Origin of the sequence: Microbacterium paludicola (genome assembly GCF_015235415.1) — a bacterium.
In the GTDB taxonomy this organism is placed as follows: Bacteria; Actinomycetota; Actinomycetes; order Actinomycetales; family Microbacteriaceae; genus Microbacterium; species Microbacterium paludicola.
The window spans coordinates 112,368-225,731 of record NZ_JADGLL010000002.1; the positions used below are offsets into that span (position 1 = coordinate 112,368).

The window sequence follows — 113,364 nt, forward strand, 5'->3', positions numbered from 1 at the left end:
GCTCCCCCGCACGCGCGCCGCATTCGACGCCCTGAAGCAGGAGGTGACCCGCGGATCCGTCGACGACGTGTTCGCGTGCGTCTCGCTCGTCGCGCGCATCCTCACCGCCGCGCGCGAGGTCGAGCGCGGGCTGAAGAAGTCGAACTCGATGGCGCTGCTCGGACCGCTCGGCGACATCCGCGGCCAGCTCGCGGGGCTCATCCATCCCGGGTTCGTCTCGGCCACCGGCCTCGCTCGGCTTCAGCACCTGCCGCGCTACCTGGAGGGCATCCGGCTGCGCCTCGAGGCGCTTCCCGACAATCCCGGCCGCGACCGCGCCTGGACGACCGAGCTCGAGCGCGCGACGGCCGCGTACGCGGAGGCGGGCGGCACGATCCCCCTCCCGCAGGATGCCCCCGAGCACCTCGTGCGCGCCCGCTGGCTGCTGGAGGAGCTGCGCGTGGGCCTGTTCGCCCAGCGCCTCGGCACGGCCGAGCAGGTCTCGGTCCAGCGCCTGCAGAAGGCCCTGCGCCCCTAAGCCCGGGTGCAGCCGGCCGGTTGCTGAGCGGGCGCAGCGAGCTGCTGAAGCCTCTCCGCCCGTTGCTGTCGGTCATCTCGACTCGCAAGCTCGCTCGATAACCGGTGGTGTCACCCGGTTGCTGAGCGAGCGAAGCGAGCCGAAGCGACCCTCCGAAGCCCCGCCGCCCGTTGCAGCCGGTCATCTCGACTCGCAAGCTCGCTCGATAACCGGTGGCGCCAAACCCCCGGTTGCTGAGCGAGCGAAGCGAGCCGAAGCGACCGGCCTGTGGATAGCTCCGGCGCCGACCGGCCGGACGCCGTAGCTTCACGCCATGGCGTATCTGTATGTGCTCGAGTGCCGAGACGGCACGCTGTACACCGGCAGCACGATCGACCTCGAACGACGACTCGCCGCTCACCAGATCGGCGAGGGCGCTGAGTACACCCGCCACCGCCTCCCCGTGAAGCTGCTCTGGTGCGCCCAGTTCGACCGGATCGAGGACGCATTCCGCTGGGAGAAGCGGATGCAGGGATGGAGCCATGCGAAGAAGCTGCGATTCATCGCCGGCGGCGTCGAGGCGATCCGCGGCTACAGCGCGGAGGACCGCCGAAGGCGCCTGTCATCCCCATCGGATACGGGCGCCTGAGGCCCGTCATCTCGACTCGCAAGCTCGCTCGATAACCGAACCGGTTGCTGAGCGAGCGAAGCGAGCCGAAGCGACTCGCCCGTTGCAGCCAGTCATCTCGACTCGCAAGCTCGCTCGATAACCGGTGGTGTCACACTCCCGGTTGCTGAGCGAGCGAAGCGAGCCGAAGCGACCCACCGAAGCCCCACCGCCGGTTGCAGCGGTCATCTCGACTCGCTGCGCTCGCTCGATAACCGAGATACGTCCGCTCGCTCGATAACCGAGGTGCGCGCACTCGCTCGATAACCGTGACCGGCGTCAGGCGGACTCGAGGATGGCCGTCGCGCCCAGTCCGCCGGCGGCGCAGACCGAGATCAGCGCGCGGGCGGGCTTTCCGGTCTCGGCCGCGCGGCGGGCGAGCAGCTTCGCGGTCGTCGCGAGGATGCGGCCGCCCGTCGCGGCGAACGGATGCCCCGCCGCCAGCGACGAGCCCGTGACGTTGAGCTTCGCGCGGTCGACAGTGCCGAGGGCGCCGTCCAGGCCCAGCTCGGTGCGGCAGTAGTCGTCGTCCTCCCACGCGGCGAGCGCCGTGAGCACCGTCGCTGCGAACGCCTCGTGGATCTCGACGAAGTCGAAGGCCTCAAGCGCGAGCCCGTTGCGCGCGAGCAGGCGGGGAACCGCGTGCACCGGCGCCATCAGCAGTCCCTCGCGCCCGCCGACGAAGTCGACAGCCGCCGTCTCGGCATCGACGATCCTGGCGAGCACCGGCAGATCCCGCGCTTCCGCCCAGTCGCGCGAGGCGAGCAGCACGGCCGAAGCGCCGTCGGTCAAGGGCGTCGAGTTGCCGGCCGTCATCGTCGGCGTCGCGCCGAGCTTCTTCCCGAAGACCGGGCTGAGCTTCGCGAGCTTCTCCATCGAGGTGTCGGCCCGCAGGTTGTCATCGCGCGTCAGCCCGCGGAACGGCGTCACGAGGTCATCGAAGAACCCCTCATCCCACGCCTTCGCGAGATTGCGGTGGCTGTTCAGGGCGATCTCATCCTGCGCCTCCCGCGAGATGCGCCAGTGCGCCGTGCTGATCGCCTGGTGCTCGCCCATCGACAACCCGGTGCGCGGCTCGTCGGTGCCGGGCGCGTGCGGCTTGAGGTCGGCCGGGCGCAGCTTCGCCAGCACCCGGAGTCGGTCGCGGAACGTCTTCGCGCGGGACAGCCTCAGCAGCACGCGGCGCAGCCCGTCGCTGACCGCAATCGGGGCGTCGGAGATCGAGTCGGTGCCGCCGGCGATGCCCGACTCGATCTGGCCGAGGCGGATCTTGTTCGACACGGCGATGGCGGCCTCGAGGCCCGTCGCGCAGGCCTGCTGCAGGTCGTAGGCCGGCGTCTGGGCCGACAGGGACGAGCCGAGCACGCTCTCGCGGACCAGGTTGAACTCCCGCGAGTGCTTCAGCACCGCGCCGCCCACGACCTCGCCGAGCCGCTCGCCCTCGAGGGCGAACCGGGCGACGAGCCCCTCGAGCGCGGCCGTGAACATCTCCTGGTTCGAGGCATCCGCGTACTTCTTCCCGGCACGGGAGAACGGGATGCGGTTGCCGCCGACGACGTAGGCGTCGCGCGGGCTGCGGGTCTCGGTCGTTGAGATGTCCGTCATGTCCCGATGGTCTCACGCGCTCCCGGGCCACGGCCCGGGGAATGTGGCGCGGCATCGCTCCGGTATCTTGAAGTCGAGAGAATCGGTGCCCGGCCCGCGGGCTGGAGGCGCCGATCGGCTGACGACCACAGGAGCTTCTTCCGCATGTCGAAGATCATCTACACGCACACCGACGAGGCGCCCCTGCTGGCGACGTACTCGTTCCTGCCGATCGTCGCGAGCTTCGCGGCGAAGGCGGGAATCGAGCTCGAGACGCGCGACATCTCGCTCGCCGGCCGCATCCTCGCTCAGTTCCCCGAGCGCCTCACCGAGGAGCAGCGCATCGGCGACGCGCTGAGCGAGCTCGGCGAGCTGGCGCACGACCCGGCGGCGAACATCATCAAGCTGCCGAACGTGTCGGCGTCGGTGCCGCAGCTCGAGGCGGCAATCGCCGAACTGCAGGCACTCGGCTTCGACGTGCCCGACTACCCCGGCAACCCCGAGACCGACGAGGAGCGCGACTTCGCGGCGCGCTACGACAAGGTCAAGGGCTCCGCCGTGAACCCGGTGCTGCGCCAGGGCAACTCCGACCGCCGCGCCCCCGCGTCGGTCAAGGCCTACGCGAAGGCGCACCCGCACTCGATGGGCGCCTGGAGCGCCGATTCGAAGACGAACGTCGCCACCATGGGCCACGACGACTTCTTCTCGAACGAGAAGTCGGTCGTCATCCCCGCCGACGACACGCTGCGGATCGAGCACGTCGGGCAGGACGGATCCGTCACCGTGCTCAAGAGCGATCTGAAGGTGCTCGCGGGCGAGGTCGTCGACTCGACGTTCATGAGCGCCAAGGCGCTCGACGCGTTCCTCGCCGAGCAGGTCGAGCGCGCGAAGGCCGAGGGCGTGCTGTTCTCCGTGCACCTCAAGGCGACGATGATGAAGGTCAGCGACCCCATCCTGTTCGGCCACGTGGTGAAGACCTTCTTCAAGCCCGTGTTCGAGAAGTACGGCGCCGACCTCGCCGCCGCCGAGCTGTCGCCCAACGACGGCCTCGGCGCGATCTACGCGGGCCTCGACGCGCTCCCCAACGGCGCCGAGATCAAGGCGGCGTTCGACGCGGCGCTGAACGAGGGCCCCGCCCTCGCGATGGTGAACTCCGACAAGGGGATCACCAACCTGCACGTTCCGAGCGACGTCATCGTGGACGCGTCGATGCCGGCGATGATCCGGATCGGCGGTCACATGTGGGGACCGGACGGCAAGGAGGCCGACACCCTCGCCGTCATCCCCGACTCGTCGTACGCCGGCATCTACCAGGCGGTGATCGACGACTGCAAGGCGAACGGCGCCCTCGACCCCGCGACGATGGGCACCGTCCCGAACGTCGGCCTGATGGCGCAGGCGGCCGAGGAGTACGGCTCGCACAACAAGACGTTCGAGATCTCGGCTCCGGGCACCGTCCGGATCGTGAACTCGGCGGGCGAGTCGCTGACCGAGCACGAGGTCGAGGCCGGCGACGTGTGGCGCGCCTGCCAGACCAAGGACGCCGCGATCCGCGACTGGGTGAAGCTCGCCGTGACGCGTGCCCGCCTGTCGAGCACGCCCGCCGTCTTCTGGCTCGACGCGGGCCGCGCGCACGACGCGAACCTGATCGCGAAGATCGAGAAGCACCTCGGCGAGCACGACACCGAGGGTCTCGAGCTCCACGTCATGGCCCCGGCCGAGGCGACGCTCTTCTCGCTCGCCCGCATCCGCCAGGGCCTCGACACCATCTCGGTGACGGGAAACGTCCTTCGCGACTACAACACCGACCTGTTCCCGATCCTCGAGGTCGGCACGTCCGCCAAGATGCTCTCGATCGTCCCGCTGATGGCGGGCGGCGGCCTGTTCGAGACCGGTGCCGGCGGCTCGGCCCCGAAGCACGTGCAGCAGCTCGTGCAGGAGAACTACCTGCGCTGGGACTCGCTCGGCGAGTTCTTCGCGCTGGCGGCCTCGTTCGAGCACCTCGCGCAGACCACCGACAACGCCAAGGCGCAGGTGCTCGCCGACACCCTCGACCGCGCGACGGGCACGTTCCTCGACGAGGACCGCTCGCCCGGCCGCAAGCTCGGCACGATCGACAACCGCGGCTCGCACTTCTACCTCGCCCTCTACTGGGCGCAGGAGCTCGCCAAGCAGACGGAGGACGCCGAGCTCGCGGCCGCGTTCGCCCCGCTCGCCGAGAAGCTGACCGCGGACGAGAAGACGATCGTGGAGGAGCTGATCGCGGTGCAGGGATCGCCCGCCGACATCGGCGGCTACTACCGTCCCGACGCGGAGAAGACCACCGCGGTGATGCGTCCCTCGGCGACGTTCAACCAGGCGATCGACACGCTGTAACCCGCGTCCCGCCGCCCCGACGGCCCCGATCCTGCACGCCAGGATCGGGGCCGTCGTCGTCGCGCGTCATCGATTGGAACGCCGAAGTCAGGTAATGCTAAGTTAGGCAAGCCTCACTCGATCCTGAGGCCTTCCCCACCACAGCTTCGAAGGGATCCCCCTTGCGCATCTCCCGCATCCTGGGCGCGACGGCCGTCGCCGCCGCCGTGACCGCCTCGCTGGCGGCCTGCTCCACCTCCTCCGCCCCCGCCGGCGAGTCCTCGGCTCCCGCGGGCGAGGCCGGCGTCTTCCCCGTCGAGGTCGAGCACGCGCTCGGCACCACGACGATCGAGGCGAAGCCCGAGCGCGTCGCCTCCATCGGCTGGGGCAACCAGGATGTGGCGCTCGCCCTCGGCGTGGCACCCGTCGGAGCGGATGACCAGACCTGGTCGATGGACGGCACGGACGGCCTCGGACTGTACGAGTGGACGACCGACGCCTACGCCGAGCTCGGCGCGGAGGAGCCGGTGATCTTCGACACCACGGCCGGCATCGACTTCGAGGCGATCGCGGACACGCAGCCCGACCTCATCATCGCCGCCTACTCCGGCCCGACGGAGGAGGAGTACGCGACGCTCACCGAGATCGCCGACACCGTCGCCTACCCGGGCGTCGCCTGGTACACGCCGTGGCGCGACAGCATCCTGACCAACTCGAAGGCGCTCGGCCTCGAGGCCGAGGGCAAGGCGCTCGTCAGCGACCTCGAGAAGCAGATCGAGGATGCGACCGCCGACGCCGACTTCGAGGGCAAGACCGCCGCGTTCCTCTTCCTGAACGCCGCCGACCTGTCGACGACCTCGGTCTACGCCACCGGCGACTCGCGCGCCGCGTTCCTCGCCGACCTCGGCTTCGAGGTGCCGCAGGCCGCGAAGGATGCTGCCGACGCGGGCACCTTCTACGCCGACATCTCGGCCGAGAACGTCGACAAGCTCGCGGACGTCGACGTGATCGTGTCCTACGGCGGCGACGAGCTGCTTCCCGCCCTCCAGGCCGACCCGCTGTGGAGCACGCTTCCCGCCGTCAAGAACGGCTCGGTCGTCACGGTCGGCGCCGGCGACGACCTGAGCGGCGCCGTCTCGCCGACGGCCCTGTCCATCCCGTGGATGCTCGACACCTACGTGGGCCTGCTGAGCGACGCCGCCGCCAAGGCAGAGTGACCCTCCAGACCGACGAGACGCGGCGCGCGGCCGGCCCCCAGCCGGCTGCGCGCCGCCGTCCGCTCGTCCTCCTCGGGATCGGCGCCGCCGTCGGCGTCGCCGTCATCCTGTCCCTGGCCCTCGGGTCGAGGCCCGTCTCGCTCGCGGAGGTCGCCGACGGCCTGTCCGCGTGGCTGGAAGGCCGCACGGCCGAGGGGATCGGCGCGATCGCCGTGCAGGAGCGCATCCCGCGCACCGTGCTCGCCCTCGTCGCCGGGGCCGCCCTGGGGCTCTCCGGTGCGCTGATGCAGGCGGTCACCCGCAATCCGATCGCCGACCCCGGCATCCTCGGCGTCAACACCGGCGCCGCCCTGTTCGTCGTGTGCGGTATCGCCTTCCTCGGCATCACCTCGCCCCTGCAGTACCTGGGGCTCGCCCTCGTGGGTGGCACCCTCGCGGCGGCCTTCGTGTACGTCGTCGGCTCGCTGGGACCCGGCGGATCGACCCCGATCAAGCTCGCCCTCGCCGGTGCCGCGACGACCGCCGCGCTGTCGTCGCTGGTGAGCGCCGTGCTGCTGCCGCGCATTGCGGCGATGGATGCCTTCCGCTTCTGGCAGGTGGGCGGGGTCGCCGGCGCCGACTGGGCGACGCTGGGCGTCATCGCCCCGCTGCTCGCCGTCGCCGCTCTCATCGCGCTGTTCTGCGCTCCCGCTCTGAACGCCCTCGCGCTCGGCGACGAGGTCGCGGTCGGGCTCGGCGTCAAGGTGGGCGCGGCCCGACTTATCGCGTCGGCCGCCGGCGTCGCCCTCTGCGCGGCCGTCACCGCGATCGCGGGACCGATCGCCTTCGTCGGTCTCATGGTCCCGCACGTCGCCCGCATGCTCTTCGGCCCCGATCAGCGCTGGATCCTCCTCGTCTCCGCGCTGGGAGGCGCCGCGCTGCTCGCCGTCTCCGACACGATCGGACGCCTCATCGGCTACCCGGGCGAGGTCGAGGCGGGCATCATCACCGCCTTCGTCGGCGCCCCGATCCTCGTCCTGATCGCCCGTCGCACTCGGATGAAGGCCCTCTGATGGCCGTCTCCGCTCCCCCGTACGAGGTCACGGCGGTCATCCGCCTCGGCCGCCGGCGACGCGCCCGCCGGCGAGTCGTCGCGCTGAGCGTGCTCGGCGCCGTGCTGATCGCGCTCATGGCCGCCATGCTCATGCTGGGCAACACGATCTACCCGGTGCAGGACGTCGTCGCCGTGATCCTCGGCGAGAAGGTGCCCGGTGCCTCGTTCACCGTCGGGTCGCTGCGCATCCCCCGCATGATCACGGGCATCCTCGCCGGCGTCGCGTTCGGCATCGCGGGGACGACATTCCAGACGATGCTGCGTAATCCCCTCGCGAGCCCGGATGTCATCGGCATCACCTCGGGCGCCAGCGCGGCGGCCGTGCTGTGCCTCGTCGTCCTCCACTGGGGCACCGCCGCGACGACCGTGACCGCGCTCCTGGTCGGCATCGGCACCGCGGCCCTCATCTACGTCGCCGCGCGCGGCGGGGAGTCGACCGGCGGACGGCTGATCCTCATCGGCATCGGCATCGGCGCGATGCTCGACGCCGTCGTCGCCTACCTCGTTCAGCGCGCCGCCGACTGGGACGTCGCCGCGGCAATGCGGTGGCTGACCGGCAGCCTCAACGGATCGAAGTGGGAACTCCTCGCGCCCCTCGCGATCGCCACGGCCGTGCTCGTGCCGCTCATCCTGCTGCTCTCGCGCGATCTGCGCGCCCTCGAACTCGGCGACAGCTCGGCCACCGCCCTGGGCGTGCGGGTCGACCGGGCACGACTGCTGCTCATCGTCGCCGCCGTCGCGCTCGCCTGCTTCGCCACCGCGACAACCGGCCCGATCGCGTTCGTCGCGTTCCTCGCGGGGCCGATCGCGTCCAGATTCGTCGGACCCGGTACGAGCCTGACCATCCCGGCCGCGCTCACCGGCGCCGTGCTCGTGCTCGCGGCCGACCTGATCGGCCAGTTCGCGTTCGACGTGTCGTTCCCGGTCGGCGTGATCACCGGCGTCCTCGGCGCTCCGTACCTGCTCTATCTGCTCATCCGCACAAACCGCTCGGGAGGTTCCTCGTGACCGTCCAGTCAACGCTTCAGGCGACGCAGCTCGTCTCGGGATACGGCGCCGCACCGATCGTGAAGGGCGTCGACCTCACGGTGCCGAGCGGACGGATCAGCGTGATCGTCGGCGCGAACGCGTGCGGCAAGTCGACGCTGCTGAAGACGCTCGCCCGGCTCCTCCAGCCCCAGGCGGGAAGCGTCGTGCTCGACGGGCAGAGCATCAGCACGATCCCGACCAAGCAGCTCGCCCGCACACTGGGGCTCCTCCCCCAGTCGCCGATCGCCCCGGAGGGCATCGCCGTCGCCGACCTTGTCGGCCGGGGCCGCCACCCCCACCAGAAGCTGTTCCGCTCGTGGTCGGCGGCGGATGACGCCGCGGTCGCGGAGGCGCTCGCGGCGACGGACATCTCGGACCTCGCCGACCGCGCCGTCGACGAGCTGTCGGGCGGGCAGCGCCAGCGCGTGTGGATCGCCATGGCCCTCGCGCAGGAGACCGGCGTGCTGCTGCTGGATGAGCCGACGACCTTCCTGGATGTCGCCCACCAGATCGAGGTGCTCGATCTTCTGACCGACCTCAACCGGTCGAAGGGCACGACGATCGTGATGGTGCTTCACGACATGAACATGGCCGCCCGCTACGCCGACCACATCTTCGCGATGTGCGCGGGCGAGCTGATCGCCAGCGGTGCTCCCGCGGAGGTCATGACGAGCGACCTCATCTCCCGGGTGTTCGGGCTCGACTCGCTGGTGATCCCCGACCCGGTCTCCGGCGCGCCGATGGTGCTCCCGCGCGGACGCCACCACGTCCTGGCCGACGCCGCCGCCTGACCCACCCGCGCCACCGCACTACCCTGGCGGTATGGCGAAGGCGATCCAGTACACCGAGCTCGGCGGGCCAGAGGTCCTCACCCTGAACGAGATCCCGGATCCGATCGCCGGTCCCGGGCAGGTGACGGTGCGGATCGAGGCGGCGGGCGTCAACCCGATCGACTGGAAGCTGCGCGAGGGCATCCGCCCGACACCGCCGTTCACGGGTCCGCGCGGCACCGGGACCGACGCCGCCGGCCACATCACGGGCGTCGGCGAGGGAGTCGACGGCTTCCGCATCGGCGATCCGGTCGTCTTCACCGGGGCACCCGGCGCCTATGCGACAGACATCGCCGTCCCGGCCGAGAAGGTGTTCGCGCGTCCCGCGCGCGTGACGGCCGGCGTGGGCGCCGCCCTCGGCATCCCGGTCGGCACGGCGTACCAGGCGATCCGCTCGCTCGGCATCCGCGGCGACGACACCCTGCTGATCCACGGGGCGTCCGGTTCTGTCGGCCAGGCGGCCGTGCAGCTCGCCGCTCTCGCCGGCGCGCGCGTGATCGGCACGACGAGCGATGCGCGCGCCGAGCGCGTCGCCGACCTCGGCGGAGAGCCGATCGCGTACGGCGACGGGCTCGTCGACCGGGTCCGGTCGGCCGCCGCGGGCGGCGTCACGGCGATCCTCGACTTCGCGGGCACCGACGAGGCGATCGACGCATCGCTCGAGCTGCTCGAGGACCGCGACCGGATCGCGACGATCGTGCGTGGTCCGGATGCCGCCGAGTTCGGCATCCGCGCGTTCGGCGGCGGATCTCCCGTCCCGCTCACGGCGCAGCAGGAGACCTGGCGCCTCGAGGCGATCCCGGTCGTTCTCGCGCTGCTCGCGGCGGGCCGGTTCTCGGTCGAACTCGGCGAGCGGTACGCGCTCGAGCAGGCGGGCGAGGCGCAGCGCGCGAGCCGCGAGGGCGCGCCCGGCAAGCTGCTGATCGTCCCCTGACGGATCGTGGGCATGTCGGCGCCAGCGCCTAGGCTCGACGTATGAGTGGACTGCGCTGGGGAATCCTCGCCACGGGCGGAATCGCGCATGCGTTCGCCTCCGATCTGCGGACCGCGGGCCTCGACCTCGTCGCCGTCGGCTCCCGCTCGCAGGCGTCCGCCGACGCTTTCGCGGCCGAGTTCGCCATCCCGCGCGCGCACGGCTCGTACGAGGACCTCGCCGCGGATCCGGATGTCGACATCATCTACGTCTCGACGCCCCATCCGATGCACGCCGAGAACGCGCGCCTGGCGCTCGAGGCCGGCAAGCACGCGCTCGTCGAGAAGTCGTTCACCGTGAACCGCGTCGAGGCCCAGGGCCTGCGCGACCTCGCCGCCGACAAGGGCCTGCTCGTCATGGAGGCGATGTGGACCCGCTACCTGCCCCACATGGTGCGCGTGCGCGAGATCATCGACGCCGGCACCCTGGGCGAGATCCGCACGGTCTTCGCCGACCACACGCAGAAGATCACCGACGACCCCTCGCACCGGCTCAACGCCCTGCCGCTCGGCGGCGGCGCGCTGCTGGATCTCGGCATCTACCCGATCTCGTTCGTCTGGGACATCCTGGGCGCCCCGACCACCGTGCAGGCGGCCGCGCGTCTCGGCGACACGGGCGCGGATGCCGAGGTCGCCACCCTCATGACCCACGCGTCGGGCGCCCTGTCGACGACCGTGTCGTCGTCGCGCGGCAGCGGGCCGAACACCGCGCACATCGTCGGCACCGAGGCGCGGATCGACATCGACCGTGTCTGGTACAGCCCGACGTCCTTCACCGTGACCGCGCCCGACGGCTCGATCCTCGAGCGCTACGCGTCGCACGTCGAGGGTCGCGGCATGCAGTACCAGGCGCTCGCCGCCGAGCGCTTCGTCGCCGAGGGCACCCTCGAGGGGCGTGAACTCCCGATCGACGAGTCCGTCGCCATCATGGGCACCCTCGACGACATCCGCCGGCAGATCGGCGTGAGCTATCCGAGCGAGAACTGACGCGCTCTCCGACGTCCATCCCTCCCCCGAACAGGACAGAGCACGACATGGCTGAAACCACCGACGCCCGCGTCGCCGTCTACCTCGACTTCGACAACATCGTGATGAGCTGGTACGACCGCGTGCACGGCCGCAACTCGTACAGCAAGGATCGGCAGAAGATCGCCGAGGACCCGACCGATCCGGAGGTCGCCGCCAAGCTCGCGCTCGCCACGATCGACGTCGGCGCGATCATCGACTACGCGGCGTCGTTCGGCACGCTCGTGCTGACGCGGGCGTACGCCGACTGGTCGTCTCCCGTCAACGCGATCTACCGCTCGCAGCTCGTCGGCCGCGCGGTCGACCTCGTGCAGCTGTTCCCCGCGGCCGCGTACGCGAAGAACGGCGCCGACATCCGCCTCGCCGTGGACACGGTCGAGGACATGTTCCGTCTTCCCGACCTCACGCACGTCGTGATCGTCGCGGGCGACTCCGACTACGTGCCGCTCGCCCAGCGCTGCAAGCGCCTCGGCCGCTACGTGATCGGCCTCGGCGTCGCCGGGTCGACCGCGAAGTCGCTCGCCGCTGCGTGCGACGAGTTCGAGGCGTACGACACGCTCCCGGGCGTGACGCTGCCGAAGAAGCCGAAGGCCGCCGCCGGCAAGGCCGAGACGAAGGAGGCTGCGGCCGCGGAGGCGACCGGATCCGACGCCTCGACCGCGGAGGCGGCGACGACGCAGCGAAGCCGCCGCGCGTCGCGGGCGAAGCAGACGCCGCCTCCCGAGGAGGACACGCTCGTCCCGTTCGACGAGATCCCGCCCGAGGACCTGCACGCCGCCGCCTCGCGCCTGCTCGAGCGGGCGCTGCGCCTCGGCCGCGACAAGGGCGACGACGCCGAATGGCTGCACACCTCCGCGGTCAAGCAGCACATGCGCCGGATGGACCCCTCCTTCAGCGAGAAGACCCTCGGCTTCCGCTCCTTCACCGACTTCGTGAAGTCGCGCGAGCAGCTTGCCGAGGTGCAGGAGAGCGGGCACGAGCGCCTCGTGCGCCTGAAGGACTGACCCGCCGCAGGCAGACGCGAGATCGACCGGCTCACCCCGGGAAAGCGGTTTCTCCGCTAGCGTGACGGTGTGCGCCGGTACTTCCTCGACCTGGGACCGCTGCGCACGTCGCCCGCCTACCTGCGGTTCTGGACGAGTGGCGTCGCCGGCGGCATCGGCGTGCAGCTCACGGCGGTCGCGATCGGCATCCAGGTCTACGAGCTGAGCGGATCCACGGCCGCGGTCGCGCTCGTGGGCGGCCTCGCGCTCGCCCCGATGGTCGTGATGGGCGTGATCGGCGGCGCGATCGTCGACGCGTTCGATCGGCGCCGCGTGCTGATCGTCGCGTCGGCCATCTCCTTCGTCGCGCCGGTCGGGATCGCCGCCCTCGCGTGGGCCGAGGTGACCCAGCTGTGGCCGTACTACGTGTTCACGACGCTGTCGTCGACGATGGGCGCCCTCGTCGGCGCCGCGCGCTTCGCGATCCACCCGCGCCTCGTCCCCCGCGAGCAGCTGCCCGCCGTCGCGGCGCTGAGCGGCCTGAGCGCGGGGCTGCAGGCAGCGGTGGGTCCTGCCCTGGCGGGCATCCTCGTCGCGACGGTCGGCTTCGCGTGGACCTACTCGATCGACGTGCTTCTGTTCCTCATCGGCTTCTGGGGCATCCTGTCGCTTCCCGTGATCGTTCCCGAGGGCCGGTCCGAGACCGGCCTCACGGCGATCGTCTCGGGCTTCCGGTTCCTGCGCCACGCGGGGAACCTGCGGACGGCCATCTGGCTGCAGCTTGTGACCTTCGTGTTCGGCCGCAGCTACGCGATCCTCCCCGCGGTTGGCGCCCTCGTGGTGGGCGGCGGCGCCACCGTCGTCGGGCTGCTGACCGCGGCCGGAGCGGTCGGCGTCATCCTCAGCGGGCTGTTCTCGGGGCGGGCGGGCGGCGTGCGACGGCACGGAGCCGCGGCCACCGCCGGCACCGTCGCGATGGGCGCGGCGGTCGCGCTGTTCGGCGCGCTGCTGTGGGGATTCGACGCCGCCGACCGCTCGATCTCGGAGGCGCGGCCCGACGTGCTCGCACTTGTCGTGCTGTGCGCGGCGCTCGTGCTCGTGGGCGCCGCCGACAACGTCGCCGGCATCTTCCGCACGACGATGATGCAGTCGGCCACCCCCGACGCGCTGCGCGGGCGCCTGCAGGGAATCAACACGCTCGTGCTCACCGCGGGGCCGCGCGCCGGCGACGTGTACGCCGGCCTGCTGGCGGCCGGCGGCATCCTGTGGTTTCCTCCTCTCCTCGGCGGCCTGCTGATCGCCGCCCTCGCCCTGCTGGCGGCGCGCCTGCGCCCCGGATTCCGTGACTACGACGCGATGGAGCCCGTGCCATGACCCCACACCCTCCCGGACCGACCGCCGACCGTCCGCTCAAGCTCGAGCGGATCGCCCGACTGTTGGATGAGCGCGGCGCCGACCGCATCCTGCTCACCCAGCCCGAGAACCTCGCGTGGCTCCTGGATGGGGCGCGCACGAGCGTGCCGCTCGGCGGGCCGCCGGTCTTCTCCGCGACCGTTCACCGCGACGGCGAGGTCGTGGTGACGGCGCCCGCGAACGAGGCGGACCGTCTTGCTGCCGAGGAGGTCTCCGGGGCGGCGATCCGGGTCGTCGACTGGTTCGCCGACCTCACGACGCCGGGCGTCCTGCGCGACACCGACGTGGTCGAGGAGCTGCGCGCGGCCCGGGCCTCGCTGCTGCCGATCGAGCGGGAGCGGTACGCCGCGCTCGGCCGCGACGCGGCAGGGGCGATGACCGCCGTGCTGCGCGAGGCTCGTCCCGAGACGACCGAGCGGCAGCTCGCCGCCGCCCTCGCCGCCGCCGTCATCGCGGCCGGTGCCGAGCCCGCGGTCCTGCTCGTCGCCGGTGCCGAGCGGGGCGGCGTGCAGCATCCGCTCCCGACCGACGCGCCCCTGGGCGGCCGGGCGATGGCCGTGCTGACCGCGCGCCGGCACGGTCTGAACGCCAGCCTCAGCCGCTGGGTGTCGTTCCGCGATCCCGAGCCGGATGCGCAGCGCGCGATCCGCGAGGTCGAGGCGGATGTGTTCGCCGCCACGCGTCCTGGACGCCCCCTGCAGGATGTGCTCGCCGACATCCGCGCGGCGTACGCGCGTCACGGGTTCGGCGAGGACGGCTGGCTGCGCCACCACCAGGGCGGGCCAGCCGGCTACCTGGGCCGCGACCCGAAGGTCGCCCCCGGCGCGGCGGGTGCCGTGCACGCGGGGCAGGCGTTCGCCTGGAACCCGTGGGCGCCCGGCGCGAAGGTCGAGGACACGGTTGTCGCCGACGACGGCGGCATCGAGGTGCTCACGGTCGATCCCGGCTGGCCGACGACCGACGTGCGCGGGCTCGCCCGTCCCGTCGACCTCGACCTCTCCTGACGGGAGATCCGCATGCGACTCGACGACATCCAGATCCGCGATCCTTTCGTCCTCTTCGACGGCGACACCGGTCGCTACCACCTGTTCGGCAGCACCGATGAGAACATCTGGTCGGGCCCCGCCACCGGCTTCGACACGTACTGGAGCGATGACCTCGACGAGTGGCACGGCCCGACGGCGGCGTTCCGGCCGACGCCGGACTTCTGGTCGCACACGCAGTACTGGGCGCCCGAGGTGCACCGCTATGGCGACGCGTTCTACATGTTCGCGACCTTCACGGCGGAGGGCCAGCGTCGCGGCACGCAGGTGCTGCGGGCGGATCGCCCCGAGGGACCGTACGCGCCATGGTCGGACGGCCCCCTGACGCCGCGCGAGTGGGAGTGCCTCGACGGCACGCTTCACGTGGAGGACGGCACGCCCTACCTGGTGTTCTGCCACGAGTGGAAGGACGTCGGCGACGGCGAGGTGCAGGCGATCCGGCTGACGGACGATCTGCGGGGCACGGTCGGCGATCCGGTGCTGCTGTTCCGCGCGTCGGAGGCGCCGTGGGCGCGGTCGATCGAGCGTCCGGAGTTCCCGCGGGTGTTCGTCACCGACGGCCCCTCGATGCACCGGGCCGCCGACGGGCGTCTGCTGATGCTGTGGTCGAGCTTCGGCGATCAGGGGTATGCGATGGGCGTGGCGACCTCGCGGTCAGGGTCGATCGCGGGGCCGTGGACGCAGGCGGAGCAGCCGATCTGGGCGGCCGACGGCGGCCACGGGATGATCTTCGCCGACGCCGCGGGCGGGCTCTACCTCACGCTTCACACACCGAACCGGACGCCGGATGAGCGCGCGCGGTTCTTCCCCCTGGAGGAGACGGACGAGGGCCTGCGGCTGAAGGACTGAGCGGCCGCGGCGAGAACACACCGCCCGTCGCGCGTCCACATGCGCCCCGCGAGAACACACCCCGCAGGACGGGACCTCGCGGCGAGGGTGTGTTCTCGCGGCCGCTCAGGCCCGCACGCGAGAGGCGGCCGGCACGTACCGCAGGGGCTCGAACGCCCCGGCGACCACGGCGCGCAGCGCCTCGAGGTCGCCCGAGACGAAGCCGGCCGTCCGCGCCTGCACCAGCAGGTTGCCGATCGCGGTCGCCTCGACGGGACCGGCGAGCACCGGCAGACCGGCGCGGTCGGCGAGACGCTGGCACAGCAGCGTGTTGAGCGCGCCGCCGCCGACCACGTGGATCGTCTCGACCGGCACGCCCGACAGCTCCGATGCCTTCCGCACAGCCTTCGCGAACGCCTCGGCGAGGCTCTCGACGATGAGGCGGGCGAACGCGGGGCGCGACGGCGGCACCGCGAGGCCCCGCTCGCTCAGCCACGCGGCGATCCGCGCCGGCATGTCGCCCGGGGCGAGGAACACCGCGTCGTTCGCGTCGAACACCGCGTCCGGCGCCGGCGCGTGCGCGGCCTGCTTCAGCAGATCCGGAAGGTCGATGTCGCGCCCCGACTCGTCCTCCCATGCCCGCACGCTCTCGCTCAGCAGCCACAGCCCCATGACGTTGTGGAGGAAGCGCACCCGCCCGTCGACGCCGCCCTCGTTGGTGAAGTTCGCCTCGCGCGCGGCGTCGGTGAGCACGGGGTGCTCGGTCTCGACGCCGACCAGGCCCCAGGTGCCGCACGAGATGTAGGCCGCGCGGTCGGCCCGCATCGGCACGGCGACGACGGCCGACGCCGTGTCGTGCGAGCCGACCGCGACGACCGGCGCCTGGCCGCCGAGTTCGGCGGCGACGTGCGGCAGCAGGACGCCGAGTTCCGTCCCCGGATCCACGAGGGACGGCAGGATGCCGGCGGGCACGCCGATGCGCTCCGCCAGCGCCAGATCCCATTCCCGGGTGCGCACATCGAGCAGGCCGGTGGTGGACGCGTTGGTGCGCTCCGCGACGCGGGCGCCCGTGAGCATCCAACCGATCAGGTCGGGCACCAGCAGCAGGCCGTCGGCGAGGCCCAGCAGCTCTCCCTCGGCGGCGAGCTGATACAGGGTGTTGAACGGCAGGAACTGCAGGCCGTTGCGCCGGTAGAGCTCCTCGAACGGCGCGACGGCGTGAACGGCCTCGACGCCCGACGCGGTGCGCTCGTCCCGGTAGTGGAACGGCACGCCCAGCATCCGGTCGCCGCGCATGAGCGCGTAGTCGACCGCCCACGAGTCGACGCCGATCGACGCGATGGCCGGCTCGCTGCGGAACGCCCGCGACAGGCCGTCCAGCGCACCCCGGTGGAGGCCGATCAGGTCCCAGTGAAGCCCGGAGGGCGTGCGCACGGGCGTGTTCGGGAACCGCCCGACGGTCTCCATCGAGATGGCGCCGCCCTGGAAGCGCCCCAGGATGACCCGCCCGCTCGTGGCCCCGAGGTCGACCGCCGCGACCGCCCCGCCGCTGGCGCTCACGAGAGGCCGCCGGGAGTCCGGGCCGTTTCGACTCGCTGCGCTCGCTCAACGAGCGAAGTTTCCTCCTGCTGGTTGAGCGAGGAGCGCAGCGACGAGTCGAAACCGTGCAACTTTCTCATCGCAGGAACGCCTGCGCGACGCCCGAGTCGACCGGGATGTGCAGGCCCGTGGTGCGGCTGAGCTCGGGCCCGGTGAGCACGTACACAGCGTCGGCGACGTTCTCGGGCACGACCTCGCGCTTGAGGATCGTGCGGTTCGCGTAGAACTGGCCGAGCTCCTCCTCGGGGATGCCGTACGTCTTCGCGCGGTTGGCGCCCCACCCGGAGGCGAAGATGCCGGATCCGCGCACGACGCCGTCGGGGTTGATGCCGTTCACGCGCACGCCGTGCTCGCCGAGCTCGACCGCGAGCAGGCGCACCTGGTGGGCCTGGTCGGCCTTGGTGGCCGAGTACGCGATGTTGTTCGGGCCCGCGAAGACGGAGTTCTTGGACGAGATGTAGACGATGTCGCCGCCCATCCCCTGCTCGATCAGGGGCTTCGCGGCCGCCTTCGAGACGAGGAAGGATCCCTTCGCCATCACGTCGTGCTGCAGGTCCCAGTCCTTCTCGGTGGTCTCGAGCAGCGGCTTCGAGAGCGACAGGCCCGCGTTGTTGACGACGAGGTCGATGCCGCCGAAGGCGAGCAGGGTCGCGTCGATCGCCGCCTTCACTCCCTCGGCGTCGGCGACGTTCGCGGCGACGCCGATCGCGACGTCCGTGCCACCGAGCTCGGCCGCCGCCGCCTGCGCCTTCTCGAGGTCGAGGTCGGCCACGACGACGCACGCGCCCTCGGCGGCGAGGCGCGTCGCGATCGCCTTGCCGATCCCGGATGCCGCGCCGGTCACGAACGCGATGCGGCCCTGGTGCGTCTTCGGCTTCGGCATCCGCTGGAGCTTCGCCTCCTCGAGCGCCCAGTACTCGATCCGGAACTTCTCGGCGTCCGAGATGGGCGCGTAGGTCGACAGCGCCTCGGCGCCGCGCATCACGTTGATGGCGTTGATGTAGAACTCGCCCGCCACGCGCGCGGTCTGCTTGTTCGCGCCGTAGCTGAACATGCCCACGCCCGGCACCAGCACGATGAGCGGGTCGGCGCCGCGCATGGCGGGGCTGTCCTCGGTCGCGTGCGCCTCGTAGTACGCGGTGTAGTCGGCGCGGTACTGCTCGTGCAGCTCCTTCAGGCGCGCGATCTGGTCGTCCACCGACGCGGTCGCCGGCAGGTCGAGGATCATCGGCTTGACCTTGGTGCGCAGGAAGTGGTCGGGGCAGCTGGTGCCGAGCGCCGCGAGCTCGGGCGCGCGCTCCGAGGCGAGGAAGTCGAGCACGACGTCGGCGTCGGTGAAGTGACCGACCATCGGCTTGTCGTGGCTCGCGATGCCGCGGATGGTCGCCGCGAGCGCGGCGGCCTTGGCGCGGCGCTCATCCTGCGGCAGGGCCTCGAAGCCCGCGCGCACGCCGCCGAACGGGTCGGCCTTGCCGTGCTCGGCGATGTACTTCTCGGCCGTCTCGATGATCCAGAGCGAGTTGCGCTCCGACTCCTCGCTCGTGTCGCCCCAGGCGGTGATGCCGTGGCCGCCGAGGATCGTGCCGATCGCCTGGGGGTTCGCCTTCTTGATCTCGGCGATGTCCAGGCCCAGCTGGAAGCCGGGGCGACGCCACGGCACCCACACGACCTTGTCGCCGAAGATCCGCGTCGTGAGCTCCTCGCCGTCGGCGGCCGTCGCGATGGCGATGCCGCTGTCGGGGTGAAGGTGGTCCACGTGGGCCGCGTCGACGAGGCCGTGCATCGCCGTGTCGATCGAGGGGGCGGCACCGCCCTTGCCGTGAAGGCAGTAGTCGAACGCGGCGACCATCTCGTCCTCGCGCTCGATGCCGGGGTACACGTTCACGAGCGCGCGCATCCGGTCGAGGCGCAGGGTCGCGAGGCCCTGCTCGGTCAGCGTGCCGAGGTCGCCGCCCGAGCCCTTGACCCACAGCAGCTCGACGGGCTCGCCAGTGACCGGGTCAACGGCCGTTCCCTTCGCCGAGGTGTTGCCGCCGGCGTAGTTGGTGTTCTTCGGGTCGGCCCCGAGCCGGTTGGACCGGGCGATCAGGTCGGCGACGGCCGGGGTCTGCTGCTGGTTCGTCATTGTGTCTCTCTCGAGGATCGGCGAGTTCTTCGGGTGGGTCGGTCGTCCGGACGGATCCGGATCTCAGGGGCGGAGGATGCGCGCGGCGAATGCGTCGATGGTCGACGCCGCCCCGGGCTTCTCGGGGTCGTTGAGGTGGCCGTGGGTGGTGCCCGGCTCGACGGCGTACTCGACGTCGACGCCCGCGGCACGCAGGTCGTCGACGAAGGCCTCGGCCGACACACGCAGTTCGTCGACGTCCGAGGTGACCACGATCGCCGGCGGGAAGCCGGTGAGTCGCTCGGGTCCGGCGAGGCCGGGGATCGCCGTGACCGGCGCACCCTCGGTCGTGCCGTCGAGGTAGTTCTCGTACATCCACGAGACCACCGCGGGCCCGAACTGCTCGGTCAGCCCCGCCGCGGCGAGGCGCTCGGTGAGCTCGGGAGGCGTCGGCGGCTGCGGCGCATGCAGGGTCGGGTACGCGAGCACCGCGAGCGCGGGCAGCGGGTCGCCCTCCTGCATCAGGTGAAGGATGGCGCCCGTCGCCAGGTTGCCGCCCGCGCTGGCGCCGCCGAGGGCGACGCGGTCGGGGGCGATTCCCCATCCGGTCGCCTGCTCGCGCGTCCAGGCGAAGGCGGCCGCCAGCTGCTCCAGCGCGACCGGGTGGTGGACGCCGTCGCGTGCCTCGGCGCCCGATGCGGCATCCGCTGGCGCCGGGGCGAGCGGGTAGTCGACCGACACGACCGAGACACCCCGCGCGGCCAGGCCGCGCGCGACGTGGTCGGCCTCGGGCATGTCGAGGTCGCCGTACGCGAACCCGCCGCCGTGCGCCCAGACCAGCGCCGCGTGGGCCGCGGCGGCCGGATAGACCCGGACCCGCAGGGGCCCGTGCGGGCCGTCGACGATGTGCTCGGTCGTGTCGGTCATGATCGCTCTCCCTCGCCGCTCAGCGGTTGGCCGGGACGTCGGCGGGAAGCGGCACGGTGCGACCGTAGCGCTCCTGCTCGATCTGCTCGAGCGTCTTCCCCTCGGTCTTCGGCGCCCAGACGGTGCCCACGACGAGGGCGGCGACGAGCAGGCCGAGGATGACGAGGCCCAGGTTGCCGAGGCCGATCGTCGACAGCAGCACGGGGAAGACGAGGCTCAGCAGGCCCACCATGACGCGGGCGAGCATAAACAGCAGTCCCTGCGCGCTCGCGCGGTAGCGGGTGGCGAACAGCTCGGCGGTCCACAGGCCGTAGAACGCCTGCGCGCCGATGCCGGCGGACACACCCCACGCGACCGCGAAGACAAGCAGCGAGACCATCCCGGGCGGGGCGTAGATCAGCACGACCCAGCCGACGATGCCGAGAGCGGCGCCTGCGAAGTACAGCCAGCGGCGGCTGGCGCGGTCGCCGTAGCGCATGAAGCCGAAGTACGTGGCGGCGGCGGTCAGGCCCCACACCAGCACCTGCAGCAGGTTCTGCTGCACCGGGTCCTCGAGGCCCGCGGCCTCGTACACGCGCGGCTGGAAGATGCCGGCCTGGCCGGCGACGGTGTTCCACAGGCCGTACACGCCGAGCAGGAACGCCAGCGCGCTCCAGTTGCGCGGCTCGCGCAGCAGGCCGATCATGCCGGAGAAGAACGACACGCGCGTGCCGGCCGAGGTGGCGGCGGCCCGCTCCTCCTTCCACCGGCGCGACTCGGGCAGCCCGCGACGCACCCACCACGTGATCAGGGCGATCACGAACAGGTGAAGGAAGATCAGGCGCGAGCCGAGCAGGCCGAGCGGGCCCACGACCACGGCGAGCAGGAACCCGACGGCCGGGCCGATCGACCAGGCGAGCTGGGCGGTGCCGACGTGGGCGGCGCGCTGCGCGTCGGGGGCCTCCTCGGCGATGTAGGTCCACGACGCGGGGACGCCGGCGCCCACGGCGATGCCCATCAGGATGACGCCCGCGAGCAGCATCGCGAGGCCGCTGGAGAACGTCACGAGCAGGGCGCCGATCATGAACACGATCAGGTCGTAGGTGTAGATGAACTTGCGGCCGAGTCGGTCGCACAGCGGGCCGCCGATCGCGGCGCCGATGGCGGCGCCGAACGCGTTGGCGGACAGGGCGGCCACGAGGCCGACGACGCCGTCGTCGAAGCCGAACGCCTCCTGCCACAGCGACAGGCTCGTGGCGAGCGCGATGATCGCGCCGGCCTCGATGTAGTTCGACATGGCGACGGCGATCGTCGCCTTCCAGGCGGTGAGGGTGCGCTTCTGGGTGGTCATCGTGCTCACGCCCCCCATCCGGCCTGCACGCCGCCGACGCGGTCGGCCTCGATCGTGCGCTGGTAGTCGGAGTCGAGCTGCGCCCGCATCGGGTCGGCCGGCAGGCCGCGGCTCTCGCGCCACTCGGCGAGCGCGGGGCGCACGTCGGTGTAGAAGGCGTCCATGAAGACGGCGTTCGCCGCGAGCACGTCGCCCGAGATCTGCGCGTCGCGCAGGGCGTCGGCGTCCACCAGCAGCGCGCGGGCGGTCATCTCCTGCACGTTCAGCACCGAGCGGATCTGGCCGAGGATCTTGTTCTCGACGTTGTGGCACTGGTCGAGCATGAACGCCACGTCCGGGTTGTTCAGGCCCCCTCCGCGGATGACCTCGAACAGGATGCGGAACAGCTGGAACGGGTCGGCCGCGCCGACGATCAGGTCGTCGTCGGCGTAGAAGCGCGAGTTGAAGTCGAACGAGCCGAGCTTGCCGAGGCGCAGCAGCTGCATCACGATGAACTCGATGTTGGTGCCGGGCGCGTGGTGTCCCGTGTCGAGGCACACCATGGCGCGCTCGCCGAGCGCCGCCACCTGCGCGTAGGACGTTCCCCAGTCGGGCACATCCGTGTGGTAGAACGCCGGCTCGAAGAACTTGTACTCGAGCACAAGCCGCTGCTCGCCCGAGAGGCGCTCGTAGATGGTCGCGAGCGACTCGTGAAGGCGGTCCTGGCGGCCGCGCATGTCGGCCTGGCCCGGGTAGTTGGATCCCTCGGCGAGCCAGATCTTCAGGTCGCGGGAGCCCGTGGCGTTCATCACGTCGATGCACTCGAAGTGGTGGTCGATCGCCTTCTGGCGCACCTTCGGGTCCTCGTGGGTGAGGGCGCCGAACTTGTAGTCGTCGTCCTGGAACGTGTTCGAGTTGATGGTGCCGAGGCTGACGCCGAGGCCCTCCGCGTGGGCGCGCAGGGCGCCGAAGTCGTCGACGAGATCCCACGGGATGTGGAGCGCGACCGAGGGAGCGAGGCCGGTCAGCTCGTTGACGCGCGCGGCGTCGGCGATCTTCTCGAACGGATCCCGCGGGGTGCCGGGCGTGGCGAACACCTTGAAGCGGGTGCCCGAGTTGCCGAACGCCCAGGAGGGGAGCTCGATCGCCTGCTTCTCGAGCGTGGCGAGGATGTCGGCGGAGAGGTTGCTCACGGTGAGGCCTTTCTCACGAGGGGCGGCTTCGCCCCTGCTTGTCGGATGCGGATGCGGACGGGGAATGGGACGGATCAGGATGCGCCGCGCGCGGCGGCGAGCTGGGTCTCGAGGTGGAACACCTCGGGGTGGGTCTCGGCGGCCTGGTCGGGCCGGCCGTCGAGACCGACGAAGAACGGGGCCATCGACTCCTCCCAGCGGGCGGCGACCTCCGACTGGGCGAGGTACGCCTGCGCGGCCTCGTCGTCGTCCGTCACGTAGGTGCCCACGAGCAGGCCGTCGCCCAGGTGGAAGATCGAGTAGTCCCGGCGACCGGAGGCGGCGATCTCCTCGAGCATCTCCGGCCAGACGGGGCTGTGACGGGCGATGTACTCGTCGAGCCGCTCGGGCGTGACGCGCAGGGCGAAGCAGATGCGTTGGCTCATCGTCGAGGCGTCCCTCCATTGGGGCGGTCAGTACTGCGGCGGTCGAATACTGGACCGTTGAATCGTTTCAGACAGACTGTACGACATCCTTCGGCCCGGCGCCAGTCCCGCCCGTCCCGGCCTCGATCAGTGGACGAGTCCGCCGCCCCGCGCGGTCCCGCGCCGCGTCCTCACCGGATGACCGCGATGTCACCCAGGCCGTCGCCGGTCAGCCGAGGCGTTCGGCGACCCACGCGAGCTGCGCCCGGCGCTGGAACGCCCCGCCGCCCTCGTGGTCGTTGAACGGGTAGACCTCGATGGCACGGTCCTCCGTTCCCCAGGCGTTGAACGCCGCGAAGACCGTCGAGGGCGGGCAGATGACGTCCATGAGGGCCACCGAGAACAGCGTGGGGGCGCCCGCGCGCTTGGCGAGGTTCACGCCGTCGAAGTAGCTCAGCGTGCGATACACCTGCTCCACGCGACCTCGATGGGCCGCGAGGTAGTCGGCGATCTCGCGGTACGGCCGGGCGTCGGTGATCGTCGTCGCGCGCGCGAAGTGGCACAGGAAGGGCACGTCCGGCAGCGCGCCGGCGACGCCGTCGGCAAGCGCCGCCGCGGCGATCGTGATGCCGCCGCCCTGGCTGCCGCCCGTCACGAACAGGGGGATGTCGCCGGCGAGCGCCCGCGCCGTGTCGACCGCGCGCACGGCGTCCGCGTACACCCGGCGGTAGTAGTAGGTCGCGGGGTCCTCGATGCCCTGGGTCATCTTGCCGGGGGTCGCCGATCCCGAGCCGTGCGGGTCAGGGGTGTCACCGGGGCGCCAGTGGCCCCAGCCCTGGCCTCGCGTGTCCACGAGCAGGTGCGCGCAGCCGGCGAGCGGCCAGGACCCGACCTCGTGGGCGAGGCCGCGTCCCCCGCTGTAGCCGATGAACTCGACGATCACGGCGCGCGGGGCGACGCCCGCCGGCACCGTCCACCACGCGCGGATCTCGTCGCCGCCGAAGCCGGAGAACGCCACGTCGCTCGTCTCCACGAGCGTCAGCCCCGTCTCTACCCGTTCGATCCGCGGATCCCAGGCGGCGGCGCGCGTCTCGGCGATCGTCGCCTCCCAGAAGGCGTCGAAGTCGTCGGGCTCGGCGACATCCGGGCGGTACTCGCGCAGCGCGTCGAGGGGCAGGTCGAACAGGGCCATTGATCGGTTCCTTCCGCGCGGCTCCGATGCCGCTCGCAGAAGAACCTAGCGCGGAATGACACGATTCAGCCGCTACGCTCGGCCCATGACGGAGGGGACCCGCCCGGGGTCAACGTCGAACGGATGAGGCGATCGTCCCCTGCAGGCGATCGAGTGAGCGAGTCGGAATCAACATGGGCGTGAGCATCCGCGAGGTGGCCGCGAGGGCCGGTGTGTCGGTCGGCACCGTGTCGAACGTGCTCAACCGCCCCGAGTCGGTTCCGCAGGCGACGCTCGAGCGCGTGCGCGCCGCGATCGCCGACCTCGGGTACGTGCGCAACGACGCCGCCCGACAGCTGCGCGCCGGGCGCTCGACGACCGTCGGGCTCGTGGTGCTGGATGCGCGCAACCCGTTCTTCACCGACGTCGCCCGCGGGGCCGACGACGCCGCCGCGCGGCACGGAATGTCGGTGCTGATCGGCAACAGCGACGAGCAGCCCGAGCGCGAGCTGCGGCTCGTGTCGCACTTCGAGGAGCAGCGCGCCCACGGCCTGCTCATCTCCCCCATCGGCGACGACGTCGCCCGGCTGCGGGAGATCCGCGAGCGCGGCACCCCGGTGGTGCTCGTCGACCGGACGGTCGAGGGAAGCGGGTTCTCGTCGGTCGCGGTGGACGACATCCACGGCGGAGAGCTCGCCGCCCGCCACCTGCTCGAGACGGGACGACGCCGCCTCGCCTACATCGGCGGTCCGGTGAGCCTGCGGCAGGTCGAGGATCGCGCCGAAGGAGCCCGCCGCGCGGTGGCGGCCGTCGCGGGCGCGACCCTGGAGACGGTGCCGGTCGCGTCACTCACCGTGGCCGAGGGGCGTGCCGCGGGTGAACGGATCGCCGCGCTGCCGGCGGCCGAGCGCCCCGACGCGGTCTTCGCGGCGAACGACCTGATCGCGCTGGGAGTGCTGCAGGCCCTGGTGCAGGCCGGCGTCTCGGTGCCGGAGGACGTCGCGCTGATCGGCTACGACGACATCGACTTCGCGTCAGCGGCGGCCGTCCCGCTGTCCTCCATCCGCCAGCCGAGCCGCCGGATGGGCGAGACCGCGCTGTCGATCCTCGTCGAGGAGGCGGCCGACCCGTCGCTCGAGCCGCGCGTCGTGGTCTTCGAACCGGAGCTCGTCGTGCGGGCCTCGACCGCGCCGAACGCCCGCTGAGCGACCGAAGCCTCCTGCTCGTTGAGCGAGCGAAGCGAGTCGAAACGCCCCAACCCGCGGGCGACGTCAACCCGGTTTCGACTCCCTCGCTGCGCTCGGTCGCTCACCCACCAGTAGGGGTCAGCGGCGGTCGAGCCAGAGCTCCTCGGGCGGCACCAGGGCCTCGAGCTCGGCGAACAGCTCGTCGGGAAGGTCCGCGGTCGCCGCGGCGACATTCGGCGCGACGCGGGCCGCCGAGGACATCCCGATGACCGTCGTGGCGAACCGGGGGTCCCTCGTCGAGAACCGCACGGCGGTGACGTCGAGCGTGGTGCCGTAGCGGCGACACACCTCCCGCATCCGCTCGATCGCGTCGAGCGTCTCGGCGGGCGCCGGGCCGTACCCGTACTTTCCGGGGACGCGCACGGGATCCGTCAGCGCTCCCCCGCCGAGCACGGCGGCGTTGATCAGTCCCGCGCCGTCGGCCTGCGCCCGCGCGAGCAGGTCGCCCGCCGAGCGGTCTGCGACCGTCCACCGGTTGTGGACGAGCAGCAGCTCGAACACGCCGAGGTCCCAGTAGCGCGAGGTGACGCGTGTGTCTCCGCCCGCGAGGCCGATGTGCCCGATCTCGCCGCGGTCGCGCGCGGCGACGAGCTGATCGACGGCCCCGCCCGGCGCGGTCATCATGTCGAAGTCGTGGAACTCCGGATCGTGAAGGTGCACAACGGGCAGCGGCGCGATGCCGAGCCGCTCGGACGACTCGGCGAGGGAGCGCCGCACGCGCTCGCCGGAGTAGTCGCCGTCGAGCGCGTCGACCTTCGTGATCACCAGCGTGTGCTCGGGAAGCGCTCCGTACGCGGCGAGCGCCGTGCCGAGCCGGCGCTCGCTCTCGCCGCCGCTGTAGCCGTTCGACGTGTCGATCGTGAGGATGCCCGCATCGAGCGCGGCAGCCACCGTCTCGATCGCATCGTGCTCGGGCACCTCCCTGCCGAACAGCTGCGGCATCGATCCGAGCGGTCCGCCGCCGAGGGTGACCGAGGAGACGAGCAGACCGGTGGAGCCGAGGGGATTCAGCGGAAGCGAGGAGGTCATGCGCCCACTCTCTCAGAACACCGGCGCGACGAACCCGACGCCGGAGCGGCTCACCACCGCCGAGCCGGACAGCGAGATCCGCTCGTTCGGCGCCACCTCCAGCGTCACCGTGCCGCCCGGCAGCTCGAGCTCACCGGCGACGGCCCGCGCGCCGAGTCCGACCACGGCGCTCACGGTGCCGTCGCGCTCCGCGACCACGCGCCAGCCGCGCGGGAACCCGCACACCTGCTCGCCGTCGCGCCACACGAGCACACGCTCGTCGTCGGCGACGAGCTCCCACTGTGCCCCGTCGATCCGACGCCCGTACGCGATCGCCTCGGCGGCGGCGCCGTGGTCGAGGCGCGTGGGCGCCATCCCGCTGAGCCACACCTCGCCGTCCGGACGCGGAAGGATCCCCGCGTACCGCTCGACCGCGTCGAGGAACCACAGGATGGACGGCGAGTACACGTCGGTGTAGCCCGCGTCGCCCGACCACGGGTCGAGGCACTGCGGGAACCGGTCGGCGACGGCGAGCGCGGCGAGCACCGGCTGCGACACGAGGGCGAGCTCGGCGACGTGCCCGTGCAGCTCGAAGGCGTGCGGCGCACGCAGCTGCGCAAGGAAGTTCACGGGCCCGCCCCACGAGTTGCGCGAGGCGTCGTGGTCGAACCGCGGATCGCCCATGGCGACGGTGGTGAAGCCGTAGTGCGCGAGGAACTTCCGCGTGTTCATCAGGTATCGACGCAGCGACGCGGCGAAGAACTCCTCGTCGCCGACCTCGTTCGCGAGCACACGCGCGAGCACGTCGCCCTGCAGACGCACCAGCTCGCCGTTGCGGTCGCGGTCGTAGAAGAAGCCGTCCGCCTCGTCGAAGCACTGCGCGTACAGCGCATCCAGCGACCGCTGCGCCGCGTCCTCCCACGGTTGCGGATCCTCGCCGAGTTCGCGGGCGATCCGGCCGAGATACGCCCGCTGGCAGGCGACGTTCGAGGTGAGATCCGGCGCCACGTACGGAAGGATCGGCGAGTCGGGATCGACGAGGCGCGCATCCGAGCGGAACGCGCGGTCGGGCGCGAACCAGAACCGCGGCGACAGGTCGTGCCCGGTGTCGAACGTGCAGAACGCCTCGACGCCGCCCGTGCCGCGGGTATCGCGATACCGCTCGAGCCACGCGTCGTAGCGCTCCATCGCGGTGCGCATGGTCTCGAGCAGCTCGCGGTCGGCGGCGCCGGAGCGGCCGGTGAGCAGGTAGTGGTTCCAGACCACGCGCGCCAGCGGGGTGACGATCTGGATCTGGCTGAAGGCCGGGCCGTCGGCCGTCACCTTGTACGGGATCATCCCGTCGTCGCGCTGGTGGCGCGCGAACAGCAGGAGCGTGTCGCGCGCCACCTGCGGCGCGAAGCGGGAGAGCACCTCGGTGTTGATGGTGCCGGTGCTCTCGATCCAGGAGCCGTGGTAGACGCCTCCCTCGTTCAGCACCGGCGCTGCGCCGCCCAGCGGACGGATGCACTGCGCGAGCTCGGCGAGCGCGGTGTGCCAGCGCGCCTCGAGCGGTCCGCCCACGGCGGCGAACCGCACGCCCTCGCGGGCGAGCTCGTCGCCCAGGGGTGAGGACGCGATCCCCGCCCGTGCGACGGCGTCGCCCTCTCGCAGGCGCCGCAGCGCCTCATCCGTCGCGGTCATCGGATCATCCTGTCGTCGCAGCATCTGGTCGGTCGTCTCCGCTCGCGGACGCTCGCTCCGCCCGACGACCGGAGGTCACCGAGCGGAGCGAGCGTGAGCGAGGTCCGCGGGCGGTTACTGCAGCGCGGAGCTCAGCTCGGAGACCCACTGCTCCGCCGCCTGCTCCGGCGTCTTGGTGCCGAAGAGCACCTCCGACTCCATGCGCTGCGACAGCTCGTTCATGATGGCGCCGCCGGCGGGCTGCGGCGGAGCGACGACACCGCTCTCGAGCACAACGCCGACGTACTCGGCGGCGATCTTGTTCGGGCCCTCGAGGGTCGGGGTCACGATCTCGAGCGCCTCCGGGTTGAACGGCACGCCGCGGGTGTCCTTGATGAGCTCGATGGCGGCAGGCTCGTGAAGGAACCAGTCGATCAGCATCGCGGCCTCGGCGGGGTGCTCGGTCGCGGCGTTGATCGACCAGAACGCGGACGGCAGCAGCGCGACCCCCGTCATGTCCGTGTCGGTCGGCGGCAGCATCATCTCGACGTTGCCGGCGCCCGCGTACGCGGCCATCAGGTTCGAGTAGCCGAACGTGATCGCGGCCTGGCCGAGCGTGAACGGCTGCTGGTCCGGCGGCAGCGCCCAGTTGGCGGTCACGACCGACGGGTCGGGAAGACCGCCCCCGTCGAGCAGCTGCTTCTCGATCTCGTACCAGCCGGCGATGTGCTCGGCCTCGACCCCGAGCTGGCCCTCCCAGTTGTACATTCCGGTCTCGGTGAGCTGGCCGGTGTAGGTGCCGAGGATGTCCTGGATGCGCAGGTCGATGCCGTAGATCGGCTGGCCCTGCTCGTTCTCGAGACCCTTGCTGCCGATCTCGTTGGCGGCCGCGATCAGGTCGTCCCAGGTCCAGTCCTCGGTGGGGACCTCGACGCCGGCCTGCTCGAAGATGTCGGTGTTCACGAAGGCGGCGGTGGCGTTTCCGCCCGTGGGGAGGCCGTAGAGCTTGTCGTCGACGAGGGCGCTGGTGAGCGAGAAGTCGGGGTAGTCCGAGGTGTCGAGCTGGTCGGAGACCTCCGCCAGATCGAGCAGGGCGCCGAGCTCGCCGTACTCCTGCGGCTTCGCGCCGCCGAGAGCGAAGACGTCGGGGGCGGTGTCGCCGCCGGCGCCGAAGTCGGTCGCCAGGCGGTTGAACAGGTCGTCGGGGGCGCCGACGGGCGTCTCCTCGACCGTGATGTTCGGGTGCTCAGCCTCGAACAGGTCGATCACCTCGCCGAAGAGCGCGGCGCGGGCGTCGTCGCCCCACCACGACATCTCGAGGGTGACCTCCTCGTCGGACGGGGCGGGTTCGGCCCCGCCCCCACCACCGCCGCCGGAGCAGCCGGTGAGGATCAGCGTCGTCGCCACGGCGAGCGAGCCGAATGCCATGGGGATGGTCGCGCGCGACCGGGTGATACGCGTCATTGCGCCTCGTTTCGGAGAGGGACGGCCGCCATGGCCGCCGTTGTACCGGGTGCGGGACGGCCAGTGGCTGTTCGGGACGCCGTCCGCGCGGTTCCTGCGAGGGTCCGAGAAACCGCTTTCACGGAAACTAGCACCGCGCTGCCAGAGTGTCAACGCGTCTTCGGCCGTGTCGCCGCCGGAACGAGCGACGTTCGCCCGCGAGACGGGCGAGCTGACATGGAGCCGCGCTCAGGCGCGCGGCGCCGCAGCCGAGGCGCGCACCTCGAGGCGCGGCCGGAAGACCACGTCGTGCCCCGGCTCCTCGCCGCGGATGAGCGCATGCATCCGGTTCCAGGCGACCACGCCCAGCTCGCCGTGCGATACCGACGCGGTCGTCAGCGCGGGGTCGACGTACTGGGCGAGGGGGATGTCGTCGAAGCCCGTGACCGAGATGTCGTCCGGCACGCGCAGGCCGAGTTCACGGAACCCTCCGATGAGCCCGATGGCTACGAGATCGTTGAACGCCAGCGCTCCGGTCGCCCCACTGGACTTCACTCGGGGGGCCGCCGCCCGCCCGTCGTCGGAGCCGGCTCCCGCGGGGATCCGATCGATCCGAACGTCCGAATGCTCGCGCGTGAAGTCCTCGAGCCCGCGCTCGCGCTCGGCGTTGGAGGCGCTGCGCTCGGGGCCGTGCACGTACGCGAGGTGACGATGGCCGAGGCCATAGAGATGCGAGGCAAGGGCGTGGATGCCCGTGCGGTAGTCGATCGCCAACGAGGGCGCCGATCCGATGTCCTCGGGAAGGCGGCGGTTGATGAGCACGAGCGGCTGCAGCCGGTCCACGATCGCGATCAGCTCGTCCTCGGGCATGCGCGGCGCGCACAGCACGATGGCGTCGGTGCGGCGGCGGATCTCGGCCGCAAGCAGAGGCTCCTCGCTCGGCGACTCGCCCGAGTCGGCGATCAGGACGCGGTAGCCGTCGCGCGCGGCCGTCTTGCTGAGCCCCGCGAGCACCGACTGGAAGGCGGGGTTCGCGAGGTCCGGCACGACGAAGGCGATTGCATGCGTGCGCCCGAGCGCGAGGCTGCGCGCAAGCGGGCTCGGGGCATACGACAGCTCGCGGGCCGCGTCCCGCACGCGCTCCGCGATCTGCTCCTCGCCCGCGAAGCGGCCGTTCATGACGCGCGACACCGTGGCCGGCGAGACGCCTGCATACCGCGCGACGTCGGCGATGGTCACGCTCTCACGGCCTGCCATCCGGTTCCTCCCTCACCCGGCACCTGCGCCGGATCCGTCAACGATAGCGCCCGGCATTTGACGGAACCGCCGAGACGTGCTGATAATCATCACATTCGTGAAACCGCTTTCACGGGAGCGCCGAGCAATCTCCCTGCGCTCCGGCGGGTGTCACTGTGACGAGGAGGTCAAGTGAGCAGTCTCGGCGAGCTCCGCACGATTGCGCTCCGGCGCAAGGACGGCGGGCCGCGCGTCAAGGAGAAGTACCCCGACAACAAGGTCGCGCTGGTCTTCCTCCTTCCCTGGCTGATCGGCCTCATCGGTCTCACCGTCGGCCCGATCGTCGCGTCGCTCTATCTGTCGTTCACGGAGTACAACCTCCTGCGTCCGCCCGAATGGACGGGCATCGACAACTTCACGGCGATGTTCTCGGACGCGCGGTTCTGGAACTCCTTCCGCGTCACGGTTGTCTACGTGATCGTCAGCGTCCCGCTGCAGCTGGCGCTGGCGCTGGGGCTGGCCATCCTGCTCGACAAGGGAATGCGCGGCCTGTCGTTCTACCGGTCGATCTTCTACCTGCCGTCGCTGCTCGGCGGCTCGGTGGCGATCGCGATCCTGTGGCGTCAGGTGTTCGGCAAGGAGGGCCTCGTCAACGGCTTCCTGTCGTGGTTCGGAATCGAGGGCCCCGGATGGATCGGGCACCCCGATTTCGCGCTCGGGACGCTGATCATCCTGCACGTGTGGACGTTCGGATCGCCCATGGTGATCTTCCTCGCGGGCCTGCGGCAGATCCCGGACATGTACTACGAGGCCGCCGCGATGGACGGCGCCGGCCGGGTGCGCCAGTTCTTCTCGATCACGTTCCCGCTGCTCACGCCGGTGATCTTCTTCAACCTCGTGCTGCAGATCATCTTCGCGTTCCAGTCGTTCACCCAGGCCTACGTCGTCTCCGGCGGCACGGGCGGTCCGGGCGACGCGACCATGTTCTACACGCTGCTGCTCTACAAGGAGGCCTTCACCGAGCTCGACATGGGATACGCCTCGGCGATGGCGTGGTTCCTCGTGCTGGTGATCGCGGCCTTCACGGCGTTCAACTTCTGGCTTTCGAAGTACTGGGTGTTCTATGACGACTGAGACCGAGACCCTGATCCGCCCCGGCGCGCAGCCGCTGCGCCGCCGCCGCGCGGGAGCCGGCCCCGGCGCCCTGCGCTCCGTGGGCAAGCACATCCTGCTCGCCGGGGTGTCGATCCTGATGATCTACCCGCTGCTGTGGCTCGTGGTGTCCAGCTTCAAGCCGAACGGCGAGATCTTCCGGGACCTCAGCCTGTTCGCCACGAACCTGACGACCGAGAACTACGTCAACGGGTGGAACGACCTGCAGCATCCGTTCGGACAGTTCCTGCTGAACTCGGCGATCATCGCCCTCGGCGCGATCGTCGGCAACCTCGTCTCGTGCTCCATGGCGGCGTACGCGTTCGCTCGGCTGCGGTTCCGCTACAAGAACCTCGCGTTCGCGATCATGCTCGGCTCGATCATGCTTCCCTTCCAGGTGCTGCTCGTGCCGCAGTTCATCATCTTCAAGGAGCTGGGCTGGCTGAACACGTTCCTGCCGCTCATCGCGCCGAAGTTCCTCGCCACCGAGGCGTTCTTCATCTTCCTCATGGTGCAGTTCATCCGCGGCCTGCCGAAGGAGCTGTTCGAGGCGGCCCGCATCGACGGCGCCGGGCATGTCCGCAGCTACTTCCAGATCACGCTGCCGCTCATCGTCCCGTCGCTCGCGACCACCTCGATCTTCACGTTCATCTGGACGTGGGGCGACTTCTTCGGCCCGCTGATCTACGTGCGCCTTCCCGAGCTGTTCCCCGCCTCGCTCGCGCTGAAGGGCTTCCTCGACGCGCAGTCGAGCTCCGACTACGGCTCGATGTTCGCGATGAGCGTCGTCTCCCTGATCCCCCTGTTCCTCGTATTCCTGTTCGGCCAGCGGTTCCTCATCAAGGGCTCCGCGACGTCCGGCATCAAGTGAAAGGACCGCGCCTTGTCCCGCCTCCGCTATGCCCTCGTGGGCTCCGGATCCCGCGCGCAGATGTACCTGCACGCCATCGAGACGACGCACGCCGAGAGCGCTGAGCTCGTCGCCTGGACGGACACGAACCCCGGGCGGCAGGAGTGGTCGCTGTCGCGGCACCCGGGCCTCGGCTCGCCCGCGCGCTTCGAGCCGGACGGCCTCGCCGGCGCCATCCGGGATCACGCGGTGGACCGGGTGATCATCACCTCCCCCGACTTCACGCACGCCGACTACATCGTCGCCTCGCTCGATGCCGGCGCCGACGTCGTCGTGGAGAAGCCGCTGACGACGAGCGAGGACGGAGTGCGGCGGATCGCGGATGCGGCAGCGCGCACGGGCCGCGATGTGACCATCACGTTCAACTACCGCTACTCGCCCCGCAACAGCGAGCTGAAGCGGGTGATCGCGTCGGGCGAGATCGGCGAGGTCACGAGCGTGCACTTCGAGTGGGTGCTCGACACGGCCCACGGCGCCGACTACTTCCGCCGCTGGCACCGCGACAAGTCGCGCTCGGGGGGCCTGCTGATCCACAAGTCGAGCCACCACTTCGACCTCGTCAACTGGTGGATCTCGGATGTGCCGACCCGCGTGTACGCGTCGGGCGGGCTGCGCTTCTACGGCGCGGAGAACGCCCGGCGGCGCGGTCTCGGACCCCGTCCCGAGCGCGGCACCACCGACTCGCCGCTGCGCGACCGCTTCAGCCTCGACCTGCGCACCGACCCGACCTGGAAGGGTCTCTACCTCGACCAGGAGGAATACGACGGCTACCTGCGCGACCGCGACGTGTTCGATCCGGGAATCACGATCGAGGACAACCTCGCGCTCGTCGTCGACTACTCCCGCGGCAGCACGATGTCGTACTCGCTCAACGCCCACTCCCCCTGGGAGGGCTACACGGTCGCGGTGAACGGCACGCTCGGCCGCGCCGAGCTCACGGTGATCGAGCGCGGCTCGGTGCTCGTCGATGAGGACGGCCGGACGGTCGTCGACCCCAGCGCCCGCCCCGACCTCGTCGCGGGCGACACGCAGCGCCCCGTGGGCGAGCGCCTCGTTGTGCAGAAGCACTTCGAGCCGGCGCGCGAGGTGCCGATCCCCGAGGGAGTCGGCGGGCACGGCGGCGGCGACGCCGTGCTGCTGCGCGATGTCTTCGTGGGACCGCAGGACGACCCGCTCGGCCGCACCGCCGACTGGTCGGACGGCGTGCGGTCGATGGTCGTCGGCCTCGCCGGCAACCGCTCGCTCGAGAGCGGCCAGGCGGTCGCCATCGCCGACCTCGACCTCGGCGCGGCGGGCGCGGCGCTGGCGGAGGCCGGCGCATGAGCCGGATCCTCGTCACCGGCGGTGCCGGGCGACTCGGGCGCAGCGTCGTCTCCGCGCTCGCCGAGGCCGGGAACGAGGTCGTGTCCATCGACCGCGTCCGGATCGACGGACTGCCGGCGCGTCAGATCGAGACAGACCTGCTCGACACCTCCGCGACGAGGACCGCGTTCGCCGAGATCGCCCCCGATGCCGTCGTGCACCTCGCCGCGATCGCGGTGCCCGGCTCGCTCCCCGACGCCGACATCTTCGACGTCAACACGCGCCTGCTGTGGAGCGTGCTCGAGGCCTCGCTCGCCGCGGGCGCCGGGGCGCTGCTCGTCGCCTCCAGCCCGACCGTCATCGGGTACGGGGCCCCGTCCGGCTGGCAGCCGGCGTACCTCCCGCTCGACGAGGCCCATCCTGTCGCGCCGTGGAACGGGTACTCGGCCTCGAAGGTCGCGATCGAGGAGATCATCCGGATGGCGGTGCGCCGCGACGGCCACCGCGCCCGATTCGGCGTGTTCCGCCCCTGCTACGTGATCGCCCCCGAGGAGTGGGAAGGCGCGCCGACCCAGCAGGGGCACACGGTCGCCGAGCGCCTCGCGCGCCCGGCGCTGTCGGCCGTGGCGCTGTTCAACTACCTCGATGCCCGCGACGCCGGCGACTTCGTGGTCGCCTGGCTCGCGCGCGCGACCGAGGTGCCGAACGGCGAGGTGTTCTTCGTCGCCGCCCCGGACGCGCTTGTCGACGCCCCGACGCCCGACGCGCTCCGCGAGCTCGTGCCGGAGACCGCCGCGGCGGCATCCGCCCTCTCCGGATCGGATCCGGTGTTCTCGAGCGCCCGCGCCGAACGGCTGCTCAGCTGGCGCGCGCGCCGGACGTGGCGCACCGAGTTGCGCCGCGATTCCGTGCCGTCCGCCGCTTCGCACACCGACCCGATCCGCCCCCATGCCCAGGAGGCCCCGCATGCCTGATACCCGTGTCCCCGCGCTCGTGATCCCCGACCGGGTGCTGTTCTTCCCCGTCACGGCGTTCGACGAGGCGGGGCGGGTGGATGCCGAGCTCGTCGAGCAGCACGTCGCCGACCGCGTCGCCTTCGAGCCGGGGGCGGTGTTCGCGGCGTGCGGCACGGGCGAGTTCCACGCACTGTCGGTCGACGAGTACGGCACGGTCGTCGACGCCTCCGTGCGCGCCACGGCCGGACGCGTGCCCGTGCTGACCGGCGTCGGCGGGCCGCTCGGCCACGCCCTCGCCTGCGCGCGAGAGGCCGAGCGACTCGGTGCCGACGGCCTGCTCGTTATGCCCCCCTACCTTGTGCAGGGCCCGCAGGCGGGGCTCGTCGCGTACGTCGAGGCGATCGCCGCGGCGACCGAGCTGCCGCTGATCGTCTACCACCGCGGCAACGCGCAGTTCACCCCCGCGTCGATCGCCCGGGTGCTCGAGCTGCCGCAGGTCGTGGGCATCAAGGACGGCGTCGGCGACCTCGCCGTCGCGCAGCGCTTCGTGCGGGCCGCCGCCGCGCACCGTGAGCGCACCGGGCGGGACATCCTGTTCTTCAACGGCCTGCTGACGGCCGAGATGACCCAGGCCGCGTACACCGCGATCGGCGTGCCGATGTACTCCTCGGCCGTGTTCGCGATGGCCCCCGAGATCGCGGTCGCCTTCTTCACCGCCCATCGCGCGGGCGACCTGGACGCGCAGGCGCGCCTGCTCGACGGGTTCTACGCGCCCCTGGTCGACCTCCGGGACGAGACGCCGGGGTTCGCTGTCTCGCTGATCAAGGCGGGCGTGCGCCTCGACGGTCTTCCCGTGGGGTCCGTGCGCGCCCCGCTCGTCGACCCCACGCCCGAGCAGGTCGGGCGGCTGGAGGCGATCCTCGCCGCGGGGCGGGAGCTGCTGGCGTGACCGACGCACCCACACCCACGCCCGCCCCGGCGATCCGGGACGTCGCGACGCGGCTGATCCGGATCCCGCTCACGAGACCGTGGGGACCGGAGGTCACGGACATCCGGGTGGTCGCGGTGCGGGTGCGGGACGCCGACGGCGGGGAGGGCCACGGGTTCTCCTGGACGCCGTCGATCGGCGGCGCGGCCGTCGCGGCGCTGTTGGAGGAGGACCTGATCCCCGCGGCCGTGGGGCGCCCCGCGGAGCCCGGCATCTGGCACGACCTCTGGCGCCACGTGCACGAGGCGGGCGGCGGAGGCGTCACCACCATCGCGCTCGCGGGGCTGGACCTCGCACTGTGGGACCTGCGCGCGCGGCGCGCCGGCACCTCGGTGACCGACCTCATCGGCCGCCGCCACGACCGCCTTCCCGCCTACGGCAGCGGCGTGAACCTGCACTACCCGCTCGAGGAGCTCGTCGCGCAGGCGGAGCGCTGGGTCGCCGCGGGCTTCCAGGCGATCAAGGTCAAGGTCGGCAAGCCCGACCTCGCCGAGGACCTCGACCGCATCGCCGCGGTGCGCGACGTGCTGGGGCCGGATCGGCGCCTGCTCGTCGACGCCAACCAGCGGTGGGATCTCGACACCGCGACCCGGGCGATCCCGGCCCTCGCCGAGCACCGCATCGGCTGGATCGAGGAGCCCCTGCGGGCGGATGACCTCGCCGGATACCGGGAGCTCGCGCGGCGGATCGACGTGCCCATCGCCGCGGGCGAGAACATCCACACCGTTCACCGCTTCCGCGACTTCCTCGACGCGGGGGCGCTGCAGGTCGCGCAGCCGAACATCGTGCGCGTGGGCGGCATCACCCCGTTCCTCGCGATCGCGGACCTCGCCCGCGAGCGCGGCATCGAGCTCGCGCCGCATCTGCTTCCGGAGCTGAGCTCCCAGCTTGCGTATACGCTTCCCGAGACGACCTGGATCGAGGATGTCGAGGACGCCGCCTTCGGCGCGCTGGGCGCCTTGGTCGAGCCGACGGGCGTGACCGTCGCGGACGGCTGGGTCACGGGCGGGCCGCCGCTCGGCCTCGGCATCCGCTTCCGCTGAGCGACGAGACCGGCCCGCACAATCGCCGCAGTGAGCGACCGAAGGGAGACGAAGTGACTGACACGACGATCGATGAGGTCGACCGGATCGCGCGCGCCGCGAAGGACGCCTTCGCGGTCACCGTGCGCACGGACGACCCGACCCGCGCCGAGTGGCTGCGCCGCGCCGCCGACGCGGTCGATGCCGACGCCGAGGGGCTCATCGAGGTCGCCGCACGGGAGACGGCGCTGCCGGCGAACCCTCGTCTGGCGGGCGAGCTCGCGCGCACGACCGCGCAGCTGCGCCTGTTCGCGAAGGTGGTCGAGGAGGGCTCGTACCTCGAGGCGATCATCGACCATCCGGATCCGTCCGCCACTCCCCCGATCCCCGACCTGCGGCGCGTGCTGCGCCCGCTCGGGCCCGTCGCGGTGTTCGCGGCGTCGAACTTCCCGTTCGCGTTCTCGGTCGTCGGCGGCGACACCGCGTCGGCTCTCGCCGTCGGCTGCCCCGTTGTGGTCAAGGCCCATCCCGGCCACCCGGAGACCTCGCGGCGCATGGCGGAGGGCGTCGCTCGGGCGCTTGCCGAGGCCGGGGCGCCCGAGGGAGTGTTCGCGCTGATCGAGGGCTTCGAGGCAGGGCTCGCGCTCGTCGACCACCCGGTGATCCGGGCCGTCGGCTTCACCGGATCCGTCCGCGGTGGTCGCGCGCTGCTCGACCGCGCCGCGGCGCGCCCCGAGCCGATCCCGTTCTACGGCGAGCTCGGCTCGCTGAACCCCGTCGTCGTGACGCCCGGCGCGGATGCCGCACGCGGAGCCTCGCTCGCCGAGGGACTCGCCGGTTCGTTCCAGCTCGGTGCCGGACAGTTCTGCACGAAGCCCGGTGTGGTCTTCCTTCCCGCGGGATCCGCCCTCGAGGCGGCGCTTCCCGGGCACCTGATCACCCCGCCGCGCCTGCTCACGCCCGCCATCACGGATGGCTTCGCCGCGGGCATCGAGCGGGTGTCGGGCGTGCCGGGCGTGGAGGTCGTCGCGACGGGCGAGGCCGGCGACGGACCCGCACCCCTCGTCGCCGCGACGGACGTCGCCACCCTGCTTGAGCACTCGCATCAGCTGCTGGAGGAGGTGTTCGGGCCGTTCACGCTGCTCGTCCGGTACTCGTCTGCGGAGGAGCTCGAGTCGGCGCTCGACGCGCTCCCCGGCGGCCTGACCGCGACCGTGCACCACGAGGCCGGCGAGGACGTCACCGCCCTCGTCACGCGCCTCGAGGAGGTCGCCGGCCGCGTGCTGTTCTCCGGCTGGCCGACCGGCGTCGCCGTCAGCTGGGGCCAGCACCACGGCGGCCCCTGGCCCGCCACGAACACGCAGTTCACCTCGGTGGGCGCCACGGCCGTGCGCCGCTTCCAGCGCCCGGTCGCCTACCAGGACGCGCCGGCCGACCTGCTCCCCCCTGCCCTGCAGGAGGGGAACCCCCTGGGCATCCCCCGCCGCGTCGACGGCGTGCTCGGCATCCTCTGACGCCCGGGCGCCGGGATCCGGTGCGAAGCGGCCCCTTCCCTCGCGGATGAGGGCCGCTCGGCACCGATCGGCCGCCGCGTCAGGCCGGAGCCGGACGCGGCCGGGTGCGGAGCGGCCCCTACGCCGCCGGATGAGGGCCGCTCGACACCGATCCGCCGTCAGCGAGCGGCGCGCGCCGGTGAGCGCGGGTCAGGCGAGCGGGTCGGCCAGCAGAGGCTCGAACGCGGCCTCGGCGGCGCCGATGAGCAGGCGATCGGCGCCGAGAGCGGCCGCACGGATCTCGAGGCGCTCGGTCGGCGCCGAGAGGGCCTGATCGCGGACCAGGTCGAGCAGCCCCTCCGGATCGTGCTCGTGCAGGATCGCCAGGAAGCCGCCGAGCACGATCACCGACGGGTTCAGGGCGTTGACCGCGTTGGCGAGCGCGGCGGACAGGATACGGCGCTGCCGCTGGATCTCGCCGGTCACCTCGCCGTCGGTCGCCTCGGCGAGCGCGCGGGCGAGGGCCGCGTCATCGGCCGAGGGAAGCCCGACCGCGTCGAGCAGCCTGCCGCGATTGACCTCGTCCTCGAGCACTCCCTGGGTGGTGCGCCGGTCGGCCTCGAGCAGGATGCCGGGCCGGCTCTGGCCCCACTCGCCCGCGTAGCCCTCCGCCCCGCCGATGGCCATGCCGTGGAGCACAAGCCCGCCGCCGATGCCCGATGCGCCGCCGTTGAGGTAGATCACGTCGGCGTGATCGCGCGCGGCGCCGAACAGGCGCTCGGCGCGCGCGCCGAGCGACGCGTCGTTGCCGATCAGGAACCTCAGGCCCGTCGCCTCGGCGAGGCGGCTCGCGATGTCCTCGTCGCGCCAGCCGAGGTGCGGAGCGAGGCGCACGACGCCGTCCGAGGCGCGCACGAGCCCCGGCACCGCGGCACCGCCGCCCACCATGCGGCAGCCGCGCAGCGCGCCGGATCTCCAGCCGTCGACGATCCGGGCGACCGCGGCGACGACGTCCTCCACGGCCATGCCGACGCTCTCGCGCGTGCGGGCGCGCACCCGTCCGCCGAGGGTCACCGCCCCGACCTCGAGCGCGTCGACCTCGGGGTTGATCGCGATCGCCACCACGTCCTCGCTGGGCGCGACGATCGGCGACGGCCGTCCCACGCGGCGCGTCGGATCCGGATCCCGCTCCTCTACGAGGCCGGCGCCGACCAGCGTCGCGACGAGGTCGGACACGGTCGAGCGGTTCAGGCCCGTCTCGGCGGTGATCACCGCGCGCGACCGCGCTCCCTCGTGGTGGACGAGCCGCAGCACCGCGCCGAGGTTCGTCCTGCGCACGCCCTCGACGCTCGTGGCCCGTTCGTGCATGTCAGTCCTCGGTCTTCCGGTTCGGCTCTACGCTACCGAGCCGGGCGCGCACATCCCCGCAGCCACGCACGCTGCGGCCGCAGCCGGATCACGACGGGCGCGCACGTCGACGGATCCGGATCCCCCCGGCGAGTTCGGGTTCTCGACCGGGGGATCCGGATCCGCCTGGTCTGTCAGTCGATGCGGACGCCGACGATGCGGGCGTCCTCGGGCGTCACGACGTGGACGTCACCCGTGAGCGTGACGACCTCGCGCGCGGTGGCCTCGCCGGGGATGACGCGCACGCCGCGCGCCTTCTCGTTGGAGATCACGCCGCCGGTCGTCTCCTCGGGGCCGGTCAGCTTCGCCGACGCCTCGGCGTGCGATGCCGCCCACACCTCGACCTCGCCGGGCTCGACGACGCGCGTCAGGGTCCGGTCGGTGAGCGACAGGCGCTGGGTGGGGACGTCGAACGTGACGCGGCGCGACTGACCCGGCTCGAGCGCGACGCGCACGTAGCCGAGCAGCTGGGCGACGGGGCGCGTGACCGAGCCGACGACGTCGCGGGCGTAGAGCTGCACGACATCCGTCGCCGCCACCTCGCCGGTGTTCGTCACCGTGACCGCGGCCTCGAAGGCGCCGTCGGTCGCCGCCGTCGCCGTGACCTGCAGGTCGTCGTACGCGAAGGTCGCGTACGACAGGCCGAAGCCGAAGGGACGCAGCGGCGTCGAGTCGGTCGACGTGACGTCCGACGGACCGCCGAGGATCGGATGCAGGTAGCTGTACGGAGAGGATCCGGACGAGCGCGGCAGGCTGATCGGCAGGCGACCGGACGGCGCCGTCTTCCCGGTGAGGACGTTGGCGATCGCGGGACCGCCCTCCTCGCCGGGGAAGAACGCCTGCAGCACCGCGGCGGGCTTGGGCTGCTCGCCGTCGACCGCCCATGCGATCGCGTAGGGGCGGCCGGTCAGCACGACAAGCACGACGGGGGTGCCGGTCGCGACGACTGCGTCGACGAGCTCGCGCTGGACGCCCGGCAGGTCGAGCGACTCGACGTCGTTTCCCTCGCCGACGGTGCCGCGGCCGAACAGGCCCGCCTGGTCACCCACGACGACCACAGCGACCTCCGAGTCCGCGGCCGCGGAGACGGCGGCGTCGAAGCCGGAGCGGTCGTCGCCCTCCACCTGGCAGCCCTCGGCGAACACGACCTCCGCCTCGGGCAGGGCCGCCGCGAGCGCCTCGCGCACCGTCGGGATCTCGAAGCCGATCTCGTACCCGGGGTGGTGCGCGAGCACGTGGTTCGCGAACGAGTAGCACCCCTGCAGCGCGGCGGCGCGGTCGGCGTTGGGGCCGATCACCGCGACCTGGCGGGCGTCGGCCGCGAGCGGCAGCGCGCCCTCGTTCGACAGCAGCACGAGCGACTCCTCGGCCAGGCGCAGCGCCACCGCGCGGTGACGCGGGCTGTCGAGGTCGATCTCGGTGGGCGCCTCGTCCTCGAAGACGTCGGGCTCGAGCAGGCCGAGCTCCTCCTTCTGGGTGAGGGCGCGGATCACTGCGCGGTCGAGATATGCCTCGTCGAGCTCGCCGGCGCGCACGCGCTCGACGAGCGGCGCGAGGTACGCGTCGCCCGACGGCAGCTCGATGTCGATGCCGGCCGTGAGCGCCTGGGCGGCGGCCTCGCCGCGGTCGGCGGCGACGGCGTGCATGACCTCGAGGAACGCGATCGCGAAGTAGTCCGCGACCACGACGCCGTCGAAGCCGAGCTGGTCGCGCAGCAGCGTCGTGAGCAGGTCGGGGTTGGAGGCGACCGGCACGCCGTCGATCTCGGCGTAGCTGTTCATGACGCTCTTGACGCCGCCGTCGCGGATCGCCATCTCGAACGGCGGGAGGAACACATCCGCCACCTCGCGCGGCCCGGCGTGCACCGGCGCGTGGTTGCGGCCGGCGCGCGAGTTCGAATACCCGAGGAAGTGCTTCAGCGTGGCGTGCACGCCCGTGGACTGCAGGCCCTGCACGTAGGCGGTGCCGACCGTGCCGACGAGGTACGGGTCCTCGGCGATGCACTCGTCGACGCGGCCCCAGCGGGGGTCGCGGATGACGTCGAGCACCGGGGCGAGCCCCTGGTGGATGCCGAGGTCGCGCATGGACTCGCCGATCAGCGCGCCCATCTCGGCCACGAGCTCGGGGTCGAACGACGCGCCCCACGCCAGCGGCGTCGGGAAGGTCGCGGCCTTCCAGGCGGCGAGGCCGGTCAGGCACTCCTCGTGCACCAGCGCGGGGATCCCCAGGCGGGTCTCGCGCTTGAGGCGACGCTGCTCGTTCCACAGCCACGCCGCGCGCTCGGCCGGTTCGACCGGACGCGTGCCGTACACGCGCGTGTACTGGCCGAGGCCGTCCTTCGTGATGTCGGCGAGCGTGCGGCCGTCCTTCGCCGTGCTCATCTCGTCGGCCATGGGGGCGACGACCTCGCCGCCCTGGTCGAGCCAGTAGCCGACGATCTGGGCGGCCTTCTCCTCCAGCGTCATCTCGGCCAGCAGCGCGCGGACGCGCTCGGAGGCCTCGGGGAACGCGGGCACGTCGGTGCCCACGGGGATGGTGTCAAGCGACATGGGTGTCTCCAAAGATCTGTCGTTGCGGCGGAGCGACGGGGCTCAGCCCTTGACGGCGCCCTGCAGGCCGTTGACGATGCGCTTCTGCATGGCGAGGAAGAACACCAGCGCCGGGATCATCGCGAGGGTGGTGAAGGCGAAGACGCCCGCCGTGTCGGCCGAGTGCTCCGATGAGAAGTCGGCGACGCCCAGCGGCAGGGTCTTCATGTCGCTCTGCAGCAGGAGCAGCGGAAGCAGGTAGGAGTTCCACGAGCCCACGAACGCGAGCACGCCGACCGTCACCATGCCCGGCGCCGACAGCGGCAGCAGGATGCGCCAGAAGAAGCCGATGCGGCTGGTGCCGTCGAGCATCGCGGCCTCCTCGAGCTCCTGCGGCAGCGCCATCAGGAACGGGCGCAGGATGACCACCGTCGTCGGCAGCGCGAACGCCGCCTGCGGGAGGGCGACGCCCCACCATGTGTTGCCGAGGCCGAAGTTCTGCGTGAGCAGGATGAACAGGGGCACGATCGCGACGGTGGCCGGGAACAGCAGGCCGATGACGAAGACCATGAACAGCGCCTCGCGGCCCTTGAACCGGTACCGGGCCAGAGGGTACGCCGCCATGACGCCGAAGATGACGACGATGGCGGTCGTCACCACGGCGATGATCGTCGAGTTCAGGGCGTAGCGCCAGAACGGCGAGTCCGGGGCGAGCACGCCGGCGTAGTTGTCGAACACCCACGGGTCGGGGAACCCGGCCGGTTCGCCGGCCAGCTGCGCGTTGGTGCGGAAGCCGCCCAGCACTCCGTAGAGCACGGGGCCGAGCGTCACGGCGACCACGACGAGCGCGATGGCGTAGACGAGCGGGTTTCCGCCCGAGTACTTCCCCGCGCTGCTGCGGCGGCGCGGGCCGGCGTTCGTCTTCTTCGGAACGATCAGAGCATGCGTCTCGCTCATGCCTTCGCCCCCTTCTTGGTCTTCTTCTCGCCGCGGCCGTCGTCCGGTCGCGTGTCGCGGCTCAGGATGAACTGCTGGTAGGCGACGGCGAGCACGAGCGCGATCACGAACAGCACGACCGACGCGGCGCCGGCGATGCCGAAGTTCTGACGGCGGGTGCCCTGGTCGATCAGGAACGTGGCCATCGTGGTGGTGGCGTTGGCCGGGCCGCCCTGGGTGAGGATCCACACCATGTCGAACAGCTGCAGCGAGCCGATCATCGACAGGAACGCCCACGTGCGCATGGTCGGGCCGAGGAGCGGGATGGTGATCTTCCGCTGCACCTGCCACCAGGAGGCGCCGTCGAGCTGGGCCGCCTCGTAGAGGTCCTCGGGCACGCCCTGCAGACCTGCGAGGAACAGGATGACCGCAAGGCCCAGGTACTTCCAGGTCAGGACGACCAGGACGGTCCAGAGCGCGAGGTCGGGGGTGCCGAGGAAGCCCTGCGGCGGCCCCGAGAGGCCGATGGCCTTGAGGATCGTGTCGATCACGCCGTACTGCGGCTGCAGCAACTGGAACCACACGACACCGGCGATGACCTCGGCGAGCACATACGGCACGAAGATGATGGTCCGCAGGAGCCCCTGGCCCCACATCTTGCGGTTCAGCAGGAGGGCGATCGCGAGGCCCAGCGGCAGCTGGAGCAGGATCGATCCCACGATGATGATCAGGTTGTGCACCAGCGCGTCGGTGAAGACGTCGTTGGTCAGCACGGAGATGTAGTTGCCGAGGCCGACGAAGTCGACCATCGGACCGAAGCCGCGCCACTTGTACAGGGACATCTGCACGGCCGTGATGATGGGCCACACCACGAAGAGCGCGAACAGGATGAGCGCGGGCCCCACGAAGAAGGCGATCTCTGCGCGCTTGCGCCACTGGGCGGCGCTCGCCTGCGTGCGGCGTCCGCCCGTGGCGGCGCCCGCCCCACGCACCGAAGTGCGTGCGGCGGGCGCGCCCGTGTGGGAGGACGTCGCAGGCGAGGCGGCCGCGGGCGCGGTCACGTCGTCTGCCACGTCGGTCACTCCGCTTCTGCTGCGGACTGGATCGCGTCGACGACGTCCTGCGGGCCGGCCTGGCCGGCGAACACGAGGGCGATCGCGTCGTTCATCGCTCCACCGACCGACTGGCCGAGGCGCGTGTCCAGGTAGAGCTGCGTGTTGCCACCCGCGTCGCGGACGGGGATGAGCTGCGCGAGCGTCTCGTTCGCGATCGAACCGGTCGCGGCAGGGTTGGTCGGCAGACCCATGTCGAGCTCGGCGAAGCCGGTCTGCACCTCGTCCGAGAGCAGGTACTCGGCGAACTCGACCGCGGCGTCAGGGGCGCCGGTCGAGACGGACCAGGCGTCGCCGCCGCCCATCTGGTCGGCGGGGTCGCCCGCCTGGCCGTCGAACGTCGGGTAGGCGAACCAGCCCAGGAACGGCGGGACCTTGCCGTCCTCGGTCAGACCGCCGGCGACGCCGGGCTCCCAGTGACCGGCGAGCTGCATGCCGACCTTGCCGGTGGCGAGCAGGCCGGAGGCCGAGGTCGGGCCCGACTGGGCGGGGGTGCTCAGGAAGCCCGCGTTGAAGGGCTCGAGCGCGATGGTGTCCTCGAGACGCTCACCGGCCTTGATGAAGCACTCGTCCGAGTAGTCCTTGTCCTCGATCGCCGCCTGGACGGTGTCGAACGAGCACTCGCGGACCACGTTGTAGTACCAGTAGTGCGCGGCAGGCCACTTGTCGCCGGCGCCGACCGAGATCGGGGCGGTGCCCGCGGCCTTCAGCTTCTCGACGTAGCCCTCGAACTCGTCCATCGTCGGGGCCGGGTTGACCTCGTCGATGCCGGCGGCCTTGAAGAGGTCCTTGTTGTACCAGAAGCCGACGATGCCCATCGAGTAGGGCAGCGCGTAGACCTTGTCCTCGACCGTGTACTGGTCGGTGAACGCCGAGATCTTGTCGATCGTCTCCGAGGCGTCCTCGGTCAGGTCGCGGACGAGGCCGCCCTCGACCTCGGCCTTGAGCTCGCCGCCGCCGCGGCTCATGTAGACGTCGGGGATCTGCGAGTCGTCGCCGCCCTGGAAGGCCGCCTGCAGCTTGGTCAGCATGTCCTCGTGCTGCATGGCCTCGACCTTGACGGTGACGCCCTCGTGGGCCTTCTCGAAGTCGGCGGCGACCTTGTCGTAGTACTCCTTGCCCTCGCCGGTGTTCGAATTGTGCCACCAGACGATGGTGTCGCTGTCGCCCGAGCCGCCGTCGCCAGAGTTGCCGCCGCCGGTGTTGCCGCTGCCGGCGCAGCCCGTGAGCGCGAGGCCCACCGTCGCCGTCAGGGCCGCCGCGGCCATCCATGTCCTGCGAACGTTCATGGGGGTGTTTCCTCCTCGTTGAGTGACGCACCTCCTGGCTCGGATCGCCAGGGCCTCCGATGCGTTCTGCATGACTCTGACACCGGCGCGCCGGGGTTGTCAAACGTTATCGATAACGTTTTCGACGCGGTAGGCTGAGTACACCCTGCGACGTGGCTCGGTTACGGTGCGAGAAAGCCGCACCCCGCCTCGCGTGGGTATCAGCCGTGAAGTGGGGACAGCGTGAGTGTGACCGTCGGAGACCAGGCGCCGCATCGGCGCGTCACGATCCGGGACGTCGCCGTCGCCGCCGGAGTGTCCGTCGCGACCGTCTCGAAGGTCGTGAACGGAAGGGACGGCATCGCCGCCTCGACCAGCGCGCGCGTCATGGGAGTGGTCGACGAGCTCGGCTATGAGACCTCGCTCATCGCGTCGTCCATGCGCAAGAGCCGCACCCAGGTCATCGGCGTCTTCGTGGCCGAGTTCGAGCCCTTCGCCCAGCAACTGCTGCAGGGCGTCTCGTATGCGCTCCGCGACACGCAGTACGACATCCTCGCGTATGCCGGAAGCGTCTCGGCGGGCGACCACGCCGGATGGGAGCGGCGCTCGCTCTCCCGCCTGGGCGGCACGCTCGTCGACGGCGCGATCATCGTCACGCCGACCGTGAACCTCGACGAGACGTCCGTGCCGATCGTCGCGATCGACCCCCACACCGGCCCCACCGGTCCCGCCGTCATCGACACCGACAACTTCGGCGGCGCCCGGATGGCGACAGAGCACCTGATCTCTCTCGGGCACCGCAGGGTCGCGCACCTGCGCGGCCGCACCGACCTGGTCTCGGCGCAGCGGCGCGAGGACGGCTTCCGCGCGGCGCACGCCGACGCCGGCCTGGCAGTGGACGACACCCTGATCTTCGACGGCGGCTACCGGGCGTCGCTCGCCACCCGCGCCATCGGCGAGATGCTCGACCGCGACGACCGCCCCACCGCCGTCTTCGCCGCCAACGACATGACCGCGCTCGAGGTCATCCGCATCGCCACGGAAAGGGGCCTTCGCGTGCCAGAGGATCTCTCGGTCATCGGATTCGACGACCTCCCGGCCGCCGCGGGCAACCGCCCGGGGCTCACGACGATCCGCCAGCCCCTGCATGAGATGGGCGTCTCGGCCGTGCGCCTGCTCCTGTCCATGCTCGACGGCGGAGCCACCGAGCACATCCGGATGCCCGCGGAGCTGGTCCTGCGCGACACCACCCGCGCCCCCGGAGCCTCCGCATGAGCGCCCGCACCGGATCCGCCGAGGTCGCACTGGTCGACGCGGACGGAGCGCCGCTCGCCCACCGCGACGTGGCCGTCGAGCAGACGCGCCATGCCTTCGCGTTCGGGAACATCGGCTTCGAGCTCGTGCCGCACGCGAACGGCGAGGCCGATCTGTCGCAGCTCGCCGCCGACTGGCTCGCGCTGTTCGACACCGCGACGCTGCCGTTCTACTGGGGCGGCTTCGAGCCCGAGCGGGGCCGCCCCGACACCGCCCGGCTGCGCACGGCGGCCCGCTGGTTCGCCGAGCGGGGCGTGCGCGTGAAGGGACATCCCCTCGTCTGGCACACCGTCAAGGCCGCCTGGCTCGATCGCGAGCCGGCGGAGGACGTCGAGCGGATCATCCGGGCTCGCGTCACGCGCGAGGTCACCGACTTCGCAGGGCTGGTCGACACGTGGGACGCGATCAACGAGGTCGCGATCATGCCCGACTTCGTGAACGAGCCCGACGGCATCCCGAACGCCGTCTCCCGCCTCGCGCGCGAGCTCGGCCGCACCGGGATCGTCCGGCTCGCATTCGAGACCGCCCGTGCGGCGAACCCCGATGCCACGCTGCTGATCAACGACTTCGACCTGTCCGCACGCTACGAGCGGGTGATCGAGGACGCGCTCGAGGCCGGCGTCCGGATCGACGCGATCGGCCTGCAGACCCACATGCACCAGGGCTTCCGCGGCGAGGAGCAGCTGCTCGAGGTCGCCGACCGCTTCGCGCGCTTCGGCCTGCCGCTGCACTTCACCGAGTCGAGCGTCGTGTCCGGCGACATCATGCCCGCGCACATCGAGGATCTGAACGACTACGTCGTCGACTCCTGGCCGTCGACGCCCGAGGGCGAGGCCCGCCAGGCGGACGAGATCGAGCGCCTCTACCGCACGCTCGCAGGTCATCCGGCCGTCGAGGCGATCACCTACTGGGGCATCACCGACGAGGGCGCGTGGCTCGGCGCGCCCATCGGCCTGCTGCGCGCGGACGGCACCCGCAAGCCGGCGTACGACCGCCTGCATGCGCTCATCCGCGGCGAGTGGTGGCTGCCGCCGACCACGATGCGCACGGACGCCGAGGGGCGCGTGCGCATCGAGGGGTGGAAGGGCGACTACCGGATCACGCTGCCGGACGGCTCAGCTGTCGACGCCGCGATCGCCTGACCCGGCCCGCGGGCGGATAGCCTGGCCGGATGCCCGAACTGTCCGCCCTCGCGTGGGCCGCGCTCGCGCTCGGGGCCGTGGCGGTCGGGGTCTCGAAGACCGCTCTCCCCGGCGTCAACACCCTCGCGATCGCGCTGTTCGCGGCGGTGCTGCCGGCGCGGGCGTCGACGGGGGCCCTCCTCCTGCTGCTCATCGTCGGCGACTGGTTCGCGATCTGGATGCACCGCAAGCACGCGCGGCTGCGCGCCCTGCTGCCGCTGATCCCGGCGCTGGCGGCGGGGATGGTGCTGGGGTGGATCTTCCTCGGCTTCGCGGACGACACCTGGACGCGCCGGGTGATCGGCGCCATCCTGCTGCTCGTCATCGCCGTGACCCTGTGGCGCAGATGGCGGGCCGGTGAGGACGAGCCCCGCAGCGGCCGCGTCGCTGCGGTCGCCTACGGCACGCTCGGCGGGTTCACGACGATGGTGGCCAACGCGGGCGGCCCCGTCATGACGATGTACTTCCTCGCCGCGCGCTTCCCCGTGCGCGCGTTCCTGGGCACGGCGGCGTGGTTCTTCGCGGGCATCAACCTCGCCAAGCTGCCCTTCTCGATCGGGCTCGGGATCATCCAGATTCCGACCGTGCTCATGGATCTCCTGCTCATCCCCGGCGTGATCGCCGGCGCGTTCCTCGGCCGGATGCTGCTCGGGAGGCTGGATCAGCGCACGTTCGAGCTCGTCGTGATCGTGCTCACGATCGTCGGGGCGCTGTACCTGCTGCTCGCCTGACCCCGGTCACGCGGCCGGCAGCGTGAACCGCCAGCCCTCGGCGAGGCGCTCGGTCACGACGCTCCGCACCGCCTCGAGCGTGCCGCGCCTGTCGCCGCCGCCGTCGTGGGCGAGCACGAGCTCGCCGGGGCGCATCGCCGCGCGGAGGTTCTCGACGAGCGTGGGCACATCCTGCGTCTCCCAGTCGAGGATCGTGTTCGCGACCGCGAGCGGGCGCATCCCGAGCGAGGCCGCCACCTCGGCCGTCCCTCCCCAGCTGCCGTTCGGCGCGCGCCAGTACGGCACGTCCGCGTCCGGGACGACGCTCCGGATGATCCGCAGGTTCTCCTCGAGATCCGCGCGCACCCGATCCGCCGGCCAGTCGCCCATGTCGGCGAACGACGTGGAGTGGTTGCAGAGCACGTGCCCCTCGGCGACGGTCCGGCGCAGGATGTCCGCCCCGCCCGGTCGCAGGATGCACTCGCCGATCACGGCGAACACGGCGCGGATGCCGTGCTCGCGCAGGAAGTCGAGCAGAGCAGGGGTCGCGCGCGGATCGGGGCCGTCGTCGAACGTCAGGGCGGCCACCAGGCCGCTCCCCCGCGCGTGGAGGACGTGGTCGGCTGACGTCGGCGGCATGGCTCGACGATAGCCGCCGGGCCGTGGAAGACTCGCGGGCGGAGCCGGATCGGCTCGGGCGGCGGTCCGTTGCGAGACGGCCATCCGGTTGATATGTTTGGTTCCACAACAATTCACCGACGACGCTGAAAGCGGGTCTGTAACACCATGTCGCTCACGCCCACCAAGGACGACAAGTTCTCCTTCGGCCTCTGGACCATCGGCTACAACGGAGCCGACCCGTTCGGCGGCCCGACCCGTCCGGCGCTCGACGTCGTGCATGTGGTCGATAAGCTCGCCGAGATCGGCGCCTACGGCCTCACCTTCCACGACGACGACCTGTTCGCCTTCGGCTCCACGGACGCCGAGCGCCAGACGCAGATCGATCGCCTGAAGGGCGCTCTGGACGACACGGGCCTGATCGTGCCCATGGCCACGACCAACCTGTTCAGCGCCCCGGTCTTCAAGGACGGCGGCCTGACCTCCAACGACCGCGACGTGCGTCGTTACGCGCTCCGCAAGCTGCTGCGCAACCTCGACCTCGCCGCCGAGCTCGGCGCGAAGACCTACGTCGCCTGGGGCGGCCGCGAGGGCGCCGAGTACGACTCGGCCAAGGACATCCGCGTGGCGCTCGAGCGCTACAAGGAGGCCTTCAACTTCCTCGGCCAGTACGTGCTCGACAAGGGCTACGACATCCGCTTCGCCATCGAGCCGAAGCCGAACGAGCCCCGCGGCGACATCCTGCTGCCGACCGTCGGCCACGCCCTCGCCTTCATCAACGAGCTCGACCACCCCGAGCTCGTCGGCCTGAACCCCGAGGTCGGCCACGAGCAGATGGCGGGCCTGAACTTCCAGGCCGGCATCGCGCAGGCGCTGTGGCACGGCAAGCTCTACCACATCGACCTCAACGGCCAGCGCGGCATCAAGTACGACCAGGACCTCGTGTTCGGTCACGGCGACCTGCACAACGCGTTCGCGCTCGTCGACCTGCTCGAGAACGGCGGCCCGAACGGCGGCCCCGCCTACGACGGCCCCCGCCACTTCGACTACAAGCCCTCGCGCACCGAGGACGAGACGGGCGTCTGGGACTCGGCCAAGGCCAACATCCAGACGTACCTGCTGCTCAAGGAGCGCGCCAAGGCCTTCCGCAACGACCCGGAGGTCCAGGAGGCGCTCGAGGCCGCGAAGGTCAACGAGCTGGCGGTGCCGACGCTGAACGAGGGCGAGACGGTCGCCGACCTCGTCGCCGACCGCTCGGCGTTCGAGGACTTCGACACCGACGCGTACTACGGCGGCAAGGGCTTCGGCTTCGTCCGCCTGCAGCAGCTCGCCACCGAGCACCTGCTCGGCGCGCGCTGATCCACCCCCTCTGACCCGATCGGCCCGAATTCCCACCGGAGTTCGGGCCGATCGGGTCAACCACGTGCAAGGAAGGACGGCGATGACGCTCGTCGCAGGAGTCGACAGCTCGACGCAGAGCTGCAAGGTCGTTATCAGGGATCTCGAGACGGGTGAGGTCGTCCGCTCCGGGCGGGCGACCCATCCCGACGGCACGGAGGTCGATCCGGCGTTCTGGTGGGACGCGCTGCAGAGCGCGCTGGCCGACGCCGGCGGCCTCGAGGACGTGGCGGCGATCTCGGTCGGCGGGCAGCAGCACGGCATGGTCGCGCTGGACGTGGACGGCCGGGTCATCCGCCCCGCGCTGCTGTGGAACGACACCCGGTCGGCCGACGCCGCATCGGCGCTGACCGCCGAGGTCGGGGCCGAGGAGTTCGCCCGTCGCACGGGCGTCGTGCCGGTGGCGTCGTTCACGGCCACGAAGCTGCGCTGGCTGGCCGACGCCGAGCCCGGCAACGCCGAGCGCGTGGCCGCCGTCGCGCTGCCGCACGACTGGCTGACCTGGCGGCTGCGCGGCTTCGGTCCCGAGGGCGAGTCGCCCCTCGGGCCCGTGCTGCACGAGCTCGTGACCGACCGCTCCGACGCGAGCGGCACGGCCTACTTCGACGGCGAGTCGGGCGAATACGACCGCGAGCTGCTCTCGCTGGCGCTGCGTCGCGACGCGAGCGGCGTCGTCCTGCCCCGCGTGCTCGGTCCCGCCGAGTCGGTGACGGGCGGATCCGGGTCGCTCAGCGACGGCCTGGTGATCGCGCCCGGCTGCGGCGACAACGCCGGTGCCGCGCTGGGCCTCGGCGCCGCCGCGGGCGATGTCGTCGTCTCGATCGGCACATCCGGCACCGTCTTCGCAGTGACGGATGCGCCGGTGCGCGACGCGAGCGGAGCCGTCGCCGGCTTCGCCGACGCCTCGGGGCTGTACCTGCCGCTGGTCGCGACGCTCAACGCGGCGCGCGTGCTCGACGCCGTCGCGCGTCTGCTGGGCGTCGACCACGACGAGCTCGGCCGCCTCGCGCTGGCGGCCGAGGCCGGCTCGAACGGCCTCGTGCTGCAGCCCTACTTCGAGGGAGAGCGCACGCCGAACCTGCCGGATGCGACCGCCACGCTGTTCGGGCTGACGCTGGCCTCGACGACGCGCGAGAACCTCGCGCGCGCCGCGGTCGAGGGCATGCTCTCGGGCCTGGCCGACGGCCTCGACGCCGTGCGCAAACACGGTGTCACGGCCGAGCGCGTGCTGCTGGTCGGCGGCGCGGCCCAGAACCCCGCGGTCTCGGCGATCGCGGCGCAGGTGTTCGACGCGCCGGTCGTCGTGCCGCTGCCCGGCGAGTACGTCGCCGCGGGTGCCGCCGTTCAGGCGGCCTGGGCCCTGACGGGCGAGCGCCCGGCCTGGCCCGTGTCGCTCTCGGCCGAGCCCGCGCCCGACACGCGCGCGGTCATCCGCGAGCAGTACGCCGCGCGGCGCTGAGCCTCACGTCGAAGCCGCCCCGGGAGTCCGGGGCGGCTTCGTCGTTCTGCCACGGCACCGGGGGCGTGTCCCAGTTGGTGCCGCTCTCAGCCGTCTATTCGGGCCTCAAGTGGGACACGCCCCCGGGGCGGAGGACCGGATCAGCGGATCGCGGCGGTGACCGTCTCGACGAACCGCGCGTAGTCATCCGGATCGTCGCCCGCCGTGACGGCGCGCAGCACGACCTCGTCGACGGCGTCGAGGTAGGCCGGGATGCGCTCGCGCGCCTCGCCGGGCCGGATGACGGTGTCGAGCGGACCGAATCCGAGCCGCTCGAAGTTGGCCGCGTACGACGGGAAGCCGCCGTAGCGAGCGGCCTCCTCCTCGAGCCGCGGTACGGCGGCGTCCTCGGCGGCGGTGCGCACGTAGAGGACGACCCTGCCGGCCGGGTCCACGTCGTGGTGCTCCGCGGTCTGCGCAGCCGCCGCGGCGGGCGTGAGCCAGTTCAGCACGACGCCGTCGGCGCGCTCGGCCGCGAGCCGGCGCATCTTCGGGCCGAGGGCGCCCAGCGCGATGTCGGGCACGCCGCCCGCCCGCAGCTCGGCGATCGCGTCGCGCATGAGGTCGAGCGCGCCGGCCCGCCGGCCGCCCGACCCGATGCCGAGCGTCAGTCGTTGAAGCGGCAGCCGCAGACGCGCGAGCTCGGCGAGCAGCTCGGCAGCGGGGCGGCGGTCGACCGGGATGACGCCGGTCGCCACGCGGATCGTCTCGGTCGCCTCGAGCGCGGCCGCGGCGACCTCGAGCGCGTCGGCCCCCGGCGTCTCGTTGACCCACAGTCCGCCGAGGCCGGCTCCCTCGATCAGCGGGGCGATGCGCCGGGCCACGTCGGGACCTGTGGCCGCGGCGATGCCGATGGACACGCGATGAAGCTCCATACCCCGATCCTGTCACCGCTGTCGGAGGCCGGGGCTAGCGTGAGGCCATGGATCTCCCCGCGATCGACGCGCGCCGCATCCGGTACGACGCCCAGCTGCTGGCGGGTTCCGATCTCTCGCCCGCCGAGGTCGTCACCCGGGCGGTGGCCCTCCAGGGGCAGGATCTGCCGGGCGTGCTTCGGGCGATCGCCATCCGCTCGCGTCCGGGCACGACGGTCGACGACGTCCGCGCGGCGTTCGACGCGGGCGACATCGTGCGCTCGTGGCCGATGCGCGGCACCCTGTTCGCCACCACGCCCGCGCACCTCGCCGCGATCCTGCATCACACCGGCGAGCGCGTGCAGCGCTCGGCGGCGCTGCGGCGTTCGCAGCTCGGTCTCGACGACGCCACGATCGCCCGCGCCAGGGGCATCCTGCGCGACGCGCTGCAGGACGGCGGACTCACCCGCGCAGACGCGCTCGCGCTGTGGCAGGCCGCCGGCATCGCGACGGACAGCGGACGCGGCTACCACCTGATCTTCCACCTGGCCGTGGACGGGCTGATGCACTGGGGCCCGTTCGCCGGTGCCGAGCAGCAGCTCGTGCTCACCCCGCCCGTCCAGGCCGACCCCGACGACCTCGTCGGCGTGCTGCGCGGCTACGTCCTGGCGCGTGGCCCGGTCACGGCCGACGACGCGGCGTGGTGGCTGAAGCTGCCGAAGACCGCGGTGCGACAGGCCGCCGCCCGCATCGACGATCTGACCGTCGTGACCGTCGAGGGCGCTCCGGGCTGGGTCATCGGCGAACCGGATGCGCCCGGCCCGTCGGGAGTCACGCTGGTGCCGGCGTTCGACGAGTGGGTGCTCGGCTACGCCATCCGGTCGCTGGTGGCGAGCCCCCGGATGCTCGACGCCCAGGTGCCGGGGCGCAACGGAGTGTTCCGGCCGGCGATCCTGGTCGACGGCGTCGTGGTCGGCACCTGGCGGCTTCCCGCACGGTCATCCAAGGACCGCACCCCGATCGTCGAGCTCGTGGAGCGCACCACCGCCGCCACGCGCGCCTCGATCGATCGGGCGCTGGCGGCCTGGCCTCACGGCTGAGGCAGCACCGACTCCCCGATCGGGCCCGGGTTGAACGCGATCTCCCAGCGGTAGCCGTCGGGGTCGGCGAAGTACCCCGAGTACCCGCCCCATTCGCGCTTCTGCGGCTCGGCCACGATCTCCGCTCCCGCCGCACGTGCCTCGGCGACCACCCGGTCGACGCCGGCCTCGTCCGCCAGGTTGTGCGCGAGGGTCACGGGAGGGGTGCCGCCTGCGGCGACGGGACCGATCTCGTGCTCGGCGGCCATCCGGTCCCACAGCGAGAGGATGAGCCGCTCCCCCATCCGCAGCATCAGCACCTCCCCGGCGACATGCAGCTCGGGCTCCCACCGGAGGCCGTCGACGTAGAACCGCCTGCTCGTCTCGACATCCTCGACGACGAGCGTGATGAAGCTGATCCGCTGATCCATGTGGCGTTGGTCGCACGGACCGCGGACACGCAGAAGCCCCGGGACGCATGCCCCGGGGCTTCCCGCGATCAGGCCGCGGCGGCCAGCGTCACGGCGTCGACCACCAGCTCGTCGCCTCGCGCGTCGACCGAGACGCCGCCGCCGTCAGCGAGCGCTCCGGTCACGAACAGGTCGGCGATCCGGTCGTCCACCTCGCGCTGCATGAGCCGGCGCAGCGGACGCGCGCCGTACTCGGGCTCGTAGCCGCGCTCGGCCAGCCAGTCGATCGCCGCGGGCGTCACCTCGAGCGACACCTCGCGGGCTCCCACCCGCGTGCGCGTCGCGCCGAGCATCAGCGACACGATCTCGCGCAGCTGCGGCTTCTCGAGCTTGCGGAACAGCACGATCTCGTCGATGCGGTTCAGGAACTCCGGGCGCATCGACTCGCGGAGGCGCCCCATCACGCGGGCGCGCAGCTCGTCGTCGGCGTACGACCCGTCGCCGGTCGAGAAGCCGATCGACCCGGCACGCGACGCGAGGAACTCGGACCCGAGGTTCGACGTCATCACGATCACCGTGTTGCGGAAGTCGACGGTGCGGCCCTGCCCGTCGGTCAGGCGGCCGTCGTCGAGCACCTGCAGCAGCAGGTTGAACACGTCCGGGTGCGCCTTCTCGATCTCGTCGAACAGCACGATCGAGTAAGGGTTGCGGCGCACGCGCTCGGTCAGCTGTCCCGCCTCGTCGTAGCCGACGTATCCGGGAGGGGCACCGACCAGGCGCGCCACGGTGTGCCGCTCGCCGAACTCGCTCATGTCGAAGCGGACGATCGCGCCCTCGTCATCGAACAGGCTCGACGCCAGGGCCTTGGCGAGCTCCGTCTTTCCCACGCCGGTAGGCCCGAGGAACAGGAACGAGCCGACGGGACGGCGCGCGTCGCCCATGCCGGTGCGGCTGCGGCGGACGGCCTTCGCGACCGCGGCCACGGCGTCGTCCTGACCGACCACCCGACCGTGGAGCTCGTCCTCGAGCGTCGCCAGGCGCTCGCGCTCGCTCTCGGTCAGGCGCGCGACCGGGATGCCGGTGGCGCGGCTCACGACGGCCGCGATCTCCGGCTCGTCCACGACGGCGGGCCCGGTGGATCCGGTCGTCGCCGCCTCGTCGATCCGGCGCTGGACGTCGGCGATCTCGTCGCGCAGGCGCGACGCCTCCTCGTAGCGCTCGGCCGCGACCGCGGCGTTCTTCTCGGCCTCGAGCGTGCCGAGCCGCTCCATGAGGGCGCTGACGTCGACCGGTGCCCCGAGGCGCAGCCGCAGGCGCGCACCTGCCTGGTCGATGAGGTCGATCGCCTTGTCCGGCAGCACGCGCTCGGTGAGGTACCGGTCGCTCAGCTCCACGGCGGCCTTCAGCGCCTCGTCCGTGTAGCTCACGCGGTGGTGCTCCTCGTACGCCGAGCGCAGCCCGCGCAGGATCTCGATCGCGTCGGTCACGGACGGCTCGCCCACGCGCACCGGCTGGAAGCGGCGCTCGAGCGCCGCGTCCTTCTCGATGGTGCGGTACTCCTTGAGCGTCGTGGCACCGACGAGGTGGAGCTCGCCGCGGGCAAGGCGGGGCTTCAGGATGTTGCCCGCGTCCATCGCGCCCTCGCCGCCTCCGCCCGCACCGACGACGGTGTGGATCTCGTCGACGAACAGGATGACCTCGTCCTTGCGCTCGGCGACCTCCTCGACCGTCTTGGTGAGGCGCTCCTCGAAGTCGCCGCGGTAGCGCGTGCCCGCGAGCATCGCGGCGAGATCCAGCGAGATGACGCTCTTGTCGCGCAGCTGCTCGGGCACCTGGCCCGCGACGATCGCGCGTGCGAGGCCCTCGACGACGGCGGTCTTGCCGACGCCGGCCTCGCCGATCAGCACCGGGTTGTTCTTCGTGCGGCGCGACAGGATCTCGATTGTCTGCTCGATCTCGGAGGCGCGACCGATCACCGGGTCGAGCAGCCCGTCGCGCGCCCGCTGGGTGAGGTCGGTGCCGTAGGTGTCGAGCATGCCGCCCGGGCGGGGCGCGTCCTCCTGCGACGGGGCCTCCACGGCATCCGGGGTGACCGTCTCGCGGATCCCCTGCGTGAGCGCCTCGGCCGTGATCCCGGCGGACGACAGGATCTGCCCGGCGGGGGTGTCCTGCGCCAGCACGAGCGCGAAGAACACGTGCTCGGGATCGATGTACGTCGAACCCGACGCACGGGCTACCTGGAACGCGTGGAAGAGCGCCCGCTGCACGGCGGGCGTCACGACCGCGGCGTCGACATCGGCGGCGGCGCCGGCCTTCGGCAGGCGCTGCTCGGCGGCCGTGGCGACGGCGGTGCCATCGGCGCCGACGCGCGAGATCGCCTGGGCGACCGTCTTGTCCTCCGTCAGCACGCGCAGCACGTGAAGGGCGTCGAGCTCGTGCTGTCCGCGACCCAGCGCGTAGCGTCCGGCGCGCTGCAGCAGCTCCTGCGTGCGCGCGCTGAGGTAGCGGCTCAGATCGACCGACCGCGCCGCGCGAGCACGCTCGCCCTGCAGGTAGCGGGCGAGGAACTCGTCGAACGCGTTGGCGCCGCCCTGGCCGAAGAAGTCGTCGGTGGAAGGGAAGTCGGGCATTCGGATCTCCTCTGCAAGGGATCGCAGAACTTGCGTCCCGTCGTGTCAAGTTTCGAACTTGAGCGAACTTGTGTCAACTTCAACGCGGGACCCGGCGACCTATTCCCGAGGCGTCAGCGGGATCCCGAGGAGCCCCCACGGTCGGCGATCCCGGGCCCGCCTATCCTTGACGCGTGCGTGAGTTCTGGCAGGGAGTGCGGACGCTGTTCCGGGGCTTCGGGTGGTGGCGCCACCATCCGGGCGTGATGGCCGCGGGCCTCATCCCGGCCGCGATCGTCGGGCTCGTGCTCGTCGGCGCGCTCGTGGGGCTCGGCTTCGGCCTCCCCGGCCTGCTCGAGTGGCTGACGCCGTTCGCCGACGGCTGGCAGCCCGTGTGGGCCGATCTGCTGCGTTGGGTGCTGGGGCTCGCGGTCATGGGCGGCGCGATCATCCTGGCGATCGTGACCTTCACCGCGCTGACGCTGCTCGTCGGCGAGCCCTTCTACGACCGCATCTGGCGCTCGGTCGAGCGCGAGCTCGGCGGCACCGTGCCCGACGTGCCGTACAGCATCGGCCGCTCGATCGGCGATGCGCTCGGACTCTTCGGCAAGGGCCTGCTCTCGGCGTTGTGCGCGGGCCTCATCGCGCTCATCCCCGTCGCCGGCGCCGCAGCGGGCGCGGTCGTCGGCGCGCTGCTCAACGGCAGGGTCATCGCCGACGAGCTCTCCTCCCGTGGGCTCACCGCCCGCGGCCTCGGGGGCGCGCAGCGCGCGGCGCTCCTGCGGGCGAACCGGGCGCGCGTGCTCGGCTTCGGCGTCGCCGTGCACGTGTGCTTCCTCGTGCCGTTCGCCGCGATCGCCGTCATGCCCGCCGCGGTGGCCGGGGCCGCCATGCTCGGCCGGCGCGTCGCGGGCGAGCCCGACACGCTGCCGGCCCCGGCCCCACGGGCGTGACTCAGCCCTCGGGCGTCGGCGTTCCCTCCGCCGCGTGCGCCTCGCGCGCCGCGAGGAACAGCAGGGCGAGACCTCCGAGCGCGGGAACGGCGAGTGCGAGCGCAATGCCGAGGTGCGGGTAGTCCCCGGTGATCGCGCCGAGCGCGACGGCGAGGAGCAGCAGCTGCGTCACGATGCCGCCCGAGCGGCCCCAGGACCTGCCCGCCCACACCGCTGCGGCGAACGCGCCGACGGCCGCCGCACCGACGACGGTCAGTACGATGAGCGCGACGGCGCTGACGGGATCCGTCGTGTCGGCCCCGGCAAGGGCGACGACCTGCCAGGCCGCGAGCGCCAGGATGCCGAGGGCTTCCAGGGCGAGCAGCGCGGCCGCGATGCGCGCGATCCTGCGGGGCATCCGGACTCTCCTCGGACGACGGGCATACAGCCGATTCCGAGGCGTGACGGGATATTGACCCTTGATTTCGGGCCCCGGCTGTACGACCATTGTTAACGGCATGTTTCCCACAACGTGGTGGGTGGTGGGCGTTCAGTCCCACACCATGACCAGCGTATCCGACCCGAATGGATGCGTTTCTCCACCCTCGAATCCGGGCGCGGATGCGCTCGCTCGAATCCCACCACATTGCGAGGAGCATCAGCATGGATTGGCGCGACAAGGCGGCCTGCCTGACAGTCGACCCGGAACTCTTCTTCCCGGTCGGCAACACCGGCCCGGCGGTCGACCAGATCGAGAAGGCCAAGTCCGTGTGCGCGCGCTGCACCGTCACCGAGGTCTGCCTGCAGTACGCCCTCGAGACCGGTCAGGACTCGGGCGTGTGGGGTGGCCTCAGCGAGGACGAGCGCCGCGCCCTGAAGCGTCGCGCCGCCCGCGCTCGCCGCGCCGGCTGAACTTCCGCATCACACCCGCAGTACACACAGCACTGGAAAGGGCGCCTTCCCCGCGGGGAAGGCGCCCTTTCCGGCGTCTGCGGTCAGCTCAGATCCACTTGAGCGGGATCTCGATGACGACCTCGGTGCCCTTCTCGATCTCGCCGCCCGCGTGCGGCTCCTCGCCGCCGAGCGTGCGCCATTCGATGGATCCGCTGAGCTCGCCCTGGATGAGCGTCCGGACGATCTGCGTGCCGAGGCCGCGTCCGACGGTCCCCTCGGGCAGGCCGCTGCCGGAGTCGCGCACCCGGACGAGCAGCTTCTCCTCGTCGCGCTCGGCGATGATCTCGACCTTGCCCTCGAGCCCCTTGAGGCCGTGCTCGACCGCGTTCGTGACGAGCTCGGTCAGCGCCAGCGCGAGAGGCGTGGCGTATTCGCTCGGCAGCACGCCGAACTTTCCGATCGAGTGGGTGTGCGCGAGCGTGTTCGGCGCCGCGGCGACCTCGGCCACCAGCCGCAGCACGCGGTCGAACACCTGATCGAAGTCGACGTTCTGCGACAGGCCCTCGGACAGGGTGTCGTGCACGACGGCGATCGCCGCGACGCGCTGCATCGCCTGCGTCAGCGACTCGCGGGCCTCCTCCGACTTCGTGCGTCGCGCCTGGATGCGCAGCAGCGAGGCGACGGTCTGCAGATTGTTCTTCACCCGGTGATGGATCTCGCGGATCGTCGCATCCTTCGTCAGCAGCTCCTGCTCCTGGTGACGAAGCTCCGTGACGTCGCGGCACAGCACGATCGCTCCGGTGCGGTTTCCGTGGTCGCGCAGCGGGATCGCGCGCAGCGACACGGTCACGCCGCGCGCCTCGATGTCGGTGCGCCATGGCGCACGACCGGTCACGACCACGGGCAGCGACTCGTCGGTGTCGCGCGAGGCGGGAAGGATGCGGCTCGTCACCTCGGCGAGCGACTCGCCCTCGAGCTCGTCGGCGAAGCCGACGCGGTTGAACGCCGACAGCGCGTTGGGGCTCGCGAAGGTCACGATGCCGTCGACGTCGAGCCGGATGAGGCCGTCGGCCGCGCGCGGCGCGCCGCGGCGCGGGCCGGTGGGCGCGGACAGTTCGGGGAAGTCGCCCGTGGCGACCATGCGGAAGATGTCGTCGGCGCAGTCGTTGAACGTGATCTGCTGACGCGAGGGAGCCCGGACGTCGCCGAGGTTCGTGTGGCGCGTCAGGACGCCCATGACGTTCGGCCCGCCGTCACCGCGACGCACGATCGGCACGGCGCGCACGCGCGTCGGGGTCTCCTCGAACCACTCGGGGCTGGAGGAGTCGATGATGCTCGCCGACGAGAAGGCGTCGCGTACCTGCGCCTGCCACTGCGGGCGGATCCGCTCCCCCACGATGTCGCGGTAGAACAGGGTGGCGGCGCTTCCCGGCCGGGTGTGGGCGACGGCGACGAAGGAGTCATCCGACGTGGGGATCCACATCACGATGTCCGCGAACGCCAGATCGGCGAGGAGCTGCCCGTCTCCGGCGACGCGGTGCAGCCACTCGACATCCGCCTCGCTCGCGATTCCCTGGGCGAAGGCGAGATCACTGAGTGTCGACACGGATCAAGCTTATGGGTCGACGATCTCCGCTCCCGGCCGTGTGACGCCGGTGACGCCGATCCGGCGGCGGATGCCGCCCCTCGCGCGCGTGGCGACCTCCTGCCCCGAACGCCGGGTGTGGCGGGGCTGGAGCTCGGCCGCGAGGCGCCGCACCGCCTGGGCGAGCGCCGAGCGCGGCGACACCTCCCCGACGGGGCGCGCGGCGAGCAGCGCCGCATCGGCGGCCCTGCGGTCGTCGGGCACGAACGACACGTCGGTCACGCCGGAGAACCGCTCGAGCGCCCTCCTCACCTGTCCGCGCGGATCGAGCCCCAGCGGTCCGGAGCGCAACCGGTTCACGACGACGCGCACGGGTGTGGCGCCGACGATCCGACGCAGTTCCGCGTAGCCGCGCACAAGCCGCGCGAGGCCCACCGGGTCGGCGGCCGCCACGGCGACGATCTGGTCCGCGGCCGCCAGCGCGGCGAGCGTCGCCGCGTTGCGCCGCGGTCCGTCGAGGTCGCTGACGATCTCCTCGTCCGCCTCCAGCGACGCGCTCACATCCACGATCACAACGTCCGCCCACTCGCGGATCACCGCGAGCGCGGCCGTCATGCGCGGGCCGGACAGCTCGGGCCAGCGCGAGACCCGGTTGATCCCCGTCAGGACGTCGACGCGGCCGTCCGCGTCGGCGAGGGGAACGCTGACCCGCAGCAGCTCGCCGGCATCGAGCAGCCCGAACTCCGCCTGCCGGCAGGCGGCCGCGAGCCCCGGGCTCTCGTCGGCGAGGCCGACCGCGATCGCGATGGAGGGCGCGTGGCTGTCGGCATCCAGCAGCGCGACGTGGGCTCCGAGACGCGCGTGCTCGAGGGCGAGCTCGATTGCGAGCGTCGTGCGGCCCGGGGCGCCCTCCGGGCCCCACACGACGAGGACACGGCCCTGCGCGGGAACCTCCGGCGCCACCTCGATGCCGGCTCCGCGCGCCGCCGCCACGATGCGCCACGCGGGGGCGTCGGGCGGCAGCGGCTCGGCGAGCCCGAAGGCACGCGCGGCCCGCACGTCGGCCTCGCGATCCACGAGCAGCAGGATGCGCACCCCCAGCCGGTCGCATTCGGCGACGAGTGCGGCGGTCAGGATGCCCGCGCCGGCGAGGATCAGGGTGTCGGCCTCGCGCAGGCTCGTCGCCCCGCCCGGATCCCCCTCGGACAGGATCGCCGGATCGACCGTCTCGAGCACCGTGACCCCCTCGTCGCGGAGATCCTCCGCGATGCGCTCGGCGTCCGCCGCGGCGGCCGCGACGATCGCGATCACTCGCCGTCCTCCTCGGCCGGCGGCGCCGACGGGGCGACGGCGTCATCCATAGGCTGGCCCGTGGCCACGGGAGCCGGCAGCGCCGCCGAGCCCCCACCCGCGGTCGGCACCGCCGACAGCACGGAGCCTGCCGCGATCGCGGCGAGCACGTCGGAGACGCGGGTCCTGTCGATCACAAGCTCCAGGGCCGCTCCCCCGGCGGCCATCACCCCGTCGTCTCGTGTGACGCGCGCCACGACGGCGTCGGCGACCAGGATCCGCGGGGCGCCGAAGGTGCCGGGCTGCTCGGCGGGCGGCGTCTCCCACAGCTCGACAAGCGCCCCGCGATCCACGCCCGCCGGCACGTCGACCGAGCTGCGCACGACGACCGAGGTGCGGTCGCTGACCTCGGCCGCACCGGTCGCGGCGGTCGGCAGCAGTTCGCCGGCGCCGATCGTGCGCAGCGCGACGAGGCCCTCGCCGAGCGCATCCGGGGCGAGGTACGACCCACCCGACTGCCCGAGGGCCACCTCGACGACGGCGACATCGGCCGCGGTGATCGTCTGGCCGGGGACGAGCGTGCCCGAGGCCGCGAGGACCGGCACCGTCTGGCGTGCGGCTCCCACGACGAACCAGACCCCTGCGATCGACACGGCGACGAGGACGAGCCCGATCACGAAGCGGGCGTCCGCCCAGAACCGGCGCCGCGCGGGGCGCTGCTGCGGCGGCGTCGCGCGCCCGGTGCCGCCCTGGGCGGCCGTCATGGTGCTCATGCAGGAATAGTGGCAAATCGCGGCGGTCGGCCTCGGCGGTTCTCCACAGGCGGGAGATCCGCCGCCCGTCCCGGTACCCGGGCACACATAATGGGGGCATGGTCGAGCATCAGGCACGCCGTCTCGTGCCGCCGGCGCAGGTCGCCGAACTGCTGGGCATCGGCGTCGACGAGGTCGTCGAGCTCGTGCAGGAGGGCCACCTTCGCGGCATGCGCGTCGGCTCGCCGGCGCGGTGGCGCATCGAGCACGCGAGCGTCGCCGAGTATCTCGACGCCCAGGCGGAGGAGGCACGCCGCATGGCCCTGTGGCGGCAGTCGAACGCCGCGAGCTTCCCCGAGCTGTGGGGGCGGCGCAGCTGACGCCACGGTCCTCCGCCGCCCCCGTTCAGACGACGGGGACCCCGGCCGCCGCGTCGATCCTGACCCACGCGATCGCCGCGAGTGGCAGCATCCGGTACGACTGCACCTCGCCCGCGCGGCGCGGCGAACCGGCGTCGTGCAGCGCGAGGTCGAGGTGATCGGCCCCGACGCGATCGACGGTGCCGGTGAGAACCCGGCCGGACGACTCGGGACCCGTCCCGCTCAGCCCCAGCGCGACGCCCACGCGGCGGCGGGCGAGGTCGCGCATCGCGAGGGCGAAGGTGACGCGCTCCGCCAGCCTGTCGATGTGCGCGGCCGGCCTGGCGCTGCGCAGCAGGTCGCCATGCGCCGCGTGGATCCCGCGGATCGCCGCGATGGGCGCCAGCAGGAGGCGCCGGGCGCCGTCGCTCTCGGGAGCGGCGACCCAGTCGGCGCCGACCGCCGCGATCCGCACGACGGCGGACAGGCCGTCGGCGAGCTCGAGCGTGACGGGCGCCTCGGCCTCTCGGGCGAACCCGGTCAGCCGGGTGCGCAGGTCGACGCGGGCGAGGCGCAGCCGCTCGGCCTCCGACTCGAGGGCCGCACGCTCGGCCTCCCACTCGGCGGCGAGCTGATCCTCCAGATCGTCGAAGAAGCGGTCCCATCGCACGGGCCGAGCGTAGGGGAACCGCTCCCGCCTCCGCCGCGCCTGTCCACAGGCCGAGCCGGCGCGAGATGTCTCCACGGACATAGGTGCCGCCTCCGAGGGCCGCCGCGGCCGGTGCTGGACTGGCGACTCGTCCCGCCGACCGAGAAACCGGGGGTCTCGATGTCCCAGCCACTTCCGTCCGCCGCGCCGCCGCCCCACGCGCCCGGAGCCGCCCCGCGGCCGCTGCGCAAGCTCGCCGACGTCGAGGAGCACTTCGCCCCGCAGCGCACCTCGAGCGGGAACCTGCCCGACCCCGAGCCGCTGCTGACCGCCCTCACGCGCGGCGTGCTCGAGGTCCTCGCCGGAGTGCGCGAGCCCGAGCAGCTCGCGCGCTGGCTCACCGACGAGCCATACCGCTCCCTCGTCACGCGCGCCGGGATGGCCGTGCGCGCCCGCAGCGCGAAGCGGCAGGCGGTCATGCGCCCCGTCTACGCGATCCGCTCCATCCGGCACTCGGCTCCCGCCGACGGCGTCATCGAGGCCGTCATCATCGTCGAGACGACACAGCGAACGCGTGCCGTCGCCATGCGGCTCGAAGGCATGGACAGCCGCTGGCGCGCGACGAGCCTGTCGATTCTTTAATCAGTAGTGCATGGTCGCGTTCTCGATCGCTCGCCCGACGCTTCGCGCCGGGACTCGCGATCGAGCGCTGTCGCTTCGCTCCATCGACGGACGGATGTCACGTCTTCGAGGTGGTCGGCAGTCGCTCCGCTCCACGGTCGCTTCGCTCCCACCGGGGCACTTGTTCGCGGCGTTTTCCTTGACCGCGCGCGGATCGATCGCTGGTGGGCCGCATCCGCGGCACGCTCGCTTCGCTCGCACATGGGGCGCACGACACTCGCGCCTGACGGTTGGTCGCTTCACTCCCACCTGGGGCGCTCAGGCGAGTCGGTTACTGCCCGCGGTGAGGCACGACGTCACGCTTCCATGCACTACTGCTTATAAGAGCTCAGGAAGTTGCCGAGGCGCTCGATGGCCTCGCTCAGCACCCGGGCCTCCGGCAGCGTGACGATGCGCAGATGGTCGGGCGTCGCCCAGTTGAAGCCCGTGCCCTGCACCAGCAGGATGCGCTCGGCCACCAGCAGGTCGTAGACGAGCTTCGCGTCATCCCGGATCTCGTGCACCTCCGGGTCCAGGCGCGGGAACGCGTACAGCGCTCCCTGCGGCTTGACGCACGAGACCCCGGGGATCTCCTCGAGCTTCTGCCAGGCGACGTCCCGCTGCTCGAGCAGGCGCCCGGCCGGCGCGACCAGCGCGTCGATCGTCTGGACCCCCGTGAGTGCGGCCAGCACCGCATGCTGGGCGGGAAGGTTCGGGCACAGGCGCGTCGACGCGAGCAGCGTGATCCCCTCGAGGAAGCCCTTCGCGTGATCCTGCGGCCCCGTGATCACGAGCCATCCCGAGCGATAGCCGGCGACGCGATAGGTCTTCGACAGCCCGTTGAAGGTCAGGCACAGCAGGTCGGGCGCGACCGAGGCGGTCGGGATGTGCTGTGCGTCGTCGAACAGGATGCGGTCGTAGATCTCGTCGCTCAGCAGCAGGAGCGAGTGCTCGCGGGCGATCTCGGCGATGCCCTCGAGCACCTGACGCGAGTACACCGCGCCGGTGGGGTTGTTCGGGTTGATGATGACGATCGCCTTGGTGCGCTCGGTCACCTTCGACCGGATGTCCTCGAGATCCGGCTGCCAGTCGTTCTGCTCGTCGCACAGGTAGTGAACGGGGGTGCCGCCCGCGAGACTCGTCATGGCCGTCCAGAGCGGGTAGTCGGGCGCCGGGATCAGCACCTCGTCCCCCTCGTCGAGCAGGGCCTGCATCGTCATCGTGATGAGCTCGGAGACGCCGTTGCCGAGGTAGACGTTCTCGGGGTCGACGTGCGGGAAGCCCGGGGTCTCCTCGTAGCGGCTCACGATCGCGCGACGCGCGGACAGGATGCCGCGGCTCTCGCTGTAGCCGTGCGCGGTCGGGATCGACGCGATCATGTCGCGCACGATCTGATACGGGGCCTCGAAGCCGAACACCGCCGGGTTGCCGGTGTTGAGCTTGAGCACCGTGTGCCCCGCGGCCTCGAGCCGGGCGGCCTCCTCCAGGGCGGCGCCCCGGATCTCGTAGAGGACGTTGTTCAGCTTCGAGGAGTGACGCAGCGTGCGGAGCCGGCTTCCACCGGGCTGAGCGCTGATCGGGACGGGGGTGCTCATCGCCCCAGGATATGCCGGGGCCCACCGGTCCACGCGCGTTCGCGTGGACCGGTGGGCCCGTGACGACTGCTCAGCGCTTCTTCGCGGCGCGGCGCTGCTCGCGGTTCTGCGGGGCCTCCTGGGCGGCGGCGTCCGCGGCCTGGCCGAAGGCGCTCGCGCCGGGGCCTGCCTGCGGGGAGGTGGCCTGCGTCTGCGTGCGGCGCACGCGATCCGTGGCGGCCTTGTTGACCTGGCCGCGGTCGTTGCGCACCTCGACCTCGCCGGCATCGTTGGGCGCCGAGTACTCGAGCTGCTGGTCGGCCGGGTGCTCCGAGAGCCCCTTCGCCTCGACCTCGGGCTGCGCTCCCTCGCCCTCTCCCACGCGGCGCACCTGCACCTCGAGGTTGAAGAGGTAGCCGACGGCCTCCTCCTTGATCTGGCCCATCATCGTCTGGAACATCGAGTAGCCCTCGCGCTGGTACTCGATGAGCGGGTCGCGCTGCGCCATCGCGCGCAGGCCGATGCCGTCCTTCAGGTAGTCCATCTCGTAGAGGTGGTCGCGCCAGCGGCGGTCGAGCACCTGAAGCACAACGCGGCGCTCGAGCTCGCGCACGGCGGCCGTGCCGAGGGCCTCTTCGCGCTTCTGGTAGGCGATCTTGGCGTCGCTGAGCAGCTCGCGCTTCAGCGCCTCGGCCGTGATGCCGCCCTTGCGTCCGCCGGCCTCGGCGACGACCTCGTCGATCGTCACGCCGACCGGGTAGAGGGTCTTCAGCTCGCTCCACAGCGCGTCGAAGTCCCAGCTCTCGTTGTGGCCGCCCGCGGTGTGCTCGTCGATGACGGCCGTGATGGCGTCCTCGATGAAGTGCTGCACGCGATCCGCGATGTCGTCGCCCTCGAGGATGTGGCGGCGGTCGGAGTAGATCGCCTCGCGCTGGCGGTTGAGGACGTCGTCGTACTTCAGGACGTTCTTGCGCGCCTCGGCGTTGCGGCCCTCGATCGCGGCCTGGGCGTTCTTGATCAGGTTCGACACCAGGCGCGACTCGATCGCGACGTCGTCGGGCAGGTCCGTGCGCGACAGCAGCGCATCGGCCGCGCCCGACTGGAAGCGGCGCATCAGGTCGTCCTCGAGCGACAGGTAGAAGCGGCTCTCGCCGGGGTCTCCCTGACGGCCGGCGCGACCGCGCAGCTGGTTGTCGATGCGGCGCGATTCGTGGCGCTCGGTGCCGAGCACGTACAGACCGCCGACCTCGACGACCTTCGCCGCCTCCTCGGCGACCTCCGCCTTGACGCGGTCGAACACGACGTTCCACTCGGCGTCGTACTCCTCCGGCTCCGTCGCCGCCGGGTCGAGGCCCTTGGCCTTCATCTCCTGCACGGCGAGGAACTCGGCGTTTCCACCGAGCATGATGTCGGTGCCTCGACCGGCCATGTTCGTGGCGACGGTGACGGCCCCGAGCTTGCCCGCGCGCGCGACGATCTCGGCCTCGCGCGCGTGGTTCTTCGCGTTGAGGACCTCGTGCTTGATGCCCTTCTTCGCGAGCAGGCGCGACAGGTACTCGCTCTTCTCGACGCTGACGGTGCCGACGAGGACGGGCTGGCCCTTCTCGTGGCGCTCGGCGATGTCCTCGACGACCTGGGCGAACTTGCCCTTCTCGTTGCGGTAGACGAGATCCCGCTGATCCGTGCGGACCATCGGCTTGTTGGTCGGGATCGAGATGACGCCCAGCTGGTACGTCGACATGAACTCGCCGGCCTCGGTCTCGGCCGTGCCCGTCATGCCCGAGATCTTGTCGTACAGGCGGAAGTAGTTCTGCAGCGTGACCGTGGCGAGCGTCTGGTTCTCGGCCTTGACCGGGACGCCCTCCTTCGCCTCGATCGCCTGGTGGATGCCCTCGTTGTAGCGACGACCGACGAGGATGCGGCCGGTGTGCTCGTCGACGATCATCACCTCGTCGTTCATGACGACGTAGTCGGTGTCGCGCTTGAACAGGGCGATCGCCTTGAGCGAGTTGTTCAGGAACGAGATCAGGGGCGTGTTCGCCGACTCGTACAGGTTGTCGATGCCGAGGTAGTCCTCGACCTTCTCGATGCCGGCCTCCAGCACGCCGACCGTGCGCTTCTTGATGTCGACCTCGTAGTCGACGCCCTCCTCGAGGGTCCGCGCGACCTTCGCGAACTCGACGAACCAGCGGTTCGCCTCACCCGACGACGGGCCCGAGATGATGAGCGGGGTGCGCGCCTCGTCGATCAGGATCGAGTCGACCTCGTCGACGATCACGAAGAAGTGACCGCGCTGGACGAGGTCCTCCTTGCGCCAGGCCATGTTGTCGCGCAGGTAGTCGAAGCCGAACTCGTTGTTCGTGCCGTACGTGATGTCCGCCGCGTACTGCTCCCGCCGCACGGCCGGGGTCTGACCCGACACGATGGTGCCGGTGGTCATTCCCAGCGCGCGGTGGATGCGGCCGATCAGCTCGGCCTGGTACGACGCAAGGAAGTCGTTCGTCGTGACGACGTGCACGCCCTTGCCGGCGATGGCGTTGAGGTACGCGGGCATGGCCGCGACAAGGGTCTTTCCCTCACCGGTCTTCATCTCGGCGATGTTGCCGAGGTGGAGCGCCGCGCCACCCATCACCTGCACGTCGTAGGGGCGCATGCCCAGGGTGCGCTTCGCCGCCTCGCGGACGGCCGCGAACGCCTCGGGCATCAGGTGGTCGAGCGTCTCGCCCGCCTCGTAGCGCTGCCGCAGCTCGGCGGTCTCGCCCCGCAGCTCCTCGTCGGTGAGCTGCGTGTAGTCCTCCTCGAGCGCGCCGACGGCGGCGACGACCTGCTGGAGCCTCCGGCGGGTGCGACCCTCGCCGGCGCGAAGCAGCTTCTCGAAGGGATTGGCCACGTGATGTCTCCTCGTTCTCGGCCCCCGCTCTGATCGAGCGACGGTGCCGTGCTCCCCGTCGCCGTCCGGCGAAGGGCATACGGACTCATGTTATCCGCCCGTGACCTATGCCGCGGCTGAGCGGGTCAGCTCAACACGCAACCGATGATCGGCTCGCCCCAGACGGGCCCCGTCACCGTGCCGTCATCGGGCGCGATCAGGATCGACACCACCTGACCGACGCGCTGCGGATCCCAGGCTGCGTCCGTGACCACAGTGAACATCATGTGCCCCTGGGCACCCGCCACCGAGTACCCGGCGTACCCCAGGGGCTCCCCGCCATCGGGATCGGCCGCCAGGATCTCCTCGGCAGCGGGGTATGCCGCGCGCAGGTCATCGATCGTCGAACCGAGTCCGATGCCCTCGGCCGTCTGGAGCGTCGGCGCGAGGACCTCGATGAGCTCGATCTCACCCCCTGCCTCGCCATCCGACGTGCGTATGCCGAACGCCGGCGGCACATCCACTGCGCTCGCGTAAGGCCACCCCTCGTTCGCAGGATGCTCCCCACTGGGGGCCCAGAAAGACTCTGCGCAACTCCGATCGATCACGAGCCCTGCGCGAGCCGCCTCGGTGAGCGGCGCGCCCACGGCGAACTCCGCGATGCCGTCCGGCGTCAGCGTCACACCGGAACCCGCGTCACCGCCGCTGCCTTCGCCTTCGCCGCCCTCACCCGCGCCGCGCATGCAGCCCTCGAGTTCGATGATCGGCTGCCCGAAGGCGTTGATCTGGATGGTCTCGAGGTCGCCCACGGCGAACACCTGGTCGGGGGCGCCGGCCCGGTAGCCGAAGTGGATCATCGACCCCGCTCCGTCCGCATCGAGCGTCGCGTAGGCGCTGGAGCCCTGGGTCACCTCGGAATCCACGACCTGCGGGTGGGCCGCGCGGACGTCGTCGATCGTGTCGTAGGGACTGACGCCGCCCGCGGTGCGCGGGCCGAGATCCGCGTCCGCGGGATCCAGCCGGCCCGCGTCGTCGACGTAGGGGCTGACCGTGATGGCGAACACCGTGCCCTCCGAGCCGTAGACGTTCAGGGCCGGACCCTCGCCCGCGGGCGAGCCGAACCACGGGACGCAGTTCTCGCCCTGTGCGGCCGACATGTCCCAGCCGACCTCGGTGCCCGCCGCGACCGCGTCGCTCCACGGCATCCCGACCGTGAACGGCCCCGTGCCGTCCTCGGTGATGATCCATGCCGCGCGGTCGGACGGATCGGGAAGGACGGGCGGTGCGGTTGTGGGGTCGGCGGTCGGCGTCGGCGTCGGGCCGGCGACGCGGTCGTCGGGGGCGAGCTCGCGCAGCAGCGTGACGCCGCCGATCGCGGCCGCGGCGACGCCGACCGTGACGGCCGCGGCGAGCGCGATCGCGCCGATGCGGCGTCCACGGGAGGTCTGGCGCTCGAGAGGAGTGACCGGGGCGAGCGCGTCGCCCCGGCGTGAGTCGCGGGCCGTGTGGCGACCGGAGCGGGATCCGATCGCGACCGGCGCGGCGGAGCTCTCGCGTTCGATCTCCACCATCAGGCGGGCGCGCGCGGCGGCGAGCTCGGCTGCCGTGGGGCGGCGCGCATCGTCGCCGAGGTCACGCACGAATGTGAGCGAGTCCATCGTCCCCCTCCTCTGAAGTGTCGGTCGGAAGCTCGAGGCGGAGCTTGCGACGCATCCGGTTGATGCGCGACCACACGGTTCCGACGGGAACGCCGAGCGCATCGGCGATCTGCTCGGTGCTCAGGTCGCCCCAGGCGTACAGCAGCAGCGTGTCGCGGTCGGCATCGTTCATCCGGCGGATGTGCGGAACCAGCCGCGTCAGCCGCGCGGCGGCATCCGCCCTGTCCGATGCGGCCTCGATGTCGCTGATCGCGGTCTCCACCGCGACCCGCGCGGAGGCCTGCAGCGCCCGCCATCGCTTCGCCTCGGCGGCGCGCGCGCGGTGCGCGAGCCGGGTGGCGATGCCGAGCAGCCACGGCAGCGCCGATTCCCGGTCGAAGTCGTAGTCGGCGCGGCGGCGGAACGCCACGAGGAACGTCTCGCTCATCACGTCGTCGCCTGCGTCCGCGCCGACCAGCCGGCGGGCGTAATGCCCGACGGAGGCCGCGTGCCGGTCGAAGAGCGCGGCGAACTCGCGCGGTCGCGCGAGCGACAGCCGGACGATCTCGGCGTCTGTGGTCACGTGTTGTATTGCCCCGCCGCGTCGATTCCCTTCACGCTGGCGATGATCCCGCACGCCCGGCGTGTCGCGCGGACATCGGGACGCGCCGCGACCGGATCGTTGCCCGACGCGTTTTCCGGGTATGCATATACCGGGAAAACATGAGCGACCGAGCGCGGTCGAGAGCGAATGGAGCCAGCCGAGATATGAGCGTCCGCCAGAGCCTGCTTGCGATCCTCGATCAGGCGCCGTGCTACGGGTATCAGCTGCGCACCGAGTTCGAGCGTCGCACGGGCGGAGCGTGGGCCCTCAACGTCGGCCAGATCTACAACACCCTCGAGCGGCTCGAGCGCGACGGGCTCGTGACCCGCGGCGCGGCGGATGAGCACGGCCACGTCTACTGGGAGATCTCCGACGCGGGGCGCCAGGAGGTGCGCGCATGGCTGGCGACGGGCGTCGACCGGAGCCAGGCGGCGCGCGACGAGCTGGCGATGAAGCTGTCGCTCGCCGCGACCCTTCCCGGCGTGGATGCGGCGGCGGTGATCCGCACCCAGCGGGGCGCCACCGTCGCCCGGCTCGAGGAGCTGCGTCGGGCGCGCGGCACGGGATCCGACTCCGCAGCACCGGAGGCGATCGCTCGGTCGCTGGTGCTCGACGCGATGATCTTCGCCGCGGAGGCGGAGGCGCGCTGGCTCGACCACGCGGAGGCCGAGCTCGCCGCCCATCCGGATCACGCCCTCGCCCTGGATCTGTCGACGGATCGCCCTCGACGCGGGCGGCCGGCGCGCGCCGCCGCGTGACCCGCGGCCCCCGGAGTGTCAGGATGACCTCGACCGGCTCGCGCTCGCGACCGGCTCAGGGGGAAGCAATCTGGGGGATGACATGACCGATCCGCGGACCGACCACCTCGACGACCCGGCAGGGCGCCCCGCGCCGCGCGCGACGGAGGCGATGCCGATCGCCCCCGCGCCGCCCGCGCCGGCGGAGGACGCACCGGCCGACTCGCCCGCGAAGAAGCGGTTCGACCTCTCGACGGTCAACTGGAAGCGCGTGGGCATCCTGACGGCCATCGGCATCGTGACCGCTGTCATCCTGTTCGTGCTGATCTGGAACTTCGCGCCCGTGTGGTGGGCGCGGATCATCGGGGACTTCGTGCAAGAGGACTTCGGACGCGCGGTGCTCGTCGGCCTCATCGTGGGCTTCGGCTTCACGCTCGTGCCACTCATGGTGCTTCTTCTCCTGCTCTACCGCTCCCCCGTCTGGGTCAAGACCGCGCTTGTTGTGCTCGCGGTCGTGCTGGCGACGCCGAACCTGCTGACGCTCTGGATCGAGGTCGGCGCATCCAGCGCCACCCATGCCGCCGACCGCATCATCGACACCGAGGCCTTCGCCTTCGGCGGTGCGAGCGTGTGGGGCGCGGTCATCGGCGCCCTCGCCTTCCTGTTCTGGGCGTGGCTGTTCGTCTCGCGCCGGCGCACGAAGAAGCAGCTGGCGACGCTGAAGGCGAACACCGCGGGATAGGCGAGCCCCGCCGACCGTAGGATCGAGCCATGGCCGGATTCTGGGGCAAGCGCAGGCGCGAGGAAGAGGCGGCTCGGCAGGCGCAGGACGACGATCTCGCGCGGCGCGCCCGCGCGGCGCTCGTCGCCGCCGACGAGCGCATCCGCACGACGTCGGACGAGCTGGAGTTCGCCGTCGCCGAGCTCGGCGAGAGCACAACGGTGCCCCTGCGCGAGGGGCTCGCGGCGGTGCGAACCCACCTCGCCGAGGCGTTCCACCTGCACCAGCTGAACCACGACGAGATCCCCGACACGGCCGAGGAGCTCCGCACGCGCAACGCCCGGATCGTGCAGCTGTGCGAGTGGGCCGAGGACGTGCTGGATGAGCGCACCGAGGCGCTGCGCGGCAGGATCGCGCTCGCCCGCCAGGCCCCGCAGATCATCGAGGGGATCCGCGCCGACGTCGAGCGGCTGCGCTCGCGCCTGCCGCTCGCCCGCGAGACCGTCGCGCGCCTGTCCGGCCGGTACAGCGAGGCCGCCCTGCACCGGGTCGCCGCGAACCCCGACGAGGCGGAGCAGCTGCTCGACTTCGCGCTTCACAGCGCCGACGTCTCGGTCCGCCGGCGCGAGGCCCGCCGCCCCGAGGAGGCGAACCTCGCCCTCGAGACCGCCACCGAGGCGGTCCGTCGCGCGAGCACGATCATGGATGGCGTCGAGGACTTCGAGATCGAGGCGCTTCGCGCGCAGTCGACGCTCGCAGATGTCGTCGCCGACTCGCGCCAGGACATCGTCGCCGCCCGCCCGTTCACGCAGGCGGGCGCACCCCACGCCGCCGAGGTGACCGCGGCGGTCGCGACCCTCGAGGCCGCGCTCGCGGCCCTGCCCGGGCCGGGGACGCCGAGCGATCCGTTCACCGACCTCGCCTCGCTGCGCGAGGCGAACGCGGGGCTCGACGCCGCGGTCGAGAAGGCCCGCCTGCGGGCCGCGCGGCCGCTGCCGTCGATCGAGCAGGTGCGCCATTCCGTCGACGCGGCCGACCACGCGATCGCGGTGGCGAACAGCGTGATCGCCGGCCACCGGGGCTACATCGGCGCCGACGCGCGCACGCGCCTCGCCGAGGCCCAGCGGCTGCGCGCCGAGGTGAACGAGCTCGTCGTCCCCGAGGACACGCGCGAGCAGGCGCTCACGCTCGCGCGCCGCGTGCAGCAGCTCGCCGGCGAGGCCCTCCAGGCCGCGCAGCGCGACATCGACTCCGGCCGGCCGGGCGGAGACGATTGGGGCGGAGACGGCTGGGGCGGCGGCCGTCGCGGCCGCGGCTACGGCGGAGGCGGCGACATCCTCGGACCCGTAGTGGGCGGCCTGCTGCTCGGCGGACTCATGGGCGACATCTTCGACTGAGCTCGCCGCAGGCACGACGAAGGGGCCCGGTCGCCGACCGAGCCCCTTCGCCTTCTTCGCTGCGCGCGCTGCGTCGTCTACGACGCGAGTTTCTCGGCCTCCTCGGGCGGTGCCGTGGCGGTCAGCGAGATCACGCCGTAGTCCCAGCCGCGGCGACGGTAGACGACGCTCGGGTGGTCGGTGCGGGCGTCGATGAAGAGGAAGAAATCGTGCCCGACAAGCTCCATGCGGTCGACGGCCTCCTCGACCGTCATCCACTCGGGCTCGAACGTCTTGGTGCGGATGACGACGGGGGTGTACGTCTCCTCCTCCTCGCCATCCGCGACGATCGGGACCTCCCCGGTGGCGACGGCACGGATGACGTCGGCCGCCGCGGGCTCCACGTCGATCCCCTCGAGCGCGCCGGAGCCCTTCTCGTAGTGAGCCCCTCGCGGGTGGAGCCGGCCGGTGACGCGCTTGTCCTTCGCGCGGCGCAGCTGCTCGGCGATCTTGTCGAGGGCCATGTCGAGGGCGGCGAACTTGTCGCCCGCGCAGGCCTCGGCACGGACGACGGGGCCCTTTCCGATCACGGTCAGCTCGACGACGTCGTCCTCCATCCGACCGTTGCGATGGGACTGATGCGTGACCTTGACCTCAAGGCGGAGTGCGCGCGGAGCGAGTCCGGCGATGCGGGCGCTCTTCTCTTCGACCACGGAGCGGAATCGATCGGTGATCCCGACGCCGACACCCGAGATGTTCGTTTCCATCGTGCCTCCCGTTATTTCCGGTGAGACCTTTCGGTCCGCACGGTCCCCGGCACCACGTCCGGATGAGCGGACCTCGGTCGCGTTCCCCCGGGCTCGGCCCGGGGCTTGTGTTGCCCTACCGTAGACCGGCCCGGCCCCGGTGTCACGCCCTGTTCGCCCTTTTGTCCGATCCCGTTCGACGAGGTGGTGTAAAGGGCCTCGCTCACCGCGGCCCGACGCTCCCGGGACGCGGGCATTCATGCCGTCGAGGACCGCAGCGGCGTGTCGGCGACGACCGCCGCGGCCACCACCGTGGCACCCCCGGCCTCGAGCGCACGCCGGGCCTCGGCGAGGGTCGCGCCCGTCGTCAGGACGTCGTCGATCAGCACGACGGCGAGGCCCGCGGCACCCCGCCGAGCGCGCATGCTGCCGGCGACGTTGCGTGCCCGCTCGTCGCGGCCGAGCGCACGCTGATCGCCCGTCGCGCGGGCGACGGCGAGCAGCCGCGCCGTGCGCACGCCTGCCCGGCGTGCGACGAGCTCGGGCACGCGGTAGCCGCGCCGGCGCAGGGCGGCCGCCGAGGTCGGGACGGCCACGGCGACGACCGCGCGGGGAGCTCCGGCGACCGCGGCGCGCAGCGCCTCGCGGAGCACGGGGCCGAGCGCGCGGGCGAGATCGGTGCGGCCGCGCTCCTTCAGGGCGCGCAGGGCCCTCGCGCAGGGCCCGTCGAACGCGAGCCCGCTCCACACCGTGAGGCCGTCGACCACCCGTCGCCGCGGCGCGGGGTGCAGCCGCAGCCGGCAGGAGCCGCACAGCGCCACGCCCTGCAGGCCGCATCCGGGGCAGGCGACCGGCAGCAGCAGCGCGAGCGCCGCCGACGCCGCGTCCCGCGCCGCCGTCGTCCACCGTTCGCGGAGCTCGACATCCATCCGGCCAGGATGTCTCTCCGGTGGCGCGCGGCGACCTCGTCCGGCGCTTCCGGGAGCACTCGCCCCGTTTCTGCCGCGTGTGGACGAGTCGCCTCAGCGCCGAGGGTCACTCCTGCGCGCCCTGAGGGGTCCCCATCTGCGTCGCGAGCACCGAGACCTCCGCGCCGGTCTGCTGCCACGACGTCCCGCGGCGGGTGTACATCAGGCCGTCTTTGCCGAGCAGGCGCACTGACGAGTCCTGCGTGCCGAACTCGATGGCGGTGATCCCCGCGGGGGCCTCCGAGGACTCGCCCGGTCCGCCGACCTGCTGCTCGAACACGCGCGTGATGTTCCCCGCGGTCGTGACGATGCCGACGCGGGCGTCCTCGATCCACGCGATCGAGACGCCGGGCTCGGGCAGCACGCTCAACCTCATCGCCTCCCCCAGGCCGGTCGGCGTGCCGTTGCGGTCGCGCCGCACGCTCGCGACCACCGCGAGGTGCTGTCCCCCCGTCGTGAGCAGGGCCGCGACCCGCGAGCCGTCGCGCGACATCGCCATCCCCCGCACGCGCGTCGCGTCGGGCCAGCCGCCGCCGATCTGGGTGGGCTCCAGCTCGGGGCTCCAGGTCAGGATCGCGTCCGGATCGTCCTCGGGGACGGTCCAGATGAAGCCGAACGGGTCGATGAGCGGATCGATGAGGCCGTCGCGCTCGTCGAGGACGACGTCCGGCTGGTCGGCGGTGACCCGGTAGATGGCATCGGGAGACTGCTTGAGCACCGCCACCTGCTGATCCGGCGACACGGCGATGGATTCGATGGGCCCCGGCATGTCCGCGATCGCCGCGCTCAGACCCTCGATCGGCGTCAGCTCCGAGCCGGAGATGAAGCCGAACTCCCCCGCCCGCAGGACGAGCGCCCGGGGATCGGGACGCGTCTGGCCCGGGACCAGGGGATCCACGGTGCGCGGGGAGTCCTCGCCCTCGATCATCAGGCGCACGTCCTGCACCCCGGCGTTGGTGAGGCTCGCATCCAGCTGGGTCATCATCCGGGTGAGCGTCGTCGCATCCGCGGCCGCCGCGACCGCGTTGAGCGTCACGTGGGCGATCTGGTCGGCGTCCACGGGCACCGCGTTGGGCACGAGATCGACGTCCTGCGCGAAGGCGCTCGCGACCGATCCCGCGAGCCACGGGCTCGGGGCGCCGTTGACGAGCTCGCGCACGATGTACGTGGCGGTGTTGCCGGTGGCGGGGAACCAGCGGACGTCCGGCACCAGGTACGTCCAGGTCGGGTCGAAGTACGCCAGGCGGTGGTCGCGGTAGACGTCGGGGAAGCTCAGCCGGTCGAGCACCACACCGTCGGGCGCCTCGACGATGCGCCACTCGCCGTCCTCGCGCTTCGCGAGACGGAACGAGAGCTCCACCGGTCCCGAGGCGGACGAGGTGTAGGTGCCGTGCTCGTCGACCGTCGCCGTCGGGTCGATCCGGAGCGTCACGATGCCGTTCTCCTCGTCGACCTGCGGCCGCCGCTCGTCGGCGATGTCGACGGTGACCCCGGCTTCCGGCCGCCAGGTCTCCGCGAGGTCGCCGTCGAGGAACAGCCGCGCGGTCTTCCAGCTGTCGATCGGCGAGATCGCCGCCTCGATGAACCCCGCGACGATCTGCTCGGGCGTGGACCCTCGCACGGGGGCGCCGGCGTAGTACTGCGGCCGCGGCTCCTCGGCGGCTGCTCCGGGCTCCAGTCCCGCCTTCACCTCGCCCGAGGTGGGAAGCCCCGTGCAGCCGGCGAGCGCCAGGATCAGGGTGAGCACGAGCGCCGTGATCCCGGTGCGGCGGCTGCGCGGATCGACGGTGCTCATCGGGGCTCCCCCTTCTCTCCGTGGCGGGCGTCGCCGCGATGGCCGTCTCCGCGATGCCCGTCTCCGCGGCGATCCTCCGTGTGGCGGCCCGACAGCCCGTCCACGTCACGGAGATCGCGCACCTCGCCGACGTCCGACAGCTCGTGGGTCTCGGCGACATCGAGGGTCAGGATCGGCTGCGTCAGGCCGAGCGCCGCGTGCAGCGACTCGTCCGATGGCTCCAGCGGCAGGGGCGACTCGAGCTCGGCGAGGGGCGACGCGGGATCGTGCGGCTTCCGCGGCAGCGTGAGGACGAAGTTGGTGCCGCCGCCGAGCTGCGACCAGACGGCCAGCGTTCCGCCGTGGAGCCGCGCATCGCCGAGGGCGATCGAGAGCCCGAGGCCCGTGCCACCGAGGGTCCGCTTGCGCGACGGATCGGCGCGCCAGAACCGGTCGAAGACGCGTTCGGCGGCCTCCGGCGACATCCCCATTCCGTAGTCGCGCACCCCCACCGCGACGGCGCTGGGGTTGCTGTCGACCGTCACCACAATCGGCCGGCCCTCGCCGTGCTCGATCGCGTTTCCCAGCAGGTTGCGCAGGATCCGGCGCACGCGGCGCGGATCCATGTCCACCGGCGAGTACCCGCCCGGGGCGACGAAGCGCAGCTCGGTGCCGTGCTGCTCGGCGACCTGACGCATCGACTCGAGCACGTCCTCGGCAAGGTGCGCGAGGCTCGTCGCCTCCAGTTCGAGCTGCACGGATCCGGCGTCGTACCGGCTGATCTCGAGCAGGTCGGTGAGCAGTTCCTCGAACCGGGCGACCTGCGTGTGGAGCAGCTCGGCGGCGCGCGCCGTCGACGAGTCGAACTCGTCCCGGCGGTCGTGGAGGATGTCGGCCGCGAGCCGGATGGTCGTCAGCGGCGTGCGCAGCTCGTGCGAGACGTCCGAGACGAACCGCTGCTGCACGAGCGAGAGCTCGGCAAGCTCCTGGATCTGCGACTCGATGCTGTCGGCCATGGCGTTGAACGACCGACCCAGGGTGGCGAGCTCATCCTCACCGCGGACGGGGATGCGCACCTTGAGGTCGCCCGAGGCGAGCCTGGCACTGGTGCCGGACGCCTCGACGATCGGCGCCACCAGCGCGCGCATCACGAGCCACAGGATGGCAACCACGATCAGCACCATCGCGATGCCCGACCCCCACAGCGTCCCCTGCACGAAGCCGAGCGTCTCGGCCTCCTCCTGCAGGTCGTACGCGAGGTAGATCTCGTACGCGCCGACGCTCGGCACGCGCAGCTGCTGCCCCACGATGATGCCGGGGACCTCGCGCCCCTGCGCGTCGGTGAGGGCGATCGACTGCCACCACTGGAAGCCTGCCTGGCTCTGCACGCGCTCGCGCAGTCCCGGCGAGACCGCCTCGGCCGTCAGCCCGCCGAAGCCGAAGTCGGCGGGGGCGAGCGGCACCGGGTCCTTCTCGATGCGGAAGCCGGCGATCTGATCCGTGGAGGCGAGCCGGCGGGTGTCGTTGAGCACGAGGTTCCACAGCTGCTGCATCTGGGCGCGGCTGCCGGCGACCTCGGAGGCGTCGAGGTTGCGCTGCGCCTCGTCCACCGCGCGCCGCGCGTCGGCCTGCACCTCGTCGACGCGGCTCTGGAACAGGTTGTTCTGGATCGCCAGCGCCATCCACAGACACGCGATGGCGATCGTGATGGCGGTGAGGACGGTCGTGATCAGGATCGTCCGGAACTGCAGCGAGCGCCCCCACAGCAGGAGCAGCATGCGCGGCCAGCTGCGCGGGGACGTCCACCCGAACAGCGCGGGGGTCGCTGCCGTGGACATGCCGCTCAGGACGCAGCGGCGTCCGCGACCGCTCCGGCACGGTAGCCGACGCCGCGCACCGTGGTGACGATCTTGGGGTTGTCCGGATCGAGCTCGATCTTCGCGCGCAGCCGCTGCACGTGCACGTTCACGAGCCGGGTGTCGGCCTTGTAGTGGTAGCCCCAGACCTGCTCGAGCAGCTCCTCGCGCGTGAACACCTGCTGCGGCTTGGAGGCGAGGGCGACGAGCAGCTCGAACTCGAGCGGCGTGAGGGCGATGGCGCTCTGACCGCGGCGCACCTCGTGCGCGGCGACATCCACGGTGAGATCGCCGATGCGCAGCACGTCGTTCGTCGCCTCCGGCGTCGGGCGCAGGCGGGTGCGGATGCGGGCGACGAGCTCCTTGGGATTGAACGGCTTGACGATGTAGTCGTCGGCGCCGGCCTCGAGACCGCCCACGACGTCGTTGGTGTCGGCGCGCGCGGTCAGCATGATGATCGGCACCCCCGACTCGGCGCGGATCTCGGTGCAGATCTCGATGCCGTCCTTGCCGGGAAGCATCAGATCCAGCAGCACGAGATCGGGGCGCTCCTGCCGCCAGGTGTCGACGGCGAGCTCCCCGTCGGCGCAGAAGAGCGTCTCGAAGCCCTCCGTGCGCAGCACGATGCCGATCATCTCGGCGAGGGCTGTGTCATCGTCGACGACCAGGATGCGGGCGGTCATGGAGGGCGGAAGATCCTTTGCTTCGAATCCGCGGAGGAACGTGAGATCCCGATCAGCCTAGTAGAGGCGCACCCTTCTGTAACGTGGGACCAGGCACATGCCTGTGGCTCTCGAGGGGGATCGATGTCTCACGCAACGACGTGGCGACCTGCACCGAGGCCCGGTCTCGTGCCTCTGTATCCGTTCGGCTTCGGCACGGCGCTCGGCCGCTCCTTCAGCGTGCTGCGCGGAAATCCGAAGGTCCTGCTGGGCTTCGCGGTCGGCGTGCAGGCGGCCGCGAGCTTCGTCGGACTGCTCATCCTGGGCGGCGTCTCCTTCCTGATGTTCAGCCGCCTCGCGACGGTGGAGGAGTTCTCCGACGAGTTCGACGCGCTGATGGCGGGTTCCATCGCGGTGACCGCGGTCGTCGGCGTCGTCGTCACCCTCGCCCTGAGCGCACTGAACGTCGTCGTGCAGGGAGTCGTGGTCGCGGAGGTCTCCCGGGCGACCGTCGGCGAGCGGGCGACGCTGCGCGAACTCTGGGCGATCGTGCGCCCCTCGTTCTGGCGCCTCGTCGGCTACTTCGCGCTGCAGCTGCTCGCGATCCTGGTGGTCGCCCTGGTCGTGGCGGTGCCGGTGATCATCGGCGCGGGCACCGAGCAGTACTTCCTGGCGGCCCTCATCTTCCCGCTCCTCTTGGCGATGATCCCCCTGTGGGCATGGATCGGCACCAAGCTCTATCTCGTGCCCAGCGCGATCGTGCTCGAGGGGATCGGCCCGATCGCCGGCATCCGCCGGTCGTGGCAGCTCACGCGCGGGCGCTTCTGGCCGACGTTCGGCGTGATGATCCTCATCTCGGTGATCGTGAGCGTCGCATCGAGCATCGTGACCGCGCCGCTGCAGCTCTTCGGCTCGTTCCTGCCCGTCATCGTCATGCCCTTCGGCGAGGGCACCCCGGAGCCGGGCGACTTCGGCGCGGCGCTCGCGACGATGCTCGTCGTCACGATCGTGACGATGGCGCTCCAGCTGCTCGTCTCCGCGATCGGCACGATCGTGACCGGCGCCGGCGGCGCGCTGATGTACATCGACGCCCGGATGCGCCGCGAGGGCCTGGATCTGCGTCTGCAGTCGTACGTCGAGCAGCGCGAGCTGGGGGCATCCGAGCTTCCCGACCCGTGGCCCTACGACCCCGCCTACGCCGCGTACGCCGCGCAGCCCCGCTATGGCGCGCCCGGGCCGGCACAGCCCGGGTACGCGCAGCAGCCGGGGTATCCGCAGCAGCCGGAGCAGGGATACCCGCAGCACCCCGGTTACCCGCAGCAACCTGGTTACCCGCAGCAGCCGCCGCAGGGCTACCCGCAGCAGCCGCCGCAGCGCTACCCGCCGCAGCAGCAGGCTTATCCGCAGCAGCCGGGTTACCCGCAGCAGCAGTACCCGGGGCAGCCCCCGTACCCCGCGCCGCCGAGCGCGCCCGCGGCCGAGCAACCCGCGCAGTGGCAGCCGCCGCAGTGGCAGCCCCCGGCCCCGCCGAGCGGCGGCGCGTGATCGCCGTCACGCTGGCGGCGGTGCTGCTGCCCGGTTCGCCCGTGCGGTCGGCGCTCCTGCCGCTTGAGGATCTCGACCCCGAGCGTGACGAGGCGCGCGAGTGGGCCGAGCGTGAGCTCGCCGACCCCGTCTACGACGCCGCGGAGCCGACCTGGTTCGATCGCGTCGCGCAGGCCGTCGGAGAGTTCATCGCGAACCTGCTCACACCACGCGGCGACCTGCAGTGGAGCCCGGTGCTCGCGGTCGGGGCGGTCGTCCTCGTGGTCGGCCTCGTCGTCGCGGCCGTGCTGATCTGGGGCCGGCCCCGACTCGCGCACCGCTCGGGCGGCGGCTCGGCCCTGTTGTTCGGCGAGACCGAGACGCGCACCGCCGCCGAGCTGCGCGCCGCCGCCGCGGCCCACGCGACGGCGGGCCAGTGGGACGACGCGATCGTGCTGCGCTTCCGCGCGGTCGCGAGAGCGCTCGAGGAGCGCGGTGTGGTGGAGGCGCCACCCGGCACGACCGCCCAGGGCCTGGCCCGCCGCGCGCAGCATCCCTTCCCCGCGCACGGCGCCGGGCTCGACGCGGCAGCCCGCGCGTTCGACGACGTGCGGTACCTGCGCCGCCGCGGCACCGCGGCACTGTATGCCGTCGTCGCCGGACTCGACGATGACCTGGTGCGCACCACGCCGGTGCGCGCGCCCTCCCCCGTGCGCGACGGAGCGCTGACGTGACCGCGCCGGCACCCGTCCGGGGCGCGGATGCGGCGACGGTGGACGCCGATCCGTTCCACCGTGACGTCGTCGAGCGGAAGAGCCGGCGACGCTCGGCGCTCGGGTGGATCGCCCTCGGCACCGCCGTGCTCGTGCTCGGCGGCGTGCTGTCGCTGTTCGCCGCGCCCGACTGGGTGCAGGGCCCGCCGCTCGACCCGGAGAGCCCGGGACCCGAGGGCGGCCGCGCGCTCGTGCACATCCTGCGCGAACAGGGCGTCGAGGTCGTCGCGACCTCGCGCCGCGCCGAGACGGTCGAGCGGCTCGACGACGACACCACGCTCGTGCTGACGGATCCGTGGACGCTGTCGGAGGAGACGATCCTCGAGCTCGTCGATGCCGCCGGCGACACCGTCGTGCTCGACGCCGACGGCGCCGTCGCCGACCTTCTCGCCCCCGGCAGCGGCTACAGCGGGTACGGCAGCGGCCCGACGGCGCCCGACTGCGACCTCTCCGTCGCGCAGCGCGCGGGCGAGATCGTGCCCGGCCGCGCGTTCTCGGCGCCGTCGGGGACCGAGGGCTGCTACCCGGTGGGCGACGGCTTCGCGCTGCTGCAGGTGCCGGGCGGCGCGGGTACCATCACGCTGATCGACGGCACCGTGCTGTTCGACAACGGGCACCTCGCCGAGCAGGGGAACGCCGCGCTCGGGCTCGGGCTCATCGGCACCCACGACCGCGTCGTCTGGTACACGCCGTCGCTCGAGGATGCCGAGGACGGCGGCGCCCCGCCGACGCTCGGCGACATGGTGCCGCCCTGGCTCACACCCGCGATCGTCCTGCTGCTCCTCGCCGGCGCCGCAGCAGCCCTGTGGGCAGGGCGCCGCTTCGGGCCGCTGGTCGCCGAACGGCTTCCCGTGACGGTGCGCGGCAGCGAGACCCTCGAGGGCCGGGCCCGCCTCTATGCCCGCGCGTCCGAGCCCGCGCACGCCGCCGAGCTGCTCCGCGCAGGAGCCACCGGTCGCATGGCGCGCCGGCTCGGGCTGCCGCCGAACGCCGCCCCGCTCGAGGTCGCGGACGCCGCCGCCGCACGACTCGGCGCGGCGACGTCCGTGACCCGCGCCATTCTGACCCACGTCCCCGCCACCGACGCCGACCTCGCCACCTTCGGCCGCAGTCTCCGCGACCTCGAGGCCGCGGTCGACGCCGCGCGCACCGACGGCCTGGCCTGACCGGCCGACGACCCGCTTCCACCGCCCCCGAGAGGATCACCACATGGAGAACCCCGCCGCCGTCCAGACGCCGGTCCCGCAGGCCGGGCAGGAACCTGACGCGCTCAGACAGTCGATGCACCGCGTGCGCGCCGAGGTCTCGAAGGCCGTCGTGGGGCAGGACGGAGCCGTCAGCGGCCTGCTGATCGCCCTGCTCTCACGCGGCCACGTGCTGCTGGAGGGAGTCCCCGGTGTGGCCAAGACCCTGCTCGTGCGGGCCTTCAGCCGCGCGCTGGGCCTCGACACCAAGCGCATCCAGTTCACGCCCGACCTGATGCCCGGCGACGTGTCGGGCTCGCTCATCTACGACGCGAAGTCGGGCGAGTTCGAGTTCCGCGAGGGACCGGTGTTCACGAACATCGTGCTCGCCGACGAGATCAACCGCACTCCTCCGAAGACCCAGGCGGCGCTGCTCGAGGCGATGGAGGAGCGCCAGGTCTCGGCGGACGGTGTCACGCGCCCCCTGCCGGATCCGTTCCTGGTCTGCGCGACCCAGAACCCCGTCGAGCACGAGGGCACCTACACGCTGCCCGAGGCGCAGCTCGACCGCTTCCTGCTGAAGCTGCTGATCGACGTGCCTCCGCGCGATGCCGAGGTCGCCGTCCTGCGGCGTCACGCCGACGGCTTCACCCCGCGCGAGCTCGGCGGCATCGCCCCGGTTGTGGCCCCGGATGAGATCCTGGCCGCGCAGCGCTCCGCGGCCGCCGTGACCGTGACCGACGACGTGCTCGCGTACGTCGTCGACCTCGCCCGCGCGACCCGCCAGAGCCCCTCGGTGCAGCTCGGTGCGAGCCCCCGCGCCTCCACCGCGCTGCTCGCCGCCGCCAAGGCGTGGGCCTGGCTCGGCGGCTACCCCGCGATCACCCCCGACCACGTGCAGGCGATGCTCGTGCCGGTGTGGCGTCACCGCATCCGGCTGCGCCCCGACGCCGAGATCGAGGGGGTCTCGGTGGACGCGGTGCTGAACTCCGTCGTGCAGCAGACTCCCGTGCCGCTCTGAACCCGGTCGTCCCATGTACGTAACCGCCCTCCTTCCCTGGATCGTCGCCGCCGGGGTGATCCCCCTCGTGCCGCTGACCGCCATGGGGGCGAACCCCTGGCTCGTGCTGCTCGCGTGGCTCGCGCTGTGCGGTGCGCTCGTGACGGTCGACGTGCTCGCGGCCCCGGATCCGCGCGCGCTCGCCCTGGAGCGCACGTTCGGGAACGGAGCGGCGGACACCCGGATCCCCCGTGTCCGCCTCGGCGAGCGCATCGACGCCCGCGTGCGGCTTGTCAACCGGGGCACGCGGCGCATCCGCGCGACCGTGCGCGACGCGTGGCAGCCGACGGCCGGGGCGCCGTCCGCGCGGCTGCGGTTCGACGTGCCGCCGCACGAGGCGCGCAGCGTGACCGTCCCGCTGCTCCCTCGCCGCCGCGGCGAGCTGCGCAGCGAGTTCGCCGTGATCCGCTCGGCAGGCCCGCTGGGGATCGCGGGCGTGCAGCGGCGGATGGACGTGCCCGGCGCCATCCGCGTCCTTCCTCCCTTCCACTCGCGACGGCACCTTCCCTCGCGCCTCGCGCGGCTGCGCGAGCTCGACGGCAACACAAGCCTGCAGGTGCGCGGCCAGGGCACCGAGTTCGACTCCCTGCGCCTGTACGTGCGCGGCGACGACGTCCGCTCGATCGACTGGCGGGCGACCGCACGCGCGAGCAGCACGATGCTGCGTACCTGGCGCCCCGAGCGCGACCGGCACGTCGTGATCGTGATCGACACCGGACGCACCGCCGCCACCCGCGTCGGCGACGGCACGCGCCTCGAGGCGTCGTTCGAGGCGGCCCTGTTGCTGGCGGCGCTCGCCGAGCGCGCCGGCGACCACGTGCACCTCGTCGCCTTCGACCGCGTCGTCCGCGCGCGGGTCACCGGCGTCGACGGCACCGCCCTTCTCCCGGCCCTCGTCGACGCACTCGCGCCGGTGGAGGCCCAGCTCATAGACACCGACTGGGAGGGCGCCTTCGGGCAGGCGCGCGCGCTGGCGGCCCACCCGTCGCTGCTCATCGTGCTCACCGCGCAGGAGGCCCCCGAGGCCGCGCGCGGGTTCCTCGGGACCCTGCCTCAGACCGTCCGCGCCGGCACCGTGGTGCTCGTCGGCACCGCGACGGACGCCGACCTCGAGCGCACCGCCCGCGGGCAGGACACCGGGGGCGGGCCAGGCGACGGGTCGATCGACGAGCTCTACCGCGCCGCCGCCGCGGAGGCCGCGCTGCGCACCGCGGCAAGCGTGAACCGCGCGATCACGCGCGCCGGGGCCGAGGCGCTCGCGGCCTCGCCCGACGACCTGCCCCCGCGCATCGCCGACCGCTACCTCGCCCTGAAGGCCGCGGGACGGCTGTAGCTCCGCGACCGGCAGCGACACGGCGGGTTAAATCCCCGTCACATTCCTTGCCGGGTACGCATCCCTCTGGCACCATGCGGACGGGGGGACACGACCGAGAGGAACTCATGACCGATCCGAATCCCGAGCAGCCCGTCGAACCGACGGAGCTCGCTCACACGCCGCCGCCTGCTCCGTCTGCGAGCGCGAAGCTCGTGGCCGAGGCGTTCGGCACGCTGCTGCTGGTTCTCGGTGGCGTCGGAACCGCCGTGTTCGCGTCGAACCACTTCGCCGACACCCCCGCCGCGGTGTACACCGCGGTGGCGCTGGCGTTCGGTCTCACCGTCGTCGTCGGCGCGTACGCGTTCGGCCCGATCTCGGGCGGCCACTTCAACCCGGCCGTCACCCTCGGGCTCGCCGCCGCGGGCCGGTTCCCGTGGCGCGAGACCGGCGGCTACATCGTCGCGCAGGTCATCGGCGGCGCCATCGCCACGACGCTGCTCGTGCTGATCGGGCTGTTCGGCCCGGCGAACTGGCTGACCACCGCGCAGGATGCGGGATTCGCCAGCAACGGCTGGGACGCCCTCTCACCCGCCGGCTTCGGGCTCGTCGCCGCGATCATCGCCGAGGTGATCCTGACGGGACTGTTTCTGCTGATCATCCTGGGAGTGACGCACCCCACCCGCGGCACGCCGCTCGCCGGCCTCGCGATCGGCCTGTCGCTCGCGCTGATCCACTTCATCAGCATCCCGGTCGACAACACGTCGGTGAACCCGGCCCGCTCGATCGCGACGGCGATCTACGGCGGCGGCGACGCGCTCGCCCAGCTGTGGGTGTTCATCGTGTTCCCGATCGTGGGCGCGCTGCTCGCCGGCTTCGCCTACAAGGCGCTGTTCGACGGCGTGAACCCCGCGCGACCGATCGGCCGCTGAGCGTCCTCCCGGTCGTGGGGCGCGCCGCTCAACGACCGGGAAGGGACCGCAGCGCCTCCACCGCGAGCGCGTGGTCGTCCGCCTCCGGCAGGCCCGACACGGTCACGACGCCGACGATGCCGACGCCGCGCACGCGGATCGGGAACGCCCCGCCGTGGGCGACGTACTCGGTGAACGGAAGACCGGTCGCCGCGTTGAAGTCGCCGCCGTGGCGACGCCCGACGAGGTAGGACGAGGCCCCGAACCGGTACACGGTGCGGATCTTCCGCTCGATCCAGGTGTCCATGTCGACCGTGCTTCCCTCTCGCGCGGCGTGGAAGACCTGCTGGGCGCCCTTGCGGATGTCGACAGCCACGGCGAGGTCGCGCTCGCTCGCGAGCCGCATCAGCTCGCTGCCGAGCGCCCAGGCGTCGTCGTAGTCGAACGTCGGCAGGACGAGCTCGCGCTCCTCGTCCTCGAGTCTGCGGATGAGGTCCGTCTCGTTCTGGTTCACGGCTCCAGCATCCCCCATCGCGCGGGCGATGCCGTCCGCCGTCATCCGGAGACGAGCGTTGGGGTCCCCGCCTCGTACTCGGTGAGGTCGCCCGTCTCACCGGCGCGCGCCGCGCGACGGCCGAGGACGAGCATCCAGAACAGCAGCACACCGAGCGCCACCGCGCCGATGCCGATCTTCAGCCACCACGGCCACGGCTGACCGGTGACGAAGCCCTCCACGGCCCCGGCGAGCGCCAGCGCGAACACGAGCCCGATCGCGACGGTCGCGAGCGCCCGCCCCTCAGCGGCCAGCGCGCTCGAGCGCGTCCGCCGCCCGGGCGCGACCCAAGCCCAGAACATGTGGAGCCCGGCCGCCGCGGCGACGAAGATGCACGTCATCTCGAGCAGCCCGTGGGGAAGGATGTACAGGATCATCACGTCGAGCCGGTCGTACGCCGTCATGACGGCGGCCGCGACGCCGAGGCTGGTCGCGTTCTGCACGAGGATGTAGATCGGGAAGATGCCCGTCACGCCGAACATCACCGCCTGGGCGGCGATCCACGCGTTGTTCGTCCACACCATGCCTGCGAAGACGGCCGCGGGGTTCTCTGTGTAGTACTCGGTGAACTCGTGCTCGGCGTACTGCTCGAGCTGCGCCTCGGGCCCCAGGGTCGCGACGAGCGCGGGATCGCCCGAGATCCAGGCCCCCGACACCGCCACGACGCCGATGAAGGCGACCGCGATCGCGAGGGTCGTCCAGCGCACACGGTAGAGCGCGGCCGGCAGCTGGTGAAGGAAGAAGCGCGGAAGCTGCCGCAGCACGTTGTCGGATGCGCCGGTGAGCGCAAGCCGCGCGCGCGACAGGATGGTCGACACATGGTCGCCCTGCGGCGTGCGACCGGCCGACGTCTTGATGTCGGCGAGATCCGCGGATGCCGCCTGGTAGCGGGCGATCAGCTCGTCGACCTCCTCGCCGCTCAGCCGCCGGCGCTTCGAGAGGTCGTCGAGGCGCACCCATTCGTCCCGGCGCGCGGTCGTGAGGGCATCGAGGTCCACAGTGATTTACTGTACGCATGTCGACAGGCGCCGTCCCGGGGATGCTTCCCGCCGCGCCGGGCGATCCGGCCATCCGACCGCCGCTCGCCGGCCGCCCGTCCGCCGTCCGGTCCCGCGTGGTCACGATCGAGCAGGACGAGGTGCTCACCGGAGAGGCGGTGGCCCTCGACGTCCAGCCCGTCGGGCTGATCCTGCGCGTCGCGGGAGCGGCGATCGACATCGTGGCGACGGTGATCGTCTACCTGCTGATGCTTCTCGGCCTGTTCAACCTGATGGCGGCCGGGCTGCTGCCCGAGAACGTGCTCTCGATCCTGTCGATCGTCCTGCTCGTCGTGCTGCTCGTGATCGTGCCCGCGACGGTCGAGACCGCCACCCGCGGGCGCAGCCTCGGCAAGCTCGCGGTGGGAGCGCGCGTCGTGCGGCTGGATGGCGGGGCGATCTCGTTCCGTCACGCGTTCATCCGGGCGCTGCTTGGCGTGCTCGAGGTGTACATCACGGGCGGCGGCCTGGCGATCCTGGTGGGGATCTTCACGTCGCGCTCGCAGCGCCTCGGAGACCTCGTCGCCGGCACCTATGCCGAGCGGACCCGCACGCCGCGGCTGGTGCCGCAGGAGGTCCCGCTGCCGCAGGGACTGGAGGCGTGGGCGGGAATCGCCGATGTGGGGCGCCTGCCCGATCGCCTGGCGCGCCGCGTGGCGCAGTTCACCTCGCGGGGATCCGACATGCACCCGGCGGCGCGCCACCGTCTCGCCCAGGACCTGGCGGCGGAGGTCGCCCCGCACGTGTCGCCGCTGCCGCCGGTCGACCCGGAGACGCTGCTGCGGGCGGTGGTCGCGGTGCGCCGCGGCCGCGAGCTCCACGCGCTCACGACCCGCGCGGATCGCGTCGCCCGCCTCGCGCGCTGACGCGCCCGCCCGGGGGCACAAACGTGCGGCAAACGCACCGAACGAGGTGCGCAAAGGTGCACACGCCGCACGTTTACCCCCCACCGGTTGCTGAGCGAGCGCCAGCGAGCCGAAGCGACCGCCCTCAAGCCGCCCATCCGTGCGAGCCGTCATCTCGACTCGCTCCGCTCGCTCGATAACCGGGGCGTGGTAACGGACCTGTGCCACCCATGTGCGAACGAAGTGAGCGTGGAGCGAAGCGACCAACGCAGCGCGAAGCGCTGCCGCAGCGGAGCGCCAGCGACGTTGCCTCGCTCGCAAGGGCGCCGCTTGCGGCCCCGAAGCGTGCGAGCCGCTTCTGAAAAGAACTGCGAAGCGACCAACGCAGCGCGAAGCGCTGCCGCAACGGAGCGCCAGCGACGGTGCCTCGCTCGCGAGTGTCCGGCGCGGAGCGTCGGCGCGAGCGTGCGAGCCGCTTCTAAAAAGAAGCCGTGCGAGCCGCTTCTAAATAGACAGCGTCGCGTGCCGCACGACCGTCCAGCCCTGGGGCACGGAGAGGCGGTCGGTATGGATGGCGCAGAGGTCGTGGGCGTGCGGGTCGTTGGCGGCGCCCAGGGGGCCGACGGCCGCCATCTGGTCGCCGTAGTCATAGGTCAGGGTGGTCACTGCCTCGCGGGCGCAACCCACCTTCGAGCACACTCTCTCACGCATCGGTTCAAGGCTACGTCGGGCCGGCCTCGGGGCGGCGACGCCTCGCCGAGGGTGCCCGGAAGCGGGTCAGAAGAAGCGGTAGCGGTCGGGTCCGAGGTCCCACGGGTCGCGGTCGAGGTAGTCGGCCGCGGCGCGGAAGACCTCGCCCTCGATCATCATGCGGCGCTGGTTCTCGTCGACCCGGTGGAGCCGGTTCAGCCGCTCGATCGGGATGCGGTAGAGCACGATCCGCTTGCGTTCGCGGTCGGCGGTCCAGCGCGGGATGCCGTCGGCGTCGGCCTCGCGCGGCAGGCGTCCGATCTCGAAGCTGACGTCGCGAAGCTCCGGCCAGGCGCCGCGGAGGTATTCGGCGGCGGCTCCGACCGAGACGTCGAAGCGCTCGATGCGCGTGTCGATGGGCGGCAGCGGCGGGCGGACGACGGGGCTGCGTCCGACGCGCCCGTGGCGGCCGTGCCGCGCGGCGCGTGCGCCAGAGGCGGGGCGCCGCGACCGTCCCCAGAGAGCCATGTCACCAGCCTACGCAGGATCGCGCGGCCCACTCGACGGGGCGCGGATGCGGCGGAGTCGCTACGGGTAGACGACGACGGGACGCGGGTGGGCGGCGTCCGGCCAGACGGCGATGGATGCGACCGCGGAGTCGTTCGCGAATCCGATCGCGGCGTGGACGGGGGCGCCCTGCGGGTCGATCGTGTAGAGCTTGTCGGCCGTCACGTCGATGACCGCCGACGTCCCCGCGGCGATGGCGATGTCCTGCGGTTCGTCGCCGAGCCCGGCGACGGACACGGTGATGTCCTCCGCGGCGGGGTTCGCGATGCTGATCGTCGCGTCGTCCCCCGGGGGAACGGCGATCAGCGTCGCGTCGGCGAATGCGGGCGCCGCCGTGTTCCACGCGAAGTCGGCTCCGGCGCCGAAGCCGGTCGTCTGCCACGCCGCCGCGACAACCGGCTCGGCGGCACGGATGCTGACGGTGTACGCGCCCTCGTCGAGCACGCCGAGATCCTGCTCTATCGGGGCCCCGGCGGTGAGTTCGACGGGGATCGGGTCGCCGACGGGCGTTCCCTCCTCGGCGTCGGTCACCGTGACGGTGGCGGTCGTGTCGGCCTCGGAGAGCAGCCGCACGATGGCGGACGCCCCCTCGGTGCCGGCCGCGTCGCCGACGACGCGGAGGCCCGGGATGACCTGGTCGAGCGCCGGGCGGACGGCCGACTGGGTGTCGATCCCGCCGGGTTCGAGCGTGCGGATGATGCTCGACTGCAGGCTCGTGCGCACGGGCGCGCCGGTGGCGGTGATGCGCAGCACGGGGCTCTGCTCGCCGCCCGCGAGGCCGGCGAGCGGGAGCGCGACCTGCGTGCGCGCCGGGATCGGCACCGCCTCGGCTCCCGGGGGTGTGACGGGGCCGGTGGCGCCGTAGACGGTGACCTGGACCGTGGCGTTGACGTCTCCGGGGTTGGCCAGCAGCAGGATGCCCGTGGTGCCGGTCTCGGTGTCGCCGCCGGCGATCCACGACTTCATCTGCGGCGGGCGGCAGGCCGACGCGGTGAAGCCCGCCATGTCGGTGTCGGCGAGGCTCGCGGAGGACGCGGCCGCGGCCGACACCGCCTCGCGCCCGTCGGGCCGCTGCACGTAGCGCGTCGCGGCGGCCTCCCCCTCGATGGTCGGCTGCGCGAGCACATCCGATCCCGGCTCGTCTCCGCGGTCGTTGCCGACGGTCACGGCGCCCGGTCGTGCGACTGACAGGGCGGATGCCTCCTCCGCGGAGCGGCCGAGGGCGAGCACGGGTCCGTCGCACGCGAGCACGGCCTCGGCGGGCGCGGGCGTGATCTCGAGCATGCGAGGCGGCGTGGAGACCGCGGGCCACGGCAGCGCGGCGGCGGCCGTCACGCCTGCCACCGCGGCGACGGCGGTGACGGCGCCGAGGATCACCCGCACTCCGAGCGCGCGCTGCGCCCCGGTGATCCTGATGTCACGGATCCTCACGCGTCCACCTCCTCGTAGCCACGGCCGACGACGCGCGGCGTCCGGCGCGACTCGCGCCGGGACGCGAACGTCGGCACGGCAAGCAGCAGCGCGACGAGCAGGGCGATCGCCTGACCGGTCGCGATCGTGCCCGCGGTCGCGCGGTCGCGCTCATCCAGGGCGGGCCTCGGGGCGGGGTCGGCGTCGAGGCGCCACAGCACTCCCTTGGCGGTCTCGCCCACGCGCACGAACCCGGGGCGCTGGTCGATCGCCGTGATCGCGTCGAGACGGCGCGTGCGGGCGGCATCCGTCTCGGTGGGCGACGTGTCCCCCGCGCTCAGCAGCACGAAGCGCACGCCCACGTCGCTGAGGCGCTCCTGCACCTCGCCCGAGCTCGCGGCGACGAGGTCGCCGGCGATCTCCGCGATTGTGCGGTCGCCGTCGTCGATTGCCTGGTCCGTGGCCTGCAGCGTCGACTGCCCGCCCAGGGTCTCGCTCGCGCCCCAGACCAGCTGCGCGGCGACGCCGCCATCCGGCTGCGCGGTGAGCACGAGCGTGCCGAGGTCGTGCTCGTCCGCGGCGCGTGCGGTCACATACGCGGGCAGGGTCGACGCGGGGCCGTTGGTGAGCTGCGCCTCCTCGCGCGCGACCGAGGTCAGCGGCGGGACGGCGACGACGGCGACGCCCAGCACGGCGACGACCGAGGCCAGGCGTGCGAGGCTGCGTCGGCGCAGGCCGGCGTCGAGTGTGACGGCGGCGGCCGCCACGGCGCCGAGCCAGCCGAGGCTCAGGCCCGTCCCCGGCCAGACCGGCACGGGGGCCGACTGGCTGACCGCGACCTGCACGCCCGTCACGAGGTGGGCGCCGATCAGGCCGACGGCGGCGACGACGATGGCGCCGACGCCGGCGCGCCAGCGGGGCGTCATCGGCGCGACGATCGCGAGGATCCCGACCGGCAGGAGCAGCAGGGGCACCCACGCCGCCGTCGCCTCGACGCCGAGCCAGGCGAGCATTGCGCCCCACCCGCCCGGGTCCGCTCCGGGGAACCCGGCGGCGAGCAGCAGGGGGCTCGCGGGGTCGCCGCCGTTCCAGGCGCGACCCGGATCGGCGAGCAGGGCCCACGGCGTGCCGCGCGAGATCTGCGCCTGCACGAGCGGGAGGAAGAACACGGCGCTGGGGATGACGAGCCAGAGCACGCGCGCGAAGCCGCGCCGGATGCGGAAAGCGATGGCGAGCAGCAGCATCAGCGCCCACAGCACGGCGAGGGCGGGGGCGAGCGACGGCGCGCACGCGAGGACGGCGATGAGCAGGATGGACGCCGCCCCGGACGCGCCCCAGGAGCGGTGCGCCACGGATGCGGTGTACAGCAGCCACGGCAGCAGCAGATGAAGCAGCACGGCCGCCGGGCGCCCCTCGATGAGGGCTGCGAGGAAGGTCGGGGCGAGCGCCCACAGGATGCCCGCCGTCGCGCGGACGCCGGACCTGTCGGACACGCGGGTCGCGGCGAACCATCCGCCGAGCACGGCGAGCGGCAGCGCGAGCACCCACAGCACAACGAGCGCGAACGAGGGGCTGGCGGGCCACAGCGAGCCGAGCACCGCAATCACCGCGGCGAAGGGATCGGCCGGCGACACGACATCCAGCCCGGTCGCCCGCGGCCCGTAGGCGGCGTCGGCCCAGAGTCCGGCGATCGTGTCGCGCAGCGGCAGCAGGCCGCCGCCGCCGAGCACGGGCCAGGCGAGCAGCGGAAGGAAGGCGGCGACCGAGACGACGAGCGCTGCGAGCACGGCCCAGGCGCCGCCACCCGAGAAGAAACGCAGTTCGCGCCGGATGACCGGCTCGCCGCCGTCCGGATCCTGATGCTCGCGCAGCTGCGCGCGTGTGGCGCGGAGCGGCGCGATCTGCGCCCACGATCCGGTGCGGAACCTGCGGATCTCCCGGCGCGAGCGCGCGACGGCCCCCAGGCGTGCCATCACCGTGACGGCGGCGGCCCATTCGGCCGGCACGCGCGCCGGCGCCTTCGCGACGAGGTGAAGCAGCGTCCGCCACAGCGCGAGCGGCAGCAGCGACAGCCAGTGAAGCGGCACGGCCCAGGCAGGGGCGTAGGCGAGTCGGCGGTGGAGCTGAGCGGTGCGCACGGCGTAGGCCTGCGCCATGGGGCGCTGCGAGACGCCCGCCATGCCGGCGACCGGTGCGTGGACGCGCGCGCCGGGGGCGAGCGCCACTCGGCGGCCGCCGAGCCGCGCACGCACGCCCATGTCGAGCCCCTCGTCGGCGCCGGCGAGCGCCGGGTCGGGAAGCAGGTGCGCGCGCGCGTCGCTGCGCAGCAGGACGCCGCGGACGTCCGTTCCGAGGACGTCGTCGTCGCCGTCGTGCTGCCCCTGGTCGTATTCGCCGCCGGCGAGGGCGACGGTGCGGCCGAAGCGGGTCATGCTGACGCCGAGGGAGACGATGACGGAGGGGTCCCGCGCGTCGACGAGCTTCGGCGCGGCGATCGCGACGGACGGCGCGCGCTCGAGTGCGGCGGACAGCGCCGCGAGGGTGCCCGGCTCGGGCTGCGTGTCGTGGGCGAGCAGCCACACGGCACGCCCCTCGGGCACGCGGCCGGCGGCGAGCCGCACGGCGGAGGCGAAGGAGGTGCCTGCGGGGGCCTCGATCGCGCCCTCGGCGCCGGACGAGTCGATGAGGGCGCGGAGCTTCTGCGCCGAGCCGCACACGACGACGGTCAGGGCGTCGACGGGACGCTCCTGCGCGCGCAGGGCAGCGAGGGTGCGCTCGAGCTGGGCGGCGGCTTCGGGTGTGGCGCGCGCGACGAGGATGGCGTGGACGGCGGGGGGCATGTCGCGGGCAACTCTAGGTCGCCGTCACTCCCGATCCGGCGCCACGCGCCGATGACCGAGGGATTGCTAAGCGACCCCGCGCTTGAGCTTGCGGCGCTCGCGCTCGCTGAGGCCGCCCCAGATGCCGAAGCGCTCGTCGTTCTGGAGCGCGTACTCGAGGCACTGGGTGCGCACGTCACACGAGGTGCAGATGCGCTTGGCGTCGCGGGTCGAGCCGCCCTTCTCGGGGAAGAAGGCCTCGGGGTCGGTCTGCGCGCAGAGCGCGTCGCTCTGCCAGGCGAGGGCGCTGTCCTCTTCGGGCTGCGGCGTGCGGACGCCGGGGACGCCCAGGTTCACCGGATCGACGAACCAGTTGTCCGGAACGCCGGAACGGTACTGCGATGAGGACATTTCGCTCTCCCACTCCTTCAGGCCCCGACGGGACGACGTGGAAGTAATTACACCCGTGTCATTCGCAAAGATCAAGCCGCAGATCGTAAAGCCTCAACCGAGACATGAACCTTCATTGAGACCCGTCGGCGTGTCGCGCCCGGCGTGTCGCGCCCATTCAGGCCGCGGCGGTCGCCCGCCCGCCGGCCTCCGCGTCGGCGGATCCGGGCTGGGCGATGAACGCCTCCCCCTCCCCCGTGATCCGGAGCTCGGGCTCGTCCGGCGTCGCGAACACGGCGCGGCCGGGGGTGAGCTCGACGGCCGCTCCCGCGCCCTCGACGACCACCGCACCCTGCGTGGCGAGCACGATGACCGGGCCGGACGGCCGGATCACCGCGGGCGACGCGCCGGACACCCGCGCGCGCATCAGGGCGAAGTCGGGCACGTCCGCGGGGAACGCCTCGACACCGCGCGCGCCGTCGCCGGCGGACACGGGAAGCACGACCGGCACGGGGCCGGGCGTCGGGTCGAGGATGCGCAGCAGCTCGTCGACGTCGATCCGCTTGGGCGTGAGGCCGCCGCGCAGCACGTTGTCGCTTGCGGCCATCAGCTCCACGCCGAGGCCGGCCACGTAGGCGTGCAGCATGCCGGCGCGCAGAAACACGCTCTCGCCGTGATGCAGCACGACGTAGTTCATGAGGAGCGCCACGACGACGCCGGGATCGCCGGGGTACCAGAAAGCGAGTCGGCGCGCGTTGGCGAGCTCGGCGGCGAACTCGGTGGACTGCGCGTCCGCGAGCGCCGCCACGATCGCGTCGACGACCTCCTGGGCGTCCCCGGACAGCAGCCAGCCGATCGCCGCGGCGAGACCGTCCTGGTCCGTGAGCCGGCGGCGCAGCGGGTCGGCAGCCTCACCGAGCGACTCGAGAAGGCGGCGCGTCGCCCCGAGCTCACGGAGGCCGCAGAGGGCCTCGAACCGGTCGGACAGCGCGACGATCATCTCGGGCTTGTGGTTGTCGTCGGCGTAGTTGCGCGCCGCACCCTCGGGCAGTTGCGACTCGCGAGCGAACGCCTCCTCGGCCTGGGCCTTGGAGGGGTGGACCTGGATGGACAGCACCGAAGACGCGGCAAGCAGCTTCAGCAGGTACGGCAGCCGGCCGTCGACGCCGTGGGCGGCGCCCTTGTCGGCGATCCAGCGGTCGAGCGTGAGGCCCGATCCGTCGTCGAGCTCCGACGGGTCGGACGGGTGGTCGCCGAACCAGATCTCGGCCTCGGGGTCTGCGGCCTCCGGGCGTCCCTGGAGGGCGGCGATCAGGGAGCGGGACCCCCAGGCGTAGTCACGCGGGGCGTTGGTGATGGGTACGAGCACGACCCCAGGTTATGCCTCGGGGTCACGGTAGCCTGGGAGGCACAATGGCCCAGATCACGCGGTATACGTCAGATACGCCTCCGGTCGCTCCGGAGCGCGAGGCCACGAGCCATCAGCTGCTGCGCGCGTATGCCGCATTCGTGATGTTCTCCGGGTTCGCCCACTCCGCGTGGTGGAACCTGCTGGGTCAGGCGGGCGCCGCCGTGGTGCTGGCGCTGACGACGGCCGCATCGATCGCGATGTGGGTGCCCCTCATCCGGCGGCACGGGCTGCGCTGGCGCCGGCTGCCGTGGATCGCCCTCGCGTACGTCGCGTGGGCGCTCGTATCGGTGCTGTGGTCGAGCTGGCCGGGGGCCACGCTGCTGACCTGGACGCTGCTCGCCGCCGGCACCCTGCAGGGCCTGTTCTTCGCGCACGTGCTCACGTGGCACGAGCTGCTGCGGGCGCTGGATGTCGCCCTGAAGTGGGTCATGGGGCTGTCGATCGCGATCGAGCTGTGGGTCGCCCTCGTGCTGCGTCATCCGCTGCTGCCGAACTTCGTCTCCCCGCCGGAGGGCTTCGACCCGCACTGGTACTGGGTGCGCGGCCAGATCTTCGACGCCCTCATCGGCGAGCGCATCCAGGGCATCGTCGGCAACGCGAACTACCTCGGCGTGCTGTGCGTTCTCGCCTTCATCGTGTTCGCGATCCGTCTTGCGACGCATCCGCCGTACGCCGCGATGCAGACGGTCTGGATCGCGCTGACCGCCGTGCTGTTCGTGCGCTCGGGCTCGGCGACGGCGCTCGGGGCCTTCGCGGGGGCGTTTATGGTGCTCCTCGCCGTGCTCGTGATGCGCCGCGCGCGCACCGCCGGCGAGCGCACCCGCCGCTACATGCTCTTCGCCGGGGTCGGCGCGGTCGGCGCGGTGTTCGTGTTCTCCCTCTGGGACCGCGTGCTCGGGATGCTCGGCCGCGACGGCTCGCTGACGGGTCGCGACGAGATCTGGAGCACCGTCTGGGAGCGGGCGATCATGCATCCGGTCCACGGCAACGGCTTCTCGAGCCCGTGGGTGCCGTGGGAGGACGCGTTCGACGGCTGGATCGTGGACCACGGCCTGTCGGTCTTCCACGCGCACAACATGTGGCTCGACGTGTTCTTCCAGCTCGGCGCGATCGGGGTCATCCTCGTGTTCGTCGCCTACGCCGCGATGACCTGGCGCGCGTGGTTCTTCGCGGTCGACCGGCCCCGCTGGGATCTCGTCGCCGACCGCCCGTTCTCTCCCGTGTCGATGCTCCCGCCGCTCATCGTGGCGACGCTGCTCGTGCAGGGCCTGACCGAGTCCGGGCCGATCATGCTGTGGGGCTGGACCCTCCTCGTGCTGTTCTCGTTCAAGATGAAGCTCGCCCCGATCGTTGGCGTCGGGGCCGACGCGCCCGCGGGGGATCCCTCGCGATGACGCCCGCCGGCGGGACGCCGGGTTGGCTCATCCGGCTGCTGCAATCCGCCGATTTCGCGCGCGCCTTCACGATCGCCGCCCTGGGCGCGGGATTCGCCGCGACGCTGATCGGGCGGACGGCGGGGCCCGTCACCCTCGTCACGATCGTCGTCGCGCTCGACGTGATCGGCGTGGCGATCCTGATCGCACGGCGCGACGAGCTGACCCTGCTGCGCTTCGCGCCGACGAGCCTGCTGGTGTTCCTGGCGTGGACGCTCGCCAGCGTCGTGTGGTCGTTCGACGAGGCGTCCACCCTGTCCGGATGGCTCGAGCTGTTCGGCTGGGGCCTGCTGGCCCTCGTGATCGCGCACGTGCGCGACACGCTGCAGACGGTGCGGGCCCTCGGCGACGTGCTGCGCTGGCTGCTCGGTCTCTCGCTCGGCGTCGAGATCCTGGCGGGCATCCTGCTCGACATGCCGATCCCGTTCCTCGGCGTCGCGGGCGACATCGCCGCCGGCGGACCGGTGCAGGGAGTGTTCGGCACGCGCAACATGCTCGGGTTCGTCGCCGTCATGGCGCTGATCACGTTCGCCGTCGAATGGCTGACGCAGTCGATCTCGCGGGGGCTGTCGGTGTTCTCGCTGACCCTCGCCGGGCTGCTGGCGGTGCTGTCGGCGTCCCCCACGGTGCTCGTGCTTGCCGTGTCCGTCGCGGTCGCGACGCTCGCGCTGGGCCTCGTGCGCCGCGCGGCGCCCGACCAGCGGCGGCGGACGCAGATCGCGGTCGCCACCGTCACGATCGTCGTGCTCGCCGCCTGCTGGGTGCTGCGGCACCGGATCATCCGCCTGCTGGATGCGGCATCCGACTTCTCGGTGCGCGCCGATCTGTGGAACCTGATCCTCGACTGGGTCCGCCCGCGCCCCGTGCAGGGCTGGGGCTGGCACGGCGTGTGGCATCACGGACCGGGCGATCGGGAGCCGTACCCGTTCAACGTGATCAACTTCACGCTCGACGACACGCACGCCTCGGCGCTGAATGCGTACTTCGACGTGCTGATCCAGGTGGGCTGGGCCGGGTTGCTGCTGTTCGGCGCGCTGTGCGCCGTGGCGATGGTGCGCTCGTGGCTGGTCGCCGGCTCACGGCGGTCGGTGGTGCACGCCTGGACGCCGCTCATGCTCGTCGCCCTGCTCGTCGACTCGATGTTCGAGAGCTTCACCCTGACGGGTCTCGGCTGGATGATGCTCGTGGTGTGCGCGGTGCGCGCCGGGCAGTCGCGCTCGTGGCGCGAGCGCATCCGCGACCTGGCCGACGCCGGGGGATCCCAGGATCCGTTTACTCGTCCGGGGTAGGCTCGTCTGCGGTCCATCGCCCTCGATCGTTCGGAGCAACCACGTGCCGCATGTCCTCCAGAACGTGGTCTTCCCCCTCGACCGCGACCCCGATCTGATCCCTCTGTACTTCGACGCCGACACCTGGTCGGTCATCGACGACGAGGCGGTCCGGGTGACCGAGCACGCGCGGCTCGGCGACGTTCTTGGACGCGGTTCGATGGTGGTCAAGCCGAGTCGCCGCGTGTCGTTCGCGTCGTACTTCAACGCGTTCCCCGCCTCCTACTGGCAGCACTGGACGAGCGTGCGCTCCATCCGGCTCACCGTGCGGACCTCCGGATCGGGCACCGTGCTCGTGTACCGCTCGAACGGCGCCGGCGTCGCCCAGCGCATCGACACGCGCGAGGTGGATGACGCGGCCGAGTCGACCTTCGACATCCCGCTCACGCAGTTCAGCGACGGCGGCTGGATCTGGTTCGACCTCGTCGCCGACGACACGCCGCTGACGCTCGAGCGCGGCGAGTGGAGCACCGAGCACGAGCCCGTCCGCACCGGCAAGGCGTCGCTCGGCATCACGACGTTCAACAAGCCGAACTACTGCGTCGACACGCTCACGGCCCTCGGCGAGGCGCCCGAGCTGCTCGAGCTCGTCGACCGCGTGTTCCTCGTCGACCAGGGGACGCGCAAGGTCGCCGAGGAGGCGGGCTTCGACGCCGCCAACGCCGCCCTCGGCGAGAAGCTGCAGGTCATCGACCAGCCGAACCTCGGCGGATCGGGCGGTTTCGCCCGCGCGATGCTCGAGTCGCTCGACCGGCCCGAGAGCGACTTCGTGCAGCTGCTCGACGACGACGTCCGAATCGAGCCGGAGTCGATCCGCCGCTCCATCCTGTTCGCGCGCTACACGACGACGCCGATGCTCGTCGGCGCGCACATGTTCGACCTGCTCGACCGCCCGCGCCTTCACGCGTGGGCCGAGGTCGTCGACGAGGTCCCGTTCATGTGGCGGAACCTGTTCCAGGACCGGATGCCGCACGACTTCCGCCGCGCGAACCTGCGCCAGTCGCCGCTGCTGCACATGCGCATGGACGCCGGCTACAACGGCTGGTGGATGTGTCTCATCCCCCTCGACGTCATCCGCGAGGTCGGCCTCGCCCTCCCCGCGTTCATCAAGTGGGACGACGCGGAGTTCTGCCTGCGCGCCCGCGAGGCCGGCTTCCCGACCGTGTCCCTGCCCGGCGTGGCGCTGTGGCACGTGTCCTGGGTGGGCAAGGACGACTCGATCGACTGGCAGGCGTACTTCCACGCCCGTAACCGCATCGTCGCGGGCCTGCTCCACTCCGGCGTGCCCCGCGGCGGCCGCCTCATCCGGCACAGCCGACGGGTCGACCTGAAGCACCTGATGATGATGCAGTACTACCCCGTCGCCCTGCGGGCGCGTGCCCTGCGCGACGTCCTGCGCGGGCCGCAGCACCTGTGGGAGACGCTGCCGACCGCGATGCCGGATGCGCGCGCCCTCGCGGCCCGCTTCCCCGAGACTGCGGTCCACACCGATCCGGAGACGGTGCTCCACTCGCGGCGCGGCCGCCAGGTGTTCCCTCCCGGCGAGCCGACCGACACCCCGTCCGGCCTTCGACTGCGCACCTTCACGGCGCGCACCCTGCTCGCCCACCTGCTGCACAAGCCGGACCCCGCGAACCTCGAGACCCCCGAGGTCGAGTTCGGCAAGAACGACGCGCACTGGTGGCGTCTGCCGCACTTCGACAGCGCGCTCGTCAGCGCCGCCGACGGCTCGGGCAAGAACATCTACACACGGGACCGCCGCCGCTTCCGGCACATGCTGCGGGACTCGATCCTGCTGCACCGCCGACTCGAGCGGGAATGGCCCCGTCTGGCGAAGGAGTACCGCGACGCGCTTCCGCAGCTCGTCGCGGCGGAGAGCTGGCGCGGCGTGCTGAAGGGCGGCGAATGAGCATCATGGAGACCCCCCAGGTCCCGGCGGGCGACGACGTCGCCTTCGATCCGGCATCGGCGACGATCGTCGTCGTGACGTACAACCGCTCGCACCTGCTGAGCGGGCTGCTCGAGTCGGTCATCCGGATGGACCCGAAGCCCGGGCACGTCGTGGTCGTCGACAACGCGTCCTCGGATGACACGACGCAGGTCGTCGAGTCGTTCCGCGACCGCCTCGGCACCCAGCTCGTCTACCGTCGCCTCGACGAGAACACCGGTGGTGCCGGCGGGTTCAGCGCGGGCATGGAGACGGCCTACGAGCTCGGCTCCACCTGGATGTGGCTGATGGACGACGACGTCGAGGTGCTTCCCGACGGCCTCGCCCGCATGGGCGACTGGGCGCCGCGCTTCCGCAGCATCCAGGGCCGCCGGTACGACTACGACGGCAGCGAGTTCTACTGGCAGTATCGGGTCTCGGTGCCGCTGGGCATCCCGATCCCGTTCGCCCCGGCCGACTTCGACGCCTCCGGCTACCGCGAGATGAACTCGGGCTGCTTCGAGGGGATGTTCATCCACCGCGACATCGTGGCGCAGATCGGTCTCCCCGATCCGCGGTTCTTCATCTACTGGGACGACACGATCTACGGCTGGCTCGCCTCGCGTGTCACGCCCGCCGCGATCGTGAACGAGTTCGTGCTGCGCCGCACACGCGAGATCAAGCAGTGGGACATGGGCGTGCGTCACTTCAACGCGTCCAGCGACATGTACCGCTACTACATCCTGCGCAACCGCGGCATCATGAAGCACTACTACGAGGAGCACGGCGCGTACCGCCCGTTCGCGTTCGCGATCGGCACGGCCGCGACGTTCGCGAAGGAGATCCTGCGCCTGGCGTTCGTCGAGCGGAAGATCACGCGCGTCGGCTGGTCGAACCTGATGAAGGGCCTGCGCGACGGCCGCGCCATCGCGCGCGACACCTCGTGGCGGGTGATGCCGGCCCTGACGCCGACGGCGCCTCAGGGCCGCTGAGACCGTGCTGAGCATCGCTGACGATGCGGTCGTCGACCCCTCCGTCCGGCTCCTGCATCGCGACGGCGACCGGGACATCGCGATCGGAGCCCGCACCAGGATCTATCGCGGGGGCGAGATCCTCGGCCCTGTGCGCATCGGAGAGGACGTCTTCGTCAACCGCGACGCGTACATCCGCCCCGGAACTGTGCTGGGCGACCGGGTGAACCTCGGCCCGTTCGTGCGCCTCATCACGGACACGCACGAGATCGGCGGGCATGACAGGCGGGCCGGCGAGGTGCGGCACGACCCGATCGTCGTCGGCGCAGGGACGTGGATCGGGGCGGCGGTGACCGTCGTCGCCGGCGTCACGATCGGCGCCGGCTGCGTGATCGCGGCGGGTGCGGTGGTGACCTCCGACGTGCCAGACGACACGCTGGTCGGCGGAGTGCCCGCCGCGGTGATCAGGCGGCTTCGCTGACGCTCGCGCGCGAGCCGGAACCCGACCGGCGCTCCCACCTCATCGGAGTGAGTGTGATGCCGACCACGAAGACGGCGCCGTGGATCATCGGGATGATGTACCGGGACAGTGCGATCGGGCTCGCGACGAGGAACGCGAGGGTGACGAACAGCGGCACGAGCATGAGCACGTGCAGCCAGCTGCGACGACGGATCGCGTAGGCGAGCGCCGCGAGCGGGATCAGCGAGGCATAGAGCGCCTTCGAGGACAGCAGGTTCCCCTCGTTGAAGGCGATGGTCAGGTCGTTCATCGTCGACCGCGCCCCGTCGAGCGCCGCCGGCTCGTACAGCGCGTCGGCGATCGCCTCGACCTCGGCGCGGGACGTGGTCTCGAGGCTGCGAGAGGTCCAGAAGTCGATGTACTGATCGAGCGACAGCGTGTTCTGCATCGACAGCCGCGTCACGGGCGCGAAGTACTCGTAGGTGTTCGCGATCGTGGCGGACGCCGCGGTGGCCGGGTAGCGGATGACCTGTGCGGCCCAGACCCGGAAGTACTCGAGCTTCTGTCCCGTCGTCGACTCGAGGTTCCACCGGCCCTTGACGCTGTCCGACCGCGTCGGCACATACGCCTCGGCGAGGCCGTCCCAGCGCAGCACCGCGTCGATCGCCGCGCGCTCCTCCTCGGGGATCTCGTCGCCATGCTCGGCGGCGATCCGCGCGGTCTGCTGGACGGGAACGGTCATCATGTCGGTCGAGGTGCCGGGCGTGATCCCCCACGCCGAGACGAGGAGCATGGGCCACGCGAGGCCGGTGAGCGCGAGTACGCCGGCGACGGTGAGCCCGATGCGCACTCGCAGCGCGCGCGACACGACGACGACGAGCACGACCGCGCAGATGAGCACGAGGTACAGGCTGGTCCGCTTCGAGAGGATCAGCAGCGTGGTCACGGCGATCGCCGCGAGCGCCACGCGCGGACGCGCCAGCACCGCCCCCCGGGTCCGCAGCGACTCCGCGAAGAGCACGAGGAAGGGCAGCCAGAACACCGCCGCGAAGGCGTCCTTGCTCATCACGGACGGCGCCATCACGAACGCGGGAAGGACCGCGACCGCGACCGTCAGCGCCCACCGCGCCACCGAGGGCATTCCGAGACGAGACAGGTAGACGAGCACGAGAGCGACGCCTCCGGCGGTCGCCGCCTCCTGGAGGAGGAGGTAGATGAACAGGCCCCAGCGGTCGTCTCCCAGGGCGTCCCCGAGGTTCCAGAAGAGACCGAACACCATCGTGTCGAACCACGGGTGGTGATCGGTCTGATTCTGCAGTCCGAGCCATTGAAGCTTCTGCGTGATGGTGTCGGAGTCGACGTTCCCCGGGAAGTGCACGAGCAGCCAGGCGAGCCAACCGACGAGGATGGTGCCCGCGCTGGGCAGCAGCCATCGCCGCATCGCCTCCCTCATCGGGATGATGCCGGTGGGCTCGAGCCCGTCGTCCGCCCATCGGCGGTCGAGCAGCCGGAAGACGCCGAGCAACGGCAGGTAGACGAGGATCGCGAGGCCCGCGCCCACGATCACCGCGCCAGCCGCAGCGCTGGCGGAGGACGCGATCAGCTCAGCGCTCTCCGACTCGCGATACGAGTACCCGACCACCGTGAACACGGCGACGAGGACGACGACGACGGCGGCGGCGGGGTCCCATGCCCGGCCAAGGAGCGTGCGCATGCCTCAGGCCTCGGGCTCGCGCCAGCCGCGCCACTGCTCGAAGGAGCCGTTGAGGAGCTGCGAGTCGCTGCGCTCCCAGGTGTGCTTCGACGAATGCCGGATGTACATGTAGCCGAGGGAATGCGTGCGGTATCCGATGCCGCCCTGCGACTCGACACGGATCAGCACCGAGCGATCCGTCGAGTTGGGCGTCGGCCGCCAGCCGCCGAGACCATCGAACGTCGCCCTTGACAGGAGCATCGCCCCTCCGGCCAGCTGATCGTGGTACCGCTCGGTCGCGAACGTGCGATGCACGGTCTGCTCGGCCTCCTCGAAGTAGAGGTACTCGGTCGTCTTGCCGACGATGTCGGCGCGCGAGTAGAGGTGCGCGAGCACGAGGTCGAACACGTGGTGCTCGCTGTACCAGTCGTCGTCGTCGAGCTTGGTGATGAGGTCACCCGACGAGCGGCGCACTCCCTCGGCGAGCGCCGCTCCGAAGAGGACGGTCTCGGGCTGCTCCACAACGGTGACGTCGAGGGCGCCGAGGTCGAGAGCCGAGAGATCCGGCGCGGCGACGCCATGCGCGACGACCACGACCTCCATGTGCGGGTACGTCTGCGCCGCCATCATCTTCAGGACACCCGGGATGAGGTCGGGACGCATCGTCGAGAGCACCACGCTCACCGACGGAAGGTAGCGGTGCCCCGTGCGGTGCTCGATCGCCGAGGCGAGGCGGAGGAATCCGCCGTGGTCGTGCATCGCCGCCCTGCGCAGGGCGACGGAGCGACGCTCGCGTGCCAGGCCCTTCACTGCGCGGTAGGGCTGCCGGGCGAGCTCGACGATGCGCGGCGACAGTCGCGCCGGGTCGATCTCGATGTTCTCGGGAAGCGAGTGAAGGATCACCCCCGCGGCGGCGAGCTCTGCGAACCGCGTGGTCAGCCCCTCCGGCAGGGCGCCGCGGACGCCGCGAAGCGCCGAAAGGTCCGCTGCCTCCACTCCCCGGAGCGCCGCCACGTCTCTGGCTGTGAGCGGGTCGGCGAGCGAGAAGGCGATCGGCGCGACGGCGTCGGCGCGGGGGCCGGTGGCATCCAGGCGCGCAACGCCCTGCTGCCTGTCAAGAACGAGCCGGCGGGGCGGAGGCGACGGGGAGAAGCTCAGCAGACGCCCGATCGGATTGTGCACGTTGAGGTCGACGACGGGCAGCTCCCTGCGCGGGTACCCAAGCAGCGCCTCCCCCACCGGCAGCTGATAGACGGCGTCCTCCGCCTCGCGCGCGAGATCGGTCTCCGCGGTGATCAGGACGTCGGCCTTGCGCAGGTGGGCGCCGTTGAGCGCCGGAGCGATGGCCTCGAGCTGCGGCACACGGCGACTCGGCAGCAGGGACAGCACGCCGCCATCGACGCTCCCGTCGACGGCGACGAGCGGGAAGCCCGCCCCGACGACGGGCGCATCCGGGGTGAAGGCGGGAATCAGCGCGTTGACGATGCGGGCAAGCGACTGCGGCTCACTGAGCGCGATGTGCGCGGAGGCCGTCCGCCGGGCGGCGTCGAACGAGACCTGGCTGGTCTTCACGTGCGGCAGCGGCGCGATGGCGCCACGCCAGCGCGCCGACGGCGGATCCCAGCGATCGATGCGGATCCGAACGTCCTGCGTCATCACGTCGGCACCGCTCACGACGACGTGCCGCAGGGCGTCGACGTCGGCGACGCGCAGCCGAACAGGTTCGCCATCCGGCAGTGCCAGGGTGCCGGCCCGCAGCGTCGACGCGTCAGCCACGGCGCCCCCGCCGTCCCGCTCAAGAGCGTCCGTCTCGGCATGGCGGCGGAACCAGCGGCTGAATGACATATGCGGAATCGGCTCCTGGTCGGACGGGGCGGCTGCCGACGGGCGGCGCGGCCGCGGGCGCGGCGGGAAAGGAGTCTAGCCTGAGAGGCTCGTCGCCCCGTGTGAGCGCCCGTGGAGCCGCTCCCCAGGGGAGCAGAGGGCCGGTCACCTAGACTGATGCGGTGATCAGGCCCGCCGTTTCCTCCGAGCCCCGCCCCATCGTCTTCCAGAATCAGTGGCGTGACGTCTTCGACGGGACGCTCCCGGAGGACTGGGAGCCGACGAAGTCCGTCTCCGTGGTGATCGCGGCATACAACAGCGCCACCCTGCCGCTGACCCTCGCCTCGCTCGCTGCTCAGGACTACCCCGAGGAGCTGCTCGAGGTCGTCGTCGTCGACGACGGAAGCGAGCCGCCGGTGGTGCTGGGCGACGTGGTGCCGCGGAACCTGCGGCTGATCCGCGTCGAGGAGGGCTGGGGCCGCTCGAACGCGACCGACATCGGGATCAAGGCCACCTCGGGCGACATCATCTACTGGGTCGACTCGGACATGATCCTGTTCCGCGACAACGTCCGGCAGCACGCCAAGTGGGCCCACTTCATCCCGGAAGCCGCGACGATCGGCGACAAGGGCTTCATCGAGTCGTGGGACTACACGCCCGAGACGGTGTATAAGAAGGTGCTCGACGGCACGATCGGCGACGACTACGACCGCTCGACCTTGCACGAACACTGGTCCATCCAGATCTACCGCGATACCGACGACCTCAACACGTCACACGGACGGAACTACTCCACCCACATGGGGGCGTGCGCCTCGGTCACCCGCGAGGTCTATGACCGCACGTTCGGTCAGGACACGCGGCTGCATCTGGGCGAGGACACCGAGATCGCCTACCAGCTATGGCAGGCGGGCGCCGTGTTCATCCCCGTGCACGAGGCGCTGACCTGGCACCTCGGTCCCGGCACGGTGCAGAACCACGCGGCGAAGGTCGCCCACGTCAATGACGCGCACTTCGCCCAGCGCATGCCGATCCCCCGCTACCGCCGCACCTCGGACAACCGCGTCTGGGAGGTGCCGCTCGTCAAGGTCGTCGTCGAGGTGACCCTGGAGACGGCCCACCTCGCGCGCAACTGCGTGGACAGGGTGCTCAACAGCACCCTCACCGATGTGCACGTCGTGCTCGTCGGGCCGTGGTCGACCCTCGATGAGGGGCGGCGCAAGATGCTCGCTGACCCACGCACCGAGCTCTATCTGGTGCAGGAGTGGTTCCGCACCGACAACCGCGTGATCTTCGCCGAGGCGGTGCCCGACACCGTCTTCCCGGCGCCGTACCGCGTCGACCTGCCCGTGACCGTCGGAGTCACCAGCGACAGCCTGATGCAGATGTACCGCCACATCGACGGAGACCGCCTCGGCGCGGTCCGCTACTTCACCCCCGGCCACACCAAGGACGAGTCGGTGACGATCTGGGATTCGGCCGCAGTCGCCCGCGCGCGTCGCTACGTCGGCGGCGACGCCGTGCTCGAGGACGTCGTCGACCGGGTCTGGGGATTCGAGTGGGGCTCGAACGACCGCGCGCAGCTCATCGACCTGCGCGAGGCCGACCTCTCGGAACGCGTGACCCGCGTCGAGCCGAGGGTCGCCCAGCTCGAGGCCGAGCTTGCCGTACTTCGGCAGAGCGCCCGGCCGGCATCGCTGCCGCGGCAGATCGCCCGGCGGATGAACGAGCTCTCCGGGAACCGGCTCGCACCGGCCGCCCGCGGCGTCAACGCACGCCTGGGCGGGGTGCCCGCTGCGGCACTGCGCCGCCTTCGTCGAGCGCTCGGCTGATCGACGGGATGGCGTCTCTCACAGACAGCGCTCGGCAGGCAGGTCTCACGGACCGGGCTCGGCAGGCGGGCTTCCGGCCCGACATCCAGGCTCTCCGGGCCATCGCTGTCCTGAGCGTGCTCGTGTACCACCTCTGGCCGGACAGCGTGCCCGGAGGCTTCGTCGGCGTCGACGTCTTCTTCGTGATCAGCGGGTACCTCATCACGTCGCATCTCGTGCGTGAGCGCGCGAACACGGGTCGCATCGCCGTGGGCAGGTTCTGGGCCCGCCGCGCCGCGCGTCTCCTGCCGGCCTCGCTCCTCGTGCTTGCCGCGACGGCGGTGGCGGTCATCGTCTGGGCGCCGCGCTCGCTCTGGGAGCAGTTCCTCGCCGAGATCGCCTCGTCCGCGCTCTACGTGCAGAACTGGCGGCTGGTCTCGGACAGCGTCGACTACCTTGCTGCGGAGAACAGCGCATCGCCGGTGCAGCATTTCTGGACGCTCTCGGTCGAGGAGCAGTTCTACGTCGCGTTGCCCCTGCTGCTCCTGCTCGCCTGCTTCGTGTTCCGTCGACTGCCATGGCGCGCGGTCATGATCGGCACGCTCGCGGTCGCCACGGCCGCCTCGTTCACCTACAGCGTGCTGCTCACGGACTGGTCGGCGAGCGCGGCCTACTTCTCCACGCTCACCCGAGCCTGGGAGTTCGGCGTCGGCGCGCTGATCTCCTTCCTGCCCTTCGCCGGGCGTCGCGCCGCGGCGAACCTGCTCGCGGCCCTCGGCGTCGTCCTGATCGCGTCCAGCACGGTCCTTCTCTCGGGCGAGGTGCCCTTCCCGGGCTCCGCAGCCCTTCTCCCCGTGGCGGGGGCAGCCGTGATCGTGTGGGCGGGCGGCGGCTCATTCCTGGCCGGAGCGGGTTCGGCACGTCCGATCCGCTTCCTCGGGGACACGTCGTACGGGATCTATCTCTGGCACTGGCCGCCGATCGTGCTGCTGCCGCTGGCGACCGGGCATGACCTGACGATGCCGGAGAAGCTCGGCATCGCAGCCGCCGCGATCGCACTCGCCGGGTTCTCGACCCGGTTCGTCGAGAATCCCGTGCGGCTGTCGCCCCGGCTGCTCGCCGGGCGCCGCCCGCTCATCGTGGCGGTCTGGACGGCCGCCGGCATGGCGTGCGTCCTGGCGATCACCACCGCCGGGGCTGCATCCGCCGAGCTGCAGGAGGAGCGCAGCCGCACCCTGACGGCCGAGCTGCTCGCTGCGCCGCCCGACTGCCTCGGCGCGGCGACCCTCGCCTCGGGATCCTGCGAGAACCCGACGCTCGATTCGCTGCCGCTCGTACCGGACCCCGCGATCGTCGGGGAGGACAACTCGTACCGTGGTGACTGCTGGACCAGCGGAGACGACGGGACGCTGCGCGCGTGCACGTTCGGACCCGAGCACGACTACTCGCGACGCCTCGTTGTGATCGGCGACTCGCACAGCAACGCCTACCTCAGCGCGTTCGAGCGGATGGCGCAGGACCGCGGCTGGCGCGTGGATGTCATGGGCCGTGCAGCCTGCTACTGGACCGACGTCACCACGGAGCTCGCGACGCGGCAGCAGACGGAGGGCTGCGCCGAGTGGCGCGCCGCGGTCGCCGAGTACGTCGCCGACGCCGGGGATGCCGATGCGTTCGTCGTGACCCGGTCCTCAGGAGGCGAGGACGCCGACGAGCGGACCGTCGCCGGCATGGTCTCGGCCTGGGGGGCGCGCCCCGACCACGACATTCCCGTCCTGGCGATCCGCGACAGCCCGCATCTCTCGTCCGACACCGTGCAGTGCATCGAGTTCGACCCGGAACGTGCCGCGGAGCGCTGCGGAAAGCCGATGGACGAGGCACTGCACGACGACGGACAGGCTGAGGCCGTTCGGCGCGACCCGAACGCGGCGTTGATCGACCTCACCGACCTCTTCTGCACCGAGGGGATCTGCCCGCCCGTGATCGGCGGCGTCGTCGTCTACCGCGACGGCCATCACCTCACCGCCACCTACGCCACGACGCTCTCGCCCACCCTCGCGGATCGGATCGACGCAGCCCTCGAGTGACCCGTCCCGAGCACGTCGCTCTCGGTTCGGGGCCGCTCGCGCCTCATGCGCGCTCGACGCGGAGGATCCCGCCTCCGGCGCTCGGGATGCGCTGCACGGTGAATCCCCCGCGCTCCTCGAGGGCCGCGCCGGCCGCGGTACCGGCCGCGTCGTCATCCAGCACCCAGATCGTGTTGCTGTCGGCGAACGCGGCGGTGTCGTCGACGTCGCGCAGCACGTGCGCCGCCTCGTCGCCGCAGATGCGGATGAGCTCGTACGGCTGCGGCGCGGTGACGAACAGCTCGGCGTACTGCGCGAACGGCAGCTCCTCCACCCGGTTCTCCAGCGAGCGATAGGCGCGGGGGTCCTCCTCGAGCCGCGTGCTGACCACGAGCGTCGTCCGCACTCCCGAGACGGCCGCGGAGTATGCGGTCCGCACGCCCACGAGCAGCATCCTCGACACGCCGAGCGACCGCGCGAACGCGGCGGCCGCCTGGTCTCCCGGCCGGGGAGGCAGCGGCAGGGCGCGCGGCACCTCGAGCGCGTCGAGCAGCGCGATGGCGTTGCGCGACACCTTCATCACCTCGCGGCCCTCCGCGTGAAGGATCCGCTGCCCCGGCAGCGAGTGGAAATCCTGCTCGAGGCCGCGCGCTTCGCCGATCGTGCGGAAGTTCCGGTGCTCGGGCCCCCGGCGGCGGATGATCCGCAGCCGGCGCCCCTCGAGCTCGGCCAAGAGGAGGACCGCGTGGAATGCCGACCCCTCATCGCCCGCGATCACCTCGGCGCGGGCGAGGTGATCGAGCTGCTCGCGCACGGTCAGCCGCTCCGGATGGATCACGAACCAGCCGGCCGCCCGCAGGTGCCTCTCCGCGAAGACGGCGCTGACATCGCGCACGTCGCTGTCGATCGCGCTGCGGGACAGCCAGATGCGGCGGCCGGGCTCGCGAGGCGGGCCGGAGTGGCGCGCGAGGAACCGCGCGTGGTCCGGATGGATCCAGTCGTCGTATCGGTAGCCGATGTCCGGCACGTGAAGCGTGGCGAAGCGCGTGGGTCTGGTCACGAACTGGATGGGATTGCGCACGCCGAGGATCTCGAGGATCTCCCGCTGCCATGACCGGAACCGCTCGCGGTCGCCCCAGTGGTGGGCGGCGGTCCAGACGATCGGCAGCTCGGGGTGCTCGGCCGCGTACCAGAGCCGGGCGAGGCTCTCCAGCAGGAAGTGCCCGTAGTGCATGTGCAGGTCGCCCGCATAGATCGCCTCGGGCACGTCCGCCTCGGCGATGTCGGGCAGCAGGTCGCGCGGGATCGGCACCCCGCGGAGTCCGGAGCGGCGATCGGTCGCTGTTCCCTCGACGAACCGGCCGTGCCCGTCGAAGACCCCCATCAGGAGCTCGCCGGGGCGGTCGTCCCGCGTCATCACGGGGTAGACGACGGCCGAGGTGACGACCCGGTTCTCGAGGCGCTTCATTCAGGTCACTCTACTGCCGGAGGGAAGGTCACTCCGCGTTGTCCGCGTTGTACCGGTCGACGACCTCGCCGATCGGGGCGTCGAGCGCGAGCACGTGGTCGCGGATGTACAGACCGCGCGTGCAGAACCGGCGCAGGTCCTTCTCGTTGTGGCTCACGAGGAAGAGCGTGCGCCCCTCCGCCAGCAGTTCGTCGATCCGCCGGTAGCACTTGTTCCGGAAGCTCTTGTCGCCGACCGCGAGCACCTCGTCGACGAGCAGGATCGGCTCGTCGAGCTGCGACACGACGGAGAACGCGAGACGCACCTTCATGCCGTTCGAGAGGTGCTTGTAGGGAGTGCCCTCCGACTGCTCGAGCTCGGCGAACCGGATGATCTCGTCGTAGCGGCGCGCGATCTCGTGCTTGGCCATCCCGTGAAGACCGGCGGCGAGCCACACGTTCTCACGCACAGTGAGGTCGCCCACGAATCCGCCGGTGATCTCGATGAGGGGCGCGACTCCCCCGTTCACCCTCACCTCTCCCTCGTCGGCGAGCAGCACGCCGGCGACGAGCTTGAGCAGCGTCGACTTGCCCTGTCCGTTGCGTCCCACCACGCCGATCGACTCGCCGGGGCGCACGGTGAAGGACACGTCGCGCAGCGCCCAGAACTCGTCGGGTCGGCTCCGCCGCGACGCGTCCGCGAACATGTCCTTGATGCTGCGGCGACCGCGCCGGTTGCGGCGGAACCGCACGCCGAGGCCAGAGACCTCGATCGCCGGTCGGTCGGCGATCGCCGGCATCGCATCCCGTGTCATCACAGCTCCTTGAGCAGCGGACGCTCGAGCCGGCGGAAGGAGAACGCGCCCACCGCGAGAAGCAGCAGGCAGATCACCGCCGACATCGTCACGGCGAAGGGATCCCACGCTTCGGGGAAGAACCCGACGCGATACAGCGTGAAGATCCCCGCGAGCGGGTTGAACGCCATCAGCTCCCGCAGCGCGCCGGGAAGGTCCCCGACCGCGTAGATCACGGGCGACGCGTAGAACAGGGCACGCAGGATGAGCCGCGTCGTCCGCTCGAGGTCGGCGAACAGCACGCACAGCGGCGCGATCAGCAGGCCGAGCCCGACCAGCAGGATCGCCTGCAGCACCACCCCCACCGGGAACAGCAGCAGCCCCCATCCGACCGGTGCTCCGGCGGCGATCACGAAGATCGCGAGCACCGGGAGGGCGAACAGGAACTCGACGCCCTTGCTGAGCACGATCCGGTTCACCCAGATCGAGCGAGGGATCGCCGTCGAGCGCACGAGCTTCGCATCCTTGTTGAACGCGCGCGTGAAGTCGGTGACGGCGGCGTTGAACCAGACCCACGACAGCAGCGCGGTGATCAGGAACACGATGTACGGCTCGAGCCCCGCAGAGCGGTCGAACACGACCGTGAAGATGAACCAGTAGATCCCGCTCATGACAAGCGGGTCGAGCACCGACCAGAGGTATCCGAGCCAGCTCGTCGCGTAGCGCACCTTCAGGTCGCGCGCGGAGAGCAGCCACAGCGAGTGGAGATAGCGGGCTCTTCGGACTTCCGGTGGGGGTCATGGGGTGAGGCCGCCGGCGGCGAGGAGCATGCGGAGGCGGTAGTTGTGCCGGTTTCGGTAGCCGCGGGCGAGGCGGCGGTGGAGCTCGATGATCCCGTT

At 71.9% G+C, this 113,364-nt stretch carries 96 protein-coding genes (1 of these 96 cut by a window edge); 48 read left to right on the forward strand and 48 right to left on the reverse strand.

The features are described from left to right. On the forward strand, positions 1-517 hold the 3' portion of the coding sequence (gene hrpA, locus IR155_RS01655) for an ATP-dependent RNA helicase HrpA (RefSeq protein WP_135112513.1). It extends 3,533 nt beyond the left edge of the window; the window shows 517 of its 4,050 coding nt (coding positions 3,534-4,050); the start codon falls outside the window, past its left edge; it ends in the stop codon at positions 515-517. A gap of 313 nt (positions 518-830) precedes the next feature. Continuing rightward, complete coding sequence (locus IR155_RS01660; protein ID WP_135112515.1) at positions 831-1,145, forward strand: GIY-YIG nuclease family protein; 315 nt, start codon at positions 831-833, stop codon at positions 1,143-1,145. Positions 1,146-1,442: 297 nt separating this feature from the next. On the opposite strand, the gene IR155_RS01665 is transcribed toward IR155_RS01660, so the two are convergent. Beyond that, entirely contained in the window at positions 1,443-2,768 is a 1,326-nt protein-coding gene (locus tag IR155_RS01665; RefSeq protein WP_135112517.1) for an acetyl-CoA C-acetyltransferase, read from the reverse strand. Positions 2,769-2,912: 144 nt separating this feature from the next. Here IR155_RS01665 and IR155_RS01670 point away from each other — a divergent pair, with 144 nt between their 5' ends. The 11 genes from IR155_RS01670 to IR155_RS01720 all read left to right on the forward strand — a co-directional run bounded on the left by IR155_RS01670 (position 2,913) and on the right by IR155_RS01720 (position 15,557). Next, positions 2,913-5,123, forward strand: coding sequence for an NADP-dependent isocitrate dehydrogenase (locus IR155_RS01670; RefSeq protein ID WP_135112518.1), 2,211 nt, complete (start codon positions 2,913-2,915; stop codon positions 5,121-5,123). Between the two features lie 161 nt (positions 5,124-5,284). Then, a complete protein-coding gene (locus tag IR155_RS01675) occupies positions 5,285-6,319 on the forward strand; it encodes an iron-siderophore ABC transporter substrate-binding protein (protein ID WP_135112520.1) in 1,035 nt (344 codons plus the stop codon). Then, on the forward strand, positions 6,316-7,371 hold the full coding sequence (locus IR155_RS01680; protein ID WP_135112522.1) for a FecCD family ABC transporter permease: 1,056 nt from the start codon (positions 6,316-6,318) through the stop codon (positions 7,369-7,371). The genes IR155_RS01675 and IR155_RS01680 overlap by 4 nt, the downstream gene beginning before the upstream one ends. After that, a complete protein-coding gene (locus IR155_RS01685) occupies positions 7,371-8,420 on the forward strand; it encodes a FecCD family ABC transporter permease (protein ID WP_135112524.1) in 1,050 nt (349 codons plus the stop codon). The genes IR155_RS01680 and IR155_RS01685 overlap by 1 nt, the downstream gene beginning before the upstream one ends. Beyond that, the gene (locus IR155_RS01690; RefSeq protein WP_135112526.1) at positions 8,417-9,232 is read left to right on the forward strand and encodes an ABC transporter ATP-binding protein; all 816 of its coding nucleotides are present in this window, start codon (positions 8,417-8,419) and stop codon (positions 9,230-9,232) included. The genes IR155_RS01685 and IR155_RS01690 overlap by 4 nt, the downstream gene beginning before the upstream one ends. Before the next feature lie 31 nt (positions 9,233-9,263). Then, positions 9,264-10,205 carry an NADP-dependent oxidoreductase gene (locus IR155_RS01695; protein ID WP_135112528.1) on the forward strand — a complete coding sequence of 314 codons (942 nt, stop codon included), beginning with the start codon at positions 9,264-9,266 and terminating at the stop codon, positions 10,203-10,205. 41 nt (positions 10,206-10,246) lie between these two features. Then, positions 10,247-11,230 (forward strand): Gfo/Idh/MocA family protein, encoded by a 984-nt coding sequence (locus IR155_RS01700; protein WP_135112529.1) that lies wholly within the window; start codon positions 10,247-10,249, stop codon positions 11,228-11,230. A gap of 47 nt (positions 11,231-11,277) precedes the next feature. Next, positions 11,278-12,273 (forward strand): NYN domain-containing protein, encoded by a 996-nt coding sequence (locus IR155_RS01705; protein ID WP_135112531.1) that lies wholly within the window; start codon positions 11,278-11,280, stop codon positions 12,271-12,273. A 69-nt stretch (positions 12,274-12,342) separates the two neighbouring features. Then, the gene (locus IR155_RS01710) at positions 12,343-13,626 is read left to right on the forward strand and encodes an MFS transporter (RefSeq protein ID WP_233441062.1); all 1,284 of its coding nucleotides are present in this window, start codon (positions 12,343-12,345) and stop codon (positions 13,624-13,626) included. Then, complete coding sequence (locus IR155_RS01715) at positions 13,623-14,669, forward strand: M24 family metallopeptidase (RefSeq protein WP_135112533.1); 1,047 nt, start codon at positions 13,623-13,625, stop codon at positions 14,667-14,669. Before IR155_RS01710 ends, IR155_RS01715 begins: the two co-directional genes overlap by 4 nt. Positions 14,670-14,681: 12 nt before the next feature. Continuing rightward, complete coding sequence (locus IR155_RS01720) at positions 14,682-15,557, forward strand: glycoside hydrolase family 43 protein (RefSeq protein ID WP_135112535.1); 876 nt, start codon at positions 14,682-14,684, stop codon at positions 15,555-15,557. Between the two features lie 105 nt (positions 15,558-15,662). Here the strand turns inward: IR155_RS01720 and IR155_RS01725 are convergent, their stop codons facing one another. The 7 genes from IR155_RS01725 to IR155_RS01755 all read right to left on the reverse strand — a co-directional run bounded on the left by IR155_RS01725 (position 15,663) and on the right by IR155_RS01755 (position 24,264). After that, a complete protein-coding gene (locus IR155_RS01725; RefSeq protein WP_135112537.1) occupies positions 15,663-17,096 on the reverse strand; it encodes a rhamnulokinase in 1,434 nt (477 codons plus the stop codon). Positions 17,097-17,211: 115 nt separating this feature from the next. Further along, positions 17,212-19,260, reverse strand: a complete 2,049-nt coding sequence (locus IR155_RS01730) for a bifunctional aldolase/short-chain dehydrogenase (RefSeq protein ID WP_135112539.1) — start codon at positions 19,258-19,260, stop codon at positions 17,212-17,214. A 63-nt stretch (positions 19,261-19,323) separates the two neighbouring features. Continuing rightward, positions 19,324-20,166 (reverse strand): alpha/beta hydrolase, encoded by an 843-nt coding sequence (locus IR155_RS01735; protein WP_135112541.1) that lies wholly within the window; start codon positions 20,164-20,166, stop codon positions 19,324-19,326. Between the two features lie 19 nt (positions 20,167-20,185). Beyond that, positions 20,186-21,496, reverse strand: coding sequence for an MFS transporter (locus IR155_RS01740; protein ID WP_209306718.1), 1,311 nt, complete (start codon positions 21,494-21,496; stop codon positions 20,186-20,188). A gap of 5 nt (positions 21,497-21,501) precedes the next feature. After that, on the reverse strand, positions 21,502-22,668 hold the full coding sequence (rhaI, locus tag IR155_RS01745; RefSeq protein ID WP_135112543.1) for an L-rhamnose isomerase: 1,167 nt from the start codon (positions 22,666-22,668) through the stop codon (positions 21,502-21,504). Positions 22,669-22,742: 74 nt separating this feature from the next. Further along, the gene (locus tag IR155_RS01750) at positions 22,743-23,093 is read right to left on the reverse strand and encodes an L-rhamnose mutarotase (RefSeq protein ID WP_135112545.1); all 351 of its coding nucleotides are present in this window, start codon (positions 23,091-23,093) and stop codon (positions 22,743-22,745) included. 208 nt (positions 23,094-23,301) lie between these two features. Further along, positions 23,302-24,264 (reverse strand): acetylxylan esterase, encoded by a 963-nt coding sequence (locus tag IR155_RS01755; RefSeq protein WP_135112547.1) that lies wholly within the window; start codon positions 24,262-24,264, stop codon positions 23,302-23,304. 173 nt (positions 24,265-24,437) lie between these two features. Here IR155_RS01755 and IR155_RS01760 point away from each other — a divergent pair, with 173 nt between their 5' ends. Beyond that, positions 24,438-25,448, forward strand: coding sequence for a LacI family DNA-binding transcriptional regulator (locus IR155_RS01760; RefSeq protein ID WP_135112549.1), 1,011 nt, complete (start codon positions 24,438-24,440; stop codon positions 25,446-25,448). Between the two features lie 120 nt (positions 25,449-25,568). Here the strand turns inward: IR155_RS01760 and IR155_RS01765 are convergent, their stop codons facing one another. The 4 genes from IR155_RS01765 to IR155_RS01780 all read right to left on the reverse strand — a co-directional run bounded on the left by IR155_RS01765 (position 25,569) and on the right by IR155_RS01780 (position 30,860). Continuing rightward, on the reverse strand, positions 25,569-26,519 hold the full coding sequence (locus IR155_RS01765; RefSeq protein ID WP_135112551.1) for an aldo/keto reductase: 951 nt from the start codon (positions 26,517-26,519) through the stop codon (positions 25,569-25,571). A 12-nt stretch (positions 26,520-26,531) separates the two neighbouring features. Then, complete coding sequence (locus IR155_RS01770) at positions 26,532-28,181, reverse strand: MGH1-like glycoside hydrolase domain-containing protein (RefSeq protein WP_135112553.1); 1,650 nt, start codon at positions 28,179-28,181, stop codon at positions 26,532-26,534. 114 nt (positions 28,182-28,295) lie between these two features. Continuing rightward, on the reverse strand, positions 28,296-29,624 hold the full coding sequence (locus IR155_RS01775; RefSeq protein ID WP_135112555.1) for an ABC transporter substrate-binding protein: 1,329 nt from the start codon (positions 29,622-29,624) through the stop codon (positions 28,296-28,298). Positions 29,625-29,852: 228 nt separating this feature from the next. Further along, positions 29,853-30,860, reverse strand: coding sequence for a LacI family DNA-binding transcriptional regulator (locus IR155_RS01780; RefSeq protein ID WP_135112557.1), 1,008 nt, complete (start codon positions 30,858-30,860; stop codon positions 29,853-29,855). A gap of 171 nt (positions 30,861-31,031) precedes the next feature. Here IR155_RS01780 and IR155_RS01785 point away from each other — a divergent pair, with 171 nt between their 5' ends. Genes IR155_RS01785 through IR155_RS01815 form a run of 7 tightly spaced genes read left to right on the forward strand, consistent with a single transcriptional unit; the run spans position 31,032 to position 38,683 of the window. Continuing rightward, positions 31,032-31,973 (forward strand): carbohydrate ABC transporter permease, encoded by a 942-nt coding sequence (locus tag IR155_RS01785; protein WP_135112559.1) that lies wholly within the window; start codon positions 31,032-31,034, stop codon positions 31,971-31,973. Beyond that, positions 31,963-32,862, forward strand: a complete 900-nt coding sequence (locus IR155_RS01790; protein WP_135112561.1) for a carbohydrate ABC transporter permease — start codon at positions 31,963-31,965, stop codon at positions 32,860-32,862. The genes IR155_RS01785 and IR155_RS01790 overlap by 11 nt, the downstream gene beginning before the upstream one ends. Before the next feature lie 60 nt (positions 32,863-32,922). Next, a complete protein-coding gene (locus IR155_RS01795; RefSeq protein WP_135112684.1) occupies positions 32,923-34,224 on the forward strand; it encodes a Gfo/Idh/MocA family protein in 1,302 nt (433 codons plus the stop codon). After that, complete coding sequence (locus IR155_RS01800; protein ID WP_135112563.1) at positions 34,221-35,177, forward strand: NAD-dependent epimerase/dehydratase family protein; 957 nt, start codon at positions 34,221-34,223, stop codon at positions 35,175-35,177. The genes IR155_RS01795 and IR155_RS01800 overlap by 4 nt, the downstream gene beginning before the upstream one ends. After that, positions 35,170-36,108: a 5-dehydro-4-deoxyglucarate dehydratase gene (locus IR155_RS01805; RefSeq protein ID WP_228066505.1), complete on the forward strand. Its 939-nt coding sequence runs from the start codon at positions 35,170-35,172 to the stop codon at positions 36,106-36,108. Before IR155_RS01800 ends, IR155_RS01805 begins: the two co-directional genes overlap by 8 nt. Beyond that, the gene (locus tag IR155_RS01810; RefSeq protein ID WP_233441063.1) at positions 36,105-37,190 is read left to right on the forward strand and encodes a mandelate racemase/muconate lactonizing enzyme family protein; all 1,086 of its coding nucleotides are present in this window, start codon (positions 36,105-36,107) and stop codon (positions 37,188-37,190) included. Before IR155_RS01805 ends, IR155_RS01810 begins: the two co-directional genes overlap by 4 nt. A gap of 53 nt (positions 37,191-37,243) precedes the next feature. After that, positions 37,244-38,683, forward strand: coding sequence for an aldehyde dehydrogenase (NADP(+)) (locus IR155_RS01815; protein ID WP_135112565.1), 1,440 nt, complete (start codon positions 37,244-37,246; stop codon positions 38,681-38,683). A gap of 189 nt (positions 38,684-38,872) precedes the next feature. On the opposite strand, the gene IR155_RS01820 is transcribed toward IR155_RS01815, so the two are convergent. From IR155_RS01820 to IR155_RS01840, 5 genes are all read right to left on the reverse strand, one after another. After that, the gene (locus tag IR155_RS01820) at positions 38,873-40,030 is read right to left on the reverse strand and encodes an ROK family transcriptional regulator (protein WP_135112566.1); all 1,158 of its coding nucleotides are present in this window, start codon (positions 40,028-40,030) and stop codon (positions 38,873-38,875) included. Positions 40,031-40,203: 173 nt separating this feature from the next. Further along, positions 40,204-42,618, reverse strand: coding sequence for a beta-xylosidase/alpha-l-arabinosidase (locus IR155_RS01825; protein WP_135112568.1), 2,415 nt, complete (start codon positions 42,616-42,618; stop codon positions 40,204-40,206). A gap of 42 nt (positions 42,619-42,660) precedes the next feature. Beyond that, complete coding sequence (locus IR155_RS01830; protein ID WP_135112570.1) at positions 42,661-43,554, reverse strand: carbohydrate ABC transporter permease; 894 nt, start codon at positions 43,552-43,554, stop codon at positions 42,661-42,663. Further along, positions 43,551-44,606, reverse strand: a complete 1,056-nt coding sequence (locus IR155_RS01835; protein WP_135112690.1) for a carbohydrate ABC transporter permease — start codon at positions 44,604-44,606, stop codon at positions 43,551-43,553. Before IR155_RS01835 ends, IR155_RS01830 begins: the two co-directional genes overlap by 4 nt. 5 nt (positions 44,607-44,611) lie before the next feature. Continuing rightward, on the reverse strand, positions 44,612-45,934 hold the full coding sequence (locus IR155_RS01840; protein WP_228066506.1) for an extracellular solute-binding protein: 1,323 nt from the start codon (positions 45,932-45,934) through the stop codon (positions 44,612-44,614). Positions 45,935-46,156: 222 nt separating this feature from the next. Here IR155_RS01840 and IR155_RS01845 point away from each other — a divergent pair, with 222 nt between their 5' ends. The 3 genes from IR155_RS01845 to IR155_RS01855 are packed head-to-tail and all read left to right on the forward strand — an operon-like array spanning position 46,157 to position 49,139. Further along, on the forward strand, positions 46,157-47,188 hold the full coding sequence (locus IR155_RS01845) for a LacI family DNA-binding transcriptional regulator (protein WP_322783505.1): 1,032 nt from the start codon (positions 46,157-46,159) through the stop codon (positions 47,186-47,188). Next, positions 47,185-48,369: an endo-1,4-beta-xylanase gene (locus IR155_RS01850; RefSeq protein ID WP_135112574.1), complete on the forward strand. Its 1,185-nt coding sequence runs from the start codon at positions 47,185-47,187 to the stop codon at positions 48,367-48,369. The genes IR155_RS01845 and IR155_RS01850 overlap by 4 nt, the downstream gene beginning before the upstream one ends. A 29-nt stretch (positions 48,370-48,398) precedes the next feature. After that, a complete protein-coding gene (locus tag IR155_RS01855) occupies positions 48,399-49,139 on the forward strand; it encodes a sulfite exporter TauE/SafE family protein (RefSeq protein WP_135112576.1) in 741 nt (246 codons plus the stop codon). Positions 49,140-49,145: 6 nt separating this feature from the next. Here the strand turns inward: IR155_RS01855 and IR155_RS01860 are convergent, their stop codons facing one another. Next, complete coding sequence (locus tag IR155_RS01860) at positions 49,146-49,757, reverse strand: polysaccharide deacetylase family protein (protein ID WP_228066507.1); 612 nt, start codon at positions 49,755-49,757, stop codon at positions 49,146-49,148. 147 nt (positions 49,758-49,904) lie between these two features. Here IR155_RS01860 and xylA point away from each other — a divergent pair, with 147 nt between their 5' ends. Together xylA and xylB are read left to right on the forward strand one after the other, a co-directional pair. Continuing rightward, positions 49,905-51,095 carry a xylose isomerase gene (gene xylA / locus IR155_RS01865; protein ID WP_135112579.1) on the forward strand — a complete coding sequence of 397 codons (1,191 nt, stop codon included), beginning with the start codon at positions 49,905-49,907 and terminating at the stop codon, positions 51,093-51,095. 82 nt (positions 51,096-51,177) lie between these two features. Continuing rightward, a complete protein-coding gene (gene xylB / locus IR155_RS01870; RefSeq protein ID WP_135112580.1) occupies positions 51,178-52,593 on the forward strand; it encodes a xylulokinase in 1,416 nt (471 codons plus the stop codon). Positions 52,594-52,733: 140 nt separating this feature from the next. On the opposite strand, the gene IR155_RS01875 is transcribed toward xylB, so the two are convergent. Further along, positions 52,734-53,507 (reverse strand): LLM class flavin-dependent oxidoreductase, encoded by a 774-nt coding sequence (locus tag IR155_RS01875; protein ID WP_135112581.1) that lies wholly within the window; start codon positions 53,505-53,507, stop codon positions 52,734-52,736. A 47-nt stretch (positions 53,508-53,554) separates the two neighbouring features. Here IR155_RS01875 and IR155_RS01880 point away from each other — a divergent pair, with 47 nt between their 5' ends. Beyond that, a complete protein-coding gene (locus IR155_RS01880) occupies positions 53,555-54,586 on the forward strand; it encodes a winged helix DNA-binding domain-containing protein (protein WP_135112582.1) in 1,032 nt (343 codons plus the stop codon). On the opposite strand, the gene IR155_RS01885 is transcribed toward IR155_RS01880, so the two are convergent. Both IR155_RS01885 and IR155_RS01890 read right to left on the reverse strand, forming a co-directional pair. Beyond that, positions 54,577-54,996, reverse strand: a complete 420-nt coding sequence (locus tag IR155_RS01885; RefSeq protein WP_135112583.1) for a VOC family protein — start codon at positions 54,994-54,996, stop codon at positions 54,577-54,579. The genes IR155_RS01880 and IR155_RS01885 overlap by 10 nt on opposite strands. Before the next feature lie 68 nt (positions 54,997-55,064). Continuing rightward, positions 55,065-57,605 (reverse strand): ATP-dependent Clp protease ATP-binding subunit, encoded by a 2,541-nt coding sequence (locus IR155_RS01890; protein WP_135112585.1) that lies wholly within the window; start codon positions 57,603-57,605, stop codon positions 55,065-55,067. A gap of 173 nt (positions 57,606-57,778) precedes the next feature. On the opposite strand from IR155_RS01890, the gene IR155_RS01895 reads away from it, so the two are divergent. After that, on the forward strand, positions 57,779-58,537 hold the full coding sequence (locus IR155_RS01895) for an EI24 domain-containing protein (protein ID WP_233441064.1): 759 nt from the start codon (positions 57,779-57,781) through the stop codon (positions 58,535-58,537). Between the two features lies 1 nt (position 58,538). On the opposite strand, the gene IR155_RS01900 is transcribed toward IR155_RS01895, so the two are convergent. Beyond that, on the reverse strand, positions 58,539-58,934 hold the full coding sequence (locus IR155_RS01900; protein WP_135112587.1) for a histidine kinase: 396 nt from the start codon (positions 58,932-58,934) through the stop codon (positions 58,539-58,541). A 245-nt stretch (positions 58,935-59,179) separates the two neighbouring features. Between IR155_RS01900 and IR155_RS01905 the strand changes: the two genes are divergently transcribed. Continuing rightward, entirely contained in the window at positions 59,180-59,428 is a 249-nt protein-coding gene (locus IR155_RS01905; protein ID WP_029152980.1) for a WhiB family transcriptional regulator, read from the forward strand. 88 nt (positions 59,429-59,516) lie between these two features. Here IR155_RS01905 and IR155_RS01910 read toward each other — a convergent pair whose 3' ends face one another. From IR155_RS01910 to IR155_RS01920, 3 genes are read right to left on the reverse strand one after another with little or no spacing between them, the layout of a single operon-like run. Further along, a complete protein-coding gene (locus IR155_RS01910; RefSeq protein ID WP_135112589.1) occupies positions 59,517-61,016 on the reverse strand; it encodes a sensor histidine kinase in 1,500 nt (499 codons plus the stop codon). Between the two features lie 9 nt (positions 61,017-61,025). Next, a complete protein-coding gene (locus IR155_RS01915; protein ID WP_135112591.1) occupies positions 61,026-62,306 on the reverse strand; it encodes an AAA family ATPase in 1,281 nt (426 codons plus the stop codon). Then, on the reverse strand, positions 62,303-63,058 hold the full coding sequence (locus IR155_RS01920) for an SAF domain-containing protein (protein WP_194210271.1): 756 nt from the start codon (positions 63,056-63,058) through the stop codon (positions 62,303-62,305). Before IR155_RS01920 ends, IR155_RS01915 begins: the two co-directional genes overlap by 4 nt. A 98-nt stretch (positions 63,059-63,156) precedes the next feature. Between IR155_RS01920 and IR155_RS01925 the strand changes: the two genes are divergently transcribed. Continuing rightward, entirely contained in the window at positions 63,157-63,417 is a 261-nt protein-coding gene (locus IR155_RS01925) for a helix-turn-helix domain-containing protein (RefSeq protein WP_135112593.1), read from the forward strand. Between the two features lie 25 nt (positions 63,418-63,442). On the opposite strand, the gene IR155_RS01930 is transcribed toward IR155_RS01925, so the two are convergent. After that, positions 63,443-64,066, reverse strand: coding sequence for a hypothetical protein (locus tag IR155_RS01930; protein WP_135112595.1), 624 nt, complete (start codon positions 64,064-64,066; stop codon positions 63,443-63,445). A 159-nt stretch (positions 64,067-64,225) separates the two neighbouring features. On the opposite strand from IR155_RS01930, the gene IR155_RS01935 reads away from it, so the two are divergent. Continuing rightward, positions 64,226-64,687, forward strand: coding sequence for an Rv3235 family protein (locus IR155_RS01935; RefSeq protein WP_228066508.1), 462 nt, complete (start codon positions 64,226-64,228; stop codon positions 64,685-64,687). A 350-nt stretch (positions 64,688-65,037) separates the two neighbouring features. On the opposite strand, the gene IR155_RS01940 is transcribed toward IR155_RS01935, so the two are convergent. The 4 genes from IR155_RS01940 to IR155_RS01955 all read right to left on the reverse strand — a co-directional run bounded on the left by IR155_RS01940 (position 65,038) and on the right by IR155_RS01955 (position 71,368). Then, the gene (locus tag IR155_RS01940; protein ID WP_135112597.1) at positions 65,038-66,300 is read right to left on the reverse strand and encodes a pyridoxal phosphate-dependent aminotransferase; all 1,263 of its coding nucleotides are present in this window, start codon (positions 66,298-66,300) and stop codon (positions 65,038-65,040) included. A 70-nt stretch (positions 66,301-66,370) separates the two neighbouring features. Then, positions 66,371-69,169: a preprotein translocase subunit SecA gene (gene secA / locus IR155_RS01945; protein WP_135112599.1), complete on the reverse strand. Its 2,799-nt coding sequence runs from the start codon at positions 69,167-69,169 to the stop codon at positions 66,371-66,373. Between the two features lie 125 nt (positions 69,170-69,294). Next, positions 69,295-70,806 (reverse strand): hypothetical protein, encoded by a 1,512-nt coding sequence (locus IR155_RS01950; protein WP_135112601.1) that lies wholly within the window; start codon positions 70,804-70,806, stop codon positions 69,295-69,297. Further along, the gene (locus tag IR155_RS01955) at positions 70,781-71,368 is read right to left on the reverse strand and encodes an RNA polymerase sigma factor (protein WP_209306717.1); all 588 of its coding nucleotides are present in this window, start codon (positions 71,366-71,368) and stop codon (positions 70,781-70,783) included. Before IR155_RS01955 ends, IR155_RS01950 begins: the two co-directional genes overlap by 26 nt. A gap of 185 nt (positions 71,369-71,553) precedes the next feature. On the opposite strand from IR155_RS01955, the gene IR155_RS01960 reads away from it, so the two are divergent. The 3 genes from IR155_RS01960 to IR155_RS01970 all read left to right on the forward strand — a co-directional run bounded on the left by IR155_RS01960 (position 71,554) and on the right by IR155_RS01970 (position 74,244). Further along, entirely contained in the window at positions 71,554-72,147 is a 594-nt protein-coding gene (locus IR155_RS01960; protein WP_135112603.1) for a PadR family transcriptional regulator, read from the forward strand. A gap of 82 nt (positions 72,148-72,229) precedes the next feature. After that, a complete protein-coding gene (locus IR155_RS01965) occupies positions 72,230-72,868 on the forward strand; it encodes a hypothetical protein (RefSeq protein ID WP_135112605.1) in 639 nt (212 codons plus the stop codon). A gap of 29 nt (positions 72,869-72,897) precedes the next feature. Continuing rightward, a complete protein-coding gene (locus tag IR155_RS01970) occupies positions 72,898-74,244 on the forward strand; it encodes a hypothetical protein (protein WP_135112607.1) in 1,347 nt (448 codons plus the stop codon). Between the two features lie 77 nt (positions 74,245-74,321). Here IR155_RS01970 and hpf read toward each other — a convergent pair whose 3' ends face one another. From hpf to mtrA, 5 genes are all read right to left on the reverse strand, one after another. Beyond that, the gene (hpf, locus tag IR155_RS01975) at positions 74,322-74,990 is read right to left on the reverse strand and encodes a ribosome hibernation-promoting factor, HPF/YfiA family (RefSeq protein WP_135112609.1); all 669 of its coding nucleotides are present in this window, start codon (positions 74,988-74,990) and stop codon (positions 74,322-74,324) included. 236 nt (positions 74,991-75,226) lie between these two features. Then, a complete protein-coding gene (locus IR155_RS01980; protein WP_135112611.1) occupies positions 75,227-75,898 on the reverse strand; it encodes a ComF family protein in 672 nt (223 codons plus the stop codon). Between the two features lie 106 nt (positions 75,899-76,004). Further along, entirely contained in the window at positions 76,005-77,732 is a 1,728-nt protein-coding gene (locus IR155_RS01985) for an LpqB family beta-propeller domain-containing protein (RefSeq protein ID WP_135112613.1), read from the reverse strand. Continuing rightward, positions 77,729-79,549: an MtrAB system histidine kinase MtrB gene (gene mtrB / locus IR155_RS01990; RefSeq protein ID WP_135112615.1), complete on the reverse strand. Its 1,821-nt coding sequence runs from the start codon at positions 79,547-79,549 to the stop codon at positions 77,729-77,731. The genes IR155_RS01985 and mtrB overlap by 4 nt, the downstream gene beginning before the upstream one ends. A gap of 5 nt (positions 79,550-79,554) precedes the next feature. Continuing rightward, positions 79,555-80,250: an MtrAB system response regulator MtrA gene (gene mtrA, locus IR155_RS01995; RefSeq protein ID WP_135112617.1), complete on the reverse strand. Its 696-nt coding sequence runs from the start codon at positions 80,248-80,250 to the stop codon at positions 79,555-79,557. Positions 80,251-80,418: 168 nt separating this feature from the next. Between mtrA and IR155_RS02000 the strand changes: the two genes are divergently transcribed. From IR155_RS02000 to IR155_RS02025, 6 genes are all read left to right on the forward strand, one after another. Beyond that, positions 80,419-81,774 (forward strand): hypothetical protein, encoded by a 1,356-nt coding sequence (locus IR155_RS02000; RefSeq protein ID WP_194210272.1) that lies wholly within the window; start codon positions 80,419-80,421, stop codon positions 81,772-81,774. Next, complete coding sequence (locus IR155_RS02005; RefSeq protein ID WP_135112619.1) at positions 81,723-82,487, forward strand: DUF4129 domain-containing protein; 765 nt, start codon at positions 81,723-81,725, stop codon at positions 82,485-82,487. Before IR155_RS02000 ends, IR155_RS02005 begins: the two co-directional genes overlap by 52 nt. After that, entirely contained in the window at positions 82,484-83,692 is a 1,209-nt protein-coding gene (locus tag IR155_RS02010; RefSeq protein ID WP_233441065.1) for a DUF4350 domain-containing protein, read from the forward strand. The genes IR155_RS02005 and IR155_RS02010 overlap by 4 nt, the downstream gene beginning before the upstream one ends. 43 nt (positions 83,693-83,735) lie before the next feature. Next, complete coding sequence (locus tag IR155_RS02015; protein WP_135112621.1) at positions 83,736-84,731, forward strand: AAA family ATPase; 996 nt, start codon at positions 83,736-83,738, stop codon at positions 84,729-84,731. A gap of 13 nt (positions 84,732-84,744) precedes the next feature. Beyond that, positions 84,745-86,103, forward strand: a complete 1,359-nt coding sequence (locus IR155_RS02020; RefSeq protein WP_135112623.1) for a DUF58 domain-containing protein — start codon at positions 84,745-84,747, stop codon at positions 86,101-86,103. Positions 86,104-86,210: 107 nt separating this feature from the next. Next, positions 86,211-87,014 (forward strand): aquaporin, encoded by an 804-nt coding sequence (locus IR155_RS02025; protein ID WP_135112624.1) that lies wholly within the window; start codon positions 86,211-86,213, stop codon positions 87,012-87,014. A 28-nt stretch (positions 87,015-87,042) separates the two neighbouring features. Here IR155_RS02025 and IR155_RS02030 read toward each other — a convergent pair whose 3' ends face one another. Then, positions 87,043-87,552, reverse strand: coding sequence for a heme-degrading domain-containing protein (locus tag IR155_RS02030; RefSeq protein ID WP_228066509.1), 510 nt, complete (start codon positions 87,550-87,552; stop codon positions 87,043-87,045). Next, positions 87,549-88,544, reverse strand: coding sequence for a stage II sporulation protein M (locus tag IR155_RS02035; RefSeq protein WP_135112626.1), 996 nt, complete (start codon positions 88,542-88,544; stop codon positions 87,549-87,551). Before IR155_RS02035 ends, IR155_RS02030 begins: the two co-directional genes overlap by 4 nt. A 17-nt stretch (positions 88,545-88,561) precedes the next feature. On the opposite strand from IR155_RS02035, the gene IR155_RS02040 reads away from it, so the two are divergent. After that, the gene (locus IR155_RS02040) at positions 88,562-89,449 is read left to right on the forward strand and encodes an RDD family protein (RefSeq protein WP_228066510.1); all 888 of its coding nucleotides are present in this window, start codon (positions 88,562-88,564) and stop codon (positions 89,447-89,449) included. Positions 89,450-89,932: 483 nt separating this feature from the next. Here IR155_RS02040 and IR155_RS02045 read toward each other — a convergent pair whose 3' ends face one another. The 6 genes from IR155_RS02045 to manA all read right to left on the reverse strand — a co-directional run bounded on the left by IR155_RS02045 (position 89,933) and on the right by manA (position 96,673). Then, complete coding sequence (locus IR155_RS02045; protein WP_135112628.1) at positions 89,933-90,139, reverse strand: DUF3499 family protein; 207 nt, start codon at positions 90,137-90,139, stop codon at positions 89,933-89,935. 66 nt (positions 90,140-90,205) lie between these two features. Next, the gene (locus IR155_RS02050) at positions 90,206-90,646 is read right to left on the reverse strand and encodes a hypothetical protein (protein WP_194210273.1); all 441 of its coding nucleotides are present in this window, start codon (positions 90,644-90,646) and stop codon (positions 90,206-90,208) included. Between the two features lie 60 nt (positions 90,647-90,706). Continuing rightward, the gene (locus IR155_RS02055) at positions 90,707-92,116 is read right to left on the reverse strand and encodes a DUF5719 family protein (protein WP_135112630.1); all 1,410 of its coding nucleotides are present in this window, start codon (positions 92,114-92,116) and stop codon (positions 90,707-90,709) included. After that, positions 92,113-94,935, reverse strand: a complete 2,823-nt coding sequence (locus tag IR155_RS02060) for a glycosyltransferase (protein ID WP_135112632.1) — start codon at positions 94,933-94,935, stop codon at positions 92,113-92,115. The genes IR155_RS02055 and IR155_RS02060 overlap by 4 nt, the downstream gene beginning before the upstream one ends. Positions 94,936-95,001: 66 nt before the next feature. Then, positions 95,002-95,325: a WhiB family transcriptional regulator gene (locus IR155_RS02065; protein ID WP_135112634.1), complete on the reverse strand. Its 324-nt coding sequence runs from the start codon at positions 95,323-95,325 to the stop codon at positions 95,002-95,004. A gap of 157 nt (positions 95,326-95,482) precedes the next feature. Further along, positions 95,483-96,673 (reverse strand): mannose-6-phosphate isomerase, class I, encoded by a 1,191-nt coding sequence (gene manA / locus IR155_RS02070; RefSeq protein WP_135112636.1) that lies wholly within the window; start codon positions 96,671-96,673, stop codon positions 95,483-95,485. 44 nt (positions 96,674-96,717) lie between these two features. Here manA and IR155_RS02075 point away from each other — a divergent pair, with 44 nt between their 5' ends. The 5 genes from IR155_RS02075 to IR155_RS02095 are packed head-to-tail and all read left to right on the forward strand — an operon-like array spanning position 96,718 to position 102,855. Continuing rightward, positions 96,718-98,109 (forward strand): O-antigen ligase family protein, encoded by a 1,392-nt coding sequence (locus IR155_RS02075; RefSeq protein WP_135112638.1) that lies wholly within the window; start codon positions 96,718-96,720, stop codon positions 98,107-98,109. Next, positions 98,106-99,437 (forward strand): O-antigen ligase family protein, encoded by a 1,332-nt coding sequence (locus tag IR155_RS02080; protein WP_135112640.1) that lies wholly within the window; start codon positions 98,106-98,108, stop codon positions 99,435-99,437. The genes IR155_RS02075 and IR155_RS02080 overlap by 4 nt, the downstream gene beginning before the upstream one ends. Before the next feature lie 43 nt (positions 99,438-99,480). Further along, positions 99,481-101,385 carry a glycosyltransferase gene (locus IR155_RS02085; RefSeq protein ID WP_135112642.1) on the forward strand — a complete coding sequence of 635 codons (1,905 nt, stop codon included), beginning with the start codon at positions 99,481-99,483 and terminating at the stop codon, positions 101,383-101,385. 5 nt (positions 101,386-101,390) lie between these two features. Next, a complete protein-coding gene (locus IR155_RS02090) occupies positions 101,391-102,395 on the forward strand; it encodes a glycosyltransferase family 2 protein (RefSeq protein ID WP_135112644.1) in 1,005 nt (334 codons plus the stop codon). Between the two features lie 4 nt (positions 102,396-102,399). Beyond that, positions 102,400-102,855 (forward strand): acyltransferase, encoded by a 456-nt coding sequence (locus tag IR155_RS02095; RefSeq protein ID WP_135112646.1) that lies wholly within the window; start codon positions 102,400-102,402, stop codon positions 102,853-102,855. On the opposite strand, the gene IR155_RS02100 is transcribed toward IR155_RS02095, so the two are convergent. Further along, positions 102,839-104,548 (reverse strand): DUF6020 family protein, encoded by a 1,710-nt coding sequence (locus IR155_RS02100; protein ID WP_135112648.1) that lies wholly within the window; start codon positions 104,546-104,548, stop codon positions 102,839-102,841. The genes IR155_RS02095 and IR155_RS02100 overlap by 17 nt on opposite strands. A gap of 3 nt (positions 104,549-104,551) precedes the next feature. After that, entirely contained in the window at positions 104,552-106,303 is a 1,752-nt protein-coding gene (locus IR155_RS16195; protein WP_167760684.1) for a glycosyltransferase family 2 protein, read from the reverse strand. A gap of 230 nt (positions 106,304-106,533) precedes the next feature. Between IR155_RS16195 and IR155_RS02110 the strand changes: the two genes are divergently transcribed. After that, positions 106,534-108,183, forward strand: a complete 1,650-nt coding sequence (locus IR155_RS02110) for a glycosyltransferase family 2 protein (RefSeq protein ID WP_135112651.1) — start codon at positions 106,534-106,536, stop codon at positions 108,181-108,183. A gap of 8 nt (positions 108,184-108,191) precedes the next feature. Further along, positions 108,192-110,246, forward strand: coding sequence for an acyltransferase family protein (locus tag IR155_RS02115; protein ID WP_135112653.1), 2,055 nt, complete (start codon positions 108,192-108,194; stop codon positions 110,244-110,246). A 43-nt stretch (positions 110,247-110,289) separates the two neighbouring features. On the opposite strand, the gene IR155_RS02120 is transcribed toward IR155_RS02115, so the two are convergent. The 3 genes from IR155_RS02120 to IR155_RS02130 are packed head-to-tail and all read right to left on the reverse strand — an operon-like array spanning position 110,290 to position 113,223. Further along, positions 110,290-111,693, reverse strand: coding sequence for a glycosyltransferase 61 family protein (locus tag IR155_RS02120; RefSeq protein ID WP_135112655.1), 1,404 nt, complete (start codon positions 111,691-111,693; stop codon positions 110,290-110,292). Positions 111,694-111,721: 28 nt separating this feature from the next. Continuing rightward, complete coding sequence (locus tag IR155_RS02125) at positions 111,722-112,486, reverse strand: ABC transporter ATP-binding protein (RefSeq protein ID WP_228066511.1); 765 nt, start codon at positions 112,484-112,486, stop codon at positions 111,722-111,724. Further along, complete coding sequence (locus IR155_RS02130; protein ID WP_135112657.1) at positions 112,486-113,223, reverse strand: ABC transporter permease; 738 nt, start codon at positions 113,221-113,223, stop codon at positions 112,486-112,488. Before IR155_RS02130 ends, IR155_RS02125 begins: the two co-directional genes overlap by 1 nt. Positions 113,224-113,364 lie beyond the last annotated feature (141 nt).

Bases quoted from the DNA above. Each gene is read 5' to 3' on its own strand.
- IR155_RS01935 (WP_228066508.1), top strand. From the start codon at position 64,226: ATGTCCCAGCCACTTCCGTCCGCCGCGCCGCCGCCCCACGCGCCCGGA.
- IR155_RS01775 (WP_135112555.1), bottom strand. From the start codon at position 29,624: ATGACGCGTATCACCCGGTCGCGCGCGACCATCCCCATGGCATTCGGC.
- IR155_RS01760 (WP_135112549.1), top strand. From the start codon at position 24,438: ATGGGCGTGAGCATCCGCGAGGTGGCCGCGAGGGCCGGTGTGTCGGTC.
- IR155_RS01905 (WP_029152980.1), top strand. From the start codon at position 59,180: ATGGATTGGCGCGACAAGGCGGCCTGCCTGACAGTCGACCCGGAACTC.
- IR155_RS01875 (WP_135112581.1), bottom strand. From the start codon at position 53,507: ATGGAGCTTCATCGCGTGTCCATCGGCATCGCCGCGGCCACAGGTCCC.
- IR155_RS01740 (WP_209306718.1), bottom strand. From the start codon at position 21,496: ATGACCACCCAGAAGCGCACCCTCACCGCCTGGAAGGCGACGATCGCC.
- IR155_RS01925 (WP_135112593.1), top strand. From the start codon at position 63,157: ATGGTCGAGCATCAGGCACGCCGTCTCGTGCCGCCGGCGCAGGTCGCC.
- IR155_RS01805 (WP_228066505.1), top strand. From the start codon at position 35,170: ATGCCTGATACCCGTGTCCCCGCGCTCGTGATCCCCGACCGGGTGCTG.
- IR155_RS01970 (WP_135112607.1), top strand. From the start codon at position 72,898: ATGGCCGGATTCTGGGGCAAGCGCAGGCGCGAGGAAGAGGCGGCTCGG.
- IR155_RS02080 (WP_135112640.1), top strand. From the start codon at position 98,106: ATGACGCCCGCCGGCGGGACGCCGGGTTGGCTCATCCGGCTGCTGCAA.
- IR155_RS01685 (WP_135112524.1), top strand. From the start codon at position 7,371: ATGGCCGTCTCCGCTCCCCCGTACGAGGTCACGGCGGTCATCCGCCTC.
- IR155_RS01820 (WP_135112566.1), bottom strand. From the start codon at position 40,030: ATGCACGAACGGGCCACGAGCGTCGAGGGCGTGCGCAGGACGAACCTC.
- IR155_RS01665 (WP_135112517.1), bottom strand. From the start codon at position 2,768: ATGACGGACATCTCAACGACCGAGACCCGCAGCCCGCGCGACGCCTAC.
- mtrB (WP_135112615.1), bottom strand. From the start codon at position 79,549: ATGTCCACGGCAGCGACCCCCGCGCTGTTCGGGTGGACGTCCCCGCGC.
- xylB (WP_135112580.1), top strand. From the start codon at position 51,178: ATGACGCTCGTCGCAGGAGTCGACAGCTCGACGCAGAGCTGCAAGGTC.
- IR155_RS01670 (WP_135112518.1), top strand. From the start codon at position 2,913: ATGTCGAAGATCATCTACACGCACACCGACGAGGCGCCCCTGCTGGCG.
- IR155_RS01730 (WP_135112539.1), bottom strand. From the start codon at position 19,260: ATGACGAACCAGCAGCAGACCCCGGCCGTCGCCGACCTGATCGCCCGG.
- IR155_RS01850 (WP_135112574.1), top strand. From the start codon at position 47,185: ATGAGCGCCCGCACCGGATCCGCCGAGGTCGCACTGGTCGACGCGGAC.
- IR155_RS01660 (WP_135112515.1), top strand. From the start codon at position 831: ATGGCGTATCTGTATGTGCTCGAGTGCCGAGACGGCACGCTGTACACC.
- IR155_RS02015 (WP_135112621.1), top strand. From the start codon at position 83,736: ATGGAGAACCCCGCCGCCGTCCAGACGCCGGTCCCGCAGGCCGGGCAG.
- IR155_RS02025 (WP_135112624.1), top strand. From the start codon at position 86,211: ATGACCGATCCGAATCCCGAGCAGCCCGTCGAACCGACGGAGCTCGCT.
- IR155_RS02090 (WP_135112644.1), top strand. From the start codon at position 101,391: ATGGAGACCCCCCAGGTCCCGGCGGGCGACGACGTCGCCTTCGATCCG.
- IR155_RS02100 (WP_135112648.1), bottom strand. From the start codon at position 104,548: ATGCGCACGCTCCTTGGCCGGGCATGGGACCCCGCCGCCGCCGTCGTC.
- IR155_RS01980 (WP_135112611.1), bottom strand. From the start codon at position 75,898: ATGGATGTCGAGCTCCGCGAACGGTGGACGACGGCGGCGCGGGACGCG.
- IR155_RS01825 (WP_135112568.1), bottom strand. From the start codon at position 42,618: ATGTCGCTTGACACCATCCCCGTGGGCACCGACGTGCCCGCGTTCCCC.
- IR155_RS02115 (WP_135112653.1), top strand. From the start codon at position 108,192: ATGGCGTCTCTCACAGACAGCGCTCGGCAGGCAGGTCTCACGGACCGG.
- IR155_RS02030 (WP_228066509.1), bottom strand. From the start codon at position 87,552: ATGACGGCGGACGGCATCGCCCGCGCGATGGGGGATGCTGGAGCCGTG.
- IR155_RS02120 (WP_135112655.1), bottom strand. From the start codon at position 111,693: ATGAAGCGCCTCGAGAACCGGGTCGTCACCTCGGCCGTCGTCTACCCC.
- IR155_RS02040 (WP_228066510.1), top strand. From the start codon at position 88,562: ATGTCGACAGGCGCCGTCCCGGGGATGCTTCCCGCCGCGCCGGGCGAT.
- xylA (WP_135112579.1), top strand. From the start codon at position 49,905: ATGTCGCTCACGCCCACCAAGGACGACAAGTTCTCCTTCGGCCTCTGG.
- IR155_RS01855 (WP_135112576.1), top strand. From the start codon at position 48,399: ATGCCCGAACTGTCCGCCCTCGCGTGGGCCGCGCTCGCGCTCGGGGCC.
- IR155_RS01950 (WP_135112601.1), bottom strand. From the start codon at position 70,806: ATGGACTCGCTCACATTCGTGCGTGACCTCGGCGACGATGCGCGCCGC.
- IR155_RS01765 (WP_135112551.1), bottom strand. From the start codon at position 26,519: ATGACCTCCTCGCTTCCGCTGAATCCCCTCGGCTCCACCGGTCTGCTC.
- IR155_RS02075 (WP_135112638.1), top strand. From the start codon at position 96,718: ATGGCCCAGATCACGCGGTATACGTCAGATACGCCTCCGGTCGCTCCG.
- IR155_RS01720 (WP_135112535.1), top strand. From the start codon at position 14,682: ATGCGACTCGACGACATCCAGATCCGCGATCCTTTCGTCCTCTTCGAC.
- IR155_RS01985 (WP_135112613.1), bottom strand. From the start codon at position 77,732: ATGAGCACCGTCGATCCGCGCAGCCGCCGCACCGGGATCACGGCGCTC.
- IR155_RS01900 (WP_135112587.1), bottom strand. From the start codon at position 58,934: ATGCCCCGCAGGATCGCGCGCATCGCGGCCGCGCTGCTCGCCCTGGAA.
- IR155_RS01830 (WP_135112570.1), bottom strand. From the start codon at position 43,554: ATGAGCGAGACGCATGCTCTGATCGTTCCGAAGAAGACGAACGCCGGC.
- IR155_RS01880 (WP_135112582.1), top strand. From the start codon at position 53,555: ATGGATCTCCCCGCGATCGACGCGCGCCGCATCCGGTACGACGCCCAG.
- IR155_RS01700 (WP_135112529.1), top strand. From the start codon at position 10,247: ATGAGTGGACTGCGCTGGGGAATCCTCGCCACGGGCGGAATCGCGCAT.
- IR155_RS01790 (WP_135112561.1), top strand. From the start codon at position 31,963: ATGACGACTGAGACCGAGACCCTGATCCGCCCCGGCGCGCAGCCGCTG.
- IR155_RS01890 (WP_135112585.1), bottom strand. From the start codon at position 57,605: ATGCCCGACTTCCCTTCCACCGACGACTTCTTCGGCCAGGGCGGCGCC.
- IR155_RS01800 (WP_135112563.1), top strand. From the start codon at position 34,221: ATGAGCCGGATCCTCGTCACCGGCGGTGCCGGGCGACTCGGGCGCAGC.
- IR155_RS01755 (WP_135112547.1), bottom strand. From the start codon at position 24,264: ATGGCCCTGTTCGACCTGCCCCTCGACGCGCTGCGCGAGTACCGCCCG.
- IR155_RS01860 (WP_228066507.1), bottom strand. From the start codon at position 49,757: ATGCCGCCGACGTCAGCCGACCACGTCCTCCACGCGCGGGGGAGCGGC.
- hpf (WP_135112609.1), bottom strand. From the start codon at position 74,990: ATGGAAACGAACATCTCGGGTGTCGGCGTCGGGATCACCGATCGATTC.
- IR155_RS02045 (WP_135112628.1), bottom strand. From the start codon at position 90,139: ATGCGTGAGAGAGTGTGCTCGAAGGTGGGTTGCGCCCGCGAGGCAGTG.
- IR155_RS01920 (WP_194210271.1), bottom strand. From the start codon at position 63,058: ATGAGCACCATGACGGCCGCCCAGGGCGGCACCGGGCGCGCGACGCCG.
- IR155_RS01735 (WP_135112541.1), bottom strand. From the start codon at position 20,166: ATGACCGACACGACCGAGCACATCGTCGACGGCCCGCACGGGCCCCTG.
- IR155_RS01780 (WP_135112557.1), bottom strand. From the start codon at position 30,860: ATGGCAGGCCGTGAGAGCGTGACCATCGCCGACGTCGCGCGGTATGCA.
- IR155_RS01715 (WP_135112533.1), top strand. From the start codon at position 13,623: ATGACCCCACACCCTCCCGGACCGACCGCCGACCGTCCGCTCAAGCTC.
- IR155_RS01795 (WP_135112684.1), top strand. From the start codon at position 32,923: ATGTACCTGCACGCCATCGAGACGACGCACGCCGAGAGCGCTGAGCTC.
- IR155_RS01965 (WP_135112605.1), top strand. From the start codon at position 72,230: ATGACCGATCCGCGGACCGACCACCTCGACGACCCGGCAGGGCGCCCC.
- IR155_RS02020 (WP_135112623.1), top strand. From the start codon at position 84,745: ATGTACGTAACCGCCCTCCTTCCCTGGATCGTCGCCGCCGGGGTGATC.
- IR155_RS02050 (WP_194210273.1), bottom strand. From the start codon at position 90,646: ATGGCTCTCTGGGGACGGTCGCGGCGCCCCGCCTCTGGCGCACGCGCC.
- IR155_RS01885 (WP_135112583.1), bottom strand. From the start codon at position 54,996: ATGGATCAGCGGATCAGCTTCATCACGCTCGTCGTCGAGGATGTCGAG.
- IR155_RS01840 (WP_228066506.1), bottom strand. From the start codon at position 45,934: ATGAACGTTCGCAGGACATGGATGGCCGCGGCGGCCCTGACGGCGACG.
- IR155_RS02060 (WP_135112632.1), bottom strand. From the start codon at position 94,935: ATGCCCCCCGCCGTCCACGCCATCCTCGTCGCGCGCGCCACACCCGAA.
- IR155_RS01695 (WP_135112528.1), top strand. From the start codon at position 9,264: ATGGCGAAGGCGATCCAGTACACCGAGCTCGGCGGGCCAGAGGTCCTC.
- IR155_RS01960 (WP_135112603.1), top strand. From the start codon at position 71,554: ATGAGCGTCCGCCAGAGCCTGCTTGCGATCCTCGATCAGGCGCCGTGC.
- IR155_RS01750 (WP_135112545.1), bottom strand. From the start codon at position 23,093: ATGAGCCAACGCATCTGCTTCGCCCTGCGCGTCACGCCCGAGCGGCTC.
- IR155_RS01940 (WP_135112597.1), bottom strand. From the start codon at position 66,300: ATGAGCACCCCCGTCCCGATCAGCGCTCAGCCCGGTGGAAGCCGGCTC.
- IR155_RS02125 (WP_228066511.1), bottom strand. From the start codon at position 112,486: ATGACACGGGATGCGATGCCGGCGATCGCCGACCGACCGGCGATCGAG.
- mtrA (WP_135112617.1), bottom strand. From the start codon at position 80,250: ATGACCGCCCGCATCCTGGTCGTCGACGATGACACAGCCCTCGCCGAG.
- IR155_RS02065 (WP_135112634.1), bottom strand. From the start codon at position 95,325: ATGTCCTCATCGCAGTACCGTTCCGGCGTTCCGGACAACTGGTTCGTC.
- IR155_RS01705 (WP_135112531.1), top strand. From the start codon at position 11,278: ATGGCTGAAACCACCGACGCCCGCGTCGCCGTCTACCTCGACTTCGAC.
- IR155_RS01770 (WP_135112553.1), bottom strand. From the start codon at position 28,181: ATGACCGCGACGGATGAGGCGCTGCGGCGCCTGCGAGAGGGCGACGCC.